Below are 90,799 nucleotides of genomic sequence, written 5' to 3' on the forward strand. Positions count from 1 at the left end.
GTGCTGACGCTCGTCGACGCCCGCACGGCCCGGGAGACCGCCCGGGCGACCCAGGCGGCCCGGGGCTGGTCCGCGGGCGCCATCGCGGCGGCGCTGCTGCTGCTCGGCGGCATGGCGGTGTTCGCCGCCGTGACCCGCCGGGCGGTGCTGCGTCCCGTCGCGGAGCTCGACGCCGCGACCGCCCGGATCGCCGCCGGGCACACCGACGCCCCGGCCCGGGTCGCCGGGGTCGGCGAGCTGCGTTCCCTGGCCCGGCGCTTCAACGAGATGACCGGCCGGGTGCAGGGCCGCACCGCCGAACTCCAGCTGCTGCACCGGGTGGCCGACACCGCCCATCGCGCCACCGACCTGGCCACGGCCGCCACCGACATGGTCGATCTGGTCCGCGCCCACACCGGCTGGCCCGCCGGCCGTGCCTACCACCGGGACGGCGACCGGCTGGTGCCGTTCGTCCAGGTGGACGGCGTCGGGCCGCTCCCCTCCGTGACGCCGGCCGCGCTCGCGGCCGAGGCCGCCCCGCCCGGCCAGGCCGTGTGGCTGCCCGCCCCGCCGGGGATCGCCATCGCGGTACGGGCCGGACGGGGCGCGGCGGCGCGGGTGGTCGCCGTGCTGGAGTTCCGCACCACCGACGCCACCGCCCCGGACGAGACGTTGCTGGCCCTGCTGGCGGACGTCGCGGCCCAGCTCGGTCAGGTCGCCGACCGGATGCGCAGCGCCGATGCGCTGCGCGGCGCCGCGTCCGCCGCGCAGCGCGCCAACGCCGCCAAGAGCGACTTCCTCGCCACGATCAGCCATGAGATCCGGACGCCGATGAACGCGGTCATCGGCATGTCGGGGCTGCTGCTGGACAGTCCGCTCGACACCGGCCAGCGCCATCTCACCGAGGTCGTCCACGACAGCGCCCACTCGCTGCTCCTGATGATCAACGATCTGCTCGACTTCTCCAAGATCGAAGCTGGTCAGCTCAGCCTCGAACGGGTGCCGTTCGAGGTCGGCGCCTGCGTGCGGGCCGCTGTCGACCTCGTCCGCGCCGATGCCGCGACCAAGAACGTCACGCTGACCTGCACCCTCGAGGCCGGCACCCCACGGGCCATGGTCGGCGACCCGACCCGAATCCGACAGATCCTGCTGAACCTCCTGAGCAACGCCGTGAAGTTCACCGAGCGGGGCGAGGTGACCATCACCGTGGGCGCGGTGCCGAGCGCCGTGGCCACGCCCGCGGGCACGGCGCCCGGCACGTCCGACGGCACGTCCGACGGCTGGTACGAGTGGCGCTTCACCGTGCGCGACACCGGGATCGGCATCCCCGCCGAACACCTGGAGTCGATCTTCGAATCGTTCACCCAGGTGGACGCGTCCACCTCGAGGCGCCACGGCGGCACCGGGCTGGGCCTGGCGATCTGCCGGCGGTTGACCACCCTCATGGACGGGACGATCCTCGTCACCTCCCGGCCCGGTTCCGGCACCACGATGACCGTCGCCCTGCCCGCGGCGGCGGCGCGGATGCCGCCGCGGACGGCCCGGCCCGGCCGTTCGACCCTGCCGGTTCCCCAGGCCACCGCCCTCCCCCGGGCCAGCACGGCTCTCGCCACCGCGGCGGTCCGCCCGGCCGCGGTCCGCCGGATTCTGGTCGCTGACGATCATCCGGTGAACCAGCGGGTGGTGCTCCTGCAGCTCACCGGTCTCGGCCACCGGGCCGATCTGGTGAGCAGCGGCGCCGAGGCGGTGGCCGCGGTGCGGCGCGCGCACTACGACGTCGTGCTCATGGACGTCCAGATGCCCGACGTCGACGGTCTGGCGGCCACCCGACGGATCCGGGCGCACTTCGGTGGACGCGGCCCGTGGATCATCGCACTCACCGCGGGCGTGCAGCCCGGTGCGCGACAGGCCTGCCTGGCCGCGGGCATGGACGACTACCTGACCAAGCCGCTGGTGATCCCCGACCTCGTCGCCGCGCTGGCCCGCGCACAGCCACCGGGCGGCGACCCCACCCTGGACCCGGCCGCCCTCAACCGGCTGGGCGAGCTGGTCGGGGGCGACAGCGCGGCCCTGTCCAGCCTGATCACCGACTTTCTCACCGACACCCCGAAGCTGCTGGACGCCCTCACCACGGCCGGTTCCGATCCCGTCACGGTCCGCCGCGCCGCCCACACCCTGAAGGGTCTCGGTGCCACCTTCGGGGCCACCGGCCTCGCCCGGCTGTGCCAGCGGATCGAGATCCGGCCCGGCGCCGACGACGAGCTCGCCCTGCTGCTACCGGAGATCGCCGCCGAACACGCCCGCGTCGCCGCCGCCCTGCGCACCCTCGTCTGACCGCCGTGGCCGCCCGGCCACGGTTCCCCCCGCTGGCCCCGGCACCTGGCTGACCCGGCACCTGGCTGACCTGGCACCTGGCTGACCTGGCACCTGGCTGACCTGCGGCGAGGGCGCTTGGCCGCTGCTTGGCGGTTGCTAAGCGGTGCCCTGTTGGCTGACCAGCAGGGGTCAGCGCCGCCCCCGTCGCCCCGCCACCCGCTCCCGCGGTGGCCTCGGACCCGCGCCTGTGCCCCCTGAGAAAGGCAGTCCGCGATGAGCACCGTCAGCCCTCCGCACGACCCGGCCACCCATCCCGGCCCACCCTCCGACCACACCGGTGCCGCCTCCAGCGCCGCGTCCGGTGCCGGGAAGGAGACCCTCGAGGACTACACCCTCCGGTTCGCGCCGCGCAGCTACCGGCGCTGGGGCACGGGAATGGTCGCGATCTCGGCCCTCGGCGGCATCGCCTATCTCGCGGACTTCGCCATCGGGGCGAACATCGGCCTTTCCTACGGGACGACGAACGCCCTGTGGGGCATCGCGGTCTTCACCGTGGTGATCTTCCTGACCGGTTTCCCGCTGGCCTTCTACGCCGCCCGTTACAACCTGGACCTCGACCTGATCACCCGGGGCAGCGGTTTCGGCTACTACGGCTCGGTCGTCTCGAACGTGATCTTCGCGTCGTTCACGTTCATCTTCTTCGCCCTCGAGGGTTCGATCATGGCCCAGGGTCTGAAACTGGGCCTGCACATCCCACTGTGGCTGGGCTATCTGACGTCCACCCTCATCATCTTCCCGCTCGTGGTCTACGGGATGAAACTGCTGTCGACCCTGCAGCTGTGGACCACACCGCTGTGGCTGGTGCTGATGGTGCTGCCGTTCGGCTACCTGCTGATCCGTCATCCCGACTCGATCAGCGCGTTCTTCGACTACGGCGGGCAGGACGGCAAGGGCGGTTTCGACCTCGGTTCGGTCTTCCTGGCCGCCGGCATCTGCCTGTCACTCATCGCCCAGATCGCCGAGCAGATCGACTACCTGCGTTTCATGCCGCCGCGCACCCCGGAGAACTCGCGCCGCTGGTGGACCGCGATGGTGCTGGCCGGGCCCGGCTGGGTCTTCTTCGGCGCCGCCAAGCAGATCATCGGCATGTTCCTGGCCGTCTACCTCATCGCCAACGTCGCGGACGGCGCGGGCGTGGCGAACCAGCCGGTGCACCAGTTCCTGGAGATCTACCAGGATGTCCTGCCGCACTGGGCGGCGCTGGCGCTGGCCGTCGCGCTCGTCGTGATCAGCCAGGTGAAAATCAACGTGACCAACGCCTACTCCGGCTCGCTGGCCTGGACCAACTCGTTCACCCGGATCACGAAGACCTACCCCGGACGGCTCGTCTTCCTCGGTTTCAACCTGCTGGTCGCGCTGATCCTGATGGAGGCTGACATGTTCAGCTTCCTGAACACGATCCTCGCCTTCTACGCGAACTGTGGCATGGCCTGGGTGGTCGCGGTGGCCTCCGACATCGTGTTCAACAAGTACCTGCTGAAGATCTCGCCGCTGCGGCCCGAGTTCCGCCGCGGCATGCTCTACGCGATCAACCCGGTCGGTTTCGGCTCGATGATCCTGGCCGCCGGCATCTCCATCATCGACTTCTACGGGGGCCTCGGCTCGGGCCTCAAGCCCTACTCCCCCCTGGTCGCGATCGTGCTCGCCCTCGTCCTGCCGCCGATCCTGGCCGTGGCCACGAAGGGGAAGTACTACCTGCGGCGCACCGACGACGGCATCGACCTGCCGATGTACGACGAGTACGGCAACCCGTCCGGGCAGACCCTGACCTGCCATGTCTGCGAGCAGGAGTACGAGCGCCCCGACATGGTGCGGTGCGCGACGCACGACGCCTACATCTGCTCCCTGGACCTGTCCACCGACAAGGTCGGCGACCACGTCCTGCCCGCCCAGGCCTGACCTTCCAGACCGACCCGACCCGGCCCGGCCCTGACCCGCCCGGCGCACCGTTCGGAGTCAGCCGGCTGAGGGCTGGGGCTGGGGCTGGTCGCTCCTCGTGGACGCTGACGTGGCCGTGGCTCGTCAGCTCAGGCAGCGCGGTTCGTCATCTCGCACCGGCCGAGACCACCCACCAGCACCACAGAAGGAGGGGGGTAACAGCACCCCCGACACCACAGAAGCGGGGGGGTACGAGGCAGGCAGCACCACAGAAGGCGGGGTGCGCGTAGAGCGACCTCATGGTCACATCCCGCAGTACACCTCACGGCGGTGGCCGACCCCCACCGCCAGCACCACGAGGACGCCGTCGTCCATTTCGTAGAGGAGCCGGTGGTCACCCACCCGCAGGCGGTAACGGTCCTCGTGGCCGGCGAGCTTCTTCACCTGCGAGCCCGGCCGCCGGGGATCATCCCCGAGCAGGCTCAGCGCCCGCAGCAACGCGAGGGCGGTGGGCTGCGGGATCGCCCGAAGCTGGCGTACCGCCCGTTCGCGCCAGCGGAACGTGTACTTCACGCGGCGCCCTGGTCGGGCACGTCCTCGAAGATCGCAGCGGCAACCTCGGCCATGCTGTACGTCCTGGCCTCGGAATTCTCGGCCAGGTCACGGTCGGCTTCGCGGGACAGGTGCCGATCGACGGCGTCCTCGAGCGCGTTGAAATCCTCGATGGGCACCACCGCTGCCACCGGCTGGCCGTTACGAGTGATCACCGTCGGCGAACCCGCCTGGGCCCGGCCGATCACCTCCGCGAAGTGCGCACGCGCATCCCGCACACTTACCTCGCTCTGCTCGGCTCCCACGACCGACGGTGTACTCCCAACTGTGTACACATCCGATGCCTGCCGGGCCGAGGCGGAGGTTGCTGTGCCTCGGCCCGGCGGGGCGCGGGTGGGCGGGTCAGCGGGGTTCGTCGCCGCGCAGGGTGACGCGCTGGATCACGCGGTGGGCGTCGCCGAAGTCGCCGACGACGGCGTGCTGGGTCGCCCGGTTGTCCCAGAAGGCGATGGTTCCCGGCTGCCAGTGGTAGCGCACCGTGAACTCGGGGCGGACCGAGTGCTGGTAGAGGAAGGCCAGCAGAGCGTCGCTCTCGGCGATCTCGAGTTCCTTGATCCGGGTGGTGAAACCCGGGTTCACGAACAGGGACCGGCGGCCGGTCTCCGGGTGGGTGCGCACGACCGGGTGCTCGACCGACTCGAGCTTGGTGAAGCTCTTTCCCTCCCAGTGCCCTTCGCCGACCAGGTCGAGGATCGCCCGGAACTGGTCCTCGCCGTCGTGCACGGCGGTGAGCGTGCCGAGGAACCCCCGCAGCGCCGGACTGAGATCGGCGAGGGCGGCCTCCTGGTTGGAGAACAGCGTGTCGCCGCCGGCCGGGGGCACGACGACCGCCCGCAGGATCGAACCCAGCGGTGGGCGCGCCACGAACGTCACGTCGGTGTGCCAGTGCAGGCCGCGGGAGACACCGCCGATCCTGCCGTAGGTGGCGGCCAGTTGCCGGGCGACGCTGTAGTCGATCTCGAACACCTCGGGCTGGTCGGCCAGGCCCGGGATGACCGGGTGGCCCTCGGTCGGCGCACCGAAGCGGCGGGCGAAGGCGAGGTGCTCGGACGGGGTGAGGTCCTGGCCCGGGAAGAACACCACCTTGTAGTGCAGCCAGGCGGCGCGGATCGCGGCGATCTGGGTGTCGTCCAGGGTGCGCAGGTCGAGGCCGCGCAGTTCGGCGCCGATGGTGCCCGACAGCGGGACGACGTCGAACGGCAGCTCGGGCGCCACGGACCCGGCGGGCGTCTGGTCGGTGTTCGCCGTGGTGGCGGCCCTCGCGGTGGCGGCCGCGTCGGTGGCGGCGGCCCTGATGTCCGCGATCCTGGCGTTCGTGTCGGTGGTGACGGTCATGACGGAACTCCTTCGTGATGGATACCGGCGGCGCTCTCGTCGATGCCAAGCTCCCGCAGCAGCCGGGTGCGCAGCGCGGTGAACGCGCCGTCTCCGCGCAGCCGGGGGTGGGGCAGCTCGACCTGGAGATCGAGGGAGAGGCGTCCGTCGGTGAGGACGAGCACGCGGTCGGCGAGCAGGATCGCCTCGTCGACGTCGTGGGTGACCAGCAGGACGGTGGGGCCGTGCCGGCTGCACAGTTCCTGGACCAGGGCGTGCATCCGGATGCGGGTCAGGGCGTCGAGGGCGCCGAACGGTTCGTCGAGCAGCAGCAGCCGCGGCTCACGGACCAGCGCGCGGGCGAGGGCGGCGCGCTGCGCCTCGCCACCGGACAGGGTCTTCGGCCAGTCCCGCTCGTGGCCGTCGAGGCCCACCTCGCGCAGCGCCGCCCGGCCCCGTTCGACCGCCGCCGCACCGCGCTGGCCGAGGGTCACGTTGTCGAGCACGCTCTTCCACGGCAGCAGCCGCGGATCCTGGAAGACCACGGCTCGGCGCGGCGGCACGAACAGGTCCCCGCCCGCGTCCGGGTCGAGGCCGGCGAGCGCCCGCAGCAGCGTGCTCTTGCCCGAGCCGCTGCGTCCGAGCAGCGCCACGAACTCCCCCGGCGCGGCCCGCAGGTCGATGTCGCGCAGCACCTCGCGCGGCCCGAACGACCGGGTGAGACCACGCGTCTGGAAGCCGACCTGGGTGCTCACCGTCCCGGTTGCCATCTCAGTACCTTTCGATCGAGGAGTCGGATGAGCCCGTCCGAGATCAGGCCGAGCAGGGCGTAGACGACGAGGCAGAGCACGATCACGTCCGACTGGAAGAACGTCTGTGCGCGGATCATGAGATAGCCGATACCGGAGTGGGCGTTCATCTGTTCGGCGAACACCAGCAGCAGCCAGGCGACGGCCATGGCCAGGCGCAGTCCGACGAGGAAGCCGGGTAGCGCGCCCGGCAGAACCACATGGCGGATCAGGGCGCCACGGCCGAGTCCGGTGACGTCGGCGAGTTCCCGCCAGCCCGGGTGCAGCGACTTCACGGCCACCGACGTGTTCACGTAGATCGGGAACGCCACTCCCATCACGATCAGGCTTATCTTCGCCGTCTCCCCCAGCCCGAGCCACAGGATGAGCAGCGGCTGCAGGCCGATGATCGGCACGAACCGCAGCATCTGGACGTTGGCGTCGACCAGATCGTCGCCGACGCGGGTCAGGCCGGAGGCCAGCGCCAGCACGACGCCCAGCGGAATGCCGATCCCGAGCCCCCACAGGACCCGCCGCAGCGACGCCCACAGCGCGCTGCCGAGCGTCCCGTCACGGACGAGATCCCAGCCGACGGTGAGCACCGCGGACGGGCCGGCGAGCACCCGCGGGCTGAGCCAGCCGGCACTGGCCGCGAGCTGCCAGCCGGCGACCAGCAGCAGCACTCCCGCCAGCCGTTCGACGCCGCGGGGGACCCGCCATCGTGACCGCGTCCCCTCCCCGGCCCGGCGTGTCGGCAGCCGGAGCAGACCCCTCGGTATCTCGGTAGCCACCCCGGCACCACCGGTCCGCGACGCCCCGCCCGACACCGCCGCCACCTCCGGCGTCGCCTCGGCCGGCGTCGCCTCGGCCGGCCTCGCTGTCGTCGTCACCTCGAGGCTCGTCACTGGCCCTGCGCCCTGGCGATGACCTGGTTGAACCGGGAGTCGAACTCCTCGGCGACGTCGACCTTCGCCGGGATCTCACCGGTGCCCTGGAAGAGGTCGGCCAGGCGCTGCTGGGCCGGGACGATGTCCCCGGGAAGCTGGAAGAAGGCCGGTGTGCCGGTCTTCGCCAGGATCGCGTTCGCCCGGGCCGGTGTCAGACCGTACTGCTTGACGTAGACGGCGTCGGCGTAGACACCCTGGTGGGAACCGAGGTAGGCGAACGCCTTCACCAGCCGGGTGAGGTAATCGGCCTCGGCGGCCGTCTTGGCGCTGCTTTTCAGCGCGGATTCGCTGGCGATGACGAAGCTGGAACGGTCGGGCAGCTCCGTGGTGGTTCCGACCTCCGCGGCGGTCGGGTTCTTCGCCAGATAGGCGCTGGTGAGCGGTTCGACGGACAGACCCGCGTCGGCCGAACCGCCCTGCAACGCGGTGGCGACCTGGGTCTGCGCGATGTCGACGGTGGTGACATCCGACAGTTTCAGCCCGGCAGTGTCGAGGGCCTGCAAAAGCACCGCCTCACCCGCGGTGCCCTTCTGGTAGGCCACCTTCCTGCCTTTCAGCGACGCCCAGCCGGTGATGTCACGGCGCCCCGGGGCGGTGAGCAGCTGGTAGCCGCCGACCTTGTAGCTGAACCCGGCCACCGCACGCAGCCCCTGCCCACCGGCCTGCGCGAAGATCAGCGGTGTGCTGCCGACGAAACCGGTGTCGAGCGCCCCGGCCTCGAAGGCCTGCAGCATCGGCGGACCGCCGACGAACGTCGAGTACTCGACCTTGTAGCCGAAGTCGGTGTCCTGGCCGGACAGGTGCAGCAGGTTCTTGAGGAAGTCCAGCTGGTCACCCACCCGCAGCGTCGTCCCGGCTGGGATGGTCGTGCTCACCGCCACCGGGGTGGCGCCGGCCGTGGTCCCGCCGCCTTCTGGACGGGTCGACGCGCTGCTGTCGCACGCGGTGAACACCACGGCCAGCGAAACCACGGAGAGGAAAAGGCTGGCGACACGGGAAACGAAACGAGAACGCACGGAGATCCCAGTTCTTGGGCAACATGGCAGAACCGGCCACGGACAACGGGCCGGCTACGGAGCCGAACGGCGGAAAAAGATCAGACGCCCCGGAAACGGGGGCCGAGGAAAACGAGCGGGCGACCTTGGAAGGTCAGCCCGAACAGAGCGCGCTGCAGATGCGCTTCAGGTCGACGCAACGGCGCAGGGTCAGGCCCTCGCCACGCGCGCTCGTCGACATGCCGACCACAATCGCCTATTCCGATCGGACTTGTCAACATGGTGCCGCTCATCCACCCGATCGCCCGTCGGACTGCACCGGGTCGCCCGCCCGGGGCCCGGCGAGATCGCCCACGCGCGTGCCCTCGGCACCCATCACGGCGGCACCACCGCGGCGCCGTGGATGAGCTCGGCGTGCGTCTCCCAGGAGACGCACGACAACCTTGACCAGCGCTCCCCCATAATCAAGGTTGTGGAACAACCATGACTATGGAGGCTGGTCAGCATCGCTGGACTGCTCGGACGGCGCTGGGAGAGCGATCTCGGGGCGGGGCTGTCCCGTCGCGACCGGCTCAGCTGCGAGTACGAGGCGTATCTACCGGATCCGCTGGTCGGCCAACAGTGGCGGCTGGACGCTGCGACGGCGGCCGACGTCGCCGATGCCGAGGTCGCGATCAGCCGCCTGGACCGCGAGTCCACCGCGCTACGCGGCACCGAGGTGCTGGCACGCATCCTGCTGCGGGCCGAGTCGGTTGCCTCCTCCCGGATCGAGGGGCTCGAGATCGGTGGCCGACGCCTGCTGCGGGCGGAGGCCGCACGTGGGTTCGGTGAACCCTCCACGGATGTCACCGCCGTCGAGGTGCTGGCCAACATCGATGCCATGGTGCGGGCGACGGAACTGGTCGGCGCCGGCGATGACATCACGGTCGCGTCGCTGCTGGAGGTCCACCAGCGCCTGCTCGCTGCCAGTCACCTCGAGCGACACGGCGGCAGGCTCCGCACCGAACAGAACTGGATCGGCGGAAGCGGATACAACCCGTGTTCGGCCTCCTTCGTCCCGCCGCCTCCGGAGGCCGTGGCCGACCTGCTCGAGGACCTCTGCGCGTTCTGCGCCGACGAGACCCTTCCTGCCGTTGTTCAGGCCGCGATCGCGCACGCACGGTTCGAGACGATCCACCCCTTCGTGGACGGCAACGGCCGCACCGGCCGCGCACTGATCCACATGGTGCTCCGGCGCCGCGGACTCGCCACCGGCGTCCTGCCCCCGGTCTCGCTGATCCTCGCGGCCTGGTCCCGTGACTACCTCGCGGCACTGGCCGCAACCCACTACGTGGGCTCCCCAGGCTCCGAGCAGGCGCAGGCGGCAATCGACGCGTGGGTCGCACTGTTCGCCGCGGCCTGTACCCGGGCCTGCGCCGACGCCACCGACTTCGAGCGGCGACGTGTCTCGCTGCACGACGACTGGCAGCGCCGGATCGGCCCCGTTCGCGCCGGCTCCGCACTCGAACACATCCTCGGCCTGCTACCCGCGGCACCTGTGCTCACGGTCCGCTCGGCCGCGGCCCTGACCGGCCGGAGCGCGCAGGCCGTCAACGAGGCCGTCCACCGACTTGTCGACGCGGACGTTCTCCGTCAGATCACCGTCGGCCGCCGTAACCGTGCGTTCGAGGCCCCCGAGGCCATCGAGGCCTTCACCTACCTGGAACGACGCCTCGCCAGCCCGCACGGCGACACCCTCGTCAGCCCGCCGCAACGCCGCGCACCCCGGCGGCCGTGAACTGAAAGTTCGACCAGGCCCGGCAGGGGTCGGCATCCGACAGCAGCGCCCTGACCTGCTCCAGCGCCTCCCGCTCATGCGGGAACTGCGACGGTGTGACCGTCTCCCACCGGCCCTCCCCTCGCGCACACCGACCCCCGCCGTCGTCGCGACGCCCACCCCCAGACGCCGCACTCCCATTTGTCGCAATGAGGGAGACTAGACCACTGTGCTACCAGCAGCGAACCAGTGGCCACGCTTGGTCGCAATCACCTCCGCATGAGCATCCGTTCGGCCGCTGAAAGCAGCACGGGAAGCCGACATCCTGGGCCGTAGGCTGGTGCGGTGGGAGATCGCGGGGTGGACGGGCGCGCTCAGCCGGTGCCGTTCCTGCACCGGATGCGGGTACGGGGCTTCCGGTCGATCCGCGACGCGGAGGTGACGTTCGGGCCGCTGACGGTGCTGCTCGGGTTGAACGGCGCGGGCAAGAGCAACGTTCTGGACGCGGTGCGGTTCGTGGGCGACGCGCTGACCAGTTCGCCGGGCCAGGCTGTCACCGACCGCCAGGGCCCCGCCGTGGTCCTCCACCGCGGGTACTCAGCTGCGGGTCCGGGCAGGATGCACCTCGAGGTGGACGTCGAGGTGCATTCGCCACCAGGCTCGACCAGCACCGGCGACCAGCTGCTGACGGCCCACTACGCCTTCGGGCTTCGGTTCGACGACGAGGCCGAGGCCGGCACAATGATCGAGCATGAAGAGTGCACGGTCACCAGCGCCGAACCCGGACTGTCAGCGAGTTACCTGGCCCACCACGGCCGGGTTCTTCGCGGTCCTGACCAGTTGATGGGGCCGGTCGCGGACACCGGCACGCTGGTGCTGCCCGCCGCCGCCCGCTGGCTGCCGTTCGCCCCCGTTCATGCCGCGCTGCGCGGGATGGCGTTCCACGCCCTGAGCCCGGCCGCGATGCGGCCCGCACACCCGCGTGCCGCGCAGCTGACCCTCGACCCGGCCGGCGGACGACTCGCCGAGATCCTCAACCAGCTCGCCGCCCGTAATCCGGCCGCGAAACAGCGCGTCGATGACTATCTCGGCGCGATCCTGCCCGGCGCGCTCGGGATCGACACGTTCACCATCGACCAGTACCAGACCGTCCGGCTGCGCATGGCCGACCCGACCGCCGAGCAGGGCGTGGCGGTGTTCCCGGCAATCGCGAGGTCCGACGGAACTCTGGCCGCTGCCGGGCTGCTCACCGCGCTGTTCCAGCCCGGCACCTGGACCGGTGCGGTCCCGCTCGTCGCCGTCGAGGATCCCGAACTGGGGCTGCACGACGGCGCCAGCATCGTCCACGAACTCGGTCAGCCGATCCGCGAGGTCGTCCATCGTCACCTCGCCACCCTCGGCGAACTTCAACGCTCCAACCAGCTCACCCCCTGGCCCGACCCACCCGTTGCCGGCACAGCACCGTGAGTCCGCCAGGACCGGTCATCGCGACCGTCGTTGAGGGCGAAGGCGAGGTCACCGCGCTGCCTGTGCTGCTACGCCGGCTGGCCTACCAGCTCGGATACTGGACTGCGCACTTTCCCAAACCCCATCGCCATCACCGCGGCGCCCTTGTCCAACCCGGCGGCCTCGAGCGCATCATCGAGCAGGTAGCCGTCCTCGCTCCCACCGCGCCGGCGATCCTCGTCGTGTTCGAGTCCTGGTTTCTCGCCGCCGCACCCTCACTCGCCGGGATCCGCGGGCTGGCCGCCGACCTTAAAGCCCACCCCGACCCGGAAAACCCGCGCGACTACAAAGGGTGGCTCACCCACCAACGCGTCGACGGCCAGCGCTACCGGCCCGCCGTCGACCAGTCCGCCCTCGCCGACGTGATCGACCTCGCCGCGGCCCGCCAGAACGCGCCGTCCTTCGACAAGTTCTGCCGCGACGTCGAATACCTGCTCACGGCTGCAACCAGCCACCCACCGGCTGGAACCTCCCCGTAGGGTCAACGGCGAAAGTCTGCGACTGATCCTTCCCAGGCCGATTCAAGCACCGATCCGTACTCCTCTACTATCCGCCCCGGGGGAACATAGGAGGGAAAGTGCATGATACGCCCGGAGGACCGTTCGATGATGGTGGCGGGCGCCCCCATCAGTTTCGAGTAGTCGACGATCAGCCAGCCCTCGGGAAACTCCTCTAGTTCCCATGGCCGTTCCGCATCATCCTGTCGACGACCCTGCAATTCGACAGCAATCGCAGCGGCAGCATTTTTGTCAATCACCCGGACTCCCATCGATATCACCGTGGCGATCAAAGCTGACCGCATACGATTCCTGGGTCCAACTTTCGTCGTACCCACTCATCCCCCGGCTCGGCGGCCAACGCTCGACCGAGCCCTTCTGACCATCAACAGCCAGAATATCCCCGTTGTGGTTCACCGCGTTGAACCAATGCCCACCACCCCATTTCCAGTAGACGGCGACAACCGCGGAGGAGCCAGGCCCAGCCGCTTCCAGATCTGCGGCGATATCAGCGAAGGTCGCGGGCCTGAGATCCGCCCCCGACCATTCCTCCATGCGCTCGGCGACTTCCCCTCCCGACCTGAGATCAGCGAGGCGGGCCGACACCGCCGGGACGCCACGCCAGCTGAGCTCGGTGGCTCGAGCACACTCTCCACAGTTGATCTTACGGCCGGGATGGTCTCGATCGGGATTGATCTCGCCGATCCATTCCCTGGGGTCGCGAAACGGTCCGGGGACGTCCGGCTTCGGCACCTCGCGGCCGGGTGGGACGTACTCGTCGGGGTGGTTGTCCCAGAACTCCTGCTGGGTCATCGTCACGGTCCGAACGTCGGCCACCTCCGCCTCCCGGGCATCGGCCGGCCGGCCGCGACCGCCGGTGCGGTCTGCGCCCCGGTCCGGGGGCTTGCGATCCAGCGCGGACTGCGATCGCGGTGCGGACTGCAGCGGTGCCTCCCGGCCGGCCGCCGGCCGCTCGGCGGCCTCGACCCAGGGTCGGCGATCGTCGACGACCGGCAATTTCCTTGGCGTCGGATCTTCGCTACGCGCCCGTAGCGCCGCCTGTTCGAGACGTGCGAGCTTGAGTTCGAGTGCCGTCGTCGGGGATCCGCCTGCGGACTGGGCCACACGATCGGATGCGATCGACACCTCGCCATGATCGTCGCGTCGGAGGTCTCTGGCCGCAGCGCCCGGGCCAGCACTCTCCCGATCGTCCCGACGGCCTCCAACGACCGCTCGATCCGGGTCCAGACCGTCGCCTGGACGTCGATCTCTCCCCGGCCGCGAGGGGGCATCGTCAACGACCTGGGGCTCGTCGCGCAGCTCGAGCGCCCGCCTCGCCAGCAGATCCATCTTCGCGCCGACAGCGGCGGCATCCGACTTCGACTCAGACCGCACCTGCGGCACCGGCCGATCCGCGTCACCCACGGGAAGTTCGCGGCCATCGGTGCCCATCGTGCCAGTCTCGTCACTCTGACCTACCGATACCACCCATCTCCGACATCGCCAGATTCCGATGAGCGACGGACCTCGCGACACCACGACGCGCCCACGGCGGTCCCGCACAGACCATCCGTCCGTGTGAGGCCCAGGTGTCGACGGCCTGGCAACGTCTGCCTCGTCAGTGATCGCGGCGGCTCGGCACCTGAACGTCCGCGACCAGTCGCCTTATATTCAGATCATCGGTATATAGTGATCGCATGGGTATCGATGAGATGCGGGAACCCACATTCCTGGTGCTGGCGGCGCTCGCTGACGGGGCCAAACACGGGTATGCGCTGATCGGGGAGGTCTCGGCGATCTCCGGCGGGCGGGTGACGTTGCGGGCCGGCACGTTGTACGCCGCGCTCGACCGGCTGACCGGGGAGGGCCTGGTGCGCCAGAGCGGCGAGGAGGTGGTCGAGGGCCGGCTGCGCCGCTACTACGACCTCACCGACCCGGGCGCCGAGATTCTTGCCGCTCAGGTCGACCGGCTTCGGTCGAACGCGGCCGAAGCCGACCGCCGGCTGCGGTCCCGGCGGCGGCTGGGAACGGCACCGGCATGACCACGTCCCGGCTTGAGATCGCCTACCGTCGGCTGCTCCGCTGCTACCCGCCTCGCTGGCGCCATGACCATGAGGACGAGCTCATCGCCACCCTGCTGGACCTGGCCGACGCGACCGGTCGCACCAGACCGAGCCCGGCGGACATCGCGGACCTGGTCGTCCACGGCCTGGCCACCCGACTCGGCGCATCGCTGGACAGGGTGCCCGTGGTGGTGCGGCAGCGGACCGCGATCCTGGCCCTGTCGTCCCTCGCGGTGCTGTCGGCGGGGCTGTTCGTAGTCGCGGAGGTGGTACCGAAACCTTTGCCGGCCTATGCGGGCAATCCGCCGGGCGCCGGTCTGACCTTCGGGCCGTTTGTCACCCTCGGTGCGGCGATCTATCCGCTGCCGGTTGCCGCCCTCGTCGCCGCGTCGGCCGGAGCACGCCGCACAGCTCGCGTGCTGCTGGGCCTGACGTGCATCGTGGTGTGCGCTGCTGTGCTCGTGGCCGCGTGGACCGATATCGCGCGGCCACCGCTCTATCTGCTCGCGGTGCTGTTCCTGCAGGCGGGGATGGCATCGGCGGGGATGCCAACGGCACTCCGCCGCCGCGACCTGTTCACCGCGGCGGCGCTGTTCTGCATGTTCTTGGCGGCGGCCGGAACTTACAGTCTCTCCCTCGTCCATTCCAACGGCTACGTGTATTACAACAACCCATTCACCGCCTACCGAGGGCCGGACGGTCTGGTCGACAGTATCCAGAGGATCCTCCCGGCCACGGTCCTCGTGGGCGTTGCAGCCGCGACCGTGATCAGCCTGAGGCGACCCGGCTGGGCCGTCGCGGTCTTCGTCGTCGGTGCGGCCTGGTCACTGATGCCCATCGCCGAGTCGATCCGCTACTACCCGTTGGGCGCGGCGAACGACGTCGTCAGCGGCGGCTTTCTCCTCGCCGCCATCCCCGTCGTCCTTGCAGCCGTTATGGACCTGTCCCGCGCTGCCAGCCCGCACGGGTTGGGATCCGCACCGGCACGTCAGGGATCAGCACCTCCCAGCGACGACCCCGACCAGGGGTGACATCACCTGGGTCTCGGGCAGTCAGTCCGGGCCCGGACCCCGCGGGGACGGCTCCTGGCGCCGACGAACGGAACGGTCATGACTCTGCCGGCCGGCTCGGTGGCAACCGCAGCGCTGTGATCCCGCCACCACCACCCCCCGCAACCACCCCCACAGCAAGATCCATCTATACGGGTCGCCGTGGGGGGCATATCGGACACGAACACCCCCACGGCGACCCGTGTGCACCCTGCACGCCCGTAGCCTGCTGAAAGCGGCGTCACAGAAGGTGACCATGGTCGAGGGAAGGCGTCGCGTCGCATGAACAAACCAGCGGAGTCGGCCACGGGACGAGATCGAACCGTTCGCTACGGGCGGCATCGAGGGGAGGTGCCGCACCGCGGTCCGCTCGGCGGTCGCCACCGGCTAGCGCGCCGTCCACAGCATCCCGCCCACCGCCTGGATGAGCGGGGGTCACCGTCCGGTCTCGATCACCTGCCCGTCGGCGGGACGGGCGGGACGGGCGGGATGGCGAGGCGGTCTGGCGGCGGGGCCTCGGCCGCTTCGCGGATCCCAGGGTGGCGTGCCGCCGCCGCCTCGTACCAGCGTCCGTAGCGGCGGGCGCCCCACGGTGCGGTGAGGCCGTGCAGGACCACGCTCATACCCACGGTCAGCATCACCACCGTGACGATCTGGTGCTGTTCGGGCAGCCCGCTGGTGGCGACCAGATCCGCGAAGACGATCGACGCCAGCCCCCGTGGCCCGAACCAACCCACATACGCCACGGTCGGCGGGGCGACCTTCGAACCACCCAACGAGACGGCGACCGGGATCATCCGGATGACGGTCAGGCTGAGCAGCCCGTAACCGAACGCCGTCCAGGTCGCGTGGGCGAGGGCCGGTGCCAGCAGCAGGGCGCCGAACAGCACCAGGCTCACCGAGACACCGAGCTGGGCGACATCCTGCGGCGTCTGCTGGGCCGCGGCCAGGCTCTCCCGCCCGACCAGGCCGGTCACGAGACCGGCGGCCCAGGCCGCGATGAAGCCGCTGCCGTCGATCAGGTCCGCCAGCACATAGGCGAGCGTCGCCATCGCCAGCAACGCGAGCGACTGCCACAGCCGGCTGGACCAGCCCCTGCGCGCCGACCACCGCAGGGTCAGCGCGCCACCGGCACCCAACGCCATCCCGATGGCACCGGAAGCCAGCAGGGCGCGCAGAAACACCGACACGGCATGTCCGTTGCCGACGGTGTTCTCCTCCTCCAGCGCCAGGGCCAGGAAGATGGTCACGAACGGAAGTGCCAGCCCGTCGTTGAGACCACCTTCGACGTTCAGCGCATGTCGGATCAGCCGGGGAACCCGCCGGTTGTTGATGACCGGCAACCCGAGGGCCAGGTCGGTGGGTGCCAGGATCGCCGCCAGCAGCGCCGTCTCCCACCGGTCGAGGCCGGGAAACAGCACTGATGCCAGCAGCCAGCCGACGGCGATGGTCAACGGGAATCCGATGCCCAGCAGCCGGCCGGGCAGCGGTGACTCCGTCGCCCAGGGGCCCAGACCGGCCCCCATCGCGTCAGTGAACAGCACGATCACCAGGGTCAGTTCCAGAACGGCGGTGACGCCATGTTCGCCGACGGACGAGGTGATCAGCCCCGAGACCTGGTCGCTGGCCAGCAGGCCGGCCGCGGTGAACACCAGCGCGCCGCTGATCGGTGTCTGCCGCAGGCGCCGTTCCACCAGCGCGTAGGCCATCAGCGTCACCGCCACGACCGCGACCGCGGACTCCAATGCCGTTCTCCTGCCTCACATCAGTTCACCCAGGTAATCAGCGGAGAGTGCAGCCGGCGGGGAATCATCCACGTGCGGCCGCACAACGATCAGGACTCTGATCGGACGCATTCATGACCGCCGCCGCATCCTCCTCCTCATTCCCCGGCCGAACCAGTCAGACCCCTGGTTCAGAGCCCCGTGGTCACAATCCGGCCAGAAAGGATCCGAGTGCAGGATGGCGGTTGCCCCCGCACCTCGTGGGCACCCTTGCCGTAGTGGACTGGAGGGTGGCATGTGCAGATGGATGGGGTATCGAGGAGATCCGATCGTCCCCTACTCGTTGTTGTACGAACCCGAAAGATCACTGATTGCCCAGAGTGTCAGACATGGGCCGGACCTGCACGAACCCAACGGCGACGGGACCGGCCTGGGCTGGTACAGCCGGCGCAGGACCCCGGCGATCTTCCGCAGCGACTCACCCGCCTGGGGCGATGAGAACCTTCGGGAACTGGCCGAGGAAATCAGCTCCCCGATGTTCCTCGCGCATGTGCGGGCGAGCACCGGAACATCGGTGCAGAAGACGAACTGCCATCCGTTCCGCTATGGGAAATGGATTTTCGTGCACAACGGGTACATCGACAGCTTCGGCTCGCTTCGCCGCGAGCTGCTGATGGCCGTGCGCCCCGACCTGTTCGGCAACATAAAAGGCAGCACGGATTCCGAGCTGATGTTCCACCTCGCCCTGACGTTCGGCCTCGAGGAGGACCCCGTCGGGGGGTTGGAACGCATGGCCGGTTTCGTCGAGAGTGTCGGAGCCGCCGCGGGTGTCGCCGAACCCCTGCAGATGACGGTCGGGCTGGCCGACGGCGAGACGCTGTTCGCGGCCAGATACGCCAGCGGACCGGTGGTCAACACGCTGTACATGAGCGAGAGCGTCGACGCGATCCGGATGCTCTACCCCGAACACGAACGCCTGCGGCACATGCCCGGCGACGCCCGCGCCATCCTGTCGGAACCGCTGAGCGAACTACCCGGGGTATGGCGGGAAATACCCCCGTCCACGGCCATCGTCGTCACCGAGACGTCACATCAGCGCACCTTCCGTCCACAGCCACCCGGGTAGGAAGAGGGAAGCCGCCCCGGGTTCCCATGTGGCACGCGACGATCGCGGGAGGAACCAGCATGAACGCCTATCCACCGATCGCGGACCACGGTCTCGTGGGCGACCTGCAGACCGCGGCGCTGGTCGCCGCCGACGGAACCCTGGACTGGTGGTGCACCCCACGGTTCGACTCGCCGAGCATGTTCGCCTCGTTGCTCGACAGCGATCGCGGTGGCCACTGCCGGCTGGCCGCCGATCTCGACGAGGCCGAGGAGGTCGGCGTCCGGCAGCTCTACCTGACCGACACCGCCGTGCTCGTCACCCGGTTCATGGCCCCGGGCGGGGTGGGCGAGGTGGTCGACTTCATGGAGCCCGACCCCTCGAGCACCCCCTCGACACGCCATCGGCTGATCCGGGTCGCCCGGGTGGTTCGGGGCAGTCTGCCCTTCGAGCTGCTGTGCCGGCCGCGGTTCGACTATGGTCGCGCGTCCCACACGTCGCGCCATCTCGACGACGGATCGGTGGTGTTCCACGGACCTGACACGGATCTGCACGTGCAGGCGACCGCCCCGATCACGCTTCATCCGGACGGCCACGATCTCTCCGCCCGTTTCACCCTCGACGCCGGGGAGCTGGCCGCGGTCGTGCTCACCAGCGACAGCGGTGACGCCGCCACCCGCGGCGAACGCCTCGGCGGTCCGCCACCCACGGTGGAGAGCGTCACCGCCGCGTTCGACGCCTGCCGCGACTTCTGGCTGACCTGGCTACGGGCGTCGCGCTACCGTGGCCGGTGGCATGAGATGGTCACCCGCTCGGCGATCACCCTGAAACTGCTCACCTACGCTCCCACCGGCGCTCCCATCGCCGCCGCCACGATGGGTCTGCCCGAGCAGATCGGCGGCGAACGCAACTGGGACTACCGGTACACCTGGGTTCGCGACGCCTCCCTGTCCGTCCACGCCCTGAGCACGCTCGGCTTCACCCACGACGCGAACGCCTACCGCCGCTGGCTGCGCGAACGCCTCGACGCGGGCTGGACCGCCTCCGGCGAACCGCTTCAGATCATGTACCGGGTCGACGGGGAACCCCACCTGACCGAGGAGATCCTCGACCATCTGGAGGGCTACCGCCGGTCCGCGCCGGTCCGCGCCGGCAACGCCGCCGCCGACCAGATCCAGCTCGACATCTACGGCGAGGCCGCCTACGCCCTCGCCGAGGCGAAGGACATGGGCGGAGTCCGCGGCTGGAACGCCTTCGCCGCCGTCATCGACTGGCTCACCGACCACTGGGACCGCCCGGACGAAGGCATCTGGGAAACCCGCGGCGGCCGGCAGAACTTCACCTACAGCCGCCTCATGACCTGGGTCGCCTTCGACCGGGCCATCCGGATCGCGACCGCCTACTCCCGGCCCGCCGACCTCACCCGCTGGCAGACGGCCCGCGACACCGTCTTCCGGCAGATCATCGACCGCGGCTGGAACGACAAACGCCATGCCTTCGTCCAGCACTACGACACCGACGTCGTCGACGCCTCCCTGCTGCTCATGCCCCGCGTCGGTTTCCTCGCCCCGACCGACCCCGACTGGCTGAGCACACTCGACGCGATGAACGACGAACTCGTCAGTGACAGCCTCGTCTACCGGTACAACCCGGCCGCCTCCCCCGACGGCCTGCGGGGCTCCGAGGGCACCTTCAACCTCTGCAGCTTCCTCTACGTGCAGGCCCTGGCCCGCGCCGGCCGCCTCGACCAGGCCCGCTACGCCTTCGACAAGATGCTCACCTACGCCAACCACGTCGGCCTGTTCGCCGAGGAGATCGGGCCGTCCGGTGAACAGCTGGGCAACTTCCCCCAGGCCTTCACCCATCTCGCGCTCATCGACGCCGCCCTCGCCCTCGACGAGGAGCTCGACCGCGCCGAGAACCTGGGCCGCTGACCATCGGCGACGCGACCGGAAGCGAGGTACGTGGCGACGATGACCGAGCAGACGCCCGACGTGGATACCCGCGCCCGGCCACGGTCGGCCGGCGCCGACCGGCGGCTCCTGGCACCGCTCGCGCTCGCGCAGTTCATCTGCAGCTTCGCCGGGTCGAACATGAACGTGATGATCAATGACATCAGCCGGGACCTCGACACGACCGTCCAGTCCGTTCAGGTCGTCATCACGGTCTTCCTGCTCGTCATGGCCGCGCTGATGATTCCCGGCGGCAAGCTGACCGACCTGCTCGGCCGCAAACGCTGCTTTCTGATCGGACTCACGGTGTATGGGGTGGGTGCCCTGCTCAGCGCCGTCGCACCGGGCGTGGGCCTGCTGCTGCTCGGCAACTCGATCCTGGAGGGCATCGGCACGGCCCTGCTGATTCCCCCGGTCTACATCCTCACCACGGTGCTGTTCACCGACCTCACCGCCCGCGCTCGCGCCTTCGGGGTCATCATGGCCGGTGGTGGCCTCGGGGCGGCGGCGGGCCCGCTCATCGGCGGCCTGATCACCTCCGCGATCAGCTGGCGCGCGGCCTTCGCCTTCCAGGCCCTGATCGTCGCGCTCATCATCGTGCTGAGCCGGTCCATCACCGACCCGCTCCCGGCGGACCCGCACCGTCACTTCGACGTTCCCGGCGCGATCCTGTCCGCGGGTGGCCTCACCCTGATCGTGCTGGGCATCCTCGCCGCCGACGACAACCTTGCCCTCACCGCCGCCCTCCTGGCCGCCGGCCTGCTCGTGCTGGCCGGATTCCTGCACTGGGTACGCCGCGAGGAACGGGCCGGCCGGGAGCCGCTGCTGTCCACCAGCCTGTTCCGCAACCGGGTCTCCAACCTCGGCCTGGTCACCCAGAACATCCAGTGGCTGCTGCTGATGGGCTCGTCCTTCACCGTCGCCACGTTCCTCCAGGTGGTCCGCGGCTACGACGCCATCCGGACCGGCCTCATCTTCACCGCGGCCACGGTCGGTCTGCTCATCTCGTCCACCGCCGCCGAACGACTCGCGAAACGCCACTCCCAGAGCACCCTGATCACCGCCGGGTTCACCCTGACCATCGCCGGCATCATCGCCCTGATCGGCCTGGTCGCCGCATCACACAGCCCCTGGGCGTTCGTGCCCGGGCTGGTGCTGCTCGGTCTCGGCCTCGGCGCGATGCTCACCCCCTCGGTCAACGTCGTCCAGTCCGCCTTCTCCGAACAACGCCAGGGCGAGATCTCCGGGCTGTCCCGCAGCATCTCGAACCTCGGTTCGTCCTTCGGCACCGCCATCGCCGGGACCATCCTCGTCGCCGGCCTGACCAGGAACGCCTACGCCATCGCCATGGCCACCCTCGGCGTCCTCGGCGTCGTCGGTCTGGTCGCCGCCGCGCGGATGTCCCGGACCAGCGCCGGGGCCAGCCCGCTGGCCGACAGCCGGCCCGGCCACGGACCGCACGACTGACCCGCACCCGGCAGCCCCGGGCGACCACCGGTCGTCACCGGAACAGGGATCTCGCGCGTCGTCCGACCGCGCGGAGCAGGGACAGGCCCCGCGCGTTGTACCAGGCGCCGACGGTCGCCCCTCCGGTGAGCACCACCCCGAGTCCGATCAGCCACGACAGAAGCGTGAAGACGACGCCGATCTCGCCGTAGTTCCGCTCGTTGTCCACGATCGACGTCGAGAACAGCAGCCGGCTCACCACCCCGAGGCCGGTCAGTCCGACCGTGGTGAACACCGCCGCGGGCAGGACGTCCCGCCAGGCCAGCCGACCGCGCACGAGAACCCAGGTGCCGATCCAGAACAGCAGCACCATCGCGGTGATGACGATCAGAGCCTGGCACACCTGGCCGGCGACCGTGCCGGTGAGCGCCGCCCCGGTGGCGGTGGTACCCGCGAGAAAGACGAGCAGTCCGGCGAGCCAGACCACCTGGGCCGGCACCCCGCGCAGGCCGAACGCCGGAACCCGGAAGACCCGCAGATACACCGACTGCACCGCCCCGGCCAGGCTCAGCCCACCCAGGGTCAGCCAGAGCGCGCCGAGGACCGTCCAACCGGACTGCGCGGATCCGCCGCCGCGGGGAGTGAACAGGCGCTCGACAGCCATGGCGGCGTCGTGGTTCAGTCCCATCCGCCTGACGATGATCTCGGCCGCGCCGCCGGGGCGCAGCGGCGACACCGCGGCCAGCGTGATGACAAACGGGAAGAACAACATCAGAATGAGCGCGGCGAGGGTCATCGAGCCGTTCATCAGATCGCTTTCCCGCAACTGGCGGGCCAGGCCCTCCGCCGACGAAGAGCGCCATCCTTCCTGAACCTCGCGATATTTTTCCGATGCCCACCTCCGGACGCCGGAAAGGTGGCTTCCCGCCTGCTCGTGGCGAATCTGACCGCCAGCCGGTCCCCGCTGCCGACCCACCCCCACAGCATCACTCGAAGTGACGGTCTGCGCATCCCCCCGGATGCGGCAGCGGAAGCGGACTTCGATATTTCCGGAATCTCGCGGCGCCTTTTTACGACTCGTCGAAAACCAGTTTTCGACGAGCCCTCGCAGGGAAGGAGCCGGCCGCGAGACCGCACTGGCGGCCGCACCACGCACAAAGCAGGAGGGACCGTTCCATGGTTGCCAGTGCTGGCGACAGCTCCGACGGCCCGGCGCGTTCTCCTGGCATATCCCTCCGGACTGTCGGGGCGTCCCTCCTGCTCCTGCTGGCCGTCGTGCTGGCACCACTCGCCGTGGTCGCCACCTGGGCGGACACCACGATCTCCGACTCGGACCGGTACGGGGAGACCGTCGCCCCGCTCGCCACCGACCCCGCGGTGCAGAACATGGTGACCAACCGGCTGACCGATCTGGTCGTCAGGAACGTCGACGTCGATCAGGTCACCGCGTCACTCAACGACGTTCTCACCCGAAACGACGTCCCGCCCGTTGTCGTGAACCATGCCGATGTCCTGGCCGGTGCGCTGCACAGCGCCCTGACCAGTGCGGTACATCAGGTGGTTCAGGGGGTGGTCACCAGCGACCAGTTTCCCCCGCTGTGGGAGAACGCGAACCGTCGGGCACATGCCGCCGTGAAGAAGGTTCTCACCGATGAGGGCAACAACGTCCTCCAGGCCAAGGACGACACGATCGTGCTGGATATCGGCCCGGTCGTCGACAGTGTGCAGCAGCGACTCGTCGACGCCGGTCTCGAGAAGGCCGGCAGCATTCCCGACGTCGACCGGCAGATCGTGCTGCTGCGGACGGACAGCCTGACCAGAACTCAGGACGCCCTGCGTCTGCTCGCCGTCCTCGGCCTGTGGCTGCCCGTCGCCGTGGTGGCGTTCGCCGCGCTGGGCGTGTGGCTGGCGCCCGCGCACCGCGTCGGGCTCATGGCCCTGGGCGTCGGCACCGCCGTGACGATGATCGTCCTGCTCGTGGTGCTGGCCGTCCTGCGCCAGAGTTATCTGGACTCCGTCGCGCCCGACGCCCAGCCGCGCGACGCGGCAGCGGCCATCTACGACACTCTCATCCGTTTCCTACGAGACAGCGCGCTTACCTGGCTGACCGTGGCCGTCATCACCGTGGTCGCCGGGTATCTCCACGGACCGGGCCGCGGCGCCCGCGCCCTGCGCGCCGGCGCCAGCCACGCCACCGGGGCCGCCGGCCAGGCCCTGGCCCGGGCGGGTGTGGGTACCGGCGGCGCGGGCGACTGGCTGGCCCGGCATCGCCGCCTCACCGGCGGGGTCGTCATCGGGGCGGGGCTGCTGGCGCTGGTGCTGTGGAACTGTCCGACCCCGGCAGCGGTCGCCCTCGTCCTGCTGACAGTCGTGGTCGCCCTGGCCGCGCTGGGTGTCCTCGCCGCCGCCGGGACCACCCGCCCTGAGCCCACGAACCCCGCCGACTGGAACGACTGACCCCTGGCCCGGCTCTGGCCGAGCCGAGCTCGGCCGGGCCGCACCGCGCGGCTCAGGCCGGGGACCGGCCGGCCACGATCCGGACCAGAGCCGGGAACATCCCCCACAGACCCGGCCGCGCGGGTGGCACCCCGGGTGCGTGCACCGGGATCCGAACGCCGACCGCGGCCGGAAGCGAGCGCAGCTCCAGCGGTGGTGGCAGGCACAGCGCCTCCCCGTCCACGCCGACACTGACCGGTCTCGCGGAGTCGATCCGCAGGGTGGGACTGGTCCACTGCTGGAAGCCGCGGAACCGGCTGATGGCACCCATGGACTCGAGCGCGACGAGGGCGGGCAGATCACGGGCCCGATCGACACACAGGGTCGTCACACCGAGCTGGCCGCTGTCGAGGTGGGGGCGGGTGCCGAAACCACCGAGGCTGTGGAGCTGGTAGGCGTTGTTGGACACGAGCAGGACGTCCGCGGTCGATCCGGTGTGACCGTCCGGGCCGGTGAAGCGAAGATCCGGCGCGGCGCGGTCCGTCCCCAGCAGGTCGGGCAGCCTCGCGGCCGCCGTGGGCACCTTCGCGTCACGGTAGCTGTCGGACTGCACGATGTCGGCGTAGACACCCAGCGAGACGTTGTTGACGAACACGCGGTCACCGAGCTGGCCCAGGTCGACGCGCTGCTCGACCGCGAGGTCGAACGCGTCGAGCGCCCCCACCACATCCCTGCGGTCCAGGCCGAGATCAAGGGCGAAGTGGTTACGCGTACCGGCGGGGACGCAGACGAACGCCATCCCACGCCGACGCGCCACGTCCGCGACGACCGCCTGCGAGCCGTCGCCACCCGCCATGCCCACCACATCGGCGCCGCGGTCGGCGGCGTCCTCGGCGAGCGATCGCAGATCAGCGTGTTCCGTGAGGGTGACGACCTCGATCCCGCGCCGGAGCGCGGCCTGGGCGAGCTGGTGACGCCCGGCGGCACCACCACCGGAACGCGGGTTCACCACCAGGACGCCGTGCCGGGCGGCTCCCACCCGACGCCCCCGCGGTCGGTGCCGTCCGAAGGCGCCACGCGCCGCGGTTCCTGACGCGACGAGCAGACCCGCGGTGACCAGCAGGGTGGCCAGGCCGATCACCCCCGCGAAGGCGATCAGGGCGCCAAGGGTGCAGACCGCCAGCACAGCCGCGCCCAGGCGACGCGGCCCCCGTCCGACCAGCGCCGCCCAGCCCGCCATCAACGTGATCGTCACGGCGACGACCGAGACCGGCAGGGCGATCGGCCGGTCGATCAACCGGGCTGCGAGGACTGCGACCACCGCGGCGAACGTCAGCAACGCCACCGAAGCCGCCAGCCGCTGGGAACAGGACACCGGCGCTCCCGCGCCCCGTCCCGGCCGGCGAACCATCCGGGAACGCATGATCACCCATCCCTCCGAGCTGCGGGAAAACCGGGAGTGCGACCCAGAAAGCGGCCGAAAACATTCTCTTCAACCCGTTTCCACATTGCCCTCTCCACCCTCCCATCCGCGACCCAGGCCAGCAACTCGATCAGGAACGGAAAATGCACCCCAACAGGGTTCCCACGGGTGGCCGAGCGGATCGGCGTGTCCCAGTCGCGGATATCCCGCATTGAACGGGGCGACCTGGAGCACACCGAGATTTCCACTGTTCGTAGTTGTGTTGAGGCACCCGGCGGTCCGGTTGAGATCGTGGCGAAGTTCGGCGACGAGACCATCAAGGTCGCCTGACTCCTGAACCCCAACCTGCGCCTGTTGCATGCTCCGGCCATCGGCATGCTCGTAGCGTGAGCCTCGGAATCGTCGAGCCGGCTGCTATGCCGCGCCGGCTGTGGCGGGCTACAGAGGAGCGTTGATGCGGTTCTATGAGGATCAGGTGCTTCCGCGGATCATCGATGTCGCGCTTGGACGGGTGGTGGAGCCGGCGCGGGCCCGGGTGACCGCCGGGCTGCGCGGGGACGTGCTGGAGATCGGCTTCGGCTCGGGTCGCAACCTGGCGCATCTGCCGGCGCAGGTCAGCCGGCTGCTGGTGGTCGAACCGGCGGCGACCGGCCTGCGGCTGGCACAGCGGCGGATCGCCGCGGCCGCCGTGCCCGTCGAGGTCGTCGGACGGGACGGGCAGCGGTTGGAGCTGGCCGACGCCTCGGTCGACCAGGTGCTGGTCACCTGGACGTTGTGCACCATCCCCGACGTCGACCAGGCGCTGCGGGAGGCCCGTCGCGTCCTGCGCCCCGGCGGAACGCTGCATTTCACCGAGCATGGCCGCTCCGTGCGGCCGCGGGTCGCCCGCTGGCAGGACCGGCTCACCCCCGCCTGGGGCCGGGTCTTCGGTGGCTGCCACCTCAACCGTCCCATCGACGAACTGGTCACCAACGCCGGCCTCACGCTGCGGAGCCTTGACCACTACCGGGTGGGCCCCGAGTTCATCGGCTACGGCTACGAGGGCATCGCGGCAAAACCCGCATGAGGCCGGTGTGCGCCGCGCGGCGGGTTCAGGCGGCGGGGTCGAGGACGACCTTGGTCCAGCCCGTCTCGCGGCGGTCGAAGGCCAGATAGGCGTCGATGGCGGACGACACGGGCTGATGCTGGGTGATGACCCGGGCCGGGTCGACCGTTCCCGCCGTCACCTTCGACAGCAGCTCGGGAATGTACCGGCGGTGGTCGCAGATACCGAGCTTGATCGTCAGGTTGCGGTTGAGTGCCACCCCGATCGGATAGGCGTTCAGGGTCGGCGGGTAGAGGCCGACAACACCGATCGAACCGGCTTTGGCCACCGCCTCCACCGACCAGTGCGCTGCCTGCGACGGAGCGTTGCCAGGCACCCAGGTGTCACCGACGGGCCGGGACCCACCCGCCGTGGCGGCCTCCCTCTCGGCCTCGAACGCCCGGGTCTCGTCGGCATCCGGCACCGCAGGCCCGGACGATGCCCGCTGGGCGTCGACGCCGACCGCGTCGATCACCCGGTCCGCCCCGATGCCCCGGGTCATCTCGAGGATCATCGCGACCGGGTCCTCCTCGTTGAAGTCGACGATCTCGGCATGCAGCGCACGGGCGCCCTGCAACCGGGACGCGATGCCGTCGACCGCGATGACCCGCCCGGCGCCCTGCTGGAACGCGGACAGGACCGCGAACTGGCCGACGGGGCCCGCCCCGAACACCGCGACCGTGTCCCCCGGGGTGACCTCGGCCAGTCTCGCTCCGTACCACCCGGTCGGATAGATGTCGGACAGCATGATCGCCTGATCGTCCGACACCGAGTCGGGCAGCGGCACCAGCCCGACGTTCGCGTAGGGCACCCGGGCGAACTCGGCCTGCAGGCCGTCGAACGGGCCGCTGTTCACCGGACCGCCGAAGAACGCCGCCCCCGCCCGGGAACCGCGCGGGTTGGCATGGTCGCACTGTGAGTAGTAGCCGTCGCGACAGTAGGAGCAGCACCCACAGCCGATCGTCGAGGGGATGATCACCCGGTCGCCGGGCCGCAGGTTACGGACATACGGCCCGACCTCCTCCACGATGCCGACCCCTTCATGACCCAGGATCGTGCCCTCCCGCATGCCCGGCATCGTCCCGCGCACCATGTGCAGATCCGTCCCGCACACCGCGCTGCTGGTCAGGCGGACGATCGCGTCCGTCGGCTCGCTGAGCTTCGGCTCGGGCACGTCCTCAAGCCGGATATCGGCCGATCCGTGATAGACAACCGCCTTCATCTGCCATCTCCTCTCCCCCGGGGCTACCTACCGCCCCGCCAGGACGAACGGGCACAGTCGTTCACGCCATACCCGGCCTGGCCCAGATCACCCGAAACAGAGAATCCTTTTTGACCATTTCTGGCCGGCTTTACGGAGAACTTGCCGCGATCCACCAAAATGCAGATATCGATAAAGCCCGTCCACGGATACAGCGGCCCGCTATCAGACCAAAGCGCTTTTCACGGCGGGCGACGAACGGCGAGCCAGGCGCTACGGGTGATGGGTCCAGGAATTGACGAGCGGAACAGCCATGGGGGCGAAGTCGGACTCGTTGCGGGTGACGAGTGTGAGGCGGTGAACCCGAGCGGTAGCAGCAATCAGGGCGTCGCGGGCCGGGCGCCGGTCGGGCACATGTAGCCGCGCCGCGGCGTCGGCGACGGCCTGGTCGACGTCGAGCAGCCGGCCCCCGTAGACGGGAAGAACGCTCTCGGTGAGCCACGCATCCAGCACAGCCGCCTGTCCGGGGTCGTGTCGCCGTTTGTTCTCGATCCCGGCACGCAGTTCCAGCAGCGTAATGACAGAGAGAAACGTGTCGGACGGCGACAGGGACCCCGCCCAGACGTTGAACCGGTCATGTCTGCGCCTGGCCGGCTTACGGAGCTCCGAGACGATGTTCGTGTCCAGTAGGAAGCTCACAGATCGACCTCACGCGGCGAGTCCCGCGGACGCATCGGCTCGAAGTCGATGTCCTCGTCCAGGACAAATGCCTCCCCCAGGCTCCCCCGTAAACATTCACGTGGTTTGGTGATCTTGCTGTGAGTTGCTGGCGGGTCAGCCGGGTGTGGATGTTGTTCGGCGTGCTGGGTGTCGTGCGCGACGGCCGGGTGGCGGTGTGGTGATCTGGCTGGGTGCCGCTGGAGGAGATGTCGCGTGAGGAACTGCTGGCGGTGGTGGCCGCGCAGGCCGCGACCCTGGCGGCGCAGGCAGAGTTGATCGAGGAGTTGCGCGGGCAGGTCGAGGCGCTGGCGGCGGAGGTCGACCGGTTGGGGCGGGCGGGCTCGCGGAACTCGGGGAACTCGTCGTTGCCGCCGTCGTCGGACGGGGTGCTGCCGGGTCGGGCCGAACCGGGCGGAGCGCCGTGCCGCCGGGGGCGGGATGAAGAAGCGCGGGAAGCAGCCGGGGCAGGACGGGCGGACGTTGGCCTGGCGGGAGGACCCGGACCGGGTCGAGGCGCGTTTCCCGGCCGGGGTGTGTGACTGCGGGGTGTCGCTGGCAGAGGTGGCGGCGGTCGGGGTCGCCCGCTCGCACCAGTCCCACGATCTCACCCTGGCCCGGGTCGGGGTGACCCAGCATGATCTTTACCGGGTCGTGTGCGGCTGCGGGCGCCGTCATGTGGCCGCCCGGCCCGAGGGGGTGTCGGGGGCGCCGGTGTCCTACGGGCCGGAGTTGCGCGCGCTCGCGACGTACTTCCTGGTCCGCCAGCACCTACCGGTGGAGCGGGCCCGGGAGGCGATCCCCGAGCTGTGCGGGGTGGAGGTCTCGGCGGGCTGGCTGCACTCGCTGCTGGCGCTGGGCGCGGACGCGGTCGCCGCGCCGGTCGCCGAGATCGAACAGCGGATCGCCGCCGAGAAGGTCGCCGGGTTCGACGAGACGCCACTGAAGGTCGGCCCGAAGGGCGAGAAACGCTACGTGCTCTCGGCCTCGACGCTGCTGTTCACGCTGTTCATGCTGGGCGGCCGGGACAAGGCCAGCTTCCGGGTGTTCCTACTCGGCCGGATGCTCGGGGTCGTCGTCCACGACCGCTACGCCCTCTACGACTGCGACGAGTTCACCGGCTTCCTCCACCAGTTGTGCGTCGCCCATCTTCTGCGCGACCTCCAGGACATGGTCGAGACCTACCCCGAGGCCCTCTGGCCGGTCCAGCTCCAACAGGCGCTGCGGGGCCTGGTCCACCAGGCCAACCTCGCCCGCGCGGCCGGACTGACCGAGGTCCCCGCCGCGCTGCGCGACCCGCTGATCGCCGAGTACCGCGGCGCGGTCCGTGTCGGGCTCAGGGACGTTCCCGCGGCCGAGAAGGGCACGAAGCAGCCGGCCGGCCGCTGCCTGCTCGCATGCCTACGTGACCGGCAGGACGACGTACTCCGTTTCGTCTTCGACCTCGACGTGTGGCCGACGAACAACCAGAGCGAGCGCGACCTCCGGCCGTTCAAGACCCAGCAGAAGATCTCCGGCCGGCTCACCTCCGAGGCCGTGACCGCCTGCCGCCTCCAGATCGCCAGCTACCTGTCCACCGCCCGCAAACACGGCGTCTCCGCGCTGCACGCCCTACGCCTCGCGTTCCGCGGCACCCCCTGGATGCCACCAGCCGCCGCCCCTACCTGACGGCTGCCCCACCCGCCTCGCCGCACCGGCCACGCCCGGAGCGGCCCACAACCACGCCCACGAACCCCCACCTACAGCAAGATCACTAAACCAGGTGAATGTTTACGATGTCTGTGGACTTCTATTGGCAGTTGTCGCACCGGCCGTTGAGCGGGAGTTCCATGCGGCAGGTGGAGCAGAGTTTCGGGGCCGGAGGCTGGGCGCGGCTCTGACGGTCGCGGCGGGCGGCGACCTGCCGGGTGAGCGCCGGACGGCCGCCATCGGACGGAAGTGCGGCGCCGAAGTGGCGGTGGCAGGCGAGACGTTCCTCGGCGGCGTGCTGGTCGGGGTCTTCGGGGCAGTGGCCTCGGACCGCCTCGACAGCGCTGGCGTAGCTCTCGCCGACGATGCCTTCCTCCACATCGCCGGCCGACCCCGCGCCGAGCGAGGCCTCGCCGTCATCGCCGTTGCGGGATGGCCTGGAGCCACGACGTTCGCGTAGCCGTGCCCGCAGCGCGGTGGTGGGCCTTCCGCGGAGGTTGAGCGGCGGGTCGAGCGCGGCGAGGACAGCGTCCTCCAACCGTCCGAGCTCGTCGGCGTCGTCGACGGCAACGGCGATCACGCGCAGATGCCGGCCGATCCAGGCGTCGAGTTGCGGGGCGTTCTCACCGTCCAAGCCCGGCACGTCGCGCAGGGCTGCGGCCAGGGTACGGCGGAAGGTGGAGAACTCTGCGCGTCCACTCAGATGCATCCTGGCAATCCTGCCCCACAGCGTGTTGGTGGATCTCTGGCCGCTCGGCCACCGGGTCGCGCCTGCCTGACCGGCGTAGATCAGGCCGGGGGCGAACGTCATGCCCAGACCGTCGGCCAGATCACCGGCCCCCGCCCCATCGACCCACCAGCTGTACAGCCCCGGCCGGTTGAACCCGTCCTGACCCGCGGCGAGGAACTCGGCGGGCGTGCGCGCCCGCGCTGGATCCGTTAGCGCGGCCGTCAACGCAGCCACCTCGCGGACAGATCTGTCGACGGCCGCCGGATCGTCCGTCGTCGGCGCACTCAGGTTCCGGTACCAGGCCTGCTGCTGGCCGAGGCCGAGATGCCCGGTCGGGGTCGCCAGCCGCGCACCACGTTTCTCCAGAGGAAGGCGGAGTGGATCCGTGTAGGCGGCGTCGGCGTGCACCTCGATCGTCCGCCCGCTCGGATCCCCGTACAACACTGCGAGCTGCGCGCAGACGAACTCGCCCCAGGCCTGGCGATAGGCCCGCGGCTGGTCCGCCAGGCACAGGTCGTAGGGGCCGATCACGTCGCCCGGCGCGAGCACACCGTACTGCGCGCTCAAGATGTACCACGGCAGCCCGCTGGCCTGCGCGAACGCACGTCTGCCCGTAAAGAGCGCGCCCGTGAATAGCTCTGCCGCTCGAGCCGGCTGCGCCGACGTGGACTTCGCACAGCCGATCAGAACCAGATCCGCAGCCACCGCCATGCACCAATTGTTCCGCCCGCCACGACCTTTCACATCGAGGGGTCGGCCGCCATGGCGCAAGACGCGAGACGCCTTCAGCAGTCGGCGCGTGCGCGCAGCCGGTCCGTCCGCATCGATCAGGCGGCGACGACCCCTGTGTTCTGGCAGGCGGCCAGCAGCCAGCGGCTGTCGTCCTGCCTGGTCATCACGTACAGCGGGGCGCCCTCGCTCTCGTCGTCCGGCGCCAGGTAGCGCTGACGAACCTTGACCGCCACGACGTCAGGGCGGAGGAAAAGCACGTGGACCACCTCGTAGCTGACCCTGCCATCCCAGTCGGTCGCCGGGAGCACCTTGCGGGTGAACTCCGAGATTGCGTCGAGGCCGATGAGAACCTTGCCGTGGGCCGTCGTCCAGACTGCGTCGGGGTGGAAGAGGGCGAGGAACTCGTCGGGGTCCCTGTGCTGCTGGGAGTGCTCGACGGTGGCAACGACCTGCTTGATGGCTTCGACGCCTGCGGTGTGGGTCGCGGGTTCGGTGGTCATGTGGACCATCGTGTTACCTCAAGCCCGGTTGAGATCAAGACGGTCCTCATGCTGACAACGTCGCATGCTTTCCAGCTGCCGGACCATTCGCGGTCGTACTTCTGTGCCCTGTGAGCACCATGCGCGACGGGCAGCATCGCTGATCGACCGGCTGCCCGAGTCCCAGGTCCTCCCACGGGAGCGCACCCGCACCGACGAGTGGCCGTTGCCGGAGTTCTTCGGCGCCCTGTCCAGTGGTGTGGGCGGCCCCGCGGCCTGCTTCGGGCGGCTGTCGCCCGCAGGGAGGAGGCTGCTGTGACGCCAGACGCGGTCCGGCACCCGACGGTGACGATGAGCGAGTTGCGTCGCCGTCATGCGGACGCCCATGCGATCGCGCAACGCTACGGTGTGAGCAATATCCGTGTCTTCGGCTTCGTCGCCCGGGCCGAAGCAGACGACGCGAGCGACGTCGATCTCCTCATCGATCTCGCGCCAGGACGAGGTCTGTTCGATCTGGGCGGCTTCATCAGTGACACCGAGGATCAGCGACACCGAGGCGACCCGCAGACTCACCCGATCAGGATCGACGGCCGCCGTCGTCGTCCTGACGATGTTCGAGGACGACGATTCGGTCTTCGCCGCGATGCGGGCCGGAGCACTGGGTTACCTACTCAAGGGTGCCGGGCGGGCGCGTGGGCGGACTCACGGCACCGACCGCGCTGGCAGGGGTTGAGGTCCCAGCACAACGGTAATAACGTGGTCGTTATCATGGTTGCATGTCCTGGGACGTCGTGGTCCACCCTGATGCGGTCGACGAGTTGGCCGAGCTCCCCGCCCACGAGCGTGCGGCGATCGACAACGCCCTCGACAAGCTGCGAGAACGCGGCACGGATCTTCCGTTCCCCCACACCAGCGCCGTCGTGGACGCCGACCACCTGTGGGAGCTACGTCCTCGAGGTGGCGACAGCCCGTGGCGGGCGTTCTACCGGCGGATGGGGGCAAAGCTCGTCGTCGTGGGCGCCATCGGACACCATGACAAGCGCAAGTACCGGCGGGCGGTCGCCCTGGCCGTGGAACGGCTCAACGACCTGAAGGAGGACTGATGAAACTGTCGGAGCTCAAGACCCTCGACCAGGTCATCGACGAGCACCGCCAGGACCCGGAGTTCCGCGCGCAGTGGGACGCGCTGGCGTTCGCCCGGAAGGTCGCCAACCAGGTGATCGCATACCGGGTCGAACACGGCCTCACGCAGCGGGCCTTCGCCGAGCAGGTCGGCCTCAGACAGCCCGCTGTTGCGCGCCTGGAGATCGCCGAGACGCAGCCACGGCTCGAAACGCTGGCGAAGCTCAGCAGGGCCACCGGTCTGACCTTTGACCTTCACGTCGCCAACGGAGCCGTCGAGATCGTTCAGGTCGCCTAGGCCGCGTTCCCGGCCGGGCTGTGATCGGCAAGTGTCCGGATCGGCGCGAAGCAGTCGATCCGGACCTCGGATGCGCTCACTGGCGTTCCCGACGCTCGTCGACTGCGGCACCTCATTGGTCACGCAGATGTAGTTGCGTCCTCGGTGGCGAGGCGCTCTCGACGTTGTCTACCCCACTCGCCCAGCGGGCGGAGAGCCTCGTTGAGTGACGTACCGTGCCTGGTGAGGGAGTACTCGACCCGAGGTGGGACCTCCCGATACACCTCGCGGTGGACCAGACCGTCGTCCTCCATCTCGCGCAGGTGCTGGATGAGCATCTTCTCACTGACGCCTGGCAGGCCGCGCCGCAGTTCTCCGAAACGCCGGGTTCCGTGGTGGTGCAGCTCCCAGAGGATCAGCGATTTCCACTTCCCTGACACCACGTCCATACCAGCATCTATGCCGCAGACGTACGGCCCGCGCCGCCCATTCGTTGCCATCGAATCCTCCACCCCGTCCCAGCTGGATACTTACTTCCTGGTGAGTATTGAACAAAATTGTAGGTACTTGCCGGAGAGAAAGGTTCGGGCGGAGGGTCGAGACGGCACACCAGTCAGTCAGGCCACCGAACGGAACAGGGGTCAACCCATGACGACTCGTACGACCTTCCTGGGCCTGGGCGCGATGGGCAGCGCGCTCGCCGCCGCGGCCCTCGACGCCGGCCGACCATCCGTGGTGTGGAACCGCACTCCAGGCAGAGCACGAGCACTCGGGCAGGGCGGCGCCACCGTCGCCGGGAGCATCGAGGAGGCGGTCATCGGCGACGGGGTGGTCGTCGTGTGCCTGTTCGACCATCAGTCGGTGCGTGCTGTGCTCGGTCCTGTCGCCGCGCACCTGGCCGGACGTACGGTGATCAATCTGACAACGACGACACCGAACCAGGCTCGCGGGCTCGCGACCTGGGCGGCGGAGCACGGCATCACCTGTCTCGACGGTGCGATCATGGCCGTACCCGCGATGATCGGCCGTCCAGGGTCGACGATCTTCTACAGCGGTCCCGAGGCCGCCTTCGAGGAGAACCGGGAACTGCTCGGCCTGTGGGGGCAGAGCGACTACTTCGGGGCCGACCCCGGTATGGCCTCGCTCCGTGACATGGCGATGCTCGTCGGGATGTACACAATGTTCGCCGGCTTTCTGCACGGCGCGGCGATGGTCGGTGCCGAAGGCGTGTCGGCGGTCGAGTTCGCCCGAGCGCAGATGTCCTTCCTCGCCGCCATGACGGGCCAGCTGGCTGGTCTCGCCGCCACAGTGGATGCCGAAAACTACGCCGGGGCGGGTCAGCAGAGCCTTGAGTTCACCGAAGCCGCGCTGGATTCGCTGGTGACGGCCAGCCTCGATCAGGGCATCGGTGCCGAGGTTCTGCGGCCCGTCCAGGACATCGTGCGCCGGCAGGTCGCCGCCGGGTACGGCAGGCAGGGCACCGCCCGCATTTTCGAGGAACTCAGGATGTCCCGATGAGCGGCGAGGGCGGTCTGTCCCCCGTGACGGTCGTCGGCCTTGGCCCGATGGGTCGAGCGATGACCGAGGCTCTGCTGCGTTCTGGCCATTCGGTCACGGTGTGGAACCGCACCCCGGGGCGCGCCGATGACCTCATAGGCAGAGGGGCCATCCTGGCGCCGACGCCGACAGTCGCGGTTGCCGCCAGCGAGCTGATCATTCTCAGTCTTACCGACTACCAGGCCATGCACGACATCTTCGACCCGGTCGTCGAGAGTTCAGAATCCCCGGGTGTTCTCGCCGGCAAGGTTCTGGTGAATCTCAGTTCGGACACACCCGACGCCTCCCGGGACGCGGCGCAATGGGCCGCCGCACAGGGAGCGAGCTTCGTGACCGGAGGCGTCATGGTGCCCGCTCCCGCCGTGGGCAGCCCAGGGGCATACGTGTTCTACAGCGGGTCCCGCTCGGCGTTCGACGCACACGGACCGACGCTCGGACTTTTTGGCGAGCCAAGGTACCTCGGGGAGGATTCGGGCCTGGCCCAGCTCTTCTACCAGGCGCACCTTGACGTCTTCCTCACCGCGCTGGCAAGCCTGCTCCACGCCACCGCGCTTGTCACCGCCGCCGACGTGCCGGCCGCCGATTTCCTACCCAGCGCGATGGAACTTCTCGCCGGCATCCCAGCGATGATCGGAGACGGACGGGATCTGGCCCGAAGTCTGGAGGCCGGCGAGCACCCCGGCCACCTCAGCACAACGCGGATGATGGGCGCCACAGCGGACCACATCGTGTGGACGAGCGAGCGGGCCGGTGTTGACCCGCGGCTACCCAAAGCCGTCAAGGCACACTACGACCAGGCCAGCGCCCGGTCTGGCCGAAGGGTGACCTCGGCCAGACCGGTGGCGAGCCAGTTGATGTTGCGGTCTGACGGTGGTGCGGTCTGACGGTGGTGCGGGTCAGACGTTGAAGCCGAGGGCGCGGAGCTGGTCGCGGCCGTCGTCGGTGATCTTGTCGGGGCCCCACGGGGGCATCCAGACCCAGTTGATCTTCACGTCGGCGGCGAGGCCGCCGTCGGGGCCGTCGACCAGGGCCGAGCGGGTCTGGTCCTCGATAACGTCGGTCAGCGGGCAGGCCGCCGAGGTGAGCGTCATGTCGAGGGTGATGATGTTGTCGTCGGAGACGTGGATGCCGTAGACGAGGCCGAGGTCGACGACGTTGATGCCGAGCTCGGGGTCGACGACGTCGCGCATCGCCTCCTCGATGTCGTCGAACTCCGCGAGGTCCAGGGCTGCCGCCCGCTCGGCGCGGGTGCCGTGCTGCTCGTCCTGGGTCGCCGCGTCCTGGGTCGCCGCGTCCTGGGTGGAGGTGCCAGCTTCGCCGATGACGGTGCCGGGGTCGGCAGTCGCGTCCTGGATCGGGGTTTCGGTCAGCGCGTCGGTCATGGCTTCTCCTGCTCCGGTACGTCGAGGGCGGCGGGGGTCGCCGGCGCCGTGGCCGACACGGACGCGGACGCTGCCGCCGCTGCGGGATCGACGGCCTTGGCGGTGGCGTCCTTCCAGGCCATCCAGGACAGCAGGGCGCACTTGACCCGAGCAGGGTACTTGGAGACGCCGGCGAACGCGACCGCGTCCTCGAGCCGCTCCTCGTCACCCTCCGCGGTGCCGCGCGACTGCATCAGCGCCAGGAACTCGCGCTCGAGTTCCAGCGCGTCGTCGACCTTCTTGCCGATCACCAGGTCGCTCATCACGCTCGCCGAGGCCTGGCTGATCGAACAGCCCTCGCTCTCGTACGAGACGTCCTCGACCACACCGTCGACGACCTTCACCCGCAGGGTGACCTCGTCCCCGCAGGTGGGGTTGACGTGGTGCACCTCGGCGTCGAACGGGTCGCGCAGCCCGCGGTGCAGCGGGTTGCGGTAGTGGTCCAGGATGATCTCCTGGTACATGGAATCAAGGTTCACTTCGAGAAGAACCTCCGGACCCCGTGCAGACCTTCCACCAGCGCGTCGACCTCAGCGGTCGTCGTGTACAGGTGGAAGGATGCCCGGGTCGTCGCGGGAATGCCGTAGCGCAGGCAGACCGGCCGCGCGCAGTGGTGGCCGACCCGCACCGCGATGCCACGCTCGTCCAGGAGCTGGCCGACATCATGCGGGTGGATGTTGCGCCCGGTGTCGTCGGTGAGCACGAACGAGATCGCCCCACCGCGGGCCTCGGCGGTCGGCGGACCAATGATCCGCAGGCCGGGCACACCGGCCAGGGCGTCGAGCGCGTAGGCGGTGATGGCGTGTTCGTGGGCGGCGACCGCCGGCATGCCGAGCGCGCTCAGGTAGTCGACGGCGGCACCGAGCCCGACGACCTGGCTGATCATCGGGGTGCCGGCCTCGAAGCGGTGCGGCGGCGGGGCGTAGGTCGACCCCTCCATCGTCACGACCTCGATCATCTCGCCGCCGCCGAGGAACGGCGGCATGACCTCGAGCAGCTCGAGGCGGCCCCACAGCACGCCGACACCGGTCGGCGCGCACATCTTGTGGCCGGTGAAGGCGAGGAAGTCCACCCCGAGGGTGGCGACGTCGACCGGCAGGTGCGGCACCGACTGGGAGCCGTCGAGCACGGTCAGCGCGCCGACCTCGCGGGCCCGGGCGACGATGCGCTCGACCGGGTTGAGGGTCCCGAGGATGTTCGACTGGTGCACCATCGAGACGACCTTGGTCCGGTCGTTGATGATGCTGTCGAGGTCGGCCAGGTCGAGGCGGCCGTCGTCGGTCAGGCCGATCCAGCGCAGGGTGGCGCCGGTGCGCCGGGCGAGCATCTGCCAGGGCACCAGGTTGGAGTGGTGCTCCATCTCGGTGATGACGATCTCGTCGCCGGGGCCGACCCGGAAGCGGGCGGCCTCCACACCGGTGGTCTCGGCGTTGCTCATCGCGTAGGCGACCAGGTTCAGCGCCTCGGTCGAGTTCTTGGTGAACACGACCTCGCGGCGGTCGGTGGCACCGATGAACGCGGCGATCTTGTCACGGGTCGCCTCGTACAGCGCGGTGGCCTCCTCGGCCAGCACGTGGATGCCGCGGTGCACGTTGGCGTTGTGCCGCTCGTAGTAGGTCCGCTCGGCGTCGAGGACGGCCAGCGGCTTCTGCGAGGTGGCGGCGCTGTCGAGGTAGACCAGCGGCAGGTTGTCGTGCACGGTGCGCGACAGGATCGGGAAGTCCTTGCGCACCTGCTCGACATCGTAGCCGCTGGCCAGAACGGCCGGGTGCGGCTCGGTGACGGTCATGACGCAGCTCCAGCCCCCGCCGGGGCGACCGCGGCCGCTCCGCCGCCTTTGACGTAGCGGTCGTAGCCACCGTCCTCGAGCACGGCGGCGAGCTCGGGGCCGCCCGAGTCGACGATGCGGCCGGCGGTCATCACGTGGACGAACTCGGGCTTGATGTAGCGCAGGATGCGCGTGTAGTGGGTGATGAGCAGGATGCCCGTCTCCCCCTTGGCACGCACGGCCTCGATGCCACCGGAGACGATGCGCAGCGCGTCGACGTCGAGACCGGAGTCGGTCTCGTCGAGCACGGCGATCTTCGGCTTGAGCAGCGCCATCTGCAGGATCTCGTGGCGCTTCTTCTCACCGCCGGAGAAGCCCTCGTTGACGCCGCGCTCGGCGAACGCCGGGTCCATCTCCAGGGCTTCCATGGAGGCCTTGACCTCCTTGACCCAGGTACGCAGCTTCGGTGCCTCGCCGCGCACGGCCGTGGCCGAGGAGCGCAGGAAGTTCGACACCGACACCCCGGGGATCTCCACCGGGTACTGCATCGCCAGGAAGATCCCGGCGCGGGCGCGGGCGTCGACGCCCATGGTGAGGACGTCCTCACCGTCGAGCGTGATGCTGCCGTTGGTCACGGTGTACTTCGGGTGGCCCGCGATCGAGTAGGACAGGGTCGACTTGCCCGACCCGTTCGGTCCCATGATCGCGTGGGTCTCGCCCTTGCGGACGGTCAGGTCGACCCCGCGCAGGATCTCGCGCGGACCTTCCTCGGTCTCCACCGAGACGTGCAGGTTACGAATCTCCAAGGTCGACACCGCGGTCGTCACCCTCGTTCCGGGCTCGTCTGTGCGACGGCGACGAGCACGTCGTCACCGTCGATGGTCACTGGGTAGGTGGGCACCGGGTCGATCGCCGGCAGGCTCAGCGGCCGGCCGGTGGCCAGGTCGAACTGGGACCCGTGCAGCCAGCACTCGATCCTGCCGTCTTCGACCTCACCGGCGGACAGCTGGACGTCGGCGTGCGAGCACTCGTCGCGCAGCGCGTAGACGGTGCCGCCGGTGCGCACGACGCACACCGGCACACCGTCGATCTCGACGCCGAGCGCGGTCTCGTCGGCCAGGTCGGCCAGCGAGCAGACCCGGTGATGCCCGGGTGCGGCCGAGGTGCCGGCCGGTGCGGCGCTCACGCGCCCGCCCCGGCGGCGGCCTCGGCAGCCTCGGCGGCTTCGGCCTCGGCGAGGGCCTCGGCCAGCTCGGACTCGCCGAGCCGGGCGGCCACCGAGGTCATGATGCGGTCGCGCAGCTCGGGAATGTCGATCCGGTCGATGACCTCGGCGAAGAAGCCGTGGACGACGAGCCGACGGGCCTCGGTCGGCGGGATGCCGCGTGACTGCAGGTAGAACAGCGCCTCGTCGTCGAAGCGGCCGGTGGCACTGGCGTGCCCGGCGCCGACGACCTCGCCGGTGAGGATCTCCAGGTTGGGCACCGAGTCGGCGCGGGCGCCGTCGGTGAGCACCAGGTTGCGGTTGAGCTCGTAGGTGTCGGTGTCGACCGCGTCGGCGCCGATCAGGACGTCGCCGATCCACACCGCGTGCGCCGACTCGCCGCGCAGCGCACCCTTGTAGGTCACCCGGCTGCGGCACGAGCGCGCCTGGTGGGTGACCAGCAGACGGTGCTCCTGGTGCTGGCCGGCGTCGGTGAAGAACACGCCGTTGAGCTCGGCGTCGCCGCCGGGCCCGCGGTAGTCGACGGTCGGGTTGAGCCGGACGAGCTCACCGCCGAGCGTGACGGTGAACGAACGCAGCTTCGCGTCCCGGCCGACGGAGAAGGCGTGCGCGCCCAGGTGCACGGTGCCCGCGTCCCAGTCCTGCAGGGAGATCACGGTGAGCGACGCGCCGTGGCCGACGTACACCTCGACGTTGCCGGCGTAGGTGGCGCTGCCGGTGTGGTCGAGCACGACGGTGGCGGACGAGAACGGCCCGGCCTCGATCACCAGGTGGCCGTAGGCGACCCCGGCGGCGCTGGCGGCTCCGGCGGCGCCCTGCGGACCCTCACCGTGCAGGCGCACGATGACCGGTTCCGTCAGCGACGCCTCGGCGGGGATGGTCACCGCGGTCGCCCCGCCCGCACGGGCGGTGGCGAACGCGGCGATCCGGTCGGCCGGGATCAGGACCCGACCGATCCGGGCGTCGGCGGCGTCGAGCCGCTCGACGGCGACCCCGTCAGGTGCCGTGACCGTGACCGTGACCAGGCCGTCGGCCTCGGGGCCGGTCGGCAGGCCACGCAGGCGGCGCAGCGGGGTGAACCGCCAGGCCTCCTCGCGCCCGGTGGGCACGTCGTGGTCCTGCGGGTCACGGGAACGCACCGGGCGGGGCACGGCTCCGGCGGCCGCCGGGGGGCGCCCGGTGGCATCGATGACGGCCATCAGCCGACCGAACCTTCCATCTGCAGCTCGATGAGCCGGTTGAGTTCGAGCGCGTATTCCATCGGCAGTTCGCGGGCGATGGGCTCGACGAAGCCGCGCACGATCATCGCCATCGCCTCCTCCTCCGACAGACCGCGGCTCATCAGGTAGAACAGCTGGTCCGCGCCGACCTTCGACACGCTCGCCTCGTGCCCGATGGACGCGTCGTCCTCGCGGACGTCGACATACGGGTAGGTGTCGGAGCGGCTGATCGTGTCGACGAGCAGCGCGTCGCACTTGACCGTGGAGCGCGACCCCGACGAACCCTCGTTGATCTGCACGAGACCGCGGTAGGACGTCCGGCCGCCGCCGCGGGCCACCGACTTGGAGATGATCTGCGAGGACGTGTGCGGCGCGGCGTGCACCATCTTGGCGCCGGCGTCCTGGTGCTGGCCGGGGCCGGCGAAGGCGATCGAGAGGACCTCGCCCTTGGCGTGCTCGCCGAGCATCCACACGGCCGGGTACTTCATGGTCACCTTGGAGCCGATGTTGCCGTCGACCCACTCCATCGTGGCGCCCTCATGGCAGGCGGCACGCTTGGTGACCAGGTTGTAGACGTTGTTCGACCAGTTCTGGATGGTCGTGTACCGACAGCGCGCGTTCTTCTTCACCACGATCTCGACGACGGCCGAGTGCAGCGAGTCCGACGAGTAGATCGGGGCGGTGCAACCCTCGACATAGTGCACGTAGGCACCTTCGTCGACGATGATGAGCGTCCGCTCGAACTGGCCCATGTTCTCGGTGTTGATCCGGAAGTAGGCCTGCAGCGGGATCTCGACCTGCACGCCCGGCGGCACGTAGATGAACGAGCCACCCGACCAGACCGAGGTGTTCAGCGCGGCGAACTTGTTGTCACCGACCGGGATGACCGAGCCGAAGTACTCCCGGAACAGCTCCGGGTGCTCGCGCAGACCGGAGTCGGTGTCCAGGAAGATGACGCCCTGCTCCTCAAGATCCTCGCGGATCTTGTGGTAGACGACCTCGGACTCGTACTGGGCGGCCACACCGGAGATGAGGCGCTGCTTCTCCGCCTCGGGGATGCCGAGCCGGTCGTAGGTGGCGCGGATGTCCTCCGGCAGGTCCTCCCACTCGGCGGCCTGCTTCTCGGTGGAACGGACGAAGTACTTGATGTTGTCGAAGTGAATGCCGGTGAGGTCTGCGCCCCAGGTCGGCATCGGCTTGCGCTCGAACAGACGCAGGCCCTTCATACGCAGGTCGGTCATCCACGACGGCTCGGACTTCTTCGCCGAGATGCCACGGACGACCGCCTCGGACAGGCCGCGCTCCACGTCGTCGGCATAGGCGTCGGTGTCAGCCCATCCGAACCGGTAGGAGCCAAGGCCCTCAAGGGCGGTCTCGGCAGGGGTGGTCATGGGGCGGAACCTTCCGAAGACGGGGATGGTGGGAGTGGTTCCTGCGGCGGGCCCGCTGGTACGTGGGTCGTGCAGACGCCGTCGCCGTGGGCGATCGTCGCCAGGCGCTGCACGTGGGTGTCCAACACCCGGGCGAGCGCCGCGGTCTCCGCGTCGCACAGCGCCGGGAAGCGCTCGGCGACGAACTGGACCGGGCAGTGATGCTGGCAGATCTGCAGCCCGGTGGGCAGCTCCGAGACGCTGGCGGTGTACCCGGCCGCCGTCATCGCCTCGGCCAGCGCCGCCGGCCGTTCCTGCGGGGACGCGGCGACGACCGCCGAACGCACCCGCCGTTCCAGGTCGACCGCCCGGCTGTCAGCGAACTCGCTGATCGCCGAGGGCCCGGCCACCTCCGCGAGGAAGCGCAACGCACCGGCGGCCAGATCGGAGTAGGCGGACGGGCCGGCCTGGTGGCCGGCCTCGGTCAGCGCGTAGCGCCGAGCCGGACGGCCCCGACCCCGGGGACCGTGGGGACGGCTCTCGATGGGAGAGATGCTGCCGTCGGAGACCATGGCGTCGAGGTGGCGACGGATCCCGGCCGGCGAGACACCGAGCTGACGAGAAAGTTCGGCCGCCGTGGCCGAACCGCCCTCCAGCAGTCGACGCACGACCCGGTCACGGGTGCGGCCGTCCGCCGTCCCGGCCGAGACATCGTGGTCGTTTTTCACAACGCCAGTGTGCCCTATTTACGGGACGCGGTCGAACCCAGCTCCCCCGATCAGGTCACTTCAGGGCGCCGATCTGCGTCACACCCCCAGTGCCAGCACCGTTTCACCACCCGCTTCGCTCCTCAAGGCCCGTCCGGACGTCGTCCGGCCGACACCCGAACACCGCTCCTGTACCTGACAATGCACGCGCAAACACAACATCCACCCACTACCGGCATCTGGTTGACCGTGCCCGTCGCGGCGCTGCCAGACTGACGACATCCCTGGGCACCATCGGGCCGGCGGCAGGGCGGCAGGGCGGCAGGGCGACAGGGCGACAGTGGGAGGCGGCGCAGCGGATGCGGGCGGGACGACGACACGGCGGGCTCCCCCGCGCACTGGTCGGGCTCGGCCTGGTGCTGGCGCTGGTGGGCGCGGCGGCGGGTTGCAGCGGCGGCGGAGACAAGAAGACCAACGGGCTGGAGGGGCTGGCGCCGGCCGAGGTCGGCTCGCGTGCCGTGACCACGTTGCGCACCGCCCCCGGTGTGCACCTGTCCGGTTCCGTCACGAGCCCCGGTGGCGACGCCCCCGCCGACTACGACCTGGTGCTGTCGCCCACCACGACGCGCGGCACGGTCGAGGAGTACGGCCAGCAGACCCAGCTCGTCAAGATCAAGGCTGACACGTACGTCCGCCGGGCCCGGTCGTACTACACAGCCACCGGCGACAGCGCCGCCGCCGACCTGCTGGCCGACCGCTGGGTCCGCCTCGCCGCCGCCGACGCGGCCAAGTACTCCTATTTCACGCTCAACGGCTTCAGCGACTCGCTGCGCAGCTACCTCGTCGGCCTGGCCGGAAAGGTCGAGCAGGAGAAGGTGGACGGCGAGCGTGCCGTGCGCGTGCGGGCCTCTGACGGCACGACCTTCGAGGTCGCCAACACCGGCCCGGCCTACCCCCTGCGGATCACGCTCGCCGGCGACTCGACCACCCGCCTGCGTCTGGCCGACTTCCGCACCCCCGACGCCGCCACCGCGCCGAGTTCCCCGATCGACCTGTCCAGCATCGGCTGAGCCCAGCCTCCGGTTGAGCCCAGCCTCCGGTTCACCTGAGTCTCCGGCCGGGTCGAGCCTGGCGACGGCACCCGCCGGGGTCGCACCGACACGTCGCACGGGCGACCATCCGATGCGCCAGGATCGGAGCCATGACGGACGGTGAGCCGCTCGCGGCCGAGTGGCGTCAGGACGAGCACCGGACTCGGCCCGGCCAGGATCAGGCTCGCGGGCGGGGCCGCGGGCGTGGACGGGTGGTCGCGGCGGTCGACCAGGGCACGACGGGGACGACGGTGTGCCTGCTCGACGAGCAGGCGGTGGTCGTCGGCCGTGGCTACACTCCCGTGCGGCCGAGCTTCCCCCGGCCGGGCTGGGTCGAGCAGGACCCCGAGCAGCTGTGGCGCGGCGTCGTCGAGGCCGTCCAGGCTGCCCTCGCCGACGCCGGACGTGCGCCGTCCGACCTCGCCGCGCTCGGGATCACCAACCAGCGGGAGACCACCCTGGTGTGGGATCGGCGCACGTCCACGCCGGTGTACCCGGCGATCGTCTGGCAGGACCGGCGCACCGCTGTCCACTGCGAGCGGCTCGCCGCGGACGGCCATGGTCCGTGGGTGGCCGACCGCAGCGGACTCGTCCTCGATCCGTACTTCTCCGCCACGAAACTCGCCTGGATCCTCGCGCACGACCCGGAGCTGCGTCGCCGGGCCGGACGGGGTGAACTCGCCGCCGGCACGGTCGACTCCTGGCTGGTCTGGCGGCTCACCGGCGGCGCCACCCATGTCACCGACATCACCAACGCCTCCCGCACCCAGCTGCTCCACCTCGCCACCGGACGCTGGGACGACGACCTGCTCGGACTCTTCGAGATCCCGGACGACCTGCTGCCCACCGTGGTGCCCAGTTCACGGGTCTACGCGATGACGGATCCGGCGGCCTTCCTCGGGGTGCGGGTGCCGATCGCGGCGGCCGTCGGCGACCAGCAGGCGGCGCTGTTCGCGCAGGGCTGCCACGCTCCCGGACAGGCCAAGAACACCTACGGCACCGGCTCGTTCGTCCTGGTCAACACGGGTGTGACGGTGCCGGAGCCGGAGTCGGCCCGGGCCGCGGGCCTGCTGCGCACCGCCGCCTACCAGCTGGACGGCCAGCCGGTGCGGTACGCGCTGGAAGGGGCGATCCTGTCCACCGGTTCGGCGGTGGCCTGGCTGCGTGACGGTCTGGGCATCGTCGGCGACGTCGCCGAGACGGCCGCGCTGGCCGCCTCGCTGGCCGGCAACGACGGGGTGTACTTCGTCCCGGCGCTGGCCGGCCTCGGCGCTCCACACTGGGATCCGCGGGCCCGCGGCACCCTGCTCGGTCTCACCCGCGGCACCAGCCGGGCGCATCTGGCGCGCGCCGTCCTCGAGGGCATCGCCTACCGCACCCGGGACGTGGTCGAGGCGATGGCCGCCGCCGGCTTCGCCGTCACCGAACTGCGTGCCGACGGTGGCGCCGCCCGCAACGCCTGGCTGATGCAGTTCCAGGCTGATGTGCTCGGTATCGACGTCGACGTCCCCGACAACATCGAGACCACCGCGCTGGGATCGGCCTACCTCGCCGGCCTGGCCACCGGCTTCTTCCCCGATCTGGACGCCCTGTCCGACCTGCGCCGCGGTGCCGACCGCTACCGTCCCGCGACGTCGCCCGGGCAGCGCGCCCGCGGCTATCGGCGCTGGCGCAGCGCCGTGGAGCGCTCCCGGGCCTGGGCCCTCGACGACCTCGACGACCTCGACGACGGCTCCGACGACGGCTCCGAGAGCGACCGATATCGGTGACACCCGCCGGCCAGATAACTACATTCCGAAACAAAGACACGATCATCCTTGACGTTCTGTAGCGCCCAGCACCAGGGGGCCACCGTAGGGCCACATCCAGCCGCGTCTTTGTGCGTCAATCGGCTGCCAGACGGATGGATGCCTGACAGGCTGTCACCGGGGGCGGTCGGCGTCTCCCGCCAGCCCTGACCCGGACGGAGACTGTGACCGAGGCGGACTACGCCCTGGAGCTCGGCCGCAGGCTTCGTGCGGCGCGCAATCGGCGAGGCATGTCGTTGCTGGACGTCCAGCAGCGCACCCACGGCCGATGGACCGCGGGAACTCTCGGTGCCTATGAACGAGGCTCCCGCACCCTGCGCGTGCACCGCCTCGTCGAGCTCGCCGCGATCTACGATGTGCCGGCGACCCTGCTGGTGCCCCCCGCCATCGACCGGCGTGAGGTCGACCACCTCCCGCCGCTGGTCATCGACCTGCGGCGGCTACGCAAACTGCCGCCGACCCGCACCGGTCCCCTGCGACGTTGGATCGCGATCGTGCAGGTCCTACGTTCGGACAACTCCCGGGACGTGCTCCGGCTGCGCCGCGGTGACCTGCAGTCCCTGTCGCGGCTCTACAGCACCACCCCGGCTGTCCTCTACGAACGACTGCAGGCGTGGGGCGCCCTGGTGGAGCCGAACGAGCCGGCCACGGTCGGCGGGCGCCGCCGCACCACCGTCGCCACCCGCACCCCCCGCCAGCGGATCTGACCCGATGCGCCGCCCCGGAGCGGGGATCAATTCCCCCTTCACCGGACGGGATCCGTAGGATCGCCGAGTGGCCGAGATCCTGGCAGTCAGCGTCGCGGGCCTCGTGAAGACCTATTCCGCGCGCTCCGCGGTCACCCGTACCGGGCCGTCGCGCGCGGATCGGCGACGGGACGGCGGCGCGCGCGGCCGCCGCGCCCGGCGCGGTCCACGCGAGCCTGGTTCCGGCGAGTTCCCCGCGGTCCTCGCACCGCACCCGTCCGAACCGCCCACGTCCGGCCGTGTCGCCGATGGGCGCATCCGGGCGGTCGACGGGCTGTCGTTCAGCGTGCCGGTAGGTTCGGTCACGGCGCTGCTCGGGCCGAACGGCGCCGGCAAGACCACCACCGTGGAGATCTGCGAGGGTTTCCGCGCCGCCGACGCCGGCGAGGTGCGCATCCTCGGCCGGGACCCGATCGCCGACGCCGTCGAGCTGCGCCCCAGGGTCGGCATCATGCTGCAGTCCGGCGGGATGTACCCCGGGGCGCGCGCCGGGGAGATGCTGCGCCTGGTCGCCGCGCACCACCGTGACCCGCTCGACCCCGCCGCCCTGCTCGACCGGCTCGGCCTCACCGACTCCGCCGCCACCCCGTTTCGCCGTCTCTCCGGCGGCCAGCAGCAACGCCTGTCGCTGGCGATGGCCGTCGTCGGCCGCCCCGAACTCGTCTTCCTCGACGAACCCACCGCCGGTCTGGACGTCGCCGGGCGCCGCACCACCTGGGAGCTCATCGAGGAACTGCGAGCCGCCGGGGTCACCGTCGTGCTCACCACACACGCGATGGACGAGGCGGAGCGCCTCGCCGACCAGGTCACCATCATCAACCACGGCCGCGTCGTGGCCACCGGTTCCCCCGCCGAACTCACCCGCGGCGGCGCCGAGGGCCAACTGCGTTTCCGCGCCCCCGCCGGCCTCGACCTCGCCACCCTGCTGCTCGCCCTGCCCGACGGCACCACCGCCAAGGAAAGCCCGTCCGGCCACTACCTGGTGGAGGGCACCGTCGACCCACAACTGCTGGCCGCGGTCACCGCCTGGTGCGCCGGCAACGGCGTGCTCGCCGAGGACCTGCGGGTCGAGCAACGCACCCTGGAGGACGTCTTCGTGGAACTGACCGGTGCGGAGCTGCGCCCGTGACCGCCGCGGGTGCCACGCTGGACCTGCGTCCGGCGCCCGGCGCCGCGAGCCGCGCCCGGATGTTCGCGGCGCAGACCCGACTCGAGCTCGTCCTGACCCTGCGCCGCGGCGAGTCCGTCCTGCTCACGTTGATCATTCCGGTCGGCCTGCTGGCCTTCTTCACCGGCGTGGACGTCCTGCCGCACGACACCGGGCGACCCGTCGACTTCCTCGTGCCCGGCGTCCTGGCATTGGCGATCATGTCGACGGCGTTCACCGGCCAGGCGATCGCCACCGGCTTCGAACGCTCCTACGGCGTGCTCAAACGGCTCGGCGCCACTCCCCTGCCCCGCTCCATCCTGCTCGCCGGCAAGACCACGGCCGTGCTCGCCGTCGAGGTACTGCAGCTCGTCCTGCTCGTCGCCGTCGGTTTCGCACTCGGCTGGAAGCCCTCCGGTGGCGTGGCCGCCGCGCCCTGGGTGCTGCTGCTCCTGGCGCTGGGCACGGCCGCGTTCTCCGGCCTTGGCCTGCTGATGGCCGGGACGCTGCGCGCCGAGGCGACCCTCGCGGCGGCCAACGGCGTCTACCTGTTGCTGCTGCTCATCGGCGGCGTGGTCTTCGCACTGTCCGAACTACCCGGATGGCTGCGGGTCATCGCCGAGGGCCTGCCGACGGCGGCCCTGTCGGACGGACTGCGCCACGTCCTCGCCGACGGCGACGGGCCCGGACTGCGCCCCCTGATCGTGCTGGCCGTGTGGGCCGTCGCCAGCCTGGGCCTCGCCGCCCGCACCTTCCGCTGGGAATAACCGCATCCCCTTCCCCTGGCACACACCCCTTGGCACGCACCCCGGACGACCCTTCGGCCACCCTTTCGGCAGCCCCGCCGGACGACCCTTCGGCAGTCCCTGGATGGCTCCCTTCGACAGCCTCCACGGCTATCGACCACTCTCAGCCATTATCGATCACCCTTGGCCACCATCAACGACCATCGGCCACCCTTGGTGACCATTGACGCCTCTCGGCTACCGTCGATGCCCCTCGCCGTCCGATAAGCCCCGCCGCAGCCCAGATGTCGAGGGTTATTCGGCCGCATGCCGAGGACTGGTCGGAAATCGAGGGCCCCGATCCTCGAACAACCCTCGGCATGCCGCGATCTTGGCCGCGGTCTGGCCGGGATCTGGGGGAGAAGATCGGCCTGGGGGCCGGCGCCCAGAGCGGCAGGTGCACGGGTGCACAGATGGGCGGGTGCCCAGGTGGGCGAGTGCACAGGTGGGCGGGTGGGCGGGTGGGCGGGCGCACGGGTGGGCGTGCGTCGGATGAGGGGGATGGGGGTGGGAGTTACGATGGCAACCGTGTCAGCTTCTACAGCGCGTCGGAGGTTGCCGCTCGTCGGGCGACGCGCGTTTCAGATCGTCACCGCGGCCAATGTCGTCCTGCTGTCGTTGATCGTGGTCAGCGGCGGAGTGGTGCGCCTGAGCGGCTCCGGCCTGGGCTGTCCCACCTGGCCGCAGTGCGGTGACGGGTCGTTCACGCCGCACTCCGAGTACGCGTTGCACGGTGCGATCGAGTTCGGCAACCGGGTGATCGGCCTGGTCGTCGGGGTCGTGGTGCTGATCACCCCGCTGATGGCGCTGCGGCTGCGCGGCGGGCGGCGCCGTGATCTGACCCGGCTGTCGTTCGGGCTGTGGCTTGGCTATCTCGGCCAGGCGGTGCTCGGTGGGATCACGGTGCTCACCAAGCTGCATCCGGCCACGGTGGCGGCGCATTTCCTGCTGTCGATGGTGCTGCTGTGGAACGCGGTCGTGCTGGAGCGCCGGTCCCGGCAGGGGGCAGGTCCGGTGACACCGGCCGTCGCCCCCGCATTGCTGTGGCTGGCCCGACTGCTCGTCGTCGCCGCCGGGGCGGTGCTCGTGCTCGGGACCGTGGTCACGGGCACTGGTCCGCACAGCGGCGACGCCACCCATGGTGCACGGTTCGGCTTCGACATCGTCAATGTCGCCCAACTGCACGCCGACGGCGCGATGCTGCTCACCGGCCTCGCCGCGGCGATGGCCTTCGCCGTGCGGATCACCACGGCCCCCACCGCCGCGCGGCGCGGGTCGCTGGTGCTGTTGGCCACGATCGTCGCCCAGGCCGGGGTCGGGTTCGCCCAGTACTTCCTCGGCATCCCGTCCGGCCTGGTCGCCCTCCACATGACCGGCGCCACCGTGATGTGGATCGCCGCCCTCTACCTGTGGCTCGCCATGGCCCAGCGCCCCGCCCTCGAACCGGCCACCGCCACCGCCAGCGCTGTCAGCGAGCCCCCGGCAGCCAGGAAGGCCGCGGCCGAATCCGCCACGGCTGGCGTGGTGGCCGCACCCAGGGCCACGTCCGCGACGTCTCCCGAATCCGCGGCTGACCGTCCGGCAACCCCGGCCCTGTCGGCGAACCTCATCCCCTGACCGTCTGGCCGTCTCAGCCGCTCGGCCGTCTCAGTCAGGCTCCCTCCGCCCCGTCCGAGTCCGGCCGTGTCGCCGCCGGCCGTGTCACTGCCAGCGGCGACACCACCAGTGGCGGCAGCGGCAGCGGTGGCAGTGACGGCAGCGGCAATGACGGGCCAGTTCGCACCGGGTCGGGGGCCAGCCACGGAGCTGTCGGGCCGACGCTCAAAGACACGCGGGTCGTGTTGGACGGTGGTTCACGGCCGCGACCGTCTTGTCTTCTGGGCACGGGCCCGCGTGGCGCCGCGGATAGCGGGTGTCGATGGATCGGCCTCAAACCGGCCGATCGGCCACCCACCCCTTGCCGCTGTTCCCCCAAAGCGGCCCCGAGACAGGCCGAGACAGCCCCGAGACAGGCCCAGGCCCAGGCCAAGCCCAGGCCCGGCCGATGCAAGACGGGGTTCGCGGCAGGGCTCGATGCCCTGGCAGGAACACCCCACGACGACCCGTGCAGCACGCACCCGCCCGAGAGTCGGAACAAAAGCCGTGAAAGCCGCCTGCTCAGGGTCGGGGAAACGGCCCTCCCTCAGGAGAGAGTGGGGCGGTGTCGGTCATGGCCGCGGCGGGCGGTGTCCGGTCGGCGCGGGCCCAGCGACTCGGTCGTCCACGCAGGACGGTCGAGGGCTGACAGCCCGGACTGAGCAGACGAAACGGCCCCGGGCCGGCGTCACGCACGCCGGCCCGGGGCCGTGATTCGTATATCCCAGGGCCGTCCCGATCAGACCTTCGACGGGCGTCCGAGACAGGTCAGACGACGGCGACGATGGCGATCGCGGTGAACAGGAGGGTGAGGTAGGTGATGGACATGTGGAACAGATGCATGGCGCGCGGGTCCTCGCCACGGGCGGTGCGCCGGACGATGCGGTGTGCCTCGACCAGGAACCAGCCGCCGACCGCGATCGCGCTGGCCAGGTAGAACCATCCGGTGTGGGCGACGGGGGCGAGTACCAGGGACACCGCGACCATCCCGTAGGCGTAGAACAGGATGCGGCGCGTCACCGTCTCGGGTGAGGCCACGACCGGAAGCATCGGGATTCCGGCGGCGGCGTAGTCGTCGCGGAACTTCATCGCCAGCGCCCAGAAATGGGGCGGCGTCCAGAAGAAGACGATCGCGAACAGCAGCGCCGCCGACCAGCTCAGTGATCCGGTGACCGCCGACCAGCCGATCAGCACCGGGAAACAACCGGCCGCGCCGCCGATGACGATGTTCGACGGGGTGCGGCGCTTGAGACCAAGTGTGTAGACGAAAACGTAGAACGAGATCGCGCCGAGCGACAGCAGCGCCGACGGCCAGTTCACCAGCAGGCCGAACATGAGCGTCGAGACGATGCCGAGCAGGATGCCGAACACGAGCGCCTCGGTCGGCGTCACGGTGGCGCGGACCAGGGGGCGCTTACGGGTGCGGCCCATCACCTGGTCGATGTCGCGGTCGACGTAGCAGTTGATCGTGTTCGCGCTGCCCGCGGACAGGGTGCCCGCGACCAGGGTCACGACGATGAGCCACACCGACGGCATGCCGCGCTTGGCGAGCATCATCGCCGGCACCGTGGTGATCAGCAGCAGTTCGACCACGCGCAGTTTCATCAGGGCGACGTACGCGCGCGCCTTCGCGTTCAGCGCGCCCAGCACACCCGAACCGGCCCCCGCATCCGGTGCGAGCCGCGCCACCGGGCCGCCCGCGACCGCGAGCGTCCCGACACCACCGGCCACCGCGACGCCAGGAGACACCGACACACCGTTGGACACCGACACACCGTTGGACAGCGTGACGCTCACACCGTTGGACACCTTCACGCCGTTGGACACCTTCACCCCGTTCGACGGGACCATGCTCACCCCGTTGGACGGCTGCACGCTCACACCGTTCGACGGCTTCACGCCGTTCGACAGTTTCGCGCTCACACCGTTGGACAGGGTCGCGCTCACACCGTTGGACACCTTCACCCCGTTCGATGGAGCGACGCTCACCCCGTTGGACGGCTTGACCCCGTTCGACGGCTGCACGCCGTTGGACGGCTTGACGCTCACACCGTTCGAGGACTTCACGCTCACCCCGTTCGACGGCTTCACGCTCACACCGTTGGACGGCTGCGCACTGACCCCGTTGGACGGCTGCACGCTCACACCGTTGGAGGGCTTGACGCTGACCCCGTTGGACGGCTTGGCGCTCACACCGTTGGACGGCTGCACGCTCACACCGTTCGACGGCTCGACACTCACACCGTTCGACGGCGCCAGACTCACACCGGTGGACGGCCTGACGCCGTTGGAGCCCGTCACGGTGGCAGCGGCAGCCGGGTTCGGGGGCTGCGGCTGGACCTGGTGCGGGACCTGACCCGGTTCGGACTGAGCGGCCACGGAGCCAGGAGCGGCCACGGAGCCAGGAGCCACCGCTGGTGACATGTCCGACCGCACCGGGCCGCGTGTGGTGACGCGCCGGCGACGAAGGGCGGCCTCGGTAGACAGAGCGACCTCGCGATCGGCGGGATCGGCGGACGACCCGCACTGGACGGAGCCCCGGTTACGGAGCGCACGGTGTTCTACGACGTGTCGGAGTCTAGCCGTCGGATCGGGGCGCACGCGCGCCGGCCGCGTCTGGATCCCCCTGGGCGGGATGCGGTCTGCCTCACGTCCGGCCCTCGGGGTGCCGGTCGACCCGTCCCGGCTGGGCCGACCGCCCGGGTGGCCCGCCCGACCAGGTGGAAGTTGTGGTGGTGGTCGTCTCGCCGTGGCATCGGTCACGCCCCCCGTCCAGGCCATTTGACCTGGCTGTTCGTCTCATCGCTACCTGGGCGTCACGCAGGCGCACCGTGAGGGATCAGACTGGGATCAGACTGGGATGGCGCAGGCATGGTGGGGTAGGGGCCCAAGGGGTTGGACCGGATGGGCGGGTGCACTGCCCGAGGGCTGCATCCGGCACCGCCCGGCAGGTCTCATCCGGCCGTGTCGCCTCGCGCCAGGCCGGTGTGGGTTCGGCCACCTCGGCCGGATTCACGGATCGTCCCGGCATCACGCACGCCGGGACGAGCTTGAGATCGTGTGAAGGATCCATCGCCGCGGAGAGGAAACACACCACCGATGAGCACTCCCCTGTCCGAGCTCTCGGCCGCCGGAGTGGCGGTCTGGCTGGACGACATCAGCCGTCAGCGACTGCGCACCGGCAATCTCGCCGACCTGGTCGCCACCCGTGATGTCGTCGGTGTGACCAGCAACCCGACGATCTTCCAGAAGGCGATCGGTTCGGGCGATCAGTACTCCGAGCAGCTGCATGACCTGAAGGTCCGTGGCGTCGATGTCGGTGAGGCCGTTCGGGCGATCACCGCGGCCGACGTCCGCGAGGCCTGCGACGTGCTGCGTGGCGTGTACGACGCCAGCGGCGGGGTCGACGGCCGGGTCTCCCTGGAGGTCGACCCCCGACTGGCCCACGACACCGAGCGCACCGTGGCCGAGGCCCGCGCGCTGTGGTGGCTCGTCGACCGGCCGAACCTGTTCATCAAGATCCCGGCCACCCTCGCGGGCCTGCCAGCGATCACCCGGGTGATCTCCGAGGGGATCAGCGTCAACGTCACCCTGATCTTCGGCCTGGAGCGCTACGAGGCGGTGATCGAGGCCTTCCTGACCGGTGTCGAGCAGGCCGTCGCCGCCGGGCGTGACGTCTCCGATCTCGCCTCGGTGGCGTCGTTCTTCGTCAGCCGGGTCGACTCCGAGGTGGACAGCCGCCTCGACAAGATCGGTACGCCGGCGGCGAAGGCCCTGCACGCCAAGGCCGCGATCGCGAACGCGCGCCTGGCCTACGAGCGGTACGAGAAGATCTTCGGCTCGCCCCGCTGGGCGGCACTGGCCGCCAAGGGCGCCAAGGCGCAGCGTCCGCTGTGGGCGTCGACCTCGACGAAGGACCCGTCGCTGCCGGACACGATCTACGTCACCGAGCTGATCGCCCCCGGCACCGTCAACACGATGCCCGAGGCCACGTTGCAGGCGTTCGCCGACCACGGCAGCGTGTCCGGCGAGACGATCCGGCCGAACTACGCCGACGCCCGGGCGGTGTTCGCCGCCCTCGCCACGGTCGGCGTCGACATCGATGATGTCGTGGAGACGCTCGAGGCACAGGGCGTCCAGAAGTTCGAGGACTCGTGGAAGCAGCTGCTCGACACGGTGGCCCAGCAGCTCGGCCGCTCCGATGCCGCCCGCTGACCGGCCCACGACGAACACGAAGGGGGATCGGGTGGCGTCCACGCTGAACTCCAACCCGCTGCGGGATCCGCGCGACCGCAGGCTGCCGCGACTCCCGGACGCCAGCGCCCTCGTGGTGTTCGGCGTGACCGGAGACCTCAGCCGCAAGAAGCTCATCCCGGCCGTGTACGACCTGGCCAACCGCGGTCTGCTGCCGCCGGGGTTCGTCCTGCTCGGCTTCGCCCGGCGCGACTGGGAGCACGGCGACTTCGCCCAGTTCGCCCGCGAATCCGCCGAGAAGGGCGCGCGTACCCCGTTCCGCGCCGAGGTGTGGGACCGCCTGGAGAGCTCGATCCGGTTCGTACCGGGCTCGTTCGACGATGATGTGGCCTTCGACAAGCTCTGCGCCACGCTGGAGGAGCTTGACCGCAGCCACGGTATCGGCGGCAACGCGGCGTTCTACCTGTCCGTCCCGCCGTCGGCGTTCCCGGTCGTGCTCAAGCAGATGCAGCGCACCGGCCTGGCCAACACCGGCGGCGACGCGTGGCGCCGGGTGGTCATCGAGAAGCCGTTCGGGCATGACCTCGGCTCCGCCCGCGAGCTGAACTCGCTGGTGGACGACGTGTTCACACCGGCCGGGGTGTACCGGATCGACCACTACCTCGGCAAGGAGACGGTACAGAACCTGTTCGCGCTGCGCTTCGCGAACACGTTGTTCGAACCGATCTGGAACTCGCAGTTCGTCGACTCGGTGCAGATCACCATGGCCGAGGATGTCGGCATCGGCACCCGGGCCGGGTTCTACGACGAGACCGGTGCCGCCCGCGACGTCCTGCAGAACCACCTGCTGCAACTGCTGGCGCTCACCGCGATGGAGGAGCCGGTCAGCTTCAGCGCGGAGACCATCCGCACCGAGAAGATCAAGGTTCTGCGCGCGGTGTCGCTGCCGGACGACCTCGCCCGCTACGCGGTGCGCGGTCAGTACGAGCAGGGCTGGCTCGCGGGCGAGCGGGTCGCCGGCTACCTGGACGAGAAGGACATCCCAGCGGACTCGCGGACCGAGACCTACGCGGCGGTGCGCCTGGGCATCGAGACCCGGCGCTGGGCTGGTGTGCCGTTCTACCTGCGCACCGGCAAGCGGCTGCCGCGGCGGGTCACCGAGATCGCGATCGTGTTCAAGAAGGCGCCGCACCTGCCCTTCGACCAGACCGACACGGCCGAACTCGGCAACAACCAGCTCGTCATCCGGGTGCAGCCGGACGAGGGTGTCACGCTGAAGTTCGGTTCCAAGGTGCCGGGCTCGGCGATGGAGGTCCGCGACGTCGCGATGGACTTCCTGTTCGGCGAGGCGTTCACCGAGGCGCTACCCGAGGCCTACGAGCGGCTCATCCTGGACGTCCTGCTCGGCGACGCGACGCTGTTCCCGAACAACGCCGAGGTCGAGGAGTCGTGGCGGATCATCGACCCGCTCGAGGAGCACTGGGCGAGCACCACCCCGTTCCGGTACCGGGCGGGCAGCTGGGGTCCCACGGCCGCCGACGAGATGCTCGCCCTCGACAGCCGCCGCTGGCGGCGCCCATGATCGCCGCCGGGCATCCCACCGTCTCCGGACGCACCTTTGGACGCACCTTCGGACGTTCGTCCCGGGCGCAGTGCCGTCGCTGGGCGGAGAGGAGCATCTCGTGACCACACTGTGGGACACCACCGGATCCGATGTGGTCAAGGCGCTCGCGGCCGAACGGCGTGCGGCCGGGGCCCTCGCCTTCGGTCTGGCGCTCACCCTCGTCGCCGTCGTCGACGAGAAGAACGTCCGCGAGGCCGAGGCCGCGGCGACCCAGGCGGCGTCCGCGCATCCGTGCCGGCTGCTGCTGGTCGTGCGCCGCCAGATCGACGCGCCGCATCCCCGGTTGGACGCGGAGGTGTCGATCGGCGGCCGGCTCGGCCCGGGCGAGGCCGTCGTCATGCGGATGTCCGGACGCCTCGCGCTGCACGCCGAATCGGTCGTGCTGCCCCTGCTCGCCCCGGACGCCCCGGTCGTCACCTGGTGGCATGACGAGCCGCCGGTCCGGATCGCCCACGACCCGCTCGGCGTGTTCGCCGACCGCCGCGTCACCGACGTCTCCCGGGCACCCGACCCGCTGGCCGCCCTCACCCAGCGGGCCACGGACTTCGCCCCGGGCGACACCGACGTCGCGTGGACCCGGCTCTCCCCGTGGCGGACCCTGCTCGCCGCCGCGTTCGACGCGGTCAGCGACCAGCCGACCGCCGTGACGATCAGCGCCGGACGGTCGAACCCGAGCGCCCAGCTGTTCGCCGGCTGGCTGCGCAACCGGCTCGGCGTCGCGGTGACGGTGCGCGAGACCGGTGGCGACGCCACCATCGGCGGCGTCGCCGTCGAACTCGGCAGCGACCGCCTCGCGATCACCCGCACCGACGCCCATTCGGCGACGATCGCCCGTTCCGGTTACCCCGACCGGGTCCTGCCGCTGGTCGAAGGCGGCCTCGGCGAGCTGCTCGCCGAGGAACTGCGTCGCCTCGACGACGACGTCACCTTCGCCGAGGCGCTCGGCACCTGGAGCAACCTGCCGAACCTGGCCGAGCGCAACCCGCATCGCGAGCACATCTGGCGCGACCCGATGCAGCACACCCCGGTCCCCGCCGGCGTGGGCGCGGCCACCGCGGCGGCCCCCACCACCCCCGCCGCGCCCTCGGCGCCGGCTCCCACGCCCCCCTCGGCGCCGACCACACCCGCGGGTGAGGGTCGTCCGGCGGCGGGACGGGCCGCTCCCGGCGCACCGCGCCGCTCGGGGCCGGCCGGGCCGGCCTCGCGGACCAGGGGCGGCGCATGACGGCCGAGCCCTTGCTCGTCCCGCATCCCGACGCGGGCGTTCTCGCCCGGGCCGTCGCCGCCCGGCTGATCACGGCCCTGGTCGACGGGCAGGCCGAGCGCGGCGAGGCGTCGGTCGTCCTGACCGGCGGTGGCATCGGCATCGCGCTGCTGCGCGCGGTGCGGACCAGCCCGGCCTTCGACGCGGTGGACTGGTCGCGGGTCGACGTGTGGTGGGGAGACGAGCGTTTCGTCGCGGCCGACTCCCCGGACCGCAACGAACGCCAGGCCCGGGAGGCGCTGCTCGACCATCTCCCGGTCGATCCCGCCCGGATCTTCCCGATGGGTCACCCGCGTGAGCCGGCCGCCGACGACGCCGCCGCGCTCACGGCCGCCACGGCCGCCGCGGCGCAGTACGCCGAGCTGCTGGCCAGCCGGGCCGCGCCAGGGGCGAACCTGCCCGTCTTCGACGTGGTCCTGCTCGGCCTCGGCCCGGACGGGCACGTCGCGTCGCTGTTCCCGAACCTGCCCGGGGTGACGTCCACCGAGGCGGTCGTGGCCGTCGGGAACAGTCCGAAGCCGCCGCCCGTGCGGATCTCGCTGACGCTGGCGACGATCCAGTCGGCACGTCAGGTGTGGGTGATCGTCGCCGGCGAGGAGAAGGCGCAGGCGGTCGCGGCCGCCTTCGCCGGTGCCGGTCCGATCGAGGTTCCCGCGACCGGTGCCGTCGGCCGGGAGCGCACCCTGTGGCTGGCCGACCGTGCGGCCGCGTCCCGCCTGCCCACAGCCCGCTGACCCGGCCCGCCACGAGCACCGGCACGGCACGGCACAGCACGCACGGCACGCACGGCACGGCAACGGGGCGCACACGGCGCCGCCGCCCGGTGGCCACTGGGGCCAAGGCCCTGGTGGCCACCGGGCGGCGGTGGACAGCCTCCGGTGGGTCAGGTGAGGATCTTCGTCTTGCCGCGCTCGTACTCACCGTCCGAGATGACGCCCTGATCGTGCAGGTGGGCGAGCTTGCCGAGCTCGTCGGCCCGGCTCGTCCCGGCAGCCTCCCGCAGGTAGGACCGCCAGGCCTGCTCGTTACGTTCGGCGGCCGCACGGTTGCGCTCGTGCATGCTGCCGCCCCGGACGATCAGATAGGCGAGCACGCCCACCCAGGGCAGTATGATGATCGCCGCCGTCCAACCGGCCTTGGCCCATCCGGACATGTCGTGGCTACGGAACACATCCGTGATCACCGCGACCAGCAACCAGATCCACAGTACGAACGCGAAGAACCACAACATGTAGAGAAAGACGCTCAACAGCGGGAAGTCAGGATCCATGACCGTACCTCCAGTCGGGCGCGGCAGCTGCCGAACGCCCAGGTCCTGGTAATACCCGCCCAGCCCACCTGCCACGTCTGCGCGCGCCCTCCAGCCCTGAGGCCGGGAGCAGGACCACCGGGATCGACATGTTCGACCCCTGACCGCGCGCTAGTCGCCCACCCGCCGGAGCACGGCATGGCCGGAGGAGGCCAGCGGGGACGCGGTGTAGCTGAACCTGACCGTGCCATCGGGCAGCGGGGTCAGCACGTCGACATCCACCTCGGTGCACGACAGCGATCCGTTGGTGAGCCGCTCGCGAAAGCGGGCCGAGGTGGCGCCGCGTCCATCAGCGCTGATCGCGACCTCGTGGCTGCTTGGATCGTCATCGGCGCCCGTCGAGATCAGCACCAGGTCGCTGGTGCATCCGTCACGAGGATTGCGGGCGGTACCCACCGCCTCGCCGGCCCGTCCCGCCCGCAGCGTCACCGTGAGCGGAAAGGTGAGCGGTCCCTGCGTGACGGTGCCCTGCCAGCGTCCGATCAGGCCCGCCGGCACCGTGGCCGTGGCCGCCGACGAAGGGACGGGTGCCGCCCTGGTGGCGGGTGCTGGCGAAGGTGCGGACCCGCTGGCCGGCGCCGGCGCCGGCGCCACGCTGGCGCTCGGTCGCTGGCGATCGGCACCGGCGGGCTGCCCATCGTCACCGAACAGCGCGAGGCCACCCGCGACGAGCGCCGCCACGATCACCGCGCCGGCAAGCAGCCATCGACCCGACCACCGCACCCGGCCCTGCCCTGGTCGCGCGGCTCCCCCCGGCTCCTCCGCTCCCCCGGCAGCGCCCCCCGCATCCCGGACGACCTCCCCCGCCAGCGCTGACCGTCCCGCCGCCGCAAGCTCGTGGTCAGGCGCCCTGGACCCCGACGCGGCGATGATCGAGGAACCGGACCCGGCGGCCGCACCGGGACCGGAGGACGACGAGCGGGCCCACCGCAGGAGAGCCTCGGCGCCCTGGGCGTCCAGCCGGGTGGCCGGGGTCTTGGCGAGCAGGCCGGCGAGCGGATGGGCGAGCGGACCGGCGCGGGTGAACGCGGGTGGTTCGGATCCGACGACGGCGCCGATGGTGGTCGGCAGGTCCTCGCGGGCGAACGGCGAACGGCCCTCGACGGCGAAGTACAGGCTCGCACCGAGGGAGAACAGATCACCGGAGAGCGTCGCGATGCCGTTGACGAGACGTTCGGGCGCCGAGTAGGCGGGTGTGCCGCCGCGGCTGAGCAGACGCTCCACGGCGACCAGGACGAGCGGTCCGGCCGCCTCGGCCCGCGTGGAGCGGTCAGGGATGGTCGGGTCGCCGGCCTGCGCGGCGATACCGAAGTCGGTCAGCAGCACACGCCCGTCGTGGGCCAGCAGGATGTTGGACGGTTTCACATCCCGGTGCAGCACCCCGAGGCGCTGCCCGGCGACGAGGGCGTCCAGCACGGCGAGGCCGATCTCGGCGACGCGGGCGACGGCGAGTGGTCCGTGCCGTTCGACGGTGGCCGCCAGGGTGTCGGCCGGCACGTGTTCCATGACGATCCACGGGAGACCGTCGTGTTCGACGGCGTCGTGGACGGTGACGACATGCGGGTTGCCGCGCAGCCGCGCGGCCGTGCGGGCCTCCCGCATCGCCGCCGCCATCTGCCCGGCGCGCTCGGCGTCGTCGAGGTCCGCCGGGAAGCGGATCTCCTTGAGCGCGACGTCGACCCGTAACAGCTCGTCGTGGGCATGCCAGACCGTGCCCATCCCACCGGCGCCAAGCCAGACGCCCAGCCGGTAACGCCCCGCGACCAGCCGCCCGCCGCCATCGCCGCCAGTCGCTTCGACCGCTTCGACCGTGCCAGTCGGCCCGACCACGCCAGCCGGCCCGACCACGCCGGCCGTTTCGTGACCGCTCTGGCCGGCCGCGTCCGGCTCAGTCACCACGCCAGCGCCATCCGCTGGGAGCGGCCCAGCCGCAGCCGCACCCAGCCGACCCGCATCGGGTGGGATCGCACCCGATCAGACATCGCACCCGGTCAGGCACGCACCCGATCAGGCTAGGAGGCACCCCGCAACTTCGCGAGGGCCTCAGCGAGGATCGCCTCACCGTCCTTCTCGTTGCGCCGCTCCCGGACGTACGCGAGATGCGTCTTGTACGGCTCGGTGCGAGGCGGGGCGGGGGTGTTCTCCCGGTCCCGGCCTGCCGGCAGCCCGCAGCTCGGGCAGTCCCATGTCTCGGGTACCGCCGCGTCCGCCGCGAACGACGGCTTGGTCTCGTGTTCGTTCGCGCACCAGAAGGAGATGCGCTGGCGGGGCGCAGTTTCGCCCCGCTCGGCCTCTCCCATTGGTCCGGCCCCGACCCGGCTCCCCCGAATGGCGTTGCCACCTGCCACGGCCCGCGTACTCCTTCGTCTCGTCCCATGGATTGCAGTTCGCCGACGCCTACCGGCCCCACCCGCCCCGGTGACCACTCACCGTGCGGACGACAGCCAGTCGAGCAAGCCCGACGTTCCCGGCACTCCCCCGGTTGTCCCTCCGGGTACGTCCTGGGGGGAGTGTAGGCCGCCACAGCCCGACGTGGATGCACCGACCACCCCAAGCCGGCCACGCACACCCCGGACGATAACCTCCCGACCCCTACCAGCCCACCACGAGGTCAGCCGGCCCACCACGAGGTCAGCCGGAGCCGAGCGAGACGGCGGTGGGGTCGGCGGTGCCGATCGAGGGGACGATCGCGAACGTCGTGATGTTGGCGCTGTGCATCACCGGGGCGTGCACGACGACCAGGGGGATCACCGCGGCGCTGCCGACGACGGTCTGCTCGAGCTCCCCCCAGTCGGTGACCGCGTCGGTCTCGGAGGTCGCGCGCAGCGCGGCGTCCAGCTGCCGGCCAGCGGCGAGCTCACGGTAGCCGCCGTCAGCCGGCCGGGGGCCCACCCAGGTCTCGTCGAGCAGCGGCTGGAAGACCGTACGGCCGGCGTCGCCGTACCAGGCCGGGGTGATTCTGGTCAGTGCCAGGTCCCAGAACTGGCCGCGGGGCGCCACGGCGGCGGTGGTGTACCGGTCGCCCGTGCGAATCCGCACGTCCAGGCGGATCCCGGCGCGCGCGAACGCCGCCCGCAGGGCCTCGGCGACCGCGGCGTCCGCGGGACTGTCCGAGGTCAGCAGCGACAGGGCCGTCACGGGTCCGCCCGGGGTGGTGCTCAGCGCCTCCCGGCATCGCTGCGGGTCACCACCGTCCCCGGTGTCCGGGAACGGGTCGAGGTCACTGAAACCGGTCATCGGCTCCTGCAACAGCCCGGTGGACGCGGTCGCGAGCTCCGGCCCGCCGAGCGCGTCCGCGAGTCCCGCGCGGTCCACGCAGTACGGCAGCGCCTGGCGGATCGTCGGTTCGCGCAGCGCCGCCGCGGACGGACCGTTCAGGCCGACGGTCAACGCCACCGTGGTACCGACCTCGTCGAGGGCGAGCCGGTTGTCCCTGGCCTTCGCGAGCTCCTTCGCCCGTGCGGTGGTGAGCACCGGATCGAGGGACATGTCCGCGTCACCGGTCTCGAGTTCCTGCAACATCGCCTCGGACGTCTGACCGTCGGTGATGGTGATGTGGTCGACCAGCGCCCGTCGGATCGCGTCCGAGGACGCGTTCCAGGACGGGTTACGGGCCAGCCGGTAGCCGGGCGTGTCGTCGCGCGCCCCGGTGAACCGGTACGGCCCGGCCGAGATCAGGTTGTGCAGGTACTCCGAGGAGTTCGCCGGGTAGGCCAGCGCCTCCAACGGCGCCGGGGACGCCGCGGGCAGCGCCAGCACGTCGACGAAGTCGTTCACCGGGGCGAGCAGGTGAAAGGCCACCGTGTCGTCGCCGACGATCTCGACGCCCTCGATCGTGGTGCTCTCGATGAACGCCGCGGCATCGTCGACCGGGGTGGCGGCAAGCTCGTCGCAGAACAACCGGAATCCGACGATCGTCGCGGCGAAGTAACCACGCAACGGCGACGGACTCGGCGGTGTGCACAGCCGCTTGATCCCACGGGCGACGTCATTGGCCGTGATCCGGCGCTGGTTCGGCGTGTCCCACCGGGCCGCCGCGCGCAGCCGCACCGTGTACACCAGCCCGTTCTCGGTGACCATCGGTGCGCCGACCGCCAGGTCCGGACGCGGGACCGTCGACCGGGACGGATCCGCGTCGCTCGGATAGCTGTAGAGCTGACGGGTGACCAGGCGGGCCACGGCCTGCTCGGCCGGCGTCGTGGCCCAGCCGGGATCGCCGCTGGGCATTCGCCCCGCGACGATGCGCAGGGTTCCACCGGGCTTGGCGACCGGCGCCGTGGTGGCCGCGGCCACCGCCGTGGGCGTCACGGAACTCGGCGGCTCACCACTGCCCCCACCGCCCCCACCGCCGCAGGCCGCACCCGCGACCAGCGCCAGCGCCGCGGCGAGCGCCACCGCCGCGCTTCGAAACGCCGCCAGCCGATGAAAGCCGCGGCGAGCACGCGGAGAACTCAATTCTTCAGCAGCAGACCGAGACCGATAATGCACACGAACCACACACTGCCCACAATGATCGTCAATCGGTCGAGGTTCTTCTCCACCATCGACGACCCGCCGAGCGACGATGACACGCCACCGCCGAACAGTGTCGAGAGCCCACCGCCCTTCGCCCGGTGCAGCAGTACGAGCAGAATCATCAGAACGCTCGCGACAATCAGGGCGATCGACAGACCGATCGTCATTTCGGACCAGCTCCCGCTCCCAGGGGAGGCGGCAGAGCACCGCCACCCGGTTCAGTCGGGACGCCGCCACCGACGCCGACACCGACGCCGACGGCGCCAGGTCGCGTCCAGCGCCCCGCGTCCACGCTCATCTCACCCACGCTCATCTCACCCGCGGCCATCTCGCCCACGGGTAGAGACCGTCAGATGCGACGTGGTGGGTGATGCTACTCAGTGAAAGTACCGCACCCCCGCACACCGCCAACGCCCTGCGCGACCCGAATGCTCCCGACCACACCACCACCAGCACCACCAGCACCACCCCATCCCACCCCGCCCCTGTCCCCACCCGCCCTCTCCCACCGCCGCACGTCCGCGCCCACCGACGGCCTGGGGAGGCCGACATCCGCGAACGATCCCGCCTCGGCGCCAGGGCGCCCAGCCGCGGGGCAACGACACCGGACCGACACCTGAAGTGATCGCACGGAAGCCCGAAGAAGCCGTGCGGACGGCACGGCGGGACACAGCGGCCGGTCCGGACACAGCGGCCGGCCGGGGCTCGACGGACTCGACGGACTCGACGGGCTCGGCCGCATCGACGGGCTCGGCCAGCCCCCGCCACCAAGTCCACCCTGAACCAGAGCAACGATCACGCTCAGGTATAGAAGCAACCACGCTCGGCGCCGACCCTGCCGCCAGGCATCGGCGACACGCCGGACGCCCGCCAACCGCCGAGGGATGTTCGGCGTGTCGGAGGCCCGACGACCGAACACCCCTCGGCATGACATCAAACAACCCTCGGCATGGCTGGATCACCGCGGCATTCCTTGATCATCTCGGCCAGGGGCCGCGGAACACCGTGATCATCTCGGCCAGCGGGTGCGGCGCACCGTGGTGACCGCGGAACACCGTGATCGTCTCGGCCGGTGGGCGGGGTACACCGTGATCACCTTGGCACACCGGCCGGGGCAGCGCGGGCGACAACGGACCAGCGCCGCCTCGTGTGGTGGACGGGGTCAGAGCGGAAACGGAAACGGAAGCGGACCTCGGGCGTGTCCGGGGATCAGCTGGTGGGGCTGCTGCGGACGATGCCGACGAAGTCATCGGCGAGCAGGCTCGCACCGCCGACCAGGCCGCCGTCGATGTCGGGCATCGTGAACAGCTCGCCGGCGTTGGCCGCCTTGACCGATCCGCCGTAGAGCACCCGGATGCCGGCGGCGATGGTGCCGGTGTAGAGGTCGGCGAGTTTGCCGCGGATGGCGGCGCACATGTCCTGGGCGTCCTGGGCGGAGGCGGTGCGGCCGGTGCCGATGGCCCAGACGGGCTCGTAGGCGATGACGATCGAGGTGGCCTGCTCGGCGGTGATCCCGGCGAGCGAGCCGGCCAGTTGGCCGAGCACGTGCTCGACGTGGGTGCCGGCGACCCGGATCGCCTCGACCTCGCCGACGCACAGGATCGGGGTGATCCCGACGGCGAACGCGGCCTTGGCCTTGGCCGCCACGGTGGCGTCGTCCTCGTGGTGGTCGGCGCGGCGCTCGGAGTGGCCGACGACGACGTACGAGCAGCCAAGCTTCGCGAGCATCGAACCGGCGATGTCGCCGGTGTGCGCGCCCGAGGCGTGCGCGGAGAGGTCCTGCGCGCCGTAGGCGAGCTTCAGTCTGTCGCCGTCGATGAGGGTCTGCACGCTGCGCAGGTCGGTGAACGGCGGGATCACCACGACCTCGACCGCCTCGAGTTCGGCGGGCTTGAGGTCGAAGGCGACCTTCTGTGTCAGCGCGATCGCCTCAAGGTGGTTGAGGTTCATCTTCCAGTTGCCGGCGACCAGCGTCCGGCGACCGCTACCGGTGGTCGGTTTCGCGCTCACGGTTCTACCCTTCTCGGTTCGTCCACGTCCCAGTGCCATGTGCTCGCCCCCGCGGGTGTCGTCGCTCAGACGTCAAGGGCGGCGAGGCCGGGCAGGGCCTTGCCCTCGAGGTATTCGAGGCTGGCACCGCCACCGGTGGAGATGTGGCTGAAGCCGGCGTCGGGGATGCCCAGGGTGCGCACGGCGGCGGCCGAGTCGCCCCCGCCGACGACGGAGAAGCCGGGGCCGGCCGCGATGGCCTCGGCGACCCCGCGGGTGCCCTCGGCGAACGGGGCCAGTTCGAACACGCCCATCGGGCCGTTCCAGAAGACGGTGGCGGCGCCGGCGAGGCGGGCGGCGAACGCGGCGGTGGAGGCGGGGCCGATGTCCAGGCCGAGCCAGCCGTCGGGGATGGCGTCGGCGGCGACGGTGGCGGTGGCGGCGTCGGCGGCGAAGCGGTCGGCGACGACCACATCGGTGGGCAGCACGATCCGGTCGCCGCCCTCGGCCAGCAGCGCCGAGCAGGTGTCGATCATGTCGGCTTCGAGCAGCGAGGCGCCGACGCCGTGACCGAGCGCGGCCAGGAAGGTGAAGCACATGCCGCCGCCGACGAGCAGGGCGTCGACCTTCGGCAGCAGGGCGCGGATCACGCCGAGCTTGTCGGAGACCTTCGAGCCACCGAGCACCACCGCGTACGGGCGGGCCGGGTCGCTGGACAGCCGGCGCAGCACGTCGAGTTCGGCGAGCACGAGGCTGCCGGCGGCGTGTGGCAGGTGCTTGGGCACGTCGACGACGCTGGCGTGCGCGCGGTGCACGGCACCGAAGGCGTCCCCGACGTAGAACTCGGCGAGCGCGGCCAGTTCGTCGGCGAACGCGGCCCGCACGGCGGCGTCCTTGCTGGTCTCACCCGGGTGGAAACGCAGGTTCTCCAGCAGCGCCACCTCGCCGTCGCCGAGGGCGGCGACGACCTTGCGGGCGTGCGCGCCGGCGATGTCGCCGCTACCGTCGCCGGCGAAGGTGACCGGGCGTCCGAGCAGTTCGGCCAGCCGGGCGGCGACGGGTTCGAGGGAGTACTTCGCGTCCGGTTCGCCCTTGGGCCGACCCAGATGGGAGGTGACGATCACACGCGCGCCCCGGTCGAGCAGCGCGGTGATCGTCGGGAGGCTCGCCCGGACCCGGCCGTCGTCGGTGATGCGCGGGGTGTCTCCCGTGCGGTCCAGCGGGACGTTGAGGTCGCAGCGGACCAGAACACGGTGCCCGGCGACCTGTAGGTCGTCGATCGTCCTCACTCTGTGTTACTCCAGGGTTCGGGCCGGCGGGCCGGCGACGACGGACGGGCGGCAGTGACGCGGCGGGCCCGGTCGGACCGGGCCCGGCCGCGTGAACGAGCGAGGTGCGCGAACGAAGTGGACGAACGAGCTAGAGGCGGGCGCCGACGAGCGCGGTCAGGTCGACCAGGCGGTTGGAGTAGCCCCACTCGTTGTCATACCAGCCGATGACCTTGACCTGGTTGCCGGCGGACATCGTCAGCAGCGAGTCGAAGGTGCAGGAGGCCGGGGTGTTGACGATGTCGGAGGAGACGATCGGGTCCTCGGTGTAGACGAGGTAACCCTTGAGCGGACCCTCGGCCGCCGCCTTGAACGCCGCGTTGACCTGCTCCTTGCTGGCCGGCTTCGCCAGCGTCGCGACGAGGTCGGTGACCGAGCCGTCGAGCACCGGCACGCGCATGGCCAGACCGTCCAGCTTGCCCTTGAGCTGCGGCAGGACGAGCGAGGTGGCCTTGGCGGCACCGGTGGTGGTCGGGATGATGTTCTGCGCGGCGGCCCGGGCCCGGCGCAGGTCCGAGTGCGGGAAGTCCAGGATGACCTGGTCGTTGGTGTAGGCGTGCACCGTGGTCATCAGGCCCTGGACGATGCCGAACGCCTCGTCGAGGACCTTCGCCATCGGCGCCACGCAGTTGGTGGTGCAGGAGGCGTTGGACAGGATGTGCTGCGTGGCCGGGTCGTAGGTGTCGTCGTTGACACCCATGACGATGGTGATGTCCTCGTCCTTGGCCGGCGCCGAGATGATGACCTTCTTCGCGCCCGCCTGCAGGTGCTGGGCCGCGTCGGCGGCCTTGGTGAAGCGGCCGGTGGACTCGATCACGATGTCGACACCGAGCTCGCCCCACGGCAGCGCGGCCGGGTTACGCTCGGCGAGCACCTTGATCACCGAGTCGCCGACCCTGATGCCACCGTCGGTGACGCTGACCGGCGCGGCCAGCGTGCCCAGCGTCGTGTCGTACTTCAGCAGATGCGCGAGCGTCTTGCTGTCGGTCAGGTCGTTGACGGCGACGATCTCGAGGTCGTTCCGCTTGCTCGCCGCGAGCGCCCGCCAGAAGTTACGGCCAATCCGCCCGAAGCCGTTGACACCCACCCTTGTCGCCACGTCCTGAACTCTCCCTACCGTCGTGTGTCTCGTCGTTTTGACCGTCACGACACCGTTGCGCCATGACGCCGTTCGGTATGACGTTGTCGAGGGAGGAGCCTAACGAGTTCGCACATCATCGGCCGCAATCCGAACCGTGCGGTGTTGGTCTCCTCACACATGGCCGCATTTCCGTCACCCAGGACGATCGCGGACCAACGGCACCGGGCCGCCACCGCCGATCGGCCCCCACCCTGCTCGGACGGACCCCGAGCCAGCGACGATCCGATCCGCGGACCGACCGTGGCCGGGCCCGGCCGCCCGGCGGACAGCCCGGACAGGGGCCACCACCCCGCCCCCTGTGGGCGATCACGATGGTGCCATCCCGGCACATTATTCCACCGCCGGTCGGGCCTGTTGATCAGCCTGGCGTGGCGTTGTCGGCCATGGTCCGGACCGGTCCCGACCGGACTCGTCAGGAGCACAATTCCGCGAACAAAGATCGAACGGAATGCCCGAAATGGACCGAATGACACGGGGCTTGTCAGGCGTTCTCCAGCAGATCCGGTGAGACGCTCGCCTCCGTGTTCGGGATACCCAGGGCGTTCGCCCGCTTGTCGGCGAGCGCCAGCAGCCGACGAATCCGCCCGGCCACCGCGTCCTTGGTCAACGGCGGGTCGGCGAGCGCACCCAGTTCCTCCAGGGAGGCCTGGGCATGCTCGAGACGTAGCCGTCCCGCGGCCAGCAGGTGCTCGGGGGCGTCCTGACCGAGGATGCGCATCGCGGCCTGGACCCGGGCCCCGGCCGCGACCGCCGCTCGCGCCGACCGACGCAGGTTCGCGTCGTCGAAGTTGGCCAGTCGGTTCGCGGTCGCCCGGACCTCCCGGCGCATCCGCCGTTCCTCCCAGGCCAGCAGGCTGTCGTGCGCCCCGATCCGGGTCAGCAGCGCCCCGATCGCGTCCCCGTCGCGGATCACCACCCGGTCCACCCCGCGCACATCGCGGCTCTTGGCCTGCACACCGAGCCGCCGCGCCGCGCCGACCAGCGCCAGCGCCGCCTCCGGCCCGGGCGAGGTGACCTCCAACGAGCAGGACCGCCCCGGTTCGGTGAGCGACCCGTGGGCGAGGAACGCGCCCCGCCAGGCCGCCGCGGCGTCACAGGCCGAACCGGTGACGACCTGCGGCGGCAGCCCGCGCACGGGCCGGCCACGCTGGTCGAGCAGCCCGGTGGAGCGGGCCAGCTGTTCTCCGTCGCGTTCGACCCGCACGATGTAACGCACCGAGCGCCGCAACCCGCCCGCGGCGAGCACCGCCACAGTGGACGGGAAGCCGAACACCTCGGCGACCTCCCGGCGCAGCCGCCGCGCGGTCGCCCCCGTATCCAGCTCCGCCTCGACGACGATCCGACCCCCGACGATGTGCAGACCGCCGCCGAAACGCAGCAACGCCGCCATCTCAGCCCGCCGGCAGCAGGGTTTAGCGACCCGCAACCGACTCAGTTCATCCTTGACGGTGGCCGTCATCGCCGCCACACCGATCACTCCTTGGCTTCACCAGATGAGGTCCGGCGGACGGCTCCGCCAGACGAAGGGCACCCGGACCGGGCGGCCCCGCCGACCGCCACCGCGGTCGTCTGCCGGGCCGAGTGCCTCGGATCTCCGTCCGCGAACACCGCCTGGAAGGCGGCCGCGAGCCGGATCGGATCGTGGATGGGCGCGCCGGGCACCCGTACCGGCGCCAGGTGCAGCCGGGCGCCCAGCAGAGCGGCCGCGGCCGCGAGCGGGGCGGGATCGGGCACCGCGGTGGGATCGGCGAGCACCACGTCCAGACGCAGTCCGGGCACGTGCCGGCGCAGCGCGTCGAGATGGGCCTGCGGGGTGTAACCGGCGGTCTCCCCTGGCTGCGCTGCCAGGTTCAGCACCATGAGCGTACGTCCGCGCGCCGAGGCGATCGCCTGACGCATCCCGGGCACCAGCAGATGCGGCAGCATGCTGGTGTAGAGCGAGCCCGGGCCGAGTACCAGCCAGTCCGCCGCCCGGGCGGCCGCCACCGCCTCCGGGCAGGGCACCGGTGCGGCCGGCGCGACCCGCAGTCCCACCACCCGGCCGGTCGTGGTGGCCACCGCCGCCTGCCCGCGGACCTCGGCGGTCACCTCCGGCTCGCGCGGATCAAGCCCGGCGACATCGGCGACGATGTCGATACCCGCCGTCGCCAGCGGCAGCACCCGGCCCCGTACCCCGAGCAGCGCGGCGGCCAGGTCCAGGGCTGCCACCGGCGATCCGGTGCGTTCGGCGAGGCCGGTGAGCACCAGGTTCCCGACCGCGTGTCCGGCCAGCGGACCGGGCCCGCCGAACCGGTGCTGGAACAGGTCAGCCCAGGTCGCCGGGTCACCGTCGGCGCCGGCGAGGGCCGCCAGCGCCATCCGCAGATCGCCCATGGGCAGGGCGCCGAGCTCACTGCGCAGCCGTCCCGACGAACCACCGTCATCACCGACGGTCACTACCGCGGTCAGGGCCGGGGTCAGTCGGCGCAGTGCCGCCAGGGAGGCGGCCAGACCGTGCCCGCCACCGAAGGCGACCACCGCCGGTGGCAGTCGGGCCTCGTCGTCCTCGTCGTCGAAACGGCTCACGCTCACTCCCGACCCAGGTCGCGGTGCACGACGCGAACTCCGATGCCGTCGGCGGCCAGACGCGCGCCGACCTGCTCGGCGATGGCGACGCTGCGGTGCTTGCCGCCGGTACAGCCGACCGCGAGGGTGAGGTACCGCTTGCCCTCGCGGGCGAACCCGTCACCCATCAGATGCAGCAGCGCCGCGTACTGGTCGAGGAACTCCCGCGCGCCCGGCTGGGCGAGCACGTAGTCGCGGACCTGCGGGTCCCGTCCGGTGTAGGGGCGCAGCTCCTCGACCCAGTGGGGGTTGGGCAGGAAGCGGCAGTCGGCCACGAGGTCGGCGTCCAGGGGCAGCCCGTACTTGTAGCCGAACGAGACGACGGTGGCGTTGAGCCGGTGGGTACGCGGCTGACCGAACGCGGCGTCTATCTTCGCCCGCAGTTCGTGGACGTTGAGGTCGGTCGTGTCCAGCACCAGGTCGGCCTCGCCGCGTAGTTCCGCGAGCAGTGTGCGCTCACGTCCGATGCCGTCGACGACCCGGCCGTCGCCCTGCAGCGGATGCGGCCGACGGACGTGGTCGAACCGGCGGATCAGCGCGTCGTCGCTGGCCTCCAGGAACAGCATCCGGGGCTGCATGCCCCGGGTGTCCAGCGCCGCGACCGCCGCCCGCAGGTCGGAGAAGAACGCCCGCCCGCGGACGTCGACGACGACGGCGATCCGGCTGACCGCCCCACCGGAGCGATGCCCCAGTTCGGCCATCGTGGACAGCAACGCGGGCGGCAGGTTGTCGACGACGAACCAGCCGAGGTCCTCCAGGCACTTGGCGGCCGTGCTGCGGCCGGCGCCGGACAGCCCGGTGATGATGGCCAACTCGAGGGTCGGTGTGGTCATGGCGTCCGTCCCGCGTCGGCGTGGTCGAGGATCTCACCGGTCATCGGGTCGACGGCCGGGGCGGGCGCCGCGGGTTGCCCCGGCGCCGTGCGGGCGAGGGCCGCCACGATCGCCGCGGCGGTGCGCGGACCGATCCCGGAGACCTGAGCGAGCTCCTCCGCGCTGGCCGCGCGGATCTTCGCGACCGAACCGAACGCCCGCAGCAGCGCCTTGCGCCGCGTCTCACCGAGGCCTGGCACCTCGTCGAGCGCGGAGGCCACCATCGCGGTGGAACGCTTCTGCCGGTGATAGGTGATCGCGAAGCGGTGTGCCTCGTCCCGCACCCGTTGTAGCAGGTAGAGGCCCTCGGATGTGCGCGGGAGGATCACCGGTTCGTCGCTGTCGGCAAGCCAGACCTCCTCCAGCCGCTTCGCGAGTCCACACAGTGCCACTCCGCCCGGCCCGTCGTCGATGCCGAGGTCGTTCAACGCCCGCGCGGCCGCCGCGACCTGCGGCGCCCCACCGTCCACGACGACGAGGTTCGGTGGGTAGGCGAACCGACGGGGACGTCCGGTGTCCGGATCGATCGGCTGCCCACCCACGGCCGCCTCCCCCGCCGACCCGGCTGAACTGGCTGGGCTGGCTGGGTCGGTCAGCTCCGCGGGCACCTCGCCGCTGGCCGGGATGCCGGCGATCTCACCGGTGCGCGACTGTTCGGCGAGGTAACGGGAGAACCGTCGGTGAATCGTCTCGTACATGCTCGCGACGTCGTCCTGACCGCGGGCCCGCGCCCCCGAGGCGCCCCCACCGCTGTCTCCCGCGGCATCGGCGCCGCCGGCGAGCCCCCGGATGGAGAACCGGCGGTACTCGGACTTGCGGGCCAGGCCGTCCTCGAACACGACCATGCTGGCGACGATGTTGGTGCCCTGGGTGTTGGAGACGTCGAAGCACTCGATGCGCAGCGGCGCGTCCGGCAGGTCCAGGGCCTCCTGGAGTTCGGCCAGCGCACGGCTGCGGGCGGTCAGGTCACTGGACCGTTTCGTGCGGTGCAGGGCCAGCGTCTGACTGGCGTTGCGCTGCACCGTCTCGAGCAGGGTCCGCTTGTCGCCCCGCTGCGGGACCCGCAGCTCCACCCGGCCGCCGCGGACCACCGCGAGCAGTTCGGTCACCGCCTGGGCGTCCGGGGGCAGCACCGGTAGCAGGATCTCGCGGGCGACACCGGCGCCCTCGACATCCACGCTGGCAAGCCCCGTGGGCCGGCGCGCGTCCCCCCGCACACCGCGGCCACCCACCGGACCGTCCGCGGCACCCACCGGACCGTCCGCGGCACCCGCCGGACCGTCCGCGGCACCGTCGGCGTGAGCGGTGTCCTCGGCGCCGGGGATGGCGGGTGGTGCGATGCCCTCGAGGTAGTCCTGGGTGAGGAACTGCTCGACGAGGTCGGCGGTGGTCACGTCCTCGACCTTGTCGACCACCCAGCCACGCTGGCCGCGGACCCGCCCACCCCGGACGTAGAAGATCGCGACCGCGGCCTCCAGCTCGTCCTCGGCGAAGGCGATCACATCGGCGTCGGTGCCGTCGGGCAGCACGACCGCCTGCTTCTCGATCGCGCGGCGCAGCGCACCGGCGTCGTCGCGCAGCCGGGCGGCCCGCTCGTACTCCTGGGCCGCCGCGGCGGCGCGCATGTCCTGCTCGATGCGGCGCAGGAACCGGCCCGTCTGGCCGGACATGAAATCGCAGAAGTCCTCGACGATCGCCCGGTGCTCGGCGGCGTCGACCCGTCCGACGCACGGCGCGCTGCACCGGTCGATGTAGCCGAGCAGACACGGCCGGCCCACCTGCCCGGCGCGGCGGAACACCCCGGCCGAGCAGGTCCGCGCCGGGAACACCCGCAGCAGCTGATCCAGGGTCTCCCGGATCGCCCAGGCATGGACATACGGCCCGAAATACCGCACGCCCCTGCGCTTTGGCCCCCGCATGACCTGCAGTCGCGGGAACTCCTCGTCAAGGGTCACGGCGAGACTCGGATAGCTCTTGTCATCGCGGTAGCGGACGTTGAACCGCGGGTCGAACTCCTTGATCCAGGTGAACTCGAGCTGTAGTGCCTCGACCTCGGTGGCGACCACCGTCCACTCGACACCGCAGGCCGTCCGCACCATCTGCTGGGTGCGGGGATGCAGCGTGTGCGGGGCGGCGAAGTAGTTCGCGAGCCGGGCGCGCAGGTTCTTGGCCTTGCCGACGTACAGCACGCGGCCATGCTCGTCACGGAAGCGGTAGACGCCGGGGGTCTCGGGGATCGACCCCGGCGCAGGCCGGTAGGACGCCGGATCAGCCATGAACCGAGCCTACGGCGACCATCATCCTGGACGGGCAGCACCTGCACGTAACCATTTCATCACGCATAGCGTGCGACCTGGTCGGCGGGGGTCCGGTTCCCGACGTCGGGACGGTCCGGCAGCGCCTCAGCAATCGAGGACGTAAAGTGATCACATCCACACCTTCCGGTGTTCGGGGCTCTCCCGCTGGCGCCCGACGCGCGAGGCTGCGACCCTCGACACACCGGATGGCGAACCGAGGGAGCCAGCACGTGTTTGGAAAGGACGTCACCGCGGAGTTCGTCGTGGACGACGGCGCCAACAGCGGGCGGGTGACGGTGTTCCAGATCTGCTGGCGGGCCTGCGATCCGCTGGCCGTGTCGCTGACCCTGATATCCCGACCGGAGCACCCCGCCCTGCCCCAGGGTCACTGGGTGGCGCCACGTGACGCGCTGCGCACAGGCCTGGAGCGCGCCGTCGGCGACGGCGACGTGCGCATCGGCCCTGACCCCGAGCAGCGCGGCATCCGCCTCGACCTGGCGGACGGCGAGAAGAGCAAGGTGGTCGTGCTGGCCACGGCGCCGCTGCGCCGTTTCCTCGACCGCACCGAGCGGCTCGTGCCCACCGGCCAGGAGCACACCGAGCAGGAGCTCGACACCGTGCTCGCCGACCTCCTCCAGGACTGACCGCCGCCCGCGCCGCGGCCAGTCGCCGCGGCGGCCGACCGGCACCGGCGCGGCGGGCGCGGCCTTAGCGGGCCGCGGCCTCGGCGACGCGTTCGCGCCGGATACCCGCGCCCTCGCCATCTCCGCCCCCGGCACCTTCGCCCTCGACACCGCCACCCCTGACACCCCGGCCGCCACCGTCCGTACCGGCGACCCGGCCGCCGAGAATCTCGCGCAGGAACACCGCGGTATGGCTTTCAGTGACCGCGGCCACACTTTCCGGTGTGCCCTGTGCCACGACCCGACCGCCGCCGGTGCCACCCTCGGGACCCATGTCGATGATCCAGTCAGCGGTTTTGATCACGTCGAGGTTGTGCTCGATGACGATGACGGTGTTGCCCGCGTCGACCAGCCGGCCGAGTACCCCGAGCAGTTTGCGAATGTCCTCGAAGTGCAATCCGGTCGTCGGCTCATCCAGGACGTAGACGGTGCGGCCGGTGGAGCGGCGCTGTAGTTCGGCGGCGAGTTTCACCCGTTGCGCCTCGCCACCGGACAGCGTCGGTGCCGACTGGCCCAGCCGGACGTATCCAAGCCCGACGTCGTTGAGGGTGCGCAGGTGACGGGCGATCGCCGGCACCGCGGCGAAGAACTCGGCGGCCTCCTCGATCGGCATGTCGAGCACGTCGGCAATGCTGCGGTTCTTGTAGTGCACTTCCAGGGTCTCCCGGTTGTAGCGCGCACCGTGGCAGACCTCACACGGCACGTACACGTCCGGCAGGAAGTTCATCTCGATCTTGATGGTGCCGTCGCCGGAGCAGGCCTCACATCTGCCGCCCTTGACGTTGAACGAGAACCGGCCGGGCTGGTAGCCGCGCACCTTCGCCTCGGTCGTCTCGGCGAACAGCCGGCGGACGTGGTCGAACACGCCGGTGTAGGTGGCCGGGTTCGATCGCGGGGTGCGCCCGATCGGCGACTGGTCGACCCGGACGGCCTTGTCCAGCTCCTCGAGGCCGCTGACGGTGCGGTGGCGGCCCGGCACCTCGCGGGCGCCGTTGAGCCGGTTCGCGAGCACCGCCGCGAGGATGTCGTTGACCAGTGTCGACTTGCCCGACCCGGACACCCCGGTGACGGCGACGAAGCAGCCGAGCGGGAACGAGACCGTGACGTCACGCAGGTTGTGCTCCCGGGCGCCGTGCACCGTGAGCGAGCGACCCTTCGTCGGCACCCGGCGGATGTCCGGGACCGGGATCTGCCGGCGCCCCGACAGGTAGGCGCCGGTCATCGACTCCTCGCTGGCCAGCAGCTCCTCCACCGGCCCGGACACGACGACCCGCCCGCCGTGCTCGCCGGCACCGGGACCGATGTCGACCACCCAGTCGGACGCGCGAATCGTGTCCTCGTCGTGCTCGACGACGATGAGGGTGTTGCCAAGGTCACGCAGACGCTCGAGGGTCTGGATGAGCCGGCGGTTGTCCCGCTGGTGCAGGCCGATGGACGGCTCGTCCAGCACGTACAGCACGCCGACGAGCCCGGAGCCGATCTGGGTGGCGAGCCGGATACGCTGCGCCTCCCCGCCGGCCAGCGTGCCCGCGGCCCGGTCCAGCGAGAGATAGTCCAGACCGACGTCGAGCAGGAACGACAGCCGGGCGTCGACCTCCTTGAGCACCCGACCGGCGATCACCTGCTCCCGCTCGGTGAGTTCGAGGCCGCGCAGGAACTCGGCGCACTCCCCGATCGCCATCCCCGACACCTCGGCGATCGAACGCGCCCCGAGGGTGACCGCGAGCGACTCGGGCTTGAGCCGCGCACCGCGGCACGTCGGGCACGGCACATCGCGCATGTACCCCTCGTACCGCTCGCGGCTGCTGTCCGACTCGGCCTCGCGGTGGCGGCGGCCGATGAAGCCGATCACACCTTCGAAGGACGCGTAGTAGGACCGCTTGCGCCCGTAGCGGTTGGTGTAGCCGACGTGGATCTCGGTGTCGCCGCTGCCGTGCAGCACCGCCTTGCGGGCCCGCTCGGGCAGCCCCTCCCAGGGCGTGTCCATCCGGAAGCTGAGGTCCTCGGCGAGCGCGGTGAGCAGCCGCTCGAAGTACTCCTTGTTGTGCCCACCGGCCCACGGCGCCACCGCGCCCCGCGCCAGCGACAGCGTCGGGTCGGGAACGACGAGCTCCGGGTCGACCTCCTTGCGGGTGCCGATGCCGGAGCAGTCCGGGCAGGCGCCGTAGGGCGAGTTGAACGAGAACGACCGTGGTTCCAGCTCCTCGAACGACAGGTCGTCGTACATGCAGGCCAGATGTTCGGAGTACATCCGCTCGCGGTCGGGATCGTCAGCGGGCCGGTCGACGAAGTCGACGAGCACCAGGCCTCCACCCAGACGCAGCGCCGTCTCCACCGAGTCGGTCAGACGCTGCTTGGCCGACGCCTTCGCCGCCAACCGGTCGACGACGACCTCGATGGTGTGCTTGCGCTGCTTGGCGAGCTTGGGCACGTCGGTGAGGGCGACGACGTCGCCGTCGACCCGGGCGCGGGCGAAGCCGGAGCTCTGGAGCTCGGCGAACAGGTCGACGTACTCACCCTTGCGCCCGCGCACCACCGGGGCGAGCAGCTGGAAACGGGTGCCCTCGGGCAGCTCGAGCAGCCGGTCGACGATCTGCTGGGGCGTCTGCCGGGCGATCGGCCGCCCGCATTTCGGACAGTGCGGGCGGCCCGCGCGGGCGTAGAGCAGCCGCAGGTAGTCGTACACCTCGGTGATCGTGCCGACGGTGGACCGCGGGTTGCGCGAGGTCGACTTCTGGTCGATGGACACCGCCGGGGACAGGCCCTCGATGAAATCCACATCCGGCTTGTCCATCTGACCGAGGAACTGGCGGGCGTAGGCCGACAGCGACTCGACGTAACGCCGCTGCCCCTCGGCGAAGATCGTGTCGAAGGCGAGGCTCGACTTGCCCGATCCCGACATTCCGGTGAAGACGATCAGCCCATCCCGGGGCAGGTCAAGGTCGACGTCGCGGAGGTTGTGCTCACGCGCGCCACGCACGACAAGTCGGTCGGCCATCGTCGATCCCTCATGATCTTCCGGAAATCGGACCTGGGCGGGTGTCGCCATGCTACGGATGGGGTCCGACAGTTCCGTCGCGGCCACCTCCCACGGCAGCTGTCCATGCCGCACCGCGGCCAACGCCGCACAGCAGCGGTTCTACCCGGCGGCGAACCCAACCCGGCACCACGACCCACGTGAGGCCCACACCGGCCCACACGGGCGCCGATCGGCCATGGCGGCGCGGTCCCCATCCGAACGACGGTAACCATCCGCTACCAGCGGATGTTCCGCCGCCGGCCGGACCGGCCGACACTCGCCGCCCGGCCACGGCCGCGGTGATCACCAGCCCGGCGGGCTGGGCACGGCGAGCTTCGTCGACGGCCTCGCCGAGCGCGTCCACCGCCCGCCCCACCGAAGGCGACCGTGGTGAAGGATGGGAGGGACCGCGGGAGTCCGTCGAAGGGGCAGCACCCATGAGCAGCGAGCATGGTACGGCGGGCGACGCCTACTCCGGCCAGGTCACCGTCGGCGGCCCGGCGGACACCCGAACACTGCCTGGCCTGACCGTGACAAAGGTCGCGGTCGGCCCGATGAACAACAACGCCTACCTGTTGCGCTGCACCGTCACCGAGGAGCAGCTGCTCATCGACGCGGCGAACGAGGCCGACACGCTGCTGCGCCTGGTCGGTGACGCGGGGCTGGCCACCGTCGTCACCAGCCACCGGCACGCCGACCACGTGCAGGCACTCGCCGAGGTGGTGGCCGCCACCGGTGCGACCACCGTCGCCCACGTCGACGACGCCCCCGACATCCCCGTGCCGACGGCCCGGATCGTTCGGGACGGCGATGTGGTCACCGTCGGTCGCGCCACCCTGCGCGCCATCCATCTGGTCGGCCACACACCTGGCTCGGTCGCCCTGCTCTACGACGCCGACCCCGCCTCACCGCACCTGTTCACCGGCGACTGCCTGTTCCCTGGCGGTCCTGGTAACACCTTCGGCGATGCCGCGGCCTTCGTCACCCTCATGGACGACCTGGAGGCCAAGGTCTTCGGGCCGCTCCCGGACAGCACCTGGATCTATCCAGGTCACGGGTTCGACTCGACGATCGGCGTAGAGCGCCCCCATCTCGCCGAGTGGCGGGCCCGCGGCTGGTGAACTCTGCGCGCCGCAACTGCGGCCGGCCGGATCGTCCTGTTTGCTCAGCGCTGACCCTCAGGGCTACTCGGGCTTGACGGCAGACCCCGCGACGAGGACAGCTCCCGGAACCTCACCGGCTCCATCGCGGCCGGTTCGAGTCCTGCGCAGCGGCACGGACGGAACGTGCCATCCTGCAACCTGCGCGCGGGGCATGAACCGGGGTTGCGGTCACAGTCCGCACGTCAAACCCGGGCGGGGATCAGCAGGATCTGCCCGCTTTTGATCGCGGCCAGATCGCATGGCCCCCTGGACATGTGGCTGCGGGTGCACACCTAGCCGTTGGGTTCCAACGTGGCGGCGATGACGTGCTGTTCGAAATCGAGGCCTTCGTGGACCCGCCTCCGCCGATAGGCTTCCTACTTCCGTCGGAGGCTGGTCGGGCTGGGGGTTCGGGGCATGGCGGGTCTCCCCAGCGGGTGGGGGTTTCACCGGCAGCGCCGGGCGACGGCGGGACGGTGTCAGCAGGCTGGTAGGTGATGTCGACCTCGACACCGGCAATGCCGCTGGCAGCATCCGCCAACACGGCCACGGCTCGATCGAGACGAGCCGTGTCGCTGCGTGTCGAGGGGCATCAGTGGCCAGCCTTTCCGCAGGCCGGGTCGTCGACGATCACGGGCACGGCGTCCGTTCCCCGCACCTCGTAGATCCGCTTCCCGGGCTGGAACGAAACGCATTTGGTCATCACGTTCCGCCAGCCGTCCGGGGCGTTGATGATCTGCGCCGGGCTGTTGTCCTGGCGTCCGAGGGGGGCGTCGAGCGTGCCGTTGGAGCTACGGGCACAGCCGGCAGCGGTGAGGGTGAGGGTTGCGGCACAGAGGATCGCGGCGGCGATGCGGCGGGGGCTCATCGGGCTTCTCCCTTGCTGGCGGGGTGGAGCTGTGGGTCTGTTCGAAGAGTAGGTCTCCGACTTCACCGGATTCCCAATCGGCGACCATATTGGCATAAAAGTCGGCGGCCGGCGGGTCGCGGACAGCGAACTGACCGAGGAGGAGTTACGCGGCGTGGGCGTAGTTGATGGCTTGAAGGGTGGTGTGGTATTCGCGGTTGTAGGTCTGGTCGATGTTGAGTTCGCCGGATCCGCGGATGAGGGTGTGGGCTTCGGTGAGAATTCGGTTGCCGAGGTCGGCGGTGGTGGTGGTGTTGATACTGGTCACAGGTGGACTCCGGGTGTTGGTGGTTGGCTTCCCACCGTGATTGACGATCTTGTATTGATTTGGATTACAAACTATCCAGGGCGTTGGGGCCTGTCGGGGGTCGACCGCCGGCCGCCGGCCTTATGCGGCCAGGGCGATCCGCCGGCACTCGGCCATCACCGCCGATGAACATCACGGGGAAATCTCACGCCGCATGCTCACAACGACACCATCGCCGACCATGTCGGCTTCGCCGAGCGTCGCCGCGCCTGCAACGTCGCCAGCGCAGACACCATCACCGGCACCGGTGGCCTCGCCGTCACCGACCGAACTCGCTTCGGACACGGCAGGGGCGAACGGGCCGTACACCCCACCGCCGTCGCCGTGGCCCGTGGGCGCGCACTGCACCCATGATCCTTCGCTGACGTTCGCCGGGCCCTACGGCGGGGTGCGGTGCGTCAACGGCGTATGGACAGGGGCGGGATCAGGCCACCGGAGCGCCGGTGTGCATCCACCCCGGCAAGATCGGTTTCCCGCCCGGTCGGTACGCCTCGGCAGGCCACCGGTGGCCGGAACCGGTCGAGCTGGGGCCGGATCCTGGGCCGATGCCGCAGGACCTGGCGCTACTTGCTCGGTGGATGACAGCACGGGTCCGCCATGCTGGTGCCGGCGAGGCGGAGACGGTGCTCGCTGACGCGGAACGGGAGGCGGCCCGCAGCTTTCCGGCCGACATCGTTGTCGCCGCGCTGCGGGCCGCGATGGCCGCGATGTGACGTCAGCGGCCGAAGGTGAGCCAGTGCAACCGGCCGCCGCCCTGGATTCCGATGGACTCGTAGTGCTCGTACAGGATGCCGAGGCGGCGGCGGGTCTCGGCCTTGCCGAGCCATCAGGGGCGGACCGGACTCCCCATGACCGGCAGCTCAGACGGTGATGCGCCTACGGTGCCCGCCGATCCGCGCGGTGCCGAGCCAGGAGGCGAGGCGGGCCATGTCCTGACCGGGGCCGTCCGCTCAGCCGCGTGGTGTCCGGCGCAGGAGCGCCTCAAGGTCCGGACCGGCGCCTCGGATCGGGTCGGTCACCCGCGCCGGAGCGGGTATCGCCGGGATGGATCGAGGCGGCGGCGTGACCACGGCGGGCACGGGGCTGATCGCGGCTTCCAACCCGGCCTCGTCGGGCTGCTCGTCGGGCTGGTGGTGGGGGCGCGGGAGGTGACCGAGGCGCAGCCGGGTCTCCGCCGGGATCGCCTGCCAGCGGGACGCGACGGCGGGTTCCCAGGATGGTCGGGCCAGGCCACCCAGCAGACCGACCAGCATGCGGGCCGCACGGCGGGCGTCATGCGGCCGGCCGGTGGCGATCTTGCGCGCGGTGAGCAGGCCCAGCTGCGCGGCGTGCACGGCGGGCCAGCTGCGACCGATCGTGACGCGGTGGCGGCGGGCGTACACGGCCGCGGCGCGACCGAGTTCGGTGTGCAGCATCGGTGAGCGTCCGACGGTCTCTCCGCCGACATGCACCACCGGCCATTCGTCGTCGGCCCAGGCGATCCGACCGCCGCTGGCATACAGCCGGGCGAACAGATCGGTTTCCTCGTAGTACATCCAGAAGGACGGATCGAATCCGCCGAGCTCGAGGAAGGTCTGCGTCCGGATCGCGAAGAACGCCCCGACCGGATAGCGCAGATGCGGCCAGCGGGCGACGGCCGCGACCTCGCCACGAACGGCGGTGACCGCGTTGGTCCGTGGCGTCGGGAGCACCGCCCGCGAACGTCCCGGCGGGCCGTCGGGGGTGTCGAGAAACGGAAAGCCCACCGCGTCGACCGACGGTGGATACCAGGCCAGCAGTTCGGGCAGCACGGCCGCGGTCCGGGTCGGTATCGTCACGTCGCTGTTGACCACCAGCACCCATTCGGGCGCGCCGTCCCCAGCCGAGCCGGCCGGCCGCGCACCCGGGCCCTCCCCGGCTTCCAGCCTCTCCCCCGCCCCCGCGGCCTCCGCGAGGACGTGGCGGACGGCGATGTTGACAGCGGTGCCGTAACCGACGTTGCCCTGCCCCTCCACGATGCGCACGCCGTCCGGAACCGCGGTCTGGTCGAGTGGACCGTTCTCCACCAGGACTACTCGGCCACCCTTGATGGAGAGCAGACTCGTGAGCAGTTCGTACAGATGGGACGAGCCGCCGTGGGACACGACAACCGAGCACAGACTGTGCATCATCCGCCTTCATAGAAAGAAAAAGTGCCGGGGCACTGATCGCCACCAGAATAGCGACGCCCTGGAGATGTTCCATGTTGCGCCCACGGCGAGTCGCGCCCGCTTCTGCGCCGCGCCTGAAAAAGGCGGATTAAAGCCGCAGCAGCCGCCTGGACAACATCCGGTTCAGATTGGACCCTGCGGACCACTAAATATCAGTGAACGGCCCACCGAAAGCAACTCCGAAACCGGCGACAGCAGCCGGCCTCCCACCACGGTCGGACGCGCGAGGCACATCCACGGACTCCGTACGGACAAGAATCACACACGTCACGGTACTCCCCGGCGCGCCGCCGCTCGCCCGACCAGGCGGGACCGCCTCGCCGCACGCGTCGAGTCCGCTGTCCGCCGCCCACCGTCCGTCGTCGATCCCTCGGGTCGACCGGGACGGAGGCGAGGAGATCGCAGGAGTCCTGCCGTTTCGCCACCACCCAGGACACCATCCTGTCAACGTAAGAACATGCCGCACCCAGATCGACTGACCGCGATCGTCGAGGAGTTGCGCCGGGCCGGACCCGCCGGGCGCACCGCAGCCAGCCTGGCAGCCCGGCTGGATGTGAGTGTTCGCACCATTCGGCGAGACCTGTTGGACCTGCAGAAGGCGGGCGTCTCGGTAGGCGGGGTGTCCGGACCGGGCGGGGGTTATGTGCTTGCCCAGCATGCGACGGTGCCTCCTGTCACCTTCACCCAGGGCCAGGCGGGTGCCGCCGCCGTGGCGCTGGCCGTCGGCGGCGGGCCGTTCACCCGCGACGGCGCGGCGGCGTTGGAGAAGCTGCTCGACAGCCTGCCACCGGCACAACAGCAGCAGGTCGCCGAGAGGGCAGCCGGTTCGGCGGCCGGTGCACCGGTACTGATGCGCACCCCGCTGGCCGTCACGGTCGAGGAGGCGCTGCGCACCGGACAGGTCCTCCTCATCGACTACCAGGACGGCGCCGGTAGCCGGACCGTGGGCCGGCCGATCGAGCCAGCCATGGTGGCGCTGACCCGCGGCCAGTGGTACCTGCTGGCCTGGTGCCTCGAGCGGCGGGGACCACGCTGGTTTCGCTGGGACCGCATCTCCCGGGCGGTGAACACCGGCCGTCCGGTCCAGGAACGCGACCCGTTCGCCTACTTCACCGCGCCACCACCGAGCGTCCGACGGCCACGACCGCCGCAGCCCGGCAACAGTGCCGGCACCGCTGCCGGCGTCGGCCAGGGTGAGCCGCCGGCCGGCACCGTGGAATCGATCAGAGCGGTCAGCCGAGACGGTTCGGCCAGCCCGGCCAGCTCGGTCGCGCCGACCTGACCGGGCAGGGCCCATCACCCGCGAACCCTGCCCGGGACGGCGATGCCTACCCGACCCGCCCCGCCTGCTGGCCATGATCCGCGTCGGCGCCGCGCTCCTCGGTCGCCCGCGCGTCGGCGTCGGGATCGGCCGCGGCGGGATCGGCCGCGGCGAGGTCGGCCGTATCGAGGGTGGCGGTATCGAGGGTGGCGGTGCCCCGGGTACCGACCTCGGGATGGGCCTCGTCCGGGTCGGCGTCCCGCGCCGGGGGCTCGGTGCGCAGGGACCACACCACCGAGGCCGTCAGAACGACGGCGATGAAACCGAGGGACAGCGCGATCGGCATGTGCCACACGTCCGTGAGCAGCATCTTGATACCGATGAAGGCGAGGATCACGGCCAGCCCCGTCGCCAGCTTGTGGAAGCGTTCCATCAGGCCGGACAGCAGGAAGAACAGCGATCGCAGGCCCAGGATGGCCAGCGCGTTGGCGGTGTAGACGAGGAAGATCTGGTCGGTGACGCCCAGCGCCGCCGGGACCGAGTCGAACGCGAACAGGACGTCGGCGGTCTCGACCACCACGAGGACGGCGAGCAGCGGAGTGGCGACCAGTCGGCCCGCGCGGCGCAGCACGAAGCGCTGGCCGTGGTACTCGTCGGAGACGGGCATGATCCGCCGCAGCAGACGGGTCGCCCGGCTGTTACCGGGGTCCATGTCCACGCCGTCGTCACGCACCATCCGGACCGCGGTGTAGATCAGGAAAGCGCCGAAGAGATAGATGACGAAGCTGAACTGCTCGAGGACCGCGATGCCGGCCGCGATGAACAGAAATCTCAGTACCAGCGCGCCGAGAACTCCGTAGAACAGCACCCGGTGCTGGTAGGCGCGGGGCACCTTGAAATACGAGAAGATCAGCGCGAAGACGAACAGGTTGTCGACGGAAAGGCTCTTCTCGAGCAGGTAGGCAGCGGTGTACTCACCGGCCGCGCCCGGGCCATAACAGGCCCAGATCACCCCGGCGAAACCGAGGCCCAGGGACACCCACAGCACGCTCCACCAAGCGGCTTCCTTGAAGGCGATGACGTGGGCACGACGGTGTGCCAGCAGGTCGATGGCAAGCAGCGCGAGCAGACCACCCATGAAGGCAAGCCAGGCCCATAGCGGGACGTGCACGGATGTGTCTCCAGTTCCGGAAGAAGGGCACAGGAATGCCCGGGGCGAAAAGAGGGGAGTCAGGAGGACATGGTGGTGATGTCGCCCCGGGCGGATGGGCTTCGTTGCCGGCAGCCACCCGGGGCACGCTCATCACCGACGTCACGTCACGACCATCAGCGGCCCGCCGCGGCCAGGAGACAGGGGCCCGCGGTCAGGGAGGGAAGGGCCAGGAGTCAGGGGCCAGGGGCCAGGAAGGCGTCAGTGGTTCGGGGCCAGGAGGCGTCAGCGCCAGAGGTTGCCCGGACGGGCCCGACCAAGACCGCCGCCCTGCCCGCGAAGCGGCGCCGTCTCCAGGGCCCGGCCGAACTCGGACGGACCGACGGTGCCGACCATGTGAACGCTGCCGTCCGCGGCCGGCTCGATCACGATGACGCAGCCGGCGGCCGGCCGTTCGGCCAGCCGGGCGGGCAGCGTGGCCAGGTCGTCAGCCGGGGCTGCCGTGGCCACCGCGGACAGCGGCACCAGCACCCGGTTGACCCGGGTGAGGCCACGGTCGTCCATGGGCACGCCGGCGAGATCGCGCAGCAGCGCCACCCCGGCGAGCCCACCCGCGAAGTCGGCGACGCCGAACACACCCTGGCGTGAGGGCAGCACGACCTCCCGCAGCGCGTCGTCCACCGACGTCCAGGCGGACAGGGTCGGCGCGGCCGGCGCCATGACATCGCGCGCGGTCAGCCCGACGAGCGCCGCGGCGGTGCGCTGCTGCGCCTGGGCGAGACGGGACGCGCCGAGGGCCAGCCAGCCCAGCAGCACCGCCCACAGCGCGACGAACCCGACCAGGAAGACACCGGCCGTGCCGGCGGCGATGAGGGCCCAGCCACTGAGCACCCCGGCCCGCGCGGCGGCGCGCTCCGCGTTCGCCCGGCTGCCGGTGCGGCGCAGCACCCGGTCGGCGACAAGCCGTCCACCCGCGCTGCGCGGACTCGGCAGCACCTCGACGAAGGTCAGCAGCAACGCGAAGGTACCGACCCACAGCGCCACCTGGGCGGCGAGCGCCGTCGTCCCACCCGGCAGGAACACCCCGACTACCACCAGCAGCGCACCGGCCAGCGCGGTGGTGCCCAGTCCCGCCCGGGCGAGCCTCGCCTCCACCCGGATCGCCTCGGCGTCGGCGTCGCCCTCGGCGGCCGCCGGATCGACCAGGCCAACCCCACGCCCACCGTTCGAGCCGGCGGCTTCGGTGGCGTCACCACCGGCTCGCCGCCCCGCGCCCGTCGCGGCGAGCCGGACGCTCCCGACCACACCGTCCGCTTCACCGGCACCGGCACCGGCACGTGATGCGCCGGGCGCGACGACCAGCCGGCTGCCGGTGGCGCCCAGGATGATGCCAAGGACGTTCAGCCCGGCCCGACGGGCGGCGCGCGCCCGCATCAGATCGGCACCCAGCAGGATGCCGGCGAGCAGGACCGCGCCGATCAGACCGCCACACAGGTACGCGGACGTAGGACGGTCCGCGACAGTGGTGGGCAGCGTCAGGGCACCAAGCAGGACGGTGACGAGCGCCGCGCTGACAGCAAATCCCGGACGCACCGTGATCGGCGGGAGACCTCCCCGTCGGGTGGCGTCGTGGGTACTCATGGCCGTTCGGACTCCTTCCGGTGCTGGTCCCACCCGCCGCCGATCGTCGATGGCACGGCGACTGGTACGACGGGCGGGCTCCTTACACACTCAACGTCTGTCCTTCCCGCGTGGTCCCGGCAGACACCGCCCGAAGTGGACGAGTTCGCCTATGATTTTGTTGCCGAGACTCGGCAGAAGCGGAGGGGCAGGATGTCCAGAAACGCGGGCGAACGCACCTCAGGCGAACGACTGCCGGGCGAACGGTCGGCACCTCCGGCCCCGCTGCCGATGACCGATGACGACGCGCCGGGCGGCCTCCCGGAGACGAGCCTCACCCGCCTGCCGCGGGCCGCGGTGCTCGCCGCCGCGGACTCCCGGCTGCATGCCGGGCTGTTGGGGGACTACCTCGCCGTGCTCGCCGCCGCGGCGGACAGCGGCCGACGGCTCACCCGGGCCGAACTCGACCAGTTCCGGGCCCTCGGGCAGGTCGCCGCCGAGTCCGGCGCGCCACTGCCCGCGCTGGTCGACCTCTACCTCTCGGCGACGTGGCGCGTGTGGCCGTCCCTGCCCGCGGTGCGCGCCGCCGACCGGGATGCCCGCGCCGACCGGGGCGGCCGAGAGCCCCGGGACGGGACGCCAGGCGGGTCGGGCGGACCAAGTGGCGCGGTCTCGCGCACCCGGGCGGCCGCCTCCGCGGTGCTGCGGGCCAGCGACGACGCCGTCGCCGCGGTCTGTGAGGGCTTCGAGGCGGCCCGGATGGCCCGGGCCCGCTCCGAGGAGGCGCTGCGCCGCGAACTCGTCGACGACCTGCTCACCGGGACGTCCGCCGTCGGTCAGCTGCTCGAGCGGGCCATCGCGTTCGGGCTGCGGCTCGAGGCGCCGCACACGGTGCTGGTCATCACCGGCAACCGCCGTTTCCTGGACGGACGTGCGCTGACCCGATCGGCACAGGAACTGCTGCGCGCGCACAGTCTCACCGAGCCGCTCGTCGCGACCCGTGACGGCCTGCTCGTCTGCGTGCTGCCAGCCCACAGCCAGCTGACCCAGCCCACCCTCCCGGTGGACACCGGATCAGCGGACACGAGATCAGCCAGCACGGGTTCCGCGGGCGCCGGTTCGGCCAACACCGGTTCCGCGGGCGCCGGTTCCGCGGCGCGCCCGGGTCGGCCACCTCGCCCGACCGGACGTCGTCCCGCCGATGAGATCGGGCCGTCCGATCGTGGCCTCGGGTTCTCCCCGCTGCCGGCGTTCGCCTCGCCGCCGGAGTCGGGTACCGCCGTGGCGGCCCTGGCCGAACGGCTGCGCGACGAGCCCGGACTGATCTGGCGGATGGGGGCGAGCCGCGCCCGCAGTGGTGTCGCCGGAGTGCGCATCGGTTTCGAGGAGGCCCGTTCGGCAGCCGACCTCGCGGGCCGTCTGGGTCTCGCGGGCACCGTCGTGCACACCGATGACCTGCTCATCTACAAGGTGCTGCTGCGTGACCGGGAGGCGCTGGCCGAACTCGTGGAGGCGGTGCTGTCCCCGCTGCGGGCGGCGCGCGGCGGCGCCGAACCGCTGCTGGAAACCCTCGACGCGTACTTCTCCACCGGCGCGGTGGCGCTGGCCGCGGCCCGCCGGCTGCACCTGTCGGTGCGGGCGCTGACCTACCGCCTCGATCGCATCCACACCCTCACCCGGCACAATCCGACCTCGCCCACCGACCGGTACGTGCTGCAGACGGCGGTGCTCGGCGCGCGGCTCATCGGCTGGGATCCGTGCGCCCCCGCAGGATGACGGGCCGGCCGGTCGGGGCAGGACGGGCGGGCCGGGCAGCCCGGGTGGCGGCGCGGCGGACCGTCGTCGACCGGCCGGGCGGAAACTGTCGGAGGGCTGTGGTGTTCTGGAGAACGTGAGCACAGCGTTCGAACGGCCCACCACCGATCTCGAGCGGACGCGCGCCCCGTTCGAGGTCGTGTCCGACTACTCCCCGGCCGGTGACCAGCCGGCCGCGATCGAGGATCTGACCCGGCGGATCGAGGCCGGCGAATCCAACATCGTCCTGCTCGGCGCGACCGGTACCGGTAAGTCCGCGACGACGGCCTGGCTGATCGAGCGGCTGCAACGCCCGACGCTGGTGATGGCACCGAACAAGACCCTCGCCGCCCAGCTGGCCAACGAGTTCCGCGAGCTGCTGCCGAACAACGCCGTCGAGTACTTCGTCTCGTACTACGACTACTACCAGCCCGAGGCGTACATCGCGCAGACCGACACCTACATCGAGAAGGACTCCTCGATCAACGAGGAGGTCGAGCGGCTGCGGCACTCGGCCACGATGAACCTGCTCACCCGCCGCGATGTCATCGTCGTGGCGTCCGTGAGCTGCATCTACGGCCTTGGCACTCCGCAGGAGTACATCGACCGGATGGTCCGCCTGCGCGTCGGCGAGGAAGTCGAGCGCGACGCGTTGCTGCGCCGGCTGGTCGATGTCCAGTACGCGCGCAACGACCTGGCGTTCACCCGAGGCACGTTCCGGGTGCGCGGTGACACGGTGGAGGTGTTCCCCGTGTACGAGGAGCTCGCCGTGCGCATCGAGATGTTCGGTGACGAGATCGAGCGGCTCACCTACCTGCATCCGCTCACCGGTGAGATCGTCCGCGAGTCGCAGGAGATCTTCGTCTTCCCCGCCACCCACTATGTCGCCGGCCCGGAGCGGATGGAACGGGCGATCGGCGGTATCGAGGCGGAGCTGGCGGAGCGCCTCGAGACGATGGAGGCGCAGGGCAAGCTGCTCGAGGCCCAGCGGCTGCGGATGCGCACCACCTACGACATCGAGATGATGCGTCAGGTCGGGTTCTGCTCGGGTATCGAGAACTACTCCCGCCACATCGACGGGCGCGGCGCCGGTACCGCCCCGCACACCCTGCTCGACTACTTCCCCGACGACTTCCTCCTGGTCATCGACGAGTCGCACGTGACGGTGCCGCAGATCGGCGGCATGTACGAGGGTGACATGTCCCGCAAGCGCAACCTGGTCGATCACGGCTTCCGGCTGCCGAGCGCCATGGACAACCGCCCGCTGCGGTTCGAGGAGTTCCTCCAGCGCATCGGCCAGACGGTCTACCTCTCGGCCACCCCCGGCTCCTACGAGATGGGTCTGGCCGACGGGGTGGTCGAACAGATCATCCGCCCGACCGGGCTGCTCGACCCGGAGGTCGTGCTCAAGCCGACCAAGGGCCAGATCGACGATCTCGTCGGCGAGATCCGCGCCCGCGCCGAACGCGACGAGCGCGTCCTGGTCACCACCCTGACCAAGAAGATGTCCGAGGACCTCACCGACTACCTGCTCGAACTCGGCATCCGGGTGCGCTACCTGCACAGCGAGGTCGACACGCTGCGCCGGGTGGAGCTGCTCACCGAGCTGCGCCGCGGCGAGTTCGACGTGCTGATCGGCATCAACCTGCTGCGCGAGGGTCTCGACCTGCCCGAGGTGTCACTGGTCAGCATCCTCGATGCCGACAAGGAGGGCTTTCTGCGTTCCGAGCGGTCACTCATCCAGACCATCGGTCGGGCCGCACGTAACGTCTCCGGCCAGGTGCACATGTACGCCGACAAGATCACACCCTCGATGCGCTACGCCATCGACGAGACGAACCGCCGCCGGGCCCGGCAGATGGCCTACAACACCGAGCGTGGGCTCGACCCGCAGCCGCTGCGCAAGAAGGTCGTGGACATTCTCGACGACATGGTCCGCGAATCCACTGACGGTGAGCTGATCGGCGGCGGCGGGCGGGCCCAGTCCCGCGGCAAGGCTCCCGTGCCCGGCATGAAGTCACGCTCCGGGCGCAGCGACGCCGTCGGCCGCCACGCCGCCGAACTCGCCGGGATGCCCTCCCATGAGCTGGGCCAGCTCATCCGCCAGCTCGACGACCAGATGCACGAGGCGGCCCGGGAGTTGCAGTTCGAGCTGGCCGCCCGGCTACGGGACGAGATCTCCGAACTGAAGAAGGAGCTGCGCGGCATGGGCGCCGCCGGCGTCTCGTGATCCGCGGCGCCCGGTGCACCCGGTGCTCCCGGTGCGGCCGTGGAGGTGGGCGCGGCCACGTCGCCGCCCCCGGCGCCGTCCGCTCACCGTCAGGTCACGGTGGCGTCGCGGCGGGCGAGCAGCGCCTGCCAGACCTCGTGGACCTGGGCATCGAGATCGGCCAGGGTGCCGCCGTTGTCGACGATCAGGTCCGCGACCGCGCGGCGCCGCGCGTCGTCGGCCTGCGCGGCCATCCGGGCCTGCGCCTGCTCCCGGGGCAGGCCGCGGGCCTCGAGCCGGGCCAGCCGCAGTGCCGCGGGCGCCTCGACGACGACCACCAGGTCGTAGGCACCCGCGGCGCCCACCTCGACGAGCAGCGGAATGTCGTGCACGACGATGTCCCCGGCCGTCGCACCCGCGATCCGACGCGCGGTCTCCGCCTGAATCAGCGGATGCACGATGGCCTCCAGGCGGCGGCGGGCAGTCTCGTCGGCGAAGACGATCCGCCCCAGCGCCGGCCGGTCCAGGCTGCCGTCGGCGGCGGCGACCTCGGGACCGAACGCGGCCAGCACCGCGGCCAGACCGGCGGTGCCCGGTGCCACCACATCGCGGGCGATCTGGTCGGCGTCGATGAGCACCGCGCCCCGTGCCACCAGTCGCGCTGACACCGCGCTCTTGCCCGAGCCGATGCCTCCGGTAAGTCCCACCCTGAGCACCCTGCCGAGTCTGCCAGCCACACCGCCGCGGCGCTCCGGTGCGTCGGCGCCGCGGCGCTCCGGTGCCTCGGCGCGGCGGCCCGACCCGGCGTCTCGACCCGCCGGCCCGCACCGGCCCGGCGACGCCGTCCGGATGGTTGGCACACTGTGCCAGGTGGAGGCCGACGCGACGGACTTGACGTCCTCCCCTGCCTGAAGGCGGGAGATTCCAACTCCTACACACTCGTCTGAAGAGGAGGTGCGCGGTGTTGGGGTTCGCGGTTCGCGGGCTCCGGCGACCCGGTGCCTCCCCGCGCGGTCACGGCCCG

Annotated in this window: 82 protein-coding genes and 1 pseudogene (1 of these 83 running past the window's edge); 37 read left to right on the top strand and 46 right to left on the bottom strand. The window is 70.8% G+C overall.

What is annotated here, in order from left to right; translation table 11 throughout:
* A protein-coding gene (locus MXD61_RS22855) for an ATP-binding protein (RefSeq protein WP_248815479.1) crosses the window boundary here: on the top strand, positions 1–2,313 show its 3' portion. 570 nt of this gene lie to the left of the window's left edge; only the last 2,313 of its 2,883 coding nucleotides appear in the window; its start codon lies beyond the left edge, outside the window; its stop codon occupies positions 2,311–2,313.
* A 255-nt stretch (positions 2,314–2,568) separates the two neighbouring features.
* The gene (locus tag MXD61_RS22860; RefSeq protein ID WP_248815480.1) at positions 2,569–4,254 is read left to right on the top strand and encodes a cytosine permease; all 1,686 of its coding nucleotides are present in this window, start codon (positions 2,569–2,571) and stop codon (positions 4,252–4,254) included.
* Positions 4,255–4,536: 282 nt separating this feature from the next.
* Here MXD61_RS22860 and MXD61_RS22865 read toward each other — a convergent pair whose 3' ends face one another.
* The 6 genes from MXD61_RS22865 to MXD61_RS22890 form a co-directional block, all read right to left on the bottom strand.
* Positions 4,537–4,806 (bottom strand): type II toxin-antitoxin system RelE/ParE family toxin, encoded by a 270-nt coding sequence (locus MXD61_RS22865; RefSeq protein ID WP_248815481.1) that lies wholly within the window; start codon positions 4,804–4,806, stop codon positions 4,537–4,539.
* On the bottom strand, positions 4,803–5,063 hold the full coding sequence (locus tag MXD61_RS22870; RefSeq protein ID WP_248815482.1) for a type II toxin-antitoxin system Phd/YefM family antitoxin: 261 nt from the start codon (positions 5,061–5,063) through the stop codon (positions 4,803–4,805). The genes MXD61_RS22865 and MXD61_RS22870 overlap by 4 nt, the downstream gene beginning before the upstream one ends.
* Before the next feature lie 124 nt (positions 5,064–5,187).
* Complete coding sequence (locus MXD61_RS22875) at positions 5,188–6,180, bottom strand: TauD/TfdA family dioxygenase (RefSeq protein WP_248815483.1); 993 nt, start codon at positions 6,178–6,180, stop codon at positions 5,188–5,190.
* Positions 6,177–6,929: an ABC transporter ATP-binding protein gene (locus MXD61_RS22880; protein WP_248815484.1), complete on the bottom strand. Its 753-nt coding sequence runs from the start codon at positions 6,927–6,929 to the stop codon at positions 6,177–6,179. Before MXD61_RS22880 ends, MXD61_RS22875 begins: the two co-directional genes overlap by 4 nt.
* Complete coding sequence (locus MXD61_RS28560; RefSeq protein ID WP_248815485.1) at positions 6,911–7,837, bottom strand: ABC transporter permease; 927 nt, start codon at positions 7,835–7,837, stop codon at positions 6,911–6,913. The genes MXD61_RS22880 and MXD61_RS28560 overlap by 19 nt, the downstream gene beginning before the upstream one ends.
* Before the next feature lie 11 nt (positions 7,838–7,848).
* Positions 7,849–8,910 (bottom strand): ABC transporter substrate-binding protein, encoded by a 1,062-nt coding sequence (locus MXD61_RS22890; RefSeq protein ID WP_248815486.1) that lies wholly within the window; start codon positions 8,908–8,910, stop codon positions 7,849–7,851.
* 607 nt (positions 8,911–9,517) lie between these two features.
* Between MXD61_RS22890 and MXD61_RS22895 the strand changes: the two genes are divergently transcribed.
* From MXD61_RS22895 to MXD61_RS28185, 3 genes are all read left to right on the top strand, one after another.
* A complete protein-coding gene (locus MXD61_RS22895; RefSeq protein ID WP_248815546.1) occupies positions 9,518–10,666 on the top strand; it encodes a Fic family protein in 1,149 nt (382 codons plus the stop codon).
* A 339-nt stretch (positions 10,667–11,005) separates the two neighbouring features.
* A complete protein-coding gene (locus MXD61_RS22900; protein WP_248815487.1) occupies positions 11,006–12,112 on the top strand; it encodes an AAA family ATPase in 1,107 nt (368 codons plus the stop codon).
* Positions 12,109–12,630, top strand: a complete 522-nt coding sequence (locus tag MXD61_RS28185) for a DUF4276 family protein (protein ID WP_248815488.1) — start codon at positions 12,109–12,111, stop codon at positions 12,628–12,630. The genes MXD61_RS22900 and MXD61_RS28185 overlap by 4 nt, the downstream gene beginning before the upstream one ends.
* A 2-nt stretch (positions 12,631–12,632) precedes the next feature.
* Here MXD61_RS28185 and MXD61_RS22910 read toward each other — a convergent pair whose 3' ends face one another.
* Together MXD61_RS22910 and MXD61_RS22915 are read right to left on the bottom strand one after the other, a co-directional pair.
* The gene (locus MXD61_RS22910; RefSeq protein ID WP_248815489.1) at positions 12,633–12,908 is read right to left on the bottom strand and encodes a hypothetical protein; all 276 of its coding nucleotides are present in this window, start codon (positions 12,906–12,908) and stop codon (positions 12,633–12,635) included.
* The gene (locus MXD61_RS22915) at positions 12,901–13,461 is read right to left on the bottom strand and encodes a toxin glutamine deamidase domain-containing protein (protein ID WP_248815547.1); all 561 of its coding nucleotides are present in this window, start codon (positions 13,459–13,461) and stop codon (positions 12,901–12,903) included. Before MXD61_RS22915 ends, MXD61_RS22910 begins: the two co-directional genes overlap by 8 nt.
* Before the next feature lie 884 nt (positions 13,462–14,345).
* Between MXD61_RS22915 and MXD61_RS22920 the strand changes: the two genes are divergently transcribed.
* Positions 14,346–14,690 carry a PadR family transcriptional regulator gene (locus tag MXD61_RS22920; protein ID WP_248815490.1) on the top strand — a complete coding sequence of 115 codons (345 nt, stop codon included), beginning with the start codon at positions 14,346–14,348 and terminating at the stop codon, positions 14,688–14,690.
* The gene (locus MXD61_RS22925; RefSeq protein ID WP_248815491.1) at positions 14,687–15,742 is read left to right on the top strand and encodes a hypothetical protein; all 1,056 of its coding nucleotides are present in this window, start codon (positions 14,687–14,689) and stop codon (positions 15,740–15,742) included. Before MXD61_RS22920 ends, MXD61_RS22925 begins: the two co-directional genes overlap by 4 nt.
* A gap of 470 nt (positions 15,743–16,212) precedes the next feature.
* Here MXD61_RS22925 and MXD61_RS22930 read toward each other — a convergent pair whose 3' ends face one another.
* Entirely contained in the window at positions 16,213–17,505 is a 1,293-nt protein-coding gene (locus MXD61_RS22930; protein WP_248815492.1) for a sodium:proton antiporter, read from the bottom strand.
* A 274-nt stretch (positions 17,506–17,779) separates the two neighbouring features.
* On the opposite strand from MXD61_RS22930, the gene MXD61_RS22935 reads away from it, so the two are divergent.
* Genes MXD61_RS22935 through MXD61_RS22945 form a run of 3 tightly spaced genes read left to right on the top strand, consistent with a single transcriptional unit; the run spans position 17,780 to position 22,008 of the window.
* Entirely contained in the window at positions 17,780–18,610 is an 831-nt protein-coding gene (locus MXD61_RS22935) for a class II glutamine amidotransferase (RefSeq protein WP_374629419.1), read from the top strand.
* A gap of 59 nt (positions 18,611–18,669) precedes the next feature.
* Positions 18,670–20,523, top strand: coding sequence for a glycoside hydrolase family 15 protein (locus MXD61_RS22940; protein ID WP_248815494.1), 1,854 nt, complete (start codon positions 18,670–18,672; stop codon positions 20,521–20,523).
* A 39-nt stretch (positions 20,524–20,562) separates the two neighbouring features.
* Complete coding sequence (locus MXD61_RS22945) at positions 20,563–22,008, top strand: MFS transporter (RefSeq protein ID WP_248815495.1); 1,446 nt, start codon at positions 20,563–20,565, stop codon at positions 22,006–22,008.
* Positions 22,009–22,042: 34 nt separating this feature from the next.
* Here the strand turns inward: MXD61_RS22945 and MXD61_RS22950 are convergent, their stop codons facing one another.
* Positions 22,043–22,783 carry a ribonuclease BN gene (locus MXD61_RS22950; protein WP_248815496.1) on the bottom strand — a complete coding sequence of 247 codons (741 nt, stop codon included), beginning with the start codon at positions 22,781–22,783 and terminating at the stop codon, positions 22,043–22,045.
* Between the two features lie 380 nt (positions 22,784–23,163).
* Between MXD61_RS22950 and MXD61_RS22955 the strand changes: the two genes are divergently transcribed.
* Positions 23,164–24,444: a hypothetical protein gene (locus MXD61_RS22955; protein ID WP_248815497.1), complete on the top strand. Its 1,281-nt coding sequence runs from the start codon at positions 23,164–23,166 to the stop codon at positions 24,442–24,444.
* Between the two features lie 52 nt (positions 24,445–24,496).
* Here MXD61_RS22955 and MXD61_RS22960 read toward each other — a convergent pair whose 3' ends face one another.
* On the bottom strand, positions 24,497–25,798 hold the full coding sequence (locus MXD61_RS22960) for a diacylglycerol kinase family protein (protein WP_248815498.1): 1,302 nt from the start codon (positions 25,796–25,798) through the stop codon (positions 24,497–24,499).
* Between the two features lie 216 nt (positions 25,799–26,014).
* Here MXD61_RS22960 and MXD61_RS28565 point away from each other — a divergent pair, with 216 nt between their 5' ends.
* Both MXD61_RS28565 and MXD61_RS22970 read left to right on the top strand, forming a co-directional pair.
* Entirely contained in the window at positions 26,015–26,176 is a 162-nt protein-coding gene (locus MXD61_RS28565) for a helix-turn-helix domain-containing protein (protein WP_248815499.1), read from the top strand.
* A 124-nt stretch (positions 26,177–26,300) separates the two neighbouring features.
* Complete coding sequence (locus MXD61_RS22970) at positions 26,301–26,912, top strand: class I SAM-dependent methyltransferase (protein WP_248815500.1); 612 nt, start codon at positions 26,301–26,303, stop codon at positions 26,910–26,912.
* Positions 26,913–26,937: 25 nt separating this feature from the next.
* Here MXD61_RS22970 and MXD61_RS22975 read toward each other — a convergent pair whose 3' ends face one another.
* Together MXD61_RS22975 and MXD61_RS22980 are read right to left on the bottom strand one after the other, a co-directional pair.
* Positions 26,938–28,152: a zinc-dependent alcohol dehydrogenase gene (locus MXD61_RS22975; protein WP_248815501.1), complete on the bottom strand. Its 1,215-nt coding sequence runs from the start codon at positions 28,150–28,152 to the stop codon at positions 26,938–26,940.
* A gap of 252 nt (positions 28,153–28,404) precedes the next feature.
* Positions 28,405–28,830, bottom strand: a complete 426-nt coding sequence (locus tag MXD61_RS22980; protein WP_248815502.1) for a type II toxin-antitoxin system VapC family toxin — start codon at positions 28,828–28,830, stop codon at positions 28,405–28,407.
* A 212-nt stretch (positions 28,831–29,042) separates the two neighbouring features.
* Between MXD61_RS22980 and MXD61_RS22985 the strand changes: the two genes are divergently transcribed.
* Positions 29,043–29,390, top strand: coding sequence for a DUF6444 domain-containing protein (locus MXD61_RS22985; protein WP_248815503.1), 348 nt, complete (start codon positions 29,043–29,045; stop codon positions 29,388–29,390).
* Positions 29,332–30,516, top strand: coding sequence for an IS66 family transposase (locus tag MXD61_RS22990; protein WP_248815504.1), 1,185 nt, complete (start codon positions 29,332–29,334; stop codon positions 30,514–30,516). The genes MXD61_RS22985 and MXD61_RS22990 overlap by 59 nt, the downstream gene beginning before the upstream one ends.
* 121 nt (positions 30,517–30,637) lie before the next feature.
* On the opposite strand, the gene MXD61_RS22995 is transcribed toward MXD61_RS22990, so the two are convergent.
* The 3 genes from MXD61_RS22995 to MXD61_RS23005 are packed head-to-tail and all read right to left on the bottom strand — an operon-like array spanning position 30,638 to position 33,051.
* Complete coding sequence (locus tag MXD61_RS22995) at positions 30,638–32,038, bottom strand: DUF6884 domain-containing protein (RefSeq protein ID WP_248815505.1); 1,401 nt, start codon at positions 32,036–32,038, stop codon at positions 30,638–30,640.
* 56 nt (positions 32,039–32,094) lie between these two features.
* A complete protein-coding gene (locus tag MXD61_RS23000; RefSeq protein WP_374629423.1) occupies positions 32,095–32,508 on the bottom strand; it encodes an SgcJ/EcaC family oxidoreductase in 414 nt (137 codons plus the stop codon).
* A gap of 9 nt (positions 32,509–32,517) precedes the next feature.
* Entirely contained in the window at positions 32,518–33,051 is a 534-nt protein-coding gene (locus tag MXD61_RS23005; protein WP_248815552.1) for a hypothetical protein, read from the bottom strand.
* On the opposite strand from MXD61_RS23005, the pseudogene MXD61_RS23010 reads away from it, so the two are divergent.
* The 3 genes and pseudogenes from MXD61_RS23010 to MXD61_RS23020 all read left to right on the top strand — a co-directional run.
* A pseudogene (locus MXD61_RS23010) lies at positions 33,029–33,160 on the top strand (DNA-binding response regulator); the annotation flags it as partial. The gene MXD61_RS23005 and the pseudogene MXD61_RS23010 overlap by 23 nt on opposite strands.
* A gap of 94 nt (positions 33,161–33,254) precedes the next feature.
* Positions 33,255–33,581: a type II toxin-antitoxin system RelE/ParE family toxin gene (locus MXD61_RS23015; RefSeq protein ID WP_248815507.1), complete on the top strand. Its 327-nt coding sequence runs from the start codon at positions 33,255–33,257 to the stop codon at positions 33,579–33,581.
* Positions 33,581–33,898, top strand: coding sequence for a helix-turn-helix transcriptional regulator (locus MXD61_RS23020; protein WP_248815508.1), 318 nt, complete (start codon positions 33,581–33,583; stop codon positions 33,896–33,898). Before MXD61_RS23015 ends, MXD61_RS23020 begins: the two co-directional genes overlap by 1 nt.
* 119 nt (positions 33,899–34,017) lie before the next feature.
* Here the strand turns inward: MXD61_RS23020 and MXD61_RS23025 are convergent, their stop codons facing one another.
* Positions 34,018–34,377 carry a helix-turn-helix domain-containing protein gene (locus tag MXD61_RS23025; protein ID WP_248815509.1) on the bottom strand — a complete coding sequence of 120 codons (360 nt, stop codon included), beginning with the start codon at positions 34,375–34,377 and terminating at the stop codon, positions 34,018–34,020.
* A gap of 148 nt (positions 34,378–34,525) precedes the next feature.
* Here MXD61_RS23025 and MXD61_RS23030 point away from each other — a divergent pair, with 148 nt between their 5' ends.
* On the top strand, positions 34,526–35,395 hold the full coding sequence (locus MXD61_RS23030) for an NAD(P)-dependent oxidoreductase (protein WP_248815510.1): 870 nt from the start codon (positions 34,526–34,528) through the stop codon (positions 35,393–35,395).
* Positions 35,392–36,318 (top strand): NAD(P)-dependent oxidoreductase, encoded by a 927-nt coding sequence (locus MXD61_RS23035; protein ID WP_248815511.1) that lies wholly within the window; start codon positions 35,392–35,394, stop codon positions 36,316–36,318. The genes MXD61_RS23030 and MXD61_RS23035 overlap by 4 nt, the downstream gene beginning before the upstream one ends.
* 12 nt (positions 36,319–36,330) lie before the next feature.
* Here MXD61_RS23035 and MXD61_RS23040 read toward each other — a convergent pair whose 3' ends face one another.
* Genes MXD61_RS23040 through MXD61_RS23075 form a run of 8 tightly spaced genes read right to left on the bottom strand, consistent with a single transcriptional unit; the run spans position 36,331 to position 43,166 of the window.
* Complete coding sequence (locus tag MXD61_RS23040; RefSeq protein ID WP_248815512.1) at positions 36,331–36,816, bottom strand: metal-sulfur cluster assembly factor; 486 nt, start codon at positions 36,814–36,816, stop codon at positions 36,331–36,333.
* The gene (sufU, locus tag MXD61_RS23045; RefSeq protein WP_163548748.1) at positions 36,813–37,334 is read right to left on the bottom strand and encodes a Fe-S cluster assembly sulfur transfer protein SufU; all 522 of its coding nucleotides are present in this window, start codon (positions 37,332–37,334) and stop codon (positions 36,813–36,815) included. Before sufU ends, MXD61_RS23040 begins: the two co-directional genes overlap by 4 nt.
* On the bottom strand, positions 37,331–38,644 hold the full coding sequence (locus MXD61_RS23050) for a cysteine desulfurase (RefSeq protein ID WP_248815513.1): 1,314 nt from the start codon (positions 38,642–38,644) through the stop codon (positions 37,331–37,333). Before MXD61_RS23050 ends, sufU begins: the two co-directional genes overlap by 4 nt.
* Positions 38,641–39,438, bottom strand: a complete 798-nt coding sequence (gene sufC, locus MXD61_RS23055) for a Fe-S cluster assembly ATPase SufC (protein WP_248815514.1) — start codon at positions 39,436–39,438, stop codon at positions 38,641–38,643. Before sufC ends, MXD61_RS23050 begins: the two co-directional genes overlap by 4 nt.
* Before the next feature lie 8 nt (positions 39,439–39,446).
* Positions 39,447–39,809 carry a non-heme iron oxygenase ferredoxin subunit gene (locus MXD61_RS23060; protein ID WP_248815515.1) on the bottom strand — a complete coding sequence of 121 codons (363 nt, stop codon included), beginning with the start codon at positions 39,807–39,809 and terminating at the stop codon, positions 39,447–39,449.
* Entirely contained in the window at positions 39,806–41,047 is a 1,242-nt protein-coding gene (sufD, locus tag MXD61_RS23065; RefSeq protein WP_248815516.1) for a Fe-S cluster assembly protein SufD, read from the bottom strand. Before sufD ends, MXD61_RS23060 begins: the two co-directional genes overlap by 4 nt.
* Positions 41,047–42,459, bottom strand: coding sequence for a Fe-S cluster assembly protein SufB (sufB, locus tag MXD61_RS23070; RefSeq protein WP_248815517.1), 1,413 nt, complete (start codon positions 42,457–42,459; stop codon positions 41,047–41,049). Before sufB ends, sufD begins: the two co-directional genes overlap by 1 nt.
* Complete coding sequence (locus MXD61_RS23075) at positions 42,456–43,166, bottom strand: helix-turn-helix domain-containing protein (protein WP_248815518.1); 711 nt, start codon at positions 43,164–43,166, stop codon at positions 42,456–42,458. Before MXD61_RS23075 ends, sufB begins: the two co-directional genes overlap by 4 nt.
* A gap of 338 nt (positions 43,167–43,504) precedes the next feature.
* On the opposite strand from MXD61_RS23075, the gene MXD61_RS23080 reads away from it, so the two are divergent.
* From MXD61_RS23080 to MXD61_RS23105, 6 genes are all read left to right on the top strand, one after another.
* On the top strand, positions 43,505–44,215 hold the full coding sequence (locus tag MXD61_RS23080; protein WP_248815519.1) for a hypothetical protein: 711 nt from the start codon (positions 43,505–43,507) through the stop codon (positions 44,213–44,215).
* A 131-nt stretch (positions 44,216–44,346) separates the two neighbouring features.
* The gene (gene glpK, locus MXD61_RS23085; RefSeq protein WP_248815520.1) at positions 44,347–46,005 is read left to right on the top strand and encodes a glycerol kinase GlpK; all 1,659 of its coding nucleotides are present in this window, start codon (positions 44,347–44,349) and stop codon (positions 46,003–46,005) included.
* A 203-nt stretch (positions 46,006–46,208) separates the two neighbouring features.
* Complete coding sequence (locus MXD61_RS23090; protein WP_163548766.1) at positions 46,209–46,751, top strand: helix-turn-helix domain-containing protein; 543 nt, start codon at positions 46,209–46,211, stop codon at positions 46,749–46,751.
* Between the two features lie 67 nt (positions 46,752–46,818).
* Complete coding sequence (locus MXD61_RS23095; protein WP_248815521.1) at positions 46,819–47,919, top strand: ABC transporter ATP-binding protein; 1,101 nt, start codon at positions 46,819–46,821, stop codon at positions 47,917–47,919.
* A gap of 59 nt (positions 47,920–47,978) precedes the next feature.
* Positions 47,979–48,704 carry an ABC transporter permease gene (locus MXD61_RS23100; protein ID WP_248815548.1) on the top strand — a complete coding sequence of 242 codons (726 nt, stop codon included), beginning with the start codon at positions 47,979–47,981 and terminating at the stop codon, positions 48,702–48,704.
* A gap of 537 nt (positions 48,705–49,241) precedes the next feature.
* Positions 49,242–50,339, top strand: coding sequence for a heme A synthase (locus MXD61_RS23105; RefSeq protein WP_248815522.1), 1,098 nt, complete (start codon positions 49,242–49,244; stop codon positions 50,337–50,339).
* A gap of 786 nt (positions 50,340–51,125) precedes the next feature.
* Here MXD61_RS23105 and MXD61_RS23110 read toward each other — a convergent pair.
* On the bottom strand, positions 51,126–51,995 hold the full coding sequence (locus MXD61_RS23110; RefSeq protein WP_248815549.1) for a heme o synthase: 870 nt from the start codon (positions 51,993–51,995) through the stop codon (positions 51,126–51,128).
* 163 nt (positions 51,996–52,158) lie between these two features.
* On the opposite strand from MXD61_RS23110, the gene MXD61_RS23115 reads away from it, so the two are divergent.
* The 5 genes from MXD61_RS23115 (at position 52,159) to pgl (ending at position 58,173) form a co-directional block, all read left to right on the top strand.
* On the top strand, positions 52,159–52,713 hold the full coding sequence (locus tag MXD61_RS23115; protein ID WP_248815523.1) for a hypothetical protein: 555 nt from the start codon (positions 52,159–52,161) through the stop codon (positions 52,711–52,713).
* A gap of 743 nt (positions 52,714–53,456) precedes the next feature.
* Complete coding sequence (gene tal, locus MXD61_RS23120; RefSeq protein WP_248815524.1) at positions 53,457–54,572, top strand: transaldolase; 1,116 nt, start codon at positions 53,457–53,459, stop codon at positions 54,570–54,572.
* Positions 54,573–54,603: 31 nt separating this feature from the next.
* Positions 54,604–56,133: a glucose-6-phosphate dehydrogenase gene (zwf, locus tag MXD61_RS23125; protein WP_248815525.1), complete on the top strand. Its 1,530-nt coding sequence runs from the start codon at positions 54,604–54,606 to the stop codon at positions 56,131–56,133.
* Between the two features lie 100 nt (positions 56,134–56,233).
* Positions 56,234–57,400, top strand: coding sequence for a glucose-6-phosphate dehydrogenase assembly protein OpcA (locus MXD61_RS23130; RefSeq protein WP_248815526.1), 1,167 nt, complete (start codon positions 56,234–56,236; stop codon positions 57,398–57,400).
* Positions 57,397–58,173, top strand: a complete 777-nt coding sequence (gene pgl / locus MXD61_RS23135; RefSeq protein ID WP_248815527.1) for a 6-phosphogluconolactonase — start codon at positions 57,397–57,399, stop codon at positions 58,171–58,173. The genes MXD61_RS23130 and pgl overlap by 4 nt, the downstream gene beginning before the upstream one ends.
* Before the next feature lie 149 nt (positions 58,174–58,322).
* Here the strand turns inward: pgl and MXD61_RS23140 are convergent, their stop codons facing one another.
* From MXD61_RS23140 to uvrC, 12 genes are all read right to left on the bottom strand, one after another.
* Entirely contained in the window at positions 58,323–58,709 is a 387-nt protein-coding gene (locus MXD61_RS23140; RefSeq protein WP_163550755.1) for an SHOCT domain-containing protein, read from the bottom strand.
* 150 nt (positions 58,710–58,859) lie between these two features.
* Entirely contained in the window at positions 58,860–60,647 is a 1,788-nt protein-coding gene (locus MXD61_RS28190; protein ID WP_308222826.1) for a serine/threonine-protein kinase, read from the bottom strand.
* Between the two features lie 113 nt (positions 60,648–60,760).
* Positions 60,761–61,096: an RNA polymerase-binding protein RbpA gene (locus MXD61_RS23150; RefSeq protein ID WP_163550672.1), complete on the bottom strand. Its 336-nt coding sequence runs from the start codon at positions 61,094–61,096 to the stop codon at positions 60,761–60,763.
* A gap of 283 nt (positions 61,097–61,379) precedes the next feature.
* Positions 61,380–63,143, bottom strand: a complete 1,764-nt coding sequence (locus MXD61_RS23155; RefSeq protein ID WP_248815528.1) for an ABC transporter substrate-binding protein — start codon at positions 63,141–63,143, stop codon at positions 61,380–61,382.
* Between the two features lie 56 nt (positions 63,144–63,199).
* Complete coding sequence (gene secG, locus MXD61_RS23160; protein WP_163550674.1) at positions 63,200–63,430, bottom strand: preprotein translocase subunit SecG; 231 nt, start codon at positions 63,428–63,430, stop codon at positions 63,200–63,202.
* Between the two features lie 1,042 nt (positions 63,431–64,472).
* Positions 64,473–65,312: a triose-phosphate isomerase gene (gene tpiA / locus MXD61_RS23165; RefSeq protein ID WP_248815529.1), complete on the bottom strand. Its 840-nt coding sequence runs from the start codon at positions 65,310–65,312 to the stop codon at positions 64,473–64,475.
* A gap of 26 nt (positions 65,313–65,338) precedes the next feature.
* Positions 65,339–66,541, bottom strand: coding sequence for a phosphoglycerate kinase (gene pgk / locus MXD61_RS23170; RefSeq protein WP_163548980.1), 1,203 nt, complete (start codon positions 66,539–66,541; stop codon positions 65,339–65,341).
* Positions 66,542–66,671: 130 nt separating this feature from the next.
* The gene (gene gap, locus MXD61_RS23175) at positions 66,672–67,679 is read right to left on the bottom strand and encodes a type I glyceraldehyde-3-phosphate dehydrogenase (RefSeq protein WP_248815530.1); all 1,008 of its coding nucleotides are present in this window, start codon (positions 67,677–67,679) and stop codon (positions 66,672–66,674) included.
* A gap of 523 nt (positions 67,680–68,202) precedes the next feature.
* Positions 68,203–69,180 carry a DNA-binding protein WhiA gene (whiA, locus tag MXD61_RS23180; protein WP_175084492.1) on the bottom strand — a complete coding sequence of 326 codons (978 nt, stop codon included), beginning with the start codon at positions 69,178–69,180 and terminating at the stop codon, positions 68,203–68,205.
* Between the two features lie 14 nt (positions 69,181–69,194).
* Entirely contained in the window at positions 69,195–70,286 is a 1,092-nt protein-coding gene (gene yvcK, locus MXD61_RS23185) for a uridine diphosphate-N-acetylglucosamine-binding protein YvcK (RefSeq protein WP_248815531.1), read from the bottom strand.
* A 2-nt stretch (positions 70,287–70,288) separates the two neighbouring features.
* Complete coding sequence (rapZ, locus tag MXD61_RS23190; RefSeq protein ID WP_163548983.1) at positions 70,289–71,158, bottom strand: RNase adapter RapZ; 870 nt, start codon at positions 71,156–71,158, stop codon at positions 70,289–70,291.
* Entirely contained in the window at positions 71,155–73,473 is a 2,319-nt protein-coding gene (gene uvrC / locus MXD61_RS23195) for an excinuclease ABC subunit UvrC (RefSeq protein ID WP_248815532.1), read from the bottom strand. Before uvrC ends, rapZ begins: the two co-directional genes overlap by 4 nt.
* A 251-nt stretch (positions 73,474–73,724) precedes the next feature.
* On the opposite strand from uvrC, the gene MXD61_RS23200 reads away from it, so the two are divergent.
* On the top strand, positions 73,725–74,138 hold the full coding sequence (locus MXD61_RS23200) for an SsgA family sporulation/cell division regulator (RefSeq protein ID WP_163548985.1): 414 nt from the start codon (positions 73,725–73,727) through the stop codon (positions 74,136–74,138).
* A 64-nt stretch (positions 74,139–74,202) separates the two neighbouring features.
* Here MXD61_RS23200 and uvrA read toward each other — a convergent pair whose 3' ends face one another.
* Entirely contained in the window at positions 74,203–77,175 is a 2,973-nt protein-coding gene (gene uvrA / locus MXD61_RS23205) for an excinuclease ABC subunit UvrA (protein ID WP_248815533.1), read from the bottom strand.
* Positions 77,176–77,633: 458 nt separating this feature from the next.
* Between uvrA and MXD61_RS23210 the strand changes: the two genes are divergently transcribed.
* A complete protein-coding gene (locus tag MXD61_RS23210) occupies positions 77,634–78,317 on the top strand; it encodes an MBL fold metallo-hydrolase (RefSeq protein ID WP_248815534.1) in 684 nt (227 codons plus the stop codon).
* A 613-nt stretch (positions 78,318–78,930) separates the two neighbouring features.
* Here MXD61_RS23210 and MXD61_RS23215 read toward each other — a convergent pair.
* The 3 genes from MXD61_RS23215 to MXD61_RS23225 form a co-directional block, all read right to left on the bottom strand.
* Positions 78,931–79,206, bottom strand: a complete 276-nt coding sequence (locus MXD61_RS23215) for a hypothetical protein (protein ID WP_163548988.1) — start codon at positions 79,204–79,206, stop codon at positions 78,931–78,933.
* 145 nt (positions 79,207–79,351) lie between these two features.
* On the bottom strand, positions 79,352–79,513 hold the full coding sequence (locus MXD61_RS23220; RefSeq protein ID WP_248815535.1) for a hypothetical protein: 162 nt from the start codon (positions 79,511–79,513) through the stop codon (positions 79,352–79,354).
* Between the two features lie 171 nt (positions 79,514–79,684).
* Complete coding sequence (locus tag MXD61_RS23225; protein WP_248815536.1) at positions 79,685–79,861, bottom strand: hypothetical protein; 177 nt, start codon at positions 79,859–79,861, stop codon at positions 79,685–79,687.
* 236 nt (positions 79,862–80,097) lie between these two features.
* Between MXD61_RS23225 and MXD61_RS23230 the strand changes: the two genes are divergently transcribed.
* Positions 80,098–80,265, top strand: coding sequence for a hypothetical protein (locus MXD61_RS23230; RefSeq protein WP_192029225.1), 168 nt, complete (start codon positions 80,098–80,100; stop codon positions 80,263–80,265).
* A 237-nt stretch (positions 80,266–80,502) separates the two neighbouring features.
* On the opposite strand, the gene MXD61_RS23235 is transcribed toward MXD61_RS23230, so the two are convergent.
* Positions 80,503–81,702 (bottom strand): glycosyltransferase family 2 protein, encoded by a 1,200-nt coding sequence (locus tag MXD61_RS23235; protein ID WP_374629434.1) that lies wholly within the window; start codon positions 81,700–81,702, stop codon positions 80,503–80,505.
* A 496-nt stretch (positions 81,703–82,198) separates the two neighbouring features.
* On the opposite strand from MXD61_RS23235, the gene MXD61_RS23240 reads away from it, so the two are divergent.
* Entirely contained in the window at positions 82,199–83,023 is an 825-nt protein-coding gene (locus MXD61_RS23240) for a YafY family protein (protein WP_248815537.1), read from the top strand.
* Between the two features lie 46 nt (positions 83,024–83,069).
* Here MXD61_RS23240 and MXD61_RS23245 read toward each other — a convergent pair whose 3' ends face one another.
* Both MXD61_RS23245 and MXD61_RS23250 read right to left on the bottom strand, forming a co-directional pair.
* Entirely contained in the window at positions 83,070–84,173 is a 1,104-nt protein-coding gene (locus tag MXD61_RS23245) for a TerC family protein (RefSeq protein WP_248815538.1), read from the bottom strand.
* A 264-nt stretch (positions 84,174–84,437) separates the two neighbouring features.
* Entirely contained in the window at positions 84,438–85,793 is a 1,356-nt protein-coding gene (locus tag MXD61_RS23250) for a peptidase M50 (RefSeq protein WP_248815539.1), read from the bottom strand.
* A gap of 270 nt (positions 85,794–86,063) precedes the next feature.
* Here MXD61_RS23250 and MXD61_RS23255 point away from each other — a divergent pair, with 270 nt between their 5' ends.
* Together MXD61_RS23255 and uvrB are read left to right on the top strand one after the other, a co-directional pair.
* Positions 86,064–87,548 carry a CdaR family transcriptional regulator gene (locus MXD61_RS23255; protein WP_248815551.1) on the top strand — a complete coding sequence of 495 codons (1,485 nt, stop codon included), beginning with the start codon at positions 86,064–86,066 and terminating at the stop codon, positions 87,546–87,548.
* 115 nt (positions 87,549–87,663) lie between these two features.
* Positions 87,664–89,796, top strand: a complete 2,133-nt coding sequence (gene uvrB, locus MXD61_RS23260) for an excinuclease ABC subunit UvrB (RefSeq protein ID WP_248815540.1) — start codon at positions 87,664–87,666, stop codon at positions 89,794–89,796.
* An 89-nt stretch (positions 89,797–89,885) separates the two neighbouring features.
* Here the strand turns inward: uvrB and coaE are convergent, their stop codons facing one another.
* Complete coding sequence (gene coaE / locus MXD61_RS23265) at positions 89,886–90,482, bottom strand: dephospho-CoA kinase (protein ID WP_248815541.1); 597 nt, start codon at positions 90,480–90,482, stop codon at positions 89,886–89,888.
* Positions 90,483–90,799: the final 317 nt, after the last annotated feature.

This window comes from Frankia sp. AgPm24, from assembly GCF_023243055.1.
In the GTDB taxonomy this organism is placed as follows: domain Bacteria; phylum Actinomycetota; class Actinomycetes; order Frankiales; family Frankiaceae; genus Frankia; species Frankia umida.

Bases quoted from the DNA above. Each gene is read 5' to 3' on its own strand.
- MXD61_RS22860 (WP_248815480.1), top strand. From the start codon at position 2,569: ATGAGCACCGTCAGCCCTCCGCACGACCCGGCCACCCATCCCGGCCCA.
- MXD61_RS22875 (WP_248815483.1), bottom strand. From the start codon at position 6,180: ATGACCGTCACCACCGACACGAACGCCAGGATCGCGGACATCAGGGCC.
- MXD61_RS22880 (WP_248815484.1), bottom strand. From the start codon at position 6,929: ATGGCAACCGGGACGGTGAGCACCCAGGTCGGCTTCCAGACGCGTGGT.
- MXD61_RS22915 (WP_248815547.1), bottom strand. From the start codon at position 13,461: ATGACCCAGCAGGAGTTCTGGGACAACCACCCCGACGAGTACGTCCCA.
- MXD61_RS22920 (WP_248815490.1), top strand. From the start codon at position 14,346: ATGGGTATCGATGAGATGCGGGAACCCACATTCCTGGTGCTGGCGGCG.
- MXD61_RS22925 (WP_248815491.1), top strand. From the start codon at position 14,687: ATGACCACGTCCCGGCTTGAGATCGCCTACCGTCGGCTGCTCCGCTGC.
- MXD61_RS22935 (WP_374629419.1), top strand. From the start codon at position 17,780: ATGTGCAGATGGATGGGGTATCGAGGAGATCCGATCGTCCCCTACTCG.
- MXD61_RS22940 (WP_248815494.1), top strand. From the start codon at position 18,670: ATGAACGCCTATCCACCGATCGCGGACCACGGTCTCGTGGGCGACCTG.
- MXD61_RS22945 (WP_248815495.1), top strand. From the start codon at position 20,563: ATGACCGAGCAGACGCCCGACGTGGATACCCGCGCCCGGCCACGGTCG.
- MXD61_RS22950 (WP_248815496.1), bottom strand. From the start codon at position 22,783: ATGACCCTCGCCGCGCTCATTCTGATGTTGTTCTTCCCGTTTGTCATC.
- MXD61_RS22955 (WP_248815497.1), top strand. From the start codon at position 23,164: ATGGTTGCCAGTGCTGGCGACAGCTCCGACGGCCCGGCGCGTTCTCCT.
- MXD61_RS22970 (WP_248815500.1), top strand. From the start codon at position 26,301: ATGCGGTTCTATGAGGATCAGGTGCTTCCGCGGATCATCGATGTCGCG.
- MXD61_RS22975 (WP_248815501.1), bottom strand. From the start codon at position 28,152: ATGAAGGCGGTTGTCTATCACGGATCGGCCGATATCCGGCTTGAGGAC.
- MXD61_RS23000 (WP_374629423.1), bottom strand. From the start codon at position 32,508: ATGGTCCACATGACCACCGAACCCGCGACCCACACCGCAGGCGTCGAA.
- MXD61_RS23015 (WP_248815507.1), top strand. From the start codon at position 33,255: ATGTCCTGGGACGTCGTGGTCCACCCTGATGCGGTCGACGAGTTGGCC.
- MXD61_RS23020 (WP_248815508.1), top strand. From the start codon at position 33,581: ATGAAACTGTCGGAGCTCAAGACCCTCGACCAGGTCATCGACGAGCAC.
- MXD61_RS23025 (WP_248815509.1), bottom strand. From the start codon at position 34,377: ATGGCAACGAATGGGCGGCGCGGGCCGTACGTCTGCGGCATAGATGCT.
- MXD61_RS23030 (WP_248815510.1), top strand. From the start codon at position 34,526: ATGACGACTCGTACGACCTTCCTGGGCCTGGGCGCGATGGGCAGCGCG.
- MXD61_RS23035 (WP_248815511.1), top strand. From the start codon at position 35,392: ATGAGCGGCGAGGGCGGTCTGTCCCCCGTGACGGTCGTCGGCCTTGGC.
- MXD61_RS23040 (WP_248815512.1), bottom strand. From the start codon at position 36,816: ATGACCGACGCGCTGACCGAAACCCCGATCCAGGACGCGACTGCCGAC.
- MXD61_RS23050 (WP_248815513.1), bottom strand. From the start codon at position 38,644: ATGACCGTCACCGAGCCGCACCCGGCCGTTCTGGCCAGCGGCTACGAT.
- sufD (WP_248815516.1), bottom strand. From the start codon at position 41,047: ATGGCCGTCATCGATGCCACCGGGCGCCCCCCGGCGGCCGCCGGAGCC.
- sufB (WP_248815517.1), bottom strand. From the start codon at position 42,459: ATGACCACCCCTGCCGAGACCGCCCTTGAGGGCCTTGGCTCCTACCGG.
- MXD61_RS23080 (WP_248815519.1), top strand. From the start codon at position 43,505: ATGCGGGCGGGACGACGACACGGCGGGCTCCCCCGCGCACTGGTCGGG.
- glpK (WP_248815520.1), top strand. From the start codon at position 44,347: ATGACGGACGGTGAGCCGCTCGCGGCCGAGTGGCGTCAGGACGAGCAC.
- MXD61_RS23100 (WP_248815548.1), top strand. From the start codon at position 47,979: ATGTTCGCGGCGCAGACCCGACTCGAGCTCGTCCTGACCCTGCGCCGC.
- MXD61_RS23105 (WP_248815522.1), top strand. From the start codon at position 49,242: ATGGCAACCGTGTCAGCTTCTACAGCGCGTCGGAGGTTGCCGCTCGTC.
- tal (WP_248815524.1), top strand. From the start codon at position 53,457: ATGAGCACTCCCCTGTCCGAGCTCTCGGCCGCCGGAGTGGCGGTCTGG.
- pgl (WP_248815527.1), top strand. From the start codon at position 57,397: ATGACGGCCGAGCCCTTGCTCGTCCCGCATCCCGACGCGGGCGTTCTC.
- MXD61_RS23140 (WP_163550755.1), bottom strand. From the start codon at position 58,709: ATGGATCCTGACTTCCCGCTGTTGAGCGTCTTTCTCTACATGTTGTGG.
- secG (WP_163550674.1), bottom strand. From the start codon at position 63,430: ATGACGATCGGTCTGTCGATCGCCCTGATTGTCGCGAGCGTTCTGATG.
- tpiA (WP_248815529.1), bottom strand. From the start codon at position 65,312: ATGGCACTGGGACGTGGACGAACCGAGAAGGGTAGAACCGTGAGCGCG.
- whiA (WP_175084492.1), bottom strand. From the start codon at position 69,180: ATGACGGCCACCGTCAAGGATGAACTGAGTCGGTTGCGGGTCGCTAAA.
- rapZ (WP_163548983.1), bottom strand. From the start codon at position 71,158: ATGACCACACCGACCCTCGAGTTGGCCATCATCACCGGGCTGTCCGGC.
- uvrC (WP_248815532.1), bottom strand. From the start codon at position 73,473: ATGGCTGATCCGGCGTCCTACCGGCCTGCGCCGGGGTCGATCCCCGAG.
- uvrA (WP_248815533.1), bottom strand. From the start codon at position 77,175: ATGGCCGACCGACTTGTCGTGCGTGGCGCGCGTGAGCACAACCTCCGC.
- MXD61_RS23210 (WP_248815534.1), top strand. From the start codon at position 77,634: ATGAGCAGCGAGCATGGTACGGCGGGCGACGCCTACTCCGGCCAGGTC.
- MXD61_RS23215 (WP_163548988.1), bottom strand. From the start codon at position 79,206: ATGAGCCCCCGCCGCATCGCCGCCGCGATCCTCTGTGCCGCAACCCTC.
- MXD61_RS23230 (WP_192029225.1), top strand. From the start codon at position 80,098: ATGCCGCAGGACCTGGCGCTACTTGCTCGGTGGATGACAGCACGGGTC.
- MXD61_RS23235 (WP_374629434.1), bottom strand. From the start codon at position 81,702: ATGATGCACAGTCTGTGCTCGGTTGTCGTGTCCCACGGCGGCTCGTCC.
- MXD61_RS23240 (WP_248815537.1), top strand. From the start codon at position 82,199: ATGCCGCACCCAGATCGACTGACCGCGATCGTCGAGGAGTTGCGCCGG.
- MXD61_RS23250 (WP_248815539.1), bottom strand. From the start codon at position 85,793: ATGAGTACCCACGACGCCACCCGACGGGGAGGTCTCCCGCCGATCACG.
- MXD61_RS23255 (WP_248815551.1), top strand. From the start codon at position 86,064: ATGACCGATGACGACGCGCCGGGCGGCCTCCCGGAGACGAGCCTCACC.